Source organism: Pseudogemmobacter faecipullorum, from assembly GCF_020539525.1.
GTDB lineage: Bacteria > Pseudomonadota > Alphaproteobacteria > Rhodobacterales > Rhodobacteraceae > Pseudogemmobacter > Pseudogemmobacter faecipullorum.
Map to the genome: position 1 here is coordinate 1 of NZ_JACDXX010000006.1, position 113,945 is coordinate 113,945.

Annotated in this window: 103 protein-coding genes and 2 tRNA genes (1 of these 105 running past the window's edge); 44 read left to right on the forward strand and 61 right to left on the reverse strand. The window is 64.0% G+C overall.

Annotated features, from left to right (window positions below):
- Positions 1–786: 786 nt before the first annotated feature.
- The 9 genes from H0485_RS07760 to H0485_RS07800 all read right to left on the reverse strand — a co-directional run bounded on the left by H0485_RS07760 (position 787) and on the right by H0485_RS07800 (position 8,841).
- Positions 787–861: transfer RNA gene (locus H0485_RS07760), tRNA-Glu, on the reverse strand.
- Between the two features lie 37 nt (positions 862–898).
- Positions 899–973 (reverse strand) — tRNA-Glu (locus tag H0485_RS07765).
- 70 nt (positions 974–1,043) lie between these two features.
- On the reverse strand, positions 1,044–2,795 hold the full coding sequence (recJ, locus tag H0485_RS07770) for a single-stranded-DNA-specific exonuclease RecJ (protein ID WP_226934802.1): 1,752 nt from the start codon (positions 2,793–2,795) through the stop codon (positions 1,044–1,046).
- A 172-nt stretch (positions 2,796–2,967) separates the two neighbouring features.
- Positions 2,968–3,936 carry a class II fructose-bisphosphatase gene (gene glpX / locus H0485_RS07775; protein ID WP_226934803.1) on the reverse strand — a complete coding sequence of 323 codons (969 nt, stop codon included), beginning with the start codon at positions 3,934–3,936 and terminating at the stop codon, positions 2,968–2,970.
- Between the two features lie 107 nt (positions 3,937–4,043).
- The gene (locus tag H0485_RS07780) at positions 4,044–5,354 is read right to left on the reverse strand and encodes a homoserine dehydrogenase (RefSeq protein ID WP_226934804.1); all 1,311 of its coding nucleotides are present in this window, start codon (positions 5,352–5,354) and stop codon (positions 4,044–4,046) included.
- A 102-nt stretch (positions 5,355–5,456) separates the two neighbouring features.
- The gene (locus H0485_RS07785) at positions 5,457–5,684 is read right to left on the reverse strand and encodes a hypothetical protein (protein WP_226934805.1); all 228 of its coding nucleotides are present in this window, start codon (positions 5,682–5,684) and stop codon (positions 5,457–5,459) included.
- A gap of 187 nt (positions 5,685–5,871) precedes the next feature.
- On the reverse strand, positions 5,872–6,450 hold the full coding sequence (locus tag H0485_RS07790) for a TadE/TadG family type IV pilus assembly protein (RefSeq protein WP_226934806.1): 579 nt from the start codon (positions 6,448–6,450) through the stop codon (positions 5,872–5,874).
- Position 6,451: 1 nt separating this feature from the next.
- Positions 6,452–7,024 carry a TadE/TadG family type IV pilus assembly protein gene (locus tag H0485_RS07795; RefSeq protein ID WP_226934807.1) on the reverse strand — a complete coding sequence of 191 codons (573 nt, stop codon included), beginning with the start codon at positions 7,022–7,024 and terminating at the stop codon, positions 6,452–6,454.
- Positions 7,021–8,841, reverse strand: a complete 1,821-nt coding sequence (locus tag H0485_RS07800) for a pilus assembly protein TadG-related protein (protein WP_226934808.1) — start codon at positions 8,839–8,841, stop codon at positions 7,021–7,023. The genes H0485_RS07795 and H0485_RS07800 overlap by 4 nt, the downstream gene beginning before the upstream one ends.
- Positions 8,842–9,168: 327 nt before the next feature.
- Between H0485_RS07800 and H0485_RS07805 the strand changes: the two genes are divergently transcribed.
- The 5 genes from H0485_RS07805 to H0485_RS07825 all read left to right on the forward strand — a co-directional run bounded on the left by H0485_RS07805 (position 9,169) and on the right by H0485_RS07825 (position 15,593).
- The gene (locus H0485_RS07805) at positions 9,169–10,419 is read left to right on the forward strand and encodes a sarcosine oxidase subunit beta family protein (protein ID WP_226934809.1); all 1,251 of its coding nucleotides are present in this window, start codon (positions 9,169–9,171) and stop codon (positions 10,417–10,419) included.
- A gap of 93 nt (positions 10,420–10,512) precedes the next feature.
- The gene (locus H0485_RS07810) at positions 10,513–10,785 is read left to right on the forward strand and encodes a sarcosine oxidase subunit delta (RefSeq protein ID WP_226934810.1); all 273 of its coding nucleotides are present in this window, start codon (positions 10,513–10,515) and stop codon (positions 10,783–10,785) included.
- On the forward strand, positions 10,782–13,697 hold the full coding sequence (locus tag H0485_RS07815) for a sarcosine oxidase subunit alpha family protein (RefSeq protein WP_226934811.1): 2,916 nt from the start codon (positions 10,782–10,784) through the stop codon (positions 13,695–13,697). Before H0485_RS07810 ends, H0485_RS07815 begins: the two co-directional genes overlap by 4 nt.
- Complete coding sequence (locus tag H0485_RS07820; protein ID WP_226934812.1) at positions 13,690–14,250, forward strand: sarcosine oxidase subunit gamma; 561 nt, start codon at positions 13,690–13,692, stop codon at positions 14,248–14,250. Before H0485_RS07815 ends, H0485_RS07820 begins: the two co-directional genes overlap by 8 nt.
- Before the next feature lie 131 nt (positions 14,251–14,381).
- On the forward strand, positions 14,382–15,593 hold the full coding sequence (locus tag H0485_RS07825) for a DegT/DnrJ/EryC1/StrS family aminotransferase (protein ID WP_226934813.1): 1,212 nt from the start codon (positions 14,382–14,384) through the stop codon (positions 15,591–15,593).
- A gap of 52 nt (positions 15,594–15,645) precedes the next feature.
- On the opposite strand, the gene H0485_RS07830 is transcribed toward H0485_RS07825, so the two are convergent.
- From H0485_RS07830 to phaC, 4 genes are all read right to left on the reverse strand, one after another.
- Positions 15,646–16,617: a LysR family transcriptional regulator gene (locus tag H0485_RS07830; protein WP_226934814.1), complete on the reverse strand. Its 972-nt coding sequence runs from the start codon at positions 16,615–16,617 to the stop codon at positions 15,646–15,648.
- A gap of 11 nt (positions 16,618–16,628) precedes the next feature.
- On the reverse strand, positions 16,629–17,192 hold the full coding sequence (gene phaR / locus H0485_RS07835; RefSeq protein WP_226934815.1) for a polyhydroxyalkanoate synthesis repressor PhaR: 564 nt from the start codon (positions 17,190–17,192) through the stop codon (positions 16,629–16,631).
- A gap of 192 nt (positions 17,193–17,384) precedes the next feature.
- A complete protein-coding gene (locus tag H0485_RS07840; RefSeq protein WP_226934816.1) occupies positions 17,385–17,834 on the reverse strand; it encodes a Phasin in 450 nt (149 codons plus the stop codon).
- Between the two features lie 515 nt (positions 17,835–18,349).
- The gene (phaC, locus tag H0485_RS07845; protein WP_226934817.1) at positions 18,350–20,158 is read right to left on the reverse strand and encodes a class I poly(R)-hydroxyalkanoic acid synthase; all 1,809 of its coding nucleotides are present in this window, start codon (positions 20,156–20,158) and stop codon (positions 18,350–18,352) included.
- Positions 20,159–20,302: 144 nt separating this feature from the next.
- On the opposite strand from phaC, the gene phaZ reads away from it, so the two are divergent.
- Positions 20,303–21,610: a polyhydroxyalkanoate depolymerase gene (phaZ, locus tag H0485_RS07850; RefSeq protein WP_226934818.1), complete on the forward strand. Its 1,308-nt coding sequence runs from the start codon at positions 20,303–20,305 to the stop codon at positions 21,608–21,610.
- Between the two features lie 38 nt (positions 21,611–21,648).
- Here the strand turns inward: phaZ and H0485_RS07855 are convergent, their stop codons facing one another.
- Positions 21,649–22,617 (reverse strand): alpha/beta hydrolase, encoded by a 969-nt coding sequence (locus H0485_RS07855; RefSeq protein WP_226934819.1) that lies wholly within the window; start codon positions 22,615–22,617, stop codon positions 21,649–21,651.
- The gene (locus H0485_RS07860) at positions 22,617–23,381 is read right to left on the reverse strand and encodes an alpha/beta hydrolase (protein ID WP_226934820.1); all 765 of its coding nucleotides are present in this window, start codon (positions 23,379–23,381) and stop codon (positions 22,617–22,619) included. Before H0485_RS07860 ends, H0485_RS07855 begins: the two co-directional genes overlap by 1 nt.
- Before the next feature lie 439 nt (positions 23,382–23,820).
- Here H0485_RS07860 and thrS point away from each other — a divergent pair, with 439 nt between their 5' ends.
- Together thrS and H0485_RS07870 are read left to right on the forward strand one after the other, a co-directional pair.
- Positions 23,821–25,767, forward strand: a complete 1,947-nt coding sequence (gene thrS / locus H0485_RS07865; protein ID WP_226934821.1) for a threonine--tRNA ligase — start codon at positions 23,821–23,823, stop codon at positions 25,765–25,767.
- 279 nt (positions 25,768–26,046) lie between these two features.
- Complete coding sequence (locus H0485_RS07870) at positions 26,047–26,253, forward strand: cold-shock protein (protein ID WP_226934822.1); 207 nt, start codon at positions 26,047–26,049, stop codon at positions 26,251–26,253.
- Between the two features lie 229 nt (positions 26,254–26,482).
- Here the strand turns inward: H0485_RS07870 and H0485_RS07875 are convergent, their stop codons facing one another.
- From H0485_RS07875 to H0485_RS07895, 5 genes are all read right to left on the reverse strand, one after another.
- Positions 26,483–27,541 carry a GGDEF domain-containing protein gene (locus tag H0485_RS07875; protein WP_226934823.1) on the reverse strand — a complete coding sequence of 353 codons (1,059 nt, stop codon included), beginning with the start codon at positions 27,539–27,541 and terminating at the stop codon, positions 26,483–26,485.
- A 309-nt stretch (positions 27,542–27,850) separates the two neighbouring features.
- On the reverse strand, positions 27,851–28,183 hold the full coding sequence (locus H0485_RS07880) for an arsenate reductase family protein (RefSeq protein WP_226934824.1): 333 nt from the start codon (positions 28,181–28,183) through the stop codon (positions 27,851–27,853).
- 4 nt (positions 28,184–28,187) lie between these two features.
- Positions 28,188–28,571, reverse strand: coding sequence for a hypothetical protein (locus H0485_RS07885; RefSeq protein ID WP_226934825.1), 384 nt, complete (start codon positions 28,569–28,571; stop codon positions 28,188–28,190).
- Positions 28,572–28,729: 158 nt separating this feature from the next.
- Positions 28,730–29,206, reverse strand: a complete 477-nt coding sequence (locus H0485_RS07890; RefSeq protein ID WP_226934826.1) for a dihydrofolate reductase — start codon at positions 29,204–29,206, stop codon at positions 28,730–28,732.
- A 2-nt stretch (positions 29,207–29,208) separates the two neighbouring features.
- Positions 29,209–30,030, reverse strand: coding sequence for a thymidylate synthase (locus H0485_RS07895; protein WP_226934827.1), 822 nt, complete (start codon positions 30,028–30,030; stop codon positions 29,209–29,211).
- A 320-nt stretch (positions 30,031–30,350) separates the two neighbouring features.
- Between H0485_RS07895 and H0485_RS07900 the strand changes: the two genes are divergently transcribed.
- The 4 genes from H0485_RS07900 to H0485_RS07915 all read left to right on the forward strand — a co-directional run bounded on the left by H0485_RS07900 (position 30,351) and on the right by H0485_RS07915 (position 35,250).
- Positions 30,351–31,349 (forward strand): hypothetical protein, encoded by a 999-nt coding sequence (locus tag H0485_RS07900; RefSeq protein ID WP_226934828.1) that lies wholly within the window; start codon positions 30,351–30,353, stop codon positions 31,347–31,349.
- Between the two features lie 12 nt (positions 31,350–31,361).
- Entirely contained in the window at positions 31,362–32,807 is a 1,446-nt protein-coding gene (locus tag H0485_RS07905) for a porin family protein (protein WP_226934829.1), read from the forward strand.
- Positions 32,808–32,935: 128 nt separating this feature from the next.
- Positions 32,936–33,364, forward strand: coding sequence for a VOC family protein (locus H0485_RS07910; RefSeq protein ID WP_226934830.1), 429 nt, complete (start codon positions 32,936–32,938; stop codon positions 33,362–33,364).
- Positions 33,365–33,477: 113 nt separating this feature from the next.
- Positions 33,478–35,250: a DUF4153 domain-containing protein gene (locus H0485_RS07915; protein ID WP_226934831.1), complete on the forward strand. Its 1,773-nt coding sequence runs from the start codon at positions 33,478–33,480 to the stop codon at positions 35,248–35,250.
- A gap of 57 nt (positions 35,251–35,307) precedes the next feature.
- On the opposite strand, the gene H0485_RS07920 is transcribed toward H0485_RS07915, so the two are convergent.
- Positions 35,308–36,075 carry a lytic murein transglycosylase gene (locus tag H0485_RS07920; protein WP_226934998.1) on the reverse strand — a complete coding sequence of 256 codons (768 nt, stop codon included), beginning with the start codon at positions 36,073–36,075 and terminating at the stop codon, positions 35,308–35,310.
- A gap of 438 nt (positions 36,076–36,513) precedes the next feature.
- On the opposite strand from H0485_RS07920, the gene H0485_RS07925 reads away from it, so the two are divergent.
- Genes H0485_RS07925 through H0485_RS07935 form a run of 3 tightly spaced genes read left to right on the forward strand, consistent with a single transcriptional unit; the run spans position 36,514 to position 38,382 of the window.
- Positions 36,514–37,017, forward strand: a complete 504-nt coding sequence (locus H0485_RS07925) for a hypothetical protein (RefSeq protein ID WP_226934832.1) — start codon at positions 36,514–36,516, stop codon at positions 37,015–37,017.
- Between the two features lie 14 nt (positions 37,018–37,031).
- Positions 37,032–37,499 (forward strand): phage holin family protein, encoded by a 468-nt coding sequence (locus tag H0485_RS07930; protein ID WP_226934833.1) that lies wholly within the window; start codon positions 37,032–37,034, stop codon positions 37,497–37,499.
- 1 nt (position 37,500) lies between these two features.
- Positions 37,501–38,382 carry a hypothetical protein gene (locus H0485_RS07935; RefSeq protein WP_226934834.1) on the forward strand — a complete coding sequence of 294 codons (882 nt, stop codon included), beginning with the start codon at positions 37,501–37,503 and terminating at the stop codon, positions 38,380–38,382.
- An 88-nt stretch (positions 38,383–38,470) separates the two neighbouring features.
- Here the strand turns inward: H0485_RS07935 and H0485_RS07940 are convergent, their stop codons facing one another.
- From H0485_RS07940 to H0485_RS07950, 3 genes are all read right to left on the reverse strand, one after another.
- Entirely contained in the window at positions 38,471–40,198 is a 1,728-nt protein-coding gene (locus H0485_RS07940; protein WP_226934835.1) for a sensor histidine kinase, read from the reverse strand.
- 65 nt (positions 40,199–40,263) lie between these two features.
- Complete coding sequence (locus H0485_RS07945; RefSeq protein WP_255613438.1) at positions 40,264–40,830, reverse strand: RNA polymerase sigma factor; 567 nt, start codon at positions 40,828–40,830, stop codon at positions 40,264–40,266.
- A 152-nt stretch (positions 40,831–40,982) separates the two neighbouring features.
- A complete protein-coding gene (locus H0485_RS07950; RefSeq protein ID WP_226934837.1) occupies positions 40,983–41,180 on the reverse strand; it encodes a NepR family anti-sigma factor in 198 nt (65 codons plus the stop codon).
- Between the two features lie 83 nt (positions 41,181–41,263).
- On the opposite strand from H0485_RS07950, the gene H0485_RS07955 reads away from it, so the two are divergent.
- Positions 41,264–42,088, forward strand: coding sequence for a response regulator (locus H0485_RS07955; RefSeq protein WP_226934838.1), 825 nt, complete (start codon positions 41,264–41,266; stop codon positions 42,086–42,088).
- Between the two features lie 75 nt (positions 42,089–42,163).
- Here the strand turns inward: H0485_RS07955 and H0485_RS07960 are convergent, their stop codons facing one another.
- The 10 genes from H0485_RS07960 to xdhA form a co-directional block, all read right to left on the reverse strand.
- Positions 42,164–42,664, reverse strand: a complete 501-nt coding sequence (locus H0485_RS07960; RefSeq protein ID WP_226934839.1) for a hypothetical protein — start codon at positions 42,662–42,664, stop codon at positions 42,164–42,166.
- Positions 42,665–42,958: 294 nt separating this feature from the next.
- Complete coding sequence (locus H0485_RS07965; RefSeq protein ID WP_226934840.1) at positions 42,959–43,942, reverse strand: GT-B fold glycosyltransferase domain-containing protein; 984 nt, start codon at positions 43,940–43,942, stop codon at positions 42,959–42,961.
- 18 nt (positions 43,943–43,960) lie between these two features.
- Positions 43,961–44,752 (reverse strand): dimethylarginine dimethylaminohydrolase family protein, encoded by a 792-nt coding sequence (locus H0485_RS07970; RefSeq protein WP_226934841.1) that lies wholly within the window; start codon positions 44,750–44,752, stop codon positions 43,961–43,963.
- A 437-nt stretch (positions 44,753–45,189) separates the two neighbouring features.
- Positions 45,190–46,281, reverse strand: coding sequence for a BMP family ABC transporter substrate-binding protein (locus H0485_RS07975; RefSeq protein WP_226934842.1), 1,092 nt, complete (start codon positions 46,279–46,281; stop codon positions 45,190–45,192).
- Between the two features lie 54 nt (positions 46,282–46,335).
- Positions 46,336–47,265 carry an ABC transporter permease gene (locus H0485_RS07980; RefSeq protein ID WP_226934843.1) on the reverse strand — a complete coding sequence of 310 codons (930 nt, stop codon included), beginning with the start codon at positions 47,263–47,265 and terminating at the stop codon, positions 46,336–46,338.
- Positions 47,262–48,356 (reverse strand): ABC transporter permease, encoded by a 1,095-nt coding sequence (locus tag H0485_RS07985; RefSeq protein ID WP_226934844.1) that lies wholly within the window; start codon positions 48,354–48,356, stop codon positions 47,262–47,264. Before H0485_RS07985 ends, H0485_RS07980 begins: the two co-directional genes overlap by 4 nt.
- Before the next feature lie 36 nt (positions 48,357–48,392).
- Positions 48,393–49,937 (reverse strand): ABC transporter ATP-binding protein, encoded by a 1,545-nt coding sequence (locus H0485_RS07990; RefSeq protein WP_226934845.1) that lies wholly within the window; start codon positions 49,935–49,937, stop codon positions 48,393–48,395.
- On the reverse strand, positions 49,879–50,892 hold the full coding sequence (xdhC, locus tag H0485_RS07995) for a xanthine dehydrogenase accessory protein XdhC (RefSeq protein ID WP_226934846.1): 1,014 nt from the start codon (positions 50,890–50,892) through the stop codon (positions 49,879–49,881). Before xdhC ends, H0485_RS07990 begins: the two co-directional genes overlap by 59 nt.
- Positions 50,885–53,206: a xanthine dehydrogenase molybdopterin binding subunit gene (gene xdhB, locus H0485_RS08000; RefSeq protein WP_226934847.1), complete on the reverse strand. Its 2,322-nt coding sequence runs from the start codon at positions 53,204–53,206 to the stop codon at positions 50,885–50,887. Before xdhB ends, xdhC begins: the two co-directional genes overlap by 8 nt.
- Positions 53,203–54,615, reverse strand: coding sequence for a xanthine dehydrogenase small subunit (gene xdhA / locus H0485_RS08005; protein ID WP_226934848.1), 1,413 nt, complete (start codon positions 54,613–54,615; stop codon positions 53,203–53,205). Before xdhA ends, xdhB begins: the two co-directional genes overlap by 4 nt.
- Before the next feature lie 265 nt (positions 54,616–54,880).
- Here xdhA and dnaE point away from each other — a divergent pair, with 265 nt between their 5' ends.
- A complete protein-coding gene (gene dnaE, locus H0485_RS08010) occupies positions 54,881–58,387 on the forward strand; it encodes a DNA polymerase III subunit alpha (RefSeq protein WP_226934849.1) in 3,507 nt (1,168 codons plus the stop codon).
- 141 nt (positions 58,388–58,528) lie between these two features.
- On the opposite strand, the gene H0485_RS08015 is transcribed toward dnaE, so the two are convergent.
- Complete coding sequence (locus H0485_RS08015) at positions 58,529–58,723, reverse strand: SlyX family protein (protein WP_226934850.1); 195 nt, start codon at positions 58,721–58,723, stop codon at positions 58,529–58,531.
- Positions 58,724–58,827: 104 nt separating this feature from the next.
- On the opposite strand from H0485_RS08015, the gene hisS reads away from it, so the two are divergent.
- The 3 genes from hisS to hisG are packed head-to-tail and all read left to right on the forward strand — an operon-like array spanning position 58,828 to position 62,122.
- Positions 58,828–60,312: a histidine--tRNA ligase gene (gene hisS / locus H0485_RS08020; RefSeq protein WP_226934851.1), complete on the forward strand. Its 1,485-nt coding sequence runs from the start codon at positions 58,828–58,830 to the stop codon at positions 60,310–60,312.
- On the forward strand, positions 60,309–61,418 hold the full coding sequence (locus tag H0485_RS08025; RefSeq protein WP_226934852.1) for an ATP phosphoribosyltransferase regulatory subunit: 1,110 nt from the start codon (positions 60,309–60,311) through the stop codon (positions 61,416–61,418). The genes hisS and H0485_RS08025 overlap by 4 nt, the downstream gene beginning before the upstream one ends.
- Positions 61,415–62,122 (forward strand): ATP phosphoribosyltransferase, encoded by a 708-nt coding sequence (gene hisG, locus H0485_RS08030; protein WP_226934999.1) that lies wholly within the window; start codon positions 61,415–61,417, stop codon positions 62,120–62,122. The genes H0485_RS08025 and hisG overlap by 4 nt, the downstream gene beginning before the upstream one ends.
- 48 nt (positions 62,123–62,170) lie before the next feature.
- Here hisG and H0485_RS08035 read toward each other — a convergent pair whose 3' ends face one another.
- From H0485_RS08035 to H0485_RS08050, 4 genes are all read right to left on the reverse strand, one after another.
- Entirely contained in the window at positions 62,171–62,644 is a 474-nt protein-coding gene (locus H0485_RS08035; RefSeq protein WP_226934853.1) for an ureidoglycolate lyase, read from the reverse strand.
- A gap of 252 nt (positions 62,645–62,896) precedes the next feature.
- Positions 62,897–64,030 (reverse strand): ABC transporter permease, encoded by a 1,134-nt coding sequence (locus H0485_RS08040; protein ID WP_226934854.1) that lies wholly within the window; start codon positions 64,028–64,030, stop codon positions 62,897–62,899.
- A gap of 26 nt (positions 64,031–64,056) precedes the next feature.
- Positions 64,057–64,746, reverse strand: coding sequence for an ABC transporter ATP-binding protein (locus H0485_RS08045; protein WP_226934855.1), 690 nt, complete (start codon positions 64,744–64,746; stop codon positions 64,057–64,059).
- On the reverse strand, positions 64,739–65,653 hold the full coding sequence (locus H0485_RS08050; RefSeq protein ID WP_226934856.1) for a hypothetical protein: 915 nt from the start codon (positions 65,651–65,653) through the stop codon (positions 64,739–64,741). The genes H0485_RS08045 and H0485_RS08050 overlap by 8 nt, the downstream gene beginning before the upstream one ends.
- Before the next feature lie 33 nt (positions 65,654–65,686).
- On the opposite strand from H0485_RS08050, the gene H0485_RS08055 reads away from it, so the two are divergent.
- A complete protein-coding gene (locus tag H0485_RS08055; protein ID WP_226934857.1) occupies positions 65,687–65,986 on the forward strand; it encodes a hypothetical protein in 300 nt (99 codons plus the stop codon).
- 17 nt (positions 65,987–66,003) lie between these two features.
- Here the strand turns inward: H0485_RS08055 and H0485_RS08060 are convergent, their stop codons facing one another.
- The 3 genes from H0485_RS08060 to H0485_RS08070 form a co-directional block, all read right to left on the reverse strand.
- Entirely contained in the window at positions 66,004–66,537 is a 534-nt protein-coding gene (locus H0485_RS08060; protein WP_494338138.1) for a hypothetical protein, read from the reverse strand.
- A gap of 509 nt (positions 66,538–67,046) precedes the next feature.
- Complete coding sequence (locus H0485_RS08065; protein WP_226934858.1) at positions 67,047–67,388, reverse strand: hypothetical protein; 342 nt, start codon at positions 67,386–67,388, stop codon at positions 67,047–67,049.
- Positions 67,389–67,635: 247 nt separating this feature from the next.
- A complete protein-coding gene (locus tag H0485_RS08070) occupies positions 67,636–68,724 on the reverse strand; it encodes a helix-turn-helix transcriptional regulator (RefSeq protein ID WP_226934859.1) in 1,089 nt (362 codons plus the stop codon).
- Positions 68,725–68,790: 66 nt separating this feature from the next.
- Between H0485_RS08070 and H0485_RS08075 the strand changes: the two genes are divergently transcribed.
- Both H0485_RS08075 and dusA read left to right on the forward strand, forming a co-directional pair.
- Positions 68,791–69,180: a hypothetical protein gene (locus tag H0485_RS08075; protein ID WP_226934860.1), complete on the forward strand. Its 390-nt coding sequence runs from the start codon at positions 68,791–68,793 to the stop codon at positions 69,178–69,180.
- Positions 69,181–69,606: 426 nt separating this feature from the next.
- Complete coding sequence (dusA, locus tag H0485_RS08080) at positions 69,607–70,614, forward strand: tRNA dihydrouridine(20/20a) synthase DusA (RefSeq protein ID WP_226934861.1); 1,008 nt, start codon at positions 69,607–69,609, stop codon at positions 70,612–70,614.
- 128 nt (positions 70,615–70,742) lie between these two features.
- Here dusA and H0485_RS08085 read toward each other — a convergent pair whose 3' ends face one another.
- From H0485_RS08085 to ccmI, 3 genes are read right to left on the reverse strand one after another with little or no spacing between them, the layout of a single operon-like run.
- On the reverse strand, positions 70,743–70,979 hold the full coding sequence (locus H0485_RS08085) for a DUF1289 domain-containing protein (protein WP_226934862.1): 237 nt from the start codon (positions 70,977–70,979) through the stop codon (positions 70,743–70,745).
- 11 nt (positions 70,980–70,990) lie between these two features.
- On the reverse strand, positions 70,991–71,461 hold the full coding sequence (ruvX, locus tag H0485_RS08090) for a Holliday junction resolvase RuvX (protein WP_435531487.1): 471 nt from the start codon (positions 71,459–71,461) through the stop codon (positions 70,991–70,993).
- Entirely contained in the window at positions 71,458–72,681 is a 1,224-nt protein-coding gene (gene ccmI / locus H0485_RS08095) for a c-type cytochrome biogenesis protein CcmI (protein ID WP_226934863.1), read from the reverse strand. Before ccmI ends, ruvX begins: the two co-directional genes overlap by 4 nt.
- 282 nt (positions 72,682–72,963) lie before the next feature.
- Between ccmI and H0485_RS08100 the strand changes: the two genes are divergently transcribed.
- The 6 genes from H0485_RS08100 (at position 72,964) to H0485_RS08125 (ending at position 79,605) form a co-directional block, all read left to right on the forward strand.
- The gene (locus tag H0485_RS08100; protein ID WP_226934864.1) at positions 72,964–74,211 is read left to right on the forward strand and encodes a sarcosine oxidase subunit beta family protein; all 1,248 of its coding nucleotides are present in this window, start codon (positions 72,964–72,966) and stop codon (positions 74,209–74,211) included.
- A gap of 133 nt (positions 74,212–74,344) precedes the next feature.
- Complete coding sequence (locus tag H0485_RS08105) at positions 74,345–74,752, forward strand: hypothetical protein (protein ID WP_226934865.1); 408 nt, start codon at positions 74,345–74,347, stop codon at positions 74,750–74,752.
- A gap of 117 nt (positions 74,753–74,869) precedes the next feature.
- Positions 74,870–75,193, forward strand: coding sequence for a sarcosine oxidase subunit delta (locus tag H0485_RS08110; RefSeq protein WP_226934866.1), 324 nt, complete (start codon positions 74,870–74,872; stop codon positions 75,191–75,193).
- Entirely contained in the window at positions 75,190–78,204 is a 3,015-nt protein-coding gene (locus H0485_RS08115; protein ID WP_226934867.1) for a sarcosine oxidase subunit alpha family protein, read from the forward strand. Before H0485_RS08110 ends, H0485_RS08115 begins: the two co-directional genes overlap by 4 nt.
- Positions 78,197–78,733, forward strand: coding sequence for a sarcosine oxidase subunit gamma (locus H0485_RS08120; RefSeq protein WP_226934868.1), 537 nt, complete (start codon positions 78,197–78,199; stop codon positions 78,731–78,733). The genes H0485_RS08115 and H0485_RS08120 overlap by 8 nt, the downstream gene beginning before the upstream one ends.
- 266 nt (positions 78,734–78,999) lie before the next feature.
- Complete coding sequence (locus H0485_RS08125; protein WP_226934869.1) at positions 79,000–79,605, forward strand: superoxide dismutase; 606 nt, start codon at positions 79,000–79,002, stop codon at positions 79,603–79,605.
- A gap of 88 nt (positions 79,606–79,693) precedes the next feature.
- On the opposite strand, the gene H0485_RS08130 is transcribed toward H0485_RS08125, so the two are convergent.
- Positions 79,694–80,248 (reverse strand): LOG family protein, encoded by a 555-nt coding sequence (locus H0485_RS08130; RefSeq protein ID WP_226934870.1) that lies wholly within the window; start codon positions 80,246–80,248, stop codon positions 79,694–79,696.
- A 146-nt stretch (positions 80,249–80,394) separates the two neighbouring features.
- On the opposite strand from H0485_RS08130, the gene H0485_RS08135 reads away from it, so the two are divergent.
- A complete protein-coding gene (locus H0485_RS08135; protein ID WP_226934871.1) occupies positions 80,395–81,822 on the forward strand; it encodes a LysM peptidoglycan-binding domain-containing protein in 1,428 nt (475 codons plus the stop codon).
- On the opposite strand, the gene H0485_RS08140 is transcribed toward H0485_RS08135, so the two are convergent.
- Positions 81,791–82,204 carry an ArsR/SmtB family transcription factor gene (locus tag H0485_RS08140; protein ID WP_226934872.1) on the reverse strand — a complete coding sequence of 138 codons (414 nt, stop codon included), beginning with the start codon at positions 82,202–82,204 and terminating at the stop codon, positions 81,791–81,793. The genes H0485_RS08135 and H0485_RS08140 overlap by 32 nt on opposite strands.
- 120 nt (positions 82,205–82,324) lie before the next feature.
- On the opposite strand from H0485_RS08140, the gene H0485_RS08145 reads away from it, so the two are divergent.
- Positions 82,325–84,166, forward strand: coding sequence for an ABCB family ABC transporter ATP-binding protein/permease (locus H0485_RS08145; protein ID WP_226934873.1), 1,842 nt, complete (start codon positions 82,325–82,327; stop codon positions 84,164–84,166).
- Positions 84,167–84,331: 165 nt separating this feature from the next.
- On the opposite strand, the gene der is transcribed toward H0485_RS08145, so the two are convergent.
- The 5 genes from der to serS all read right to left on the reverse strand — a co-directional run bounded on the left by der (position 84,332) and on the right by serS (position 93,060).
- On the reverse strand, positions 84,332–85,798 hold the full coding sequence (gene der / locus H0485_RS08150; protein WP_226934874.1) for a ribosome biogenesis GTPase Der: 1,467 nt from the start codon (positions 85,796–85,798) through the stop codon (positions 84,332–84,334).
- Between the two features lie 43 nt (positions 85,799–85,841).
- Complete coding sequence (locus H0485_RS08155; RefSeq protein ID WP_226934875.1) at positions 85,842–87,167, reverse strand: PQQ-like beta-propeller repeat protein; 1,326 nt, start codon at positions 87,165–87,167, stop codon at positions 85,842–85,844.
- A 91-nt stretch (positions 87,168–87,258) separates the two neighbouring features.
- The gene (locus H0485_RS08160) at positions 87,259–88,008 is read right to left on the reverse strand and encodes a hypothetical protein (RefSeq protein WP_226934876.1); all 750 of its coding nucleotides are present in this window, start codon (positions 88,006–88,008) and stop codon (positions 87,259–87,261) included.
- 139 nt (positions 88,009–88,147) lie between these two features.
- Positions 88,148–91,522, reverse strand: a complete 3,375-nt coding sequence (locus H0485_RS08165; RefSeq protein ID WP_226934877.1) for a caspase family protein — start codon at positions 91,520–91,522, stop codon at positions 88,148–88,150.
- A 245-nt stretch (positions 91,523–91,767) separates the two neighbouring features.
- Complete coding sequence (serS, locus tag H0485_RS08170) at positions 91,768–93,060, reverse strand: serine--tRNA ligase (protein ID WP_226934878.1); 1,293 nt, start codon at positions 93,058–93,060, stop codon at positions 91,768–91,770.
- 221 nt (positions 93,061–93,281) lie between these two features.
- Between serS and yajC the strand changes: the two genes are divergently transcribed.
- The 10 genes from yajC to H0485_RS08220 all read left to right on the forward strand — a co-directional run bounded on the left by yajC (position 93,282) and on the right by H0485_RS08220 (position 99,971).
- Entirely contained in the window at positions 93,282–93,611 is a 330-nt protein-coding gene (gene yajC / locus H0485_RS08175; protein ID WP_226934879.1) for a preprotein translocase subunit YajC, read from the forward strand.
- Between the two features lie 66 nt (positions 93,612–93,677).
- The gene (gene secD, locus H0485_RS08180; protein ID WP_226934880.1) at positions 93,678–95,345 is read left to right on the forward strand and encodes a protein translocase subunit SecD; all 1,668 of its coding nucleotides are present in this window, start codon (positions 93,678–93,680) and stop codon (positions 95,343–95,345) included.
- Positions 95,346–95,358: 13 nt separating this feature from the next.
- Positions 95,359–96,330, forward strand: coding sequence for a protein translocase subunit SecF (gene secF / locus H0485_RS08185; protein WP_226934881.1), 972 nt, complete (start codon positions 95,359–95,361; stop codon positions 96,328–96,330).
- Positions 96,331–96,341: 11 nt separating this feature from the next.
- The gene (locus H0485_RS08190; protein ID WP_226934882.1) at positions 96,342–96,698 is read left to right on the forward strand and encodes an Mth938-like domain-containing protein; all 357 of its coding nucleotides are present in this window, start codon (positions 96,342–96,344) and stop codon (positions 96,696–96,698) included.
- 10 nt (positions 96,699–96,708) lie between these two features.
- Positions 96,709–97,362, forward strand: a complete 654-nt coding sequence (gene ccmA / locus H0485_RS08195; protein ID WP_226934883.1) for a heme ABC exporter ATP-binding protein CcmA — start codon at positions 96,709–96,711, stop codon at positions 97,360–97,362.
- The gene (ccmB, locus tag H0485_RS08200; RefSeq protein WP_226934884.1) at positions 97,359–98,015 is read left to right on the forward strand and encodes a heme exporter protein CcmB; all 657 of its coding nucleotides are present in this window, start codon (positions 97,359–97,361) and stop codon (positions 98,013–98,015) included. The genes ccmA and ccmB overlap by 4 nt, the downstream gene beginning before the upstream one ends.
- A gap of 60 nt (positions 98,016–98,075) precedes the next feature.
- Positions 98,076–98,810 carry a heme ABC transporter permease gene (locus H0485_RS08205; protein ID WP_226934885.1) on the forward strand — a complete coding sequence of 245 codons (735 nt, stop codon included), beginning with the start codon at positions 98,076–98,078 and terminating at the stop codon, positions 98,808–98,810.
- Positions 98,811–98,812: 2 nt separating this feature from the next.
- Positions 98,813–98,971 (forward strand): heme exporter protein CcmD, encoded by a 159-nt coding sequence (gene ccmD / locus H0485_RS08210; RefSeq protein ID WP_226934886.1) that lies wholly within the window; start codon positions 98,813–98,815, stop codon positions 98,969–98,971.
- A gap of 3 nt (positions 98,972–98,974) precedes the next feature.
- On the forward strand, positions 98,975–99,505 hold the full coding sequence (locus H0485_RS08215) for a DsbE family thiol:disulfide interchange protein (protein ID WP_226934887.1): 531 nt from the start codon (positions 98,975–98,977) through the stop codon (positions 99,503–99,505).
- A 244-nt stretch (positions 99,506–99,749) separates the two neighbouring features.
- Positions 99,750–99,971, forward strand: a complete 222-nt coding sequence (locus tag H0485_RS08220; RefSeq protein ID WP_226934888.1) for a hypothetical protein — start codon at positions 99,750–99,752, stop codon at positions 99,969–99,971.
- Between the two features lie 113 nt (positions 99,972–100,084).
- Here H0485_RS08220 and acnA read toward each other — a convergent pair whose 3' ends face one another.
- Complete coding sequence (gene acnA, locus H0485_RS08225; protein WP_226934889.1) at positions 100,085–102,838, reverse strand: aconitate hydratase AcnA; 2,754 nt, start codon at positions 102,836–102,838, stop codon at positions 100,085–100,087.
- 410 nt (positions 102,839–103,248) lie between these two features.
- Here acnA and H0485_RS08230 point away from each other — a divergent pair, with 410 nt between their 5' ends.
- Positions 103,249–104,079, forward strand: coding sequence for a DUF1223 domain-containing protein (locus H0485_RS08230; protein WP_226934890.1), 831 nt, complete (start codon positions 103,249–103,251; stop codon positions 104,077–104,079).
- 212 nt (positions 104,080–104,291) lie between these two features.
- On the opposite strand, the gene H0485_RS08235 is transcribed toward H0485_RS08230, so the two are convergent.
- The 4 genes from H0485_RS08235 to purB form a co-directional block, all read right to left on the reverse strand.
- Complete coding sequence (locus H0485_RS08235) at positions 104,292–105,158, reverse strand: DMT family transporter (RefSeq protein WP_226934891.1); 867 nt, start codon at positions 105,156–105,158, stop codon at positions 104,292–104,294.
- Between the two features lie 494 nt (positions 105,159–105,652).
- The gene (locus H0485_RS08240) at positions 105,653–106,738 is read right to left on the reverse strand and encodes a FliG C-terminal domain-containing protein (protein ID WP_226934892.1); all 1,086 of its coding nucleotides are present in this window, start codon (positions 106,736–106,738) and stop codon (positions 105,653–105,655) included.
- A 121-nt stretch (positions 106,739–106,859) separates the two neighbouring features.
- Entirely contained in the window at positions 106,860–107,024 is a 165-nt protein-coding gene (locus H0485_RS08245) for a hypothetical protein (protein ID WP_226934893.1), read from the reverse strand.
- Between the two features lie 131 nt (positions 107,025–107,155).
- Entirely contained in the window at positions 107,156–108,460 is a 1,305-nt protein-coding gene (gene purB / locus H0485_RS08250) for an adenylosuccinate lyase (protein ID WP_226934894.1), read from the reverse strand.
- A gap of 86 nt (positions 108,461–108,546) precedes the next feature.
- Here purB and H0485_RS08255 point away from each other — a divergent pair, with 86 nt between their 5' ends.
- Complete coding sequence (locus H0485_RS08255) at positions 108,547–108,906, forward strand: hypothetical protein (RefSeq protein WP_226934895.1); 360 nt, start codon at positions 108,547–108,549, stop codon at positions 108,904–108,906.
- 120 nt (positions 108,907–109,026) lie between these two features.
- Complete coding sequence (locus H0485_RS08260; protein ID WP_226934896.1) at positions 109,027–109,707, forward strand: hypothetical protein; 681 nt, start codon at positions 109,027–109,029, stop codon at positions 109,705–109,707.
- Positions 109,708–110,262: 555 nt separating this feature from the next.
- Here H0485_RS08260 and H0485_RS08265 read toward each other — a convergent pair.
- The 4 genes from H0485_RS08265 to H0485_RS08280 form a co-directional block, all read right to left on the reverse strand.
- The gene (locus H0485_RS08265) at positions 110,263–111,012 is read right to left on the reverse strand and encodes a heme-dependent oxidative N-demethylase family protein (RefSeq protein ID WP_226934897.1); all 750 of its coding nucleotides are present in this window, start codon (positions 111,010–111,012) and stop codon (positions 110,263–110,265) included.
- Between the two features lie 244 nt (positions 111,013–111,256).
- Positions 111,257–112,666, reverse strand: a complete 1,410-nt coding sequence (gene glnA / locus H0485_RS08270) for a type I glutamate--ammonia ligase (protein ID WP_226934898.1) — start codon at positions 112,664–112,666, stop codon at positions 111,257–111,259.
- A gap of 162 nt (positions 112,667–112,828) precedes the next feature.
- Entirely contained in the window at positions 112,829–113,167 is a 339-nt protein-coding gene (locus H0485_RS08275) for a P-II family nitrogen regulator (RefSeq protein WP_226934899.1), read from the reverse strand.
- Positions 113,168–113,556: 389 nt separating this feature from the next.
- On the reverse strand, positions 113,557–113,945 hold the 3' portion of the coding sequence (locus tag H0485_RS08280; protein WP_226934900.1) for a Hint domain-containing protein. Its footprint extends 88 nt past the window's final position; 389 of the gene's 477 nt are visible here — the last part of the coding sequence; the start codon falls outside the window, past its right edge; it ends in the stop codon at positions 113,557–113,559.

Sequence of the window (113,945 nt, forward strand, 5' to 3'; positions counted from 1 at the left end):
TCGACAGGATCGTCGAACGCTTTGACCAACTCGCGAAGAAATGGTCCCCGCGGCTCGGCAAGCCCAAAGCACCCAAGCCCACTCCCTGAGCACGGACACCCGTCCGCGGCCTACGCCGGATGGTTACGTCCATGCGGCGACAGGCCGTCAGGAAGCCCAGCTTCCCGGACCATTTCTCTAAACCAGTTCGTAAAACCGGCGGGTGTAAACGGACGCCCCTGTGCCGTTACAAGAAAACTAAGGTTATCTAGGGGCAACACATCCAGCACAGCCTTCAATTCGGGCAGTACTGGGATATGGACCTCTTGGCCCGTTTTCTGTTGCGTGATCCACAGAACGTCTTTGCGGACATGCTGCCGCCCCATGCGGACGGTCACAGGGGCGGGGATGGTGCGCGACCGAAGGTCTTCAGGCTCATGGTCTCGCCAGCTTCGGCGCGGCTGGTGTAGATTTACGCGCGCCAAGCACGATTTCGTAACGTCGGAAGTAACGGCTAAATTTTTCGAGAAACATGTGACCCCCATTTCGCCCGGCACTACGGCGGAGGTTTTGACCGATCAAGCGGGCAGCGGCAGCGAATGTGATGAATGCGTAAAGGGGTTGCCGCGATGGCTAACGAGCGGCAGATCGAAGACGGCGATGTGTTCACGTTCGCGTGATCGCGTCCAGCCTGATACAGCGCCATAACAGGTGATTTTCAGGGCGATTTTGCTGTGGGTAGAGGGGGAGTGGTGATTTTCCGTCTATCTGATTTTATAATAAAATCAATATTTTACGGAAGGAAAGTGGCAGCCCGTAGGGGAGTCGAACCCCTCTTTTCAGGTTGAAAACCTGACGTCCTAACCGATAGACGAACGGGCCACTTCGCAGGAATTATACATCCGGCGCTTTACAGAAATGGCAGCCCGTAGGGGAGTCGAACCCCTCTTTTCAGGTTGAAAACCTGACGTCCTAACCGATAGACGAACGGGCCGCGCTTTCTGTGAGGCGGTGTTTACGCAGCCCGGCGGGGATGCGCAAGAGGTAAAAAACAATAAAGTTCATCAAGATGCGAGGGCGGCGTCGTCGAGGCGCAGCTGCACCTTCGAGCGCCCGCCCCAGCTGTTAATTTCAAGGCGTCCGGCGAGGTGGAACAGCTGCTGACCGGCATTTTCAAAGGCCGGTCCGAGCGGTCCGTCGAAGGCGCCGAAGGCCATTGCTTCGAGGCCGGAGACGCCGGCAGCGCGAATCGTCAGCCGCAGATGTGATTCTCCGACCCGTCTCGGGCTGACAGCGACCGAGGGAATCACGAATCTCGGGGCAGGGGCGGCGGCGCCGAAGGGGCCTGCGGCCTCAATCTGCTCGATCAGCGCCAGTCCGGCGGCTTCGGCCATAACAATCGAATCGATGCGCAGATCGCGTGGCCCCGATTCGCCCGCGCCCTGACGCGCCAGCAGCTCGCCCAGCCGCGCCATGGCCGGCTCCAGCTGCTCGCGGCTCAGCGACAGGCCCGCCGCCATCTTATGGCCGCCGCCTTTGGCGATCAGCCCCTCTTCGGCGAGGCGCTGGATCGGCGCGCCGAGATCGATGCCAGGGACCGAGCGGCCCGAGCCTTTGCCCTCGCCGCCGTCAAAGCCGATCACCACTGCCGGGCGGCCGGTGGCCTCTTTCAGCCGGGCAGCGACAATGCCGACCACGCCGGGATGCCAGTCCTCGCCTGCGGCCCAGACCAGCGGCCCGTCGAGCCCGCGCGCCTCGGCCTGAGCGATGGCCTCGAGCTTGACCGCTTCGGTGATATCGCGCCGCGCCGTGTTCAGAATATCGAGGCGCTTTGCCATGTCTTCCGCCGCCCGGGGATCATCGCAGGCCAGCAGACGTGCGCCGAGATCGGCCTCGCCGATCCGGCCCCCGGCATTGATGCGTGGCCCGAGCACAAAGCCAAGCGCATAGGCGGTGGGGGCCTGATCCATACGGGCGATATCGGCGAGGGCGCGCAGACCAATGCGCTCGCGCCGCGCCATGACCTTCAGCCCCTGGCGCACGAAGGCGCGGTTCACCCCGAGCAGCGGCGCCACATCGGCCACGGTGGCCAGCGCCACCAGATCCAGCATCGCCATCAGATCGGGGCCGCGCCTGCCGGTCTCGCGCAGCTGACGGTTGGCCTCGACCAGCATCAGAAAGACCACAGAGGCGGCGCAGAGATGGGCGAGGCTGCCATCTTCATCCTGACGGTTGGGGTTCACCACGGCCAGTGCCGCGGGCAGCTCGGGGGCGGCGAGGTGGTGGTCAAGGATCAGCACATCGGCGGGCTTCGCCGCCGCCACCGGGCCGTGGCTCAGCGTGCCGCAATCGACGCAGATGATCAGCGGGTGATCTGCCGCCAGCCGTTCCATTGCCGGGATATTCGGGCCATAGCCCTCATCAATGCGGTCAGGGATATAGAGGCTCGCCGCATGGCCCATCTCGCGCAGCCAGATCAGCAAAAGCGCCGCAGAAGCGCCGCCATCCACATCATAATCGGCAAAGACCGCGATTTTCTCGCGCCGCTGCAGCGCCTGCAAAAACCGCGCCGCCGCTTTTTCCATATCTTTCAGGCTGCGCGGATCGGGCAGCAGGTCGCGCAGCTGCGGCGCGAGGAAAGCAGCGGCCTGATCCGGCGCCACCCCGCGCGCGGCCAGCAGGCGGCACAGCGGCAGCGGCAGGCGCGTCGCCTGGCCCATCGCCTCGGCGAGGCGTTCGTGATGGTCGTCAGGACCGACCCAGCGACGCCCCGTCAGCGAGGCCTCGACACCAAGGAAAGCAGCAGAATTTGACATAGGCCATGGCTGGCGCAAATGCGGCGGCGGTGCAAGCGGATTTGACCGCAGCGCGCTCTGGCGGGCGACGCCTGCCTCCGGCGGGGATATTTAAGGACAGATGAGGGGGCATTTCATCTGTCCTTAAATATCCCGGGGGCGTGTGAGGGGGCGGCGCCCCCTCACGTATCTTTCAGCGGCCGATCGGGCTGCGATAGCTCATCCGGCGCACCGAGCCGGTTTTCGAGCGCATCAGGATGGTTTCGGTGGTGATCGAGCCAGGCTCGCGCCTGATACCCGACAGCAGCGAGCCCGAGGTGACGCCGGTGGCGGCAAAGATCACATCGGCGCGCACCAGATCATCGCGGGTATAGACCCGGTCGAAATTGGTGATACCGGCCTTGCGGGCGCGGGCCTTTTCATCCTCGTTGCGGAACAGAAGCTTGCCATAGAACTGCCCGCCCATGCATTTCAGCGCGGCGGCGGCCAGGACCCCTTCAGGCGCCCCGCCCGAGCCCATGTAAATATCAATCCCGGTCACCTCCGGCTCGGCGCAATGCATCACACCGGCCACATCGCCATCGGTGATCAGCCGGATCGCGGCACCGGTCGAGCGGATCTCTTCGATCAGGGCCTCATGACGCGGGCGCTCGAGCACACAGGCGGTGATATTCTCGGTCGAGACGCCTTTCGAGGCCGCCAGGGCCGAGATACGCTCGGAGGGCGACATATCCATGGTGACCACGCCGGGACGGTAGCCCGGGCCGATGGCCAGCTTTTCCATATAGACATCAGGCGCATGCAGCAGCGTGCCACGCGGGGCCATGGCGATCACGGTCAGCGCATTGGGCATATCCTTGGCGGTCAGCGTCGTGCCTTCCAGGGGGTCGAGGGCAATATCGACCTCGGGGCCATTGCCGGTGCCGACCTCCTCGCCGATATAGAGCATCGGAGCCTCGTCGCGCTCGCCTTCGCCGATCACCACCACGCCTTTGATGTCGAGCATATTCAGCTGCTCGCGCATGGCGTTGACCGCGGCCTGGTCGGCGGCTTTTTCATCGCCGCGACCGATCAGCAGGGCCGAGGCCAGCGCTGCTGCCTCAGAGACCCGGGCGAGGCCGAGTGAAAGCAAACGATCCTGAAACTGAGCCTGGTCGGCCATGCGCGAAATCCCTCTGGCGATGCGATGGCGCGAGGCTTAGCCCCGGCCCCCCCGCATCGCAAGTCTGGTCGCGCTAACGCCCGGTAAAAGCCGGGCGTCTGCTGCTGTTACAGCTCTTCAATGCGGATTGCCGCCGGTTTTTCGACCAGAACCCCGGTCTGGGCAAAGCGAGACAGCGCATGTTCCACATCGGCGGGGGCGGCTTTATGGGTGACGATCAGCACGATGGCATCGCCGTCATCCTCGCCCGGCTGGTTGATCTGACGCATCTGATCAATCGAGATCCCGGCATCGCCAAGCGCAGTGGCCACTTTGGCCAGCGCGCCCGGCTTATCGAGCAGTTTCATCCGCAGATAATAGGGGGCCGGGGTGGCCGAGCGGGCCGGGACCGCATCGGCCAGTTCGGTGGCCGGAATGCCAAAGACCGGGGTGCGGAAGCCGCGCGCAATATCGATCACATCGCTCATCACCGCGCTGGCGGTCGGGCCTTCGCCCGCCCCGGCGCCGCGCATCACGATCTGGCCGACCGCATCGCCCTCGAGCACCACCATATTGGTGCCGCCCTGAAGCTGACCGAGCGGGCTGTCGGCGGGAACGAGGCAGGGCGTCATGCGCTGCTCAAGCCCGCGCCCGCTCATCTGCGCCACACCGAGCAGTTTGATGCGATAGCCCATATCATCGGCGAGGGTGATATCGTCGATCGAGACATTGCCGATGCCTTCCAGCTCGACATTGTCAAAGCTGACTTTGGTGCCGAAAGCGATCGAGGCCAGCAGCGAGAGCTTGTGACCCGCGTCGATCCCCCCGACATCGAGATTGGGATCGGCTTCCAGATAGCCGAGCTGGCGGGCTTCCTCGAACACGGTCTCATAGGGCAGGCCGGCCGATTGCATCCGGGTCAGGATGTAATTGCAGGTGCCGTTCATCACCCCCATCACCCGTTTGATGCGGTTACCGGCCAGGCCTTCGAGCAGGGATTTGATCACCGGAATGCCCCCGGCGACGGCCGCCTCATAGCGCAGCGCCACGCCATTGGCCTCGGCCAGTTCGGCAAGCGGCTGGCCGTAATGGGCGAGCAGCGCCTTATTGGCGCTTACCACATGCTTTCCGGCCCTGAGCGCAGCCTCGGTCGCCGCCTTTGCCGCGCCCTCATGGCCGCCCATAACCTCGATGAAAACATCGACATCATCACGGGTGGCAAGGGCGACCGGATCGGTCTCCCAGGCAAAGGCTGAGAGATCTGCGCCACGGTCTTTTTTCGGATCACGGGCCGAGACGGCGGTGATCACCACCGGGCGACCGGCGCGGGCGGCGATCAGCGCGGCTTCGCGCTCGAGCATTCTGACAAGGCCGATGCCGACAGTTCCGAGACCTGCAAGACCAAGACGAAGGGGTCCGGAGGAAAGCGCGGTCGACATGGAAAAGCCTTTCAAAAGAGGGTCCGCTCAGCCTGTTAGCCGAGGAGCGGCTCTGGCGCAACGCTGGCGGCATTGCGCGGGGAAGATGGGAAACGGGGCGCGTCAGGCGGGGCCGGTGCCGCGCAGCCTTTCGCGGGTGGCGGGGTCGTCCAGCGCTCCTTGCATAATCCGGGCGCGGTTTTGCAGCCGGGCAAGGCGCTCACTCAGCCGCGCGGCGGTGCCTTTCGCTTTCTGTTCGGCAGGCAGGCTGGCCATCAGCTGATCGAGCGGCAGCAGGGCGGGGGGGCTGTTGCCAGCCGGCCCCTCTGGCAGAGCACCGATGTCGGGCATTGCCCCGCAGCCTGTCAGCAGGCTGGCGAGCAGAAGGCAAAGGGGCAGGCAGTGTCTGGAACGCATCATCAGGCCCGAAGCTTACGGGTGAGGCGGGCAAAGATGCAAGATTGCTCCGGCCCGGGGCGAGCTTAGCCTGCCCAGGGGCCGGGCGAAAGGGGCGTGCGCCTTCTGTGGCGGGCCGGGCTCAGGTACAGGTGGTTGCCAGGGTTTCCTTCAGGCAGGTGCGATGCGACTGACGCGGCCGTGTGGTGATGAAATTCTCGAAATCCATACCCTTCAGCCCGATGTTGAGGGCGGGGATATGCCGGGTCCAGGTCTCAAGGATCACGGTGGTGTCACCGTCATCGAGCAGCGGGATCCGGTCGCGCAAAGCCAGCACCTGGGCGGCGCTTAACGGCGGTTTGCGATTGCCGGGCGATTCCGAGAAGATCACCTCATAGCGCTGGTTGCGCGCGACCCAGCGCACCGAGGTGATGCGCATGCTGACCACGCCCGGACGGCCGAGCAGCAGCTCCATCACGCTTTGCATTCCGGCGAGATAGGGGCGCGAGACCTCGGTCTCGCGTGAGATGGCATCGGCCACGGCGTAAGAGGCTTTCTGCGCCTCATTGATGGTGCGATAGGTATCCCAGAACACCACCATGGCGATGAACATCCAGATCAGCAGCGGCAGCACGATCAGGAATTCGGTCATGATCAGACCCTCTTCCTCGCGCAGGAACCGCCGCAGGGGATTGGCTCTCGCCGCTGCTGGTCTGCTCATATCAGTCTTCTCCCGGGCCGCGCGGTTCGTTGACGACCACGGTTGAGGTTGAGAGCTCATAATCCCCGGTGGCGGAATCCGCGCGCAGCCGCAGCGAAAAGCCGGTCGAGGGGAAGATCGGGTTTTGCAGCATACAGACCCGGATCAGCATCAGCTGATGGCTGGCGCCAGTATCGGTCTGGCCGGTCAGCGGCTGTCTCAGCGGGTCATTGCGGTCGCCGCAATAGACCGCGTTCAGATTGAACTTCCAGGTTTCGGTATCGAGCGGCTGCATCCAGACCTTCAGCTCAGCCCGGCAGTTGCCGATCAGCGGGATGCGGTCACAGATCGAATCGCGGATCTGGTCGTGATTCATCGAGGCCATCCGCCCGAGGCGGAAGTCGCGCAGCGACAGATCGAGGCCGCGCTCCATCATGGTCTGGCGCACCATGTAGAGCCCGCTTTCCATCGAGGCCATGAAGATCAGCAAAGCCACCGGGATCACCAGGGCAAATTCAATGGTGGCAGTGCCGGCTTCGGTGCGGTGAAACCGGCGCAGCTGCCGGGTCAGCCCGCGCAAAGGCGCAAGGATCATTGCGTCAGCCTCAGCTTGCTCAGGGTCGAGGCAATCGAGCGGAAGGCGGTGCGGATGTCGACGCCTTTGCCATCTGCCGAGACATTGAAGAAATATTTCGACTTCGGGGTGCTGGAGCAGTTGCGCAGCAGGTTTTCGCCGCGTGTGGTGGATTCAAACGCAATGCCATAAACCTCAATGCCGGTTTCCTTTGCCCGGGTGCACAGGCTTTCCAGCTGGCTGTCCATAGTGATTGTGTCGGTCAGGCTGCGGAAATTGTCCATCCAGGTCTTATAGGTTGCAACGCGGGCCTGCTGTGCTGCAGTGGTGTTGGCAATGCCCGAGATTGCCCGGGCGTAAAGCTCCCATGCCACCCATTGCACCCGGGCTATTGCCCAGACCTGCTGCCAGCTCTGCCGGGCGGCGCCATTGGGTGCGGTGTAACCGGTCAGACTGGCGGTGCTGCTGGTGCTGAAGCACAGCGCGCTGTCGGGGGCACTGCCGGTCCAGGGCCGGGCATGCCATTCCCCATATGTGCCACTGCTGCCCGAGCGGTAATGCGGCACCCAGAACGGCTTGCAGCGTGTGCTGCTGTTGCTGATCCTGGACTGATGGAAGATCGACATTTTTTTATCTGAAGCCGCGTAATAGATCGGAGAATCGCCGGTGCGGTACTGGGTGTCGTTAAAACGTTCCTGCTCGAAATGTTCACCATCGGTCATCAGCACGATGATCTTGGTGGTTTCGCGATCCGAATAGGGGGCAGGCCTTGCGGCAAAGACGGCGGGGACGATGCCGCGCCCGGCAAGGCTGGCGACAACCGGCTGGCTGTCGGGGTCAAGCAAAGCGGTGCCCCATTTCATGCCAAGGTTGATCGCGGTGGCGCCGATCGGCAGCAGGCCATCAATCTGTGCCTTAAGCTGGACCGGATTGTTATTATGCACCCGCACATAATTGCCGGGGGTATCGGTACACCAGATATTGGAGCGCAGGTTGCGCCCGTCGGTCGTATGCCCGGTCATTGCCGTGGAATTGTAGCTCTGGGTCGTGGAGGAATATGCATCGGCGAAGGGCACCTGGGGCATGGCCAGCTGACGCGAGATCGTGGTGGTGCTGTAGGTGTTAAGCGGCAGATCGATGCAATAGCTGTTGGCCGCGCCATGCTTATTGGTGACATTATAGGCCGCGAACAGATCGGGGCCGAGGTTCACCTGGCCGTTATAGGGCACGATGCTGACCGAAATCAGATCACGGTTGGCTTCTGACAGCACCGCATCGATGAAATCCTTGGCCGCAAGCTTGAGATTGGTGATCCGGCTGATATTGTTATACATTGAGCCCGAGACATCGAGCACCAGCGCGATCTCGATATGGGTGGTGCGCTGTTCGGCGGTGCTGGCGTTGATCGCGGCCAGCTGCGGGATATTGAGCAGCGACATGAAGAAATTCGCCGAGATCACATCGGCGCGGGCCTTAACGATGCGGTAGTTCAGCCCCTCATCAAGCACCACCGAGGTCAGATTGTCGGGCAACCCGGCCTTGGTGAAATAATCCTGCACCAGCGCCTCGGCATGGGCCTGTTCGGTCGCATAGAGATCCGAGCGGGCGATCACCTGGGTGAGATTGGCCACCGAAAGCGTGGCACGGTCGAGCGTGTTCTGCACCTGGACCCGGCGCCATTCAAAGCGCATCAGATCGACCGCAATGCCGCCGGTGACCATCATCAGGAAGATGAAAATCAGCACCAGTGGCGTGACCATGCCGCTTTCTTCCCGCAGGAAGTTTTGCACGGCCTGCCCCGGGGCGGTCCGCTCTCTCAGATGTGCAATCATCGCCATTGATCTGCCCTTTTCAGCCGGACAAATCCCCGGCTCTCAATTGTGAAGACCAGGGGATATCTCCCGAACCAGCCGATCCTGGACCCCGGTTCAGGCTGAATTATGGCGTGGATCCGGCAACCTGCGGGTTTTCCGGTGAAGCTGAAACGATCCTGCAGCCACATTTTCCATTGTCTGCAACCGGGCCCGGGCCAGCGCAGCCGGGCTCAGGGCAGGCTGGTGCGAATCATCGGTGAAACCGGCGGAATATGCAGGGCTGCCACCGCGTGCCGTTGAACCGCCGCGCGATCACTGCCACTAAGGGAAGCAGGATTCCCGGAGTGTCAGATGCGCTATTCAGGCTGGAAAGTTTTCACCGAAGGATTGCGCGGCAACCGGGGCTGGAAAGCCCTCTGGCGCGACCCGGCCCCCAAGGCCGAATATGATGCGGTGATCATCGGCGGCGGGGGCCATGGTCTCTCGACCGCCTATTATCTGGCGAAGAACCACGGCATGACCAATATTGCCGTGCTCGAGAAGGGCTATCTCGGCGGCGGCAATGTCGGGCGCAATACCACCATCGTGCGCGCCAATTACTTCCTGCCCGGCAATTCTGAATTCTACAGCCACAGTCTGAAGCTCTGGGAGGGGCTGGAGCGTGAGCTGAATTACAACGTCATGCACAGCCAGCGCGGGCTGATCAATCTGTTCCATTCCGACGGCCAGCGCGATGCCTTCGTGCGGCGCGGCAATGCCATGGTGAACCAGGGCGATGATGCGGTGCTGCTCGACCGCGAGGGCGTTCGTGAGATGCTGCCCTATCTCGATTTTGAGCAGACCCGCTTCCCGATCTATGGCGGGCTTTTGCATGCCCGGGGCGGCACGGCGCGCCATGATGCCGTGGCCTGGGGCTATGCCCGCGGCGCTGACAGCCGTGGCGTCGATCTGATCCAGAATTGCGAAGTGACCGGTATCGAGACCGATAATGGCCGGGTGCGGGGGGTGCAGACGACCCGCGGCGTGATCCGGGCGAAGAAAGTGGCGATCATCACCGCCGGACGCTCGGGCCAGGTGGCGGCCATGGCCGGGCTGCGCCTGCCGGTCGAGAGCCATATCCTCCAGGCCTTTGTCACCGAAGGGTTAAAGCCGGTCATTGATCATGTGATCAGCTTTGGCATGGGGCATTTCTACATCAGCCAGTCCGACAAGGGTGGCCTCGTCTTTGGCGGCGATCTGGATTTCTACGCCTCCTATGCGCAGCGCGGCAATCTGCCGATGGCTGAGCATGTGATGGAGGCGGGCATGACGCTGATGCCGATGATCGGCCGCGCCAAAGTGCTGCGCTCCTGGGGCGGGATCATGGATATGACGCCGGACGGCTCGCCGGTGATCGATAAGACCCCGGTCGAGGGGCTGTTTATCGATTGCGGCTGGAATTACGGCGGTTTCAAAGCCGTGCCGGCCTCGGGCTGGTGCATGGCGCATCTGATGGCCACCGGCGAAAGCCATGACTTCGCAAAACGCTTCCGGCTGAACCGTTTCCTGACCGGCGATCTGCTGGATGAAGAGGGAACCGGCAGCCAGCATAATCTGCACTGAGACTGCGCCTGTGATCAAAACCCTGCCTCTGAGCGCCCGCCTGGCCCTCTGCCTGGCCCGCCTCGTGTCCCTCCCCGTGACCGGAGCCCTGAAATGCGTCTGACCTGTCCGCTCTGCGGCCCGCGTGACCGTCGTGAATTCTATTATCAGGGGGCTGAGGCCTGGCTGAACCGTCCCGGTCAGGGCGCCCCGGCCGAGGCCTGGGATCAGTATCTGCATCTGCGCGACAACCCGGCCGGCCAGACCCGCGATCTGTGGTATCACGAACAGGGCTGCGGCCAGTGGCTGCTGGTCACCCGCTCGACCATCACCCATGAGATTTCCGCCGTAGAGCTGGTGGCACTGCGCGAGGGGGAAGGGGCATGAGGATTGAAGGCAAAGGTCTGATCGACCGCTCGCGCCCGGTGAGCTTCCGCTTTGATGGCCGCAGCTATCAGGGCTATCGCGGCGATACGCTCGCCTCGGCTTTGCTGGCGAATGGGGTGAAGCTTTTCGGGCGTTCCTTCAAATACCACCGCCCGCGTGGCGTGCTGAGCGCCAGATCCGAAGAGCCGAATGCCCTGGTTGAGGTTTTGGGCAAGACGAACCGCACCCCCAATGTCCGCGCCACCATGCAGGAGATTTTTGAGGGGCTGGAGACCCGTAGCCAGAACCGGATCGGGCCGTTGCGCTGGGATCTGCTGGCGGTGAATGACCTCGCCGCGCCCTTCCTCGGCGCAGGCTTTTACTACAAGACCTTCATGTGGCCGCGCCGGTTCTGGGAGGGGCTTTATGAGCCGCTGATCCGCCGTGCCGCGGGGCTTGGCAGCCTGTCGGGCGCCCATGACGAGGGGGTCTATGAAAAGGCCTGGGCGCATTGTGACTTGCTGGTGATCGGGGCCGGGCCTGCCGGGCTGATCGCGGCTTTGCAGGCGGCGCGCTCGGGCGCGGATGTGGTGCTATGCGAGGAACATGCGGCGCTGGGCGGGCGGCTTTTGTCAGACCCCGGCCAGATCGGCGATCAGGCGGCGCTGAACTGGGTAGCGGGCGTCGAGGCCGAGCTGCGCAGCCTCGCCAATGTCCGCATCCTGACCCGGACCACGGTGACCGGGGCCTATGACGGCGGTACTTACGGCGCGCTGGAGCGTGTGGGGCTGCACCGGCCCGCGCGCCCGCATCTGCCGCGCGAATGTTTCTGGCGCATCGTGGCGCGCCGCACCATCCTCGCCTCGGGCGCGCAGGAGCGCCATATCGCCTTTCCGATGAATGACCGGCCGGGCATCATGCTGGCCTCGGCGCTGCGCAGCTATCTCAACCGCTACGGCGTGGTGCCGGGTAAACGCGTCACGCTTTTCGCCGCCAATGACGGCGCCCGCGCCACCGCGCGTGAGCTGATGGCGGCGGGGGTGCAGGTCGCGGCGATCATCGACCCGCGCGAGGATGCCTCGCTGATCGAGGATTGTCAGGTCTATGCCGGGGCCGGGGTGATCGACACCCGCGGCCGGCATGGGCTGAAATCGATCAAGGTGAGGAAAGGTGCAGAAGTCTTTGATATCGAGACCGATCTGCTGGCAGTCTCGGGCGGCTGGAACCCGGGCCTGCATCTGACCTGCCATATGAATGGCCGGCCGCGCTGGAGCGAGGATCTGGCGGCTTTCGTGCCGATGGAGGGGGCAGTGCCCGGGCTGGTGGCAACCGGTGCGGCCAGTGGCAGCTTCTCGACCCATGGCGCGCTGAGCTCGGGCCAGGCCGCTGCGCTTGGCGCTTTGCAGGCCCTGGATCTGCGCGCCGCCGACTGCCCGCTGCCCGCGGCCGAGGATCGGCCCTATAGCCACCGCGCCATCTGGGCGGTGGAGGGTAAGGGCCGGGCCTGGCTCGACCTGGCCAATGATGTGACGGTCAAGGATGTGGTCCAGTCCGCGCGTGAGGGCCTTGCCTCGGTCGAGCATATGAAACGCTATACAACGCAGGGCATGGCGCCGGATCAGGGCAAAAATTCCTCGGTGGCGGCGCTGGCGGTGCTGGCCGATGCGACGGGGCGCGATATTGCCGGCACCGGCATCACCACCTTCCGCCCGCCCTATGTGCCGGTCTCCATTGCCGCCATGGGCGCGGGGGGCCGGGCCAAGGGCTTTGCGCCCGAGCGCTTCCTGACCTCGGATCAGGCCAGCCGTGACCGGCTTGCGCCGATGATCGAGGCCGGGCTCTGGTATCGCCCCTCCTATTTCCCGAAACCGGGCGAGACCAGCTGGCGCGAGGCCTGCGACCGCGAGGTGCGTATGGTGCGCGAGGCGGTGGGCGTCACCGATGTCTCGACTTTGGGCAAGATTGAGCTGCAGGGGCCGGATGTCGGGCGCTTCCTCGATCTGGTCTATACCAACCGCATGTCCTCTCTGGCGGTCGGCAGGGTGCGCTACGGCGTGATGCTGCGCGAAGACGGTATGGTGATGGATGACGGCACCTGCGCCAGGATCAGCGACACCCGCTGGGTGATCACCACCACCACCGCCGCGGCCGGCCAGGTGATGCGCCATCTCGACTGGGTGCAGCAGGCGTTCTGTGCCCATCTGCAGCTGCGTTTCACCTCGGTGACTGAGGCCTGGGCGCAGTTTGCCGTCGCGGGGCCAAAGGCGCGGGCTCTGCTCGACACTCTGCTCGAAACCCCGGTCGGTGATCTGCCCTTCATGGGAATGCGGCAGACCAGGCTCGGCGGGCTGACGGCGCGGCTTTTCCGTATCTCCTTCTCGGGCGAGGAGGGCTATGAGCTGGCGGTTCCGGCCGATTACGGCGAGGCCTTGTTCCGCGATCTGGTGGCGCGGGCCGAGGTGATGGGTGGCGGGCCTTATGGCATGGAGGCGCTCAATGTGCTGCGCATTGAGAAGGGCTTCCTGACCCATGCCGAGATTGACGGCCGGGTGACGGCGGAGGATCTCGGCCTTGGTGCGATGGTGGTGCGGAAGAAAGATTGTATCGGTCAGGGCGCGAGCCAGCGTCCGGGGCTGCTGGCCGCCGGACGCGGCCAGCTGGTCGGGCTGAAAGCGGATCAGCCGATCAGTGCCGGGGCGCATCTCTTCGCCCCGGGCGGTGAGCTGACTGCGGCGGCGAGCGAGGGGCATGTGAGCTCGGTCTGCTATTCGCCCACGCTTGGCTGCTGGCTGGGGCTTGCCCTGCTGAAAGACGGGCGGGCGCGGCATGGCGCAAAAATCCGGCTGGTCGATCATATGCGCAGCCTCGACGTGATCTGCGATATCGCTGATCCGGTGTTCTTTGACCCTGAGGGAGGGCGGATGCGTGCCTGAACTGATCGCCAGAACCGCCTTGCAGGATGAGGCCGCGCTGCAGCTCGGCGGGCTTGAGCTCAGCGTGCTGACCCCTGGCCCGCTGACCGGCATTGCCCTTTATCCTGGCGCTGCCGCCGGAAGTGATCCGCTGCTGGCCGGGCTGGGGCTGCCCTTCCCGTCACCCGGAAAATTCAGGGAAAGCAACGGTGTGACCCTGGCCTGGAGCGGGCGCGATGAGGCGCTGCTGATCGGGGCAGAACCGCCCGCCGGGCTGGAAGACCAGGCCGCAGTCACCGCCCAGAGCGGCGGCCTGGCCGGGCTGGCGCTGCGCGGTCAGGCGGCGGCCGGGGCGCTGGCGCGGCTGGTCGCGCTCGATCTGCGCCCCTCTGCTTTCCCGCCCGGCTCAGCGGCCCGCACCGGGCTGAACCATATCCCGGCGCTGATCCTGGCGCGGGATGAGGGCTATGACATCTTCGTTTTCCGCTCGATGGCGCGCAGCGCCTGGAATGAGCTGTCGGAGGTGATGCAGCATCTGGCCGCGCGCCAGCCCGCGCCGCTGCCGGGGCGATAAATCCTTCTGCCTGAGCGGCGGTTCTGAGAAGAAAACCGGCGGCGGGAAGCTGCCGGGCAGAAAAACATCACTGGCAAGTCCTCTCAGCCGGGGTTAATGGTTTCTGAAACAAGTTTTCAGGAAATCTGAACATGGCGCCCGACGGACAAGCCCCGATCATCGAACAGACTGCAGGTAAGGCACCGGATCTGCACGAGGCCGAGCCGATCCCGGCCGCGGCCCGCGCCGCGATTGAAGAGCTGCTGCAATCGGCTGATCTGTTTCGCTATAACGCGCCGAAAGATGCGCCGGTGGCTTTGCTGGAAAGCGAATTTGCGGAACTCCTGGGCGCGAAATATGCCCTCGCCGTGTCTTCCTGCTCGGCGGCTCTCTTCCTGACCATGAAGGCGCTGGATCTGAAGCCGGGCGATCGGGTGCTGATCCCGGCCTTTACCTTTGCTGCCGTGCCCTCGGCGGTGGTCCATGCCGAATGTGTGCCGGTTCTGGTCGAGGTGGGCGCGAATATGCGCATCGATATGGCCGATTTCGCGGCCAAACTGCCGGGCGCCAAGGCGGTGCTGATCAGCCATATGCGCGGCCATACCTCGGATATGGATGCGATCATGGCGCTTTGCGATGCGGCGGGCATCCCGGTGATCGAGGATGCGGCGCATTCGCTTGGCACTTTGTGGAATGGCCGTAAGGTCGGCACCATCGGCAAGGCGGGCTGTTTCAGCTTCCAGTCCTATAAAATGGTCAATGCCGGCGAAGGCGGCATGATGATCACCGATGATCCCGAGCTGGCGGCGCGCGCCATCATCATGTCGGGCGCCTATGAGGAAAACTGGAAAAAGCACGGCGGGCTGCAGAACAGCTTCTGCGAATGGCAGAATAAGCTGCCGCTCTATAATGTGCGGATGCAGAACCTTTCGGCGGCAGTGATCCGGCCGCAGCTGGAACTGGTCCAGGGCCGGGTGGTCCAGGGCCGCGACAATCATGATTACATGGCGGCACAGCTGAACGCCTGCCCCTGGCTCAATGTGCCCGATGCTTTGCCGCAGGAGCTGCGCGCGCCGGATTCGATCCAGTTCATGCTGAAAGGCGCCTGGAGCGATGACGAGGCCCGCGCTTTCCAGGCGGCAGCAAAAGCCAAAGGCGTGCCGGTGCAGATCTTTGGCCTTTCTGAGGGCAATGCCCGGGCCTTCTGGAACTGGCAGTTCCTTGGCGAGGCGCCCGAGCTGCCGCAGACCCGCGCCATGCTGATGCGCGCCTGCGATCTGCGCCTGCCGGTGCGGCTGAGCAAGGCCGATCTGGATTACCTGGCCGAGGCGGTGGTCTCGGCGGCGGTCTCGGTCAAGGGCTGAGATCGGGTTCGGGTCTCTGAAAGGCGCGTCCCCCGGGGGCGCGCCTTTTGCATTACAGCAGGCTCAGCTGACCCTTCAGCCAGGGCAGATCCTGCAGCGCAGGCTCGACCACAATCTCGCTGATCAGCCCGCGCAGCTGCTCTGCGATCAGCGCCGGAATATCGCGCAGCACCCCGGCCCGCGCCTGCAGCGACAGGCTGCGCGACAAAGGCGTATAGGGCAGGGGCAGCACCTCAATCACATCGCGGAAGCGGCGGGCCTGATGCAAGGCAAGGGGCGGCAATATGGCCTGGCCCTCACCGGCGGCCACCATGGCGAGGATGGCGTGATAGCTGTCGAGCTCAAACCGCGCCGCCGGACGCTGGCCCTCACGCAAAAGATGCGCGGCAATCTGGCGGCCCATCAGATGGCGGGTCGAATACTGGATCAGCGGCAGACCGGCGCCGCCGCCCTTTGGCTGGATGGCGAGGAAGGGCTCGCGCAGCAGCGCATGGGTCTCGCGCTCCTCAGTCAGAGGCTCTTCGGCGCCGCGTTCGCCGTAAGGCAGGTCAGCGGCCACCACCAGATCGAGCGCCCTTGCATCGAGCTTTTCCAAAAGCCGGTGCGAGGGGCCGGTCTCGAGCAGAAAGCGGCAGCCCGGCAGATCTCTGGCCAGACGTGACAACAGGCGCGGCGTCACATCGCCCTCAAAATCCTCGATCATGCCAAGGCGCAAAGTGGTCAGCCCGGCCAGATCGGCCCGCGCCAGTTCGGCCCGCGCCTCCTGGGCGGCATTGAGCATGGTCCAGGCATGGCGGCGAAACATCGTGCCCGCGGGCGTCATCCGCACCGGCCGGGCCGAGCGGTCGAGCAGCACCGTGCCAAGCGCCGCCTCCAGCCCGGTCAGCTGCTGGCTGACCGCCGAGGGGCTGACGCCGAGGCGGCGCGCGGCGGCGGAAATCGCGCCTTCCTCAGCCGTGGCGAGAAAAACCTCAATCCCCCAGAGCGTCACGCGCCCTTCAGCTGCGGTCAGTGTGGCAGACATAGAAAGGGAGCTCAGAGCTTGGAGAGCTTTGCCTGCAGCTCGGCCAGTTGCTTGCGGATATCGGCAATATCCTCGCCTTTGGCCGAGGTGGCGGCGCTGCTCTCAGCGGGTTCGGCTTCGGGGCCGGTACCCGCAGGCCAGCCGCCCATCATGGTTTTAAGGAAAGCTTCCTGCTGTTTGCGCAAAGCGTCAAAGCCGGGCATCGTGACCATCGGATTTGGGAAAACCGCAAGGTTCTCAACCATTTTCGACTGGCTCTCGCGCAGCATATCGAAAGAGCTGGCGAGGAATTGCGGCATCACCGCCTGCATGCCGGTAGCATAGCTACGCACCAGATCGGTCAGCACATTCACCGGCAGCACATTCTGGCCCTTGGCCTCATGTTCGGCGACGATCTGCAGCAGATATTGCCGGGTGAGGTCATCGCCGCTTTTCAGATCGACGATCTGCACTTCACGGCCCTTGCGGATGAAGCCGGCGATATCCTCCAGCGTCACATAGTCCGAAGTCTCGGTATTATAGAGGCGACGGCTGGCATATCGCTTGATCAGCAACGGCTTGTCGGTATCGGACATGGAGGCCCCTCTCGCTGGCATTGCGGCGCGGCAGGGGAGCGGACCGCTCGTCTTTGCGCCTGCAGAGAAGCTTAAGAGCGGCGCGTGCCAAAAAGCAAGGGCGGGCTCATCTGAGCCCGCCCCTGATGATGCGTCCCGGGCGGCCTTCTGCACGCAGAAAGGCAGCGCCGCAGGGGTTTTCCGGCATTTGGCTTATTTCGCAGCCGCAGCAGCTTTTTTCGCGGCGCCCTGCACCTCAGAAGCGGCTTTCTTCACCGCAGCGGTTGCATCATCCGAGGCTTCCTTACCGGCGGCCAGCATCAGCTCAACGGTTTCAGCCTGCACTTTTTTCGCGACTTCAGCGAAAGCGGCCATATTTTCAGCCGCCAGTTCAGCGGCTTTCGAGGCGAAATCGCTCAGCGCTTTCGGGTAATCAGCCGGCTCGGCCTTGGCGCTGGCGATATCGCCAAGGCGGGTGAGGGTGGCCTTGGCCCAGGCTGCCGAGATTTCGGTCGATTTCTCAGCTGCTTCGAGGGCGACTTTCGAGAATTTCTCGCCGAAAGCGGCCTGGGATTTAAAGGCATTCTGGAAGGCCGAGGCATCAACCGGGAACGAGGTCAGCGCTTCCTGGAACAGTTTGGCGAAATCCGGGGTCTTGGTCATCTGAAGTCTCCTGTCTCTGGGCCGGGAGGGGATGAAGACTGTCCATGGACGCGGATCCGTCCGGGGCAGGGCCCTTATTCTGTTGACCTATATACATGCTGCAGTGCAGCAATTCAATGATTATTCTGCAATGCAGCAATTCCGGAGGCGCCTGGCCGGGACGGGCGGCGGTCTGGCGTGACCGGGCCGGAAGGCCCGTCCGGAGGCCCCCGGGCTAAGCGGCGGATTTCGTTTCGGGTTTTTCAACCCGGCTTCGGCGAGGTAGCCTTCTCCCCGGCGGCTCGCCCTGGCAGAAAGCGCAGGATCTGGCGCAGAATTCTGCAGCATTGCCTGGCGCAGCGTGAAAACAACCCCGGATTGTTTCGGGCGACAGCTCAGATTTCCGCAGATCCCGCCCGCGCCTGCGAATCAACAGGGCAGCGGTCAGGGCTGAAACCGATATTGCAGCTGCCGCATTCCGGGCCGGATCTGCGCGGCGACAGGGGTAAGGCCCCGCCGCCGCGTAAATGCCCGGCTCAGCCGCGCTGGTTCAGCACATAGGTGCCGGGTGCCGCCGCCAGCACCGGGTTCTCCGGCCCGCCGGGGGCCTCGGGCGCGGGGACCTCCCCGCCCGAGCGGCTTTGCAGCCAGTCCGACCAGCGCGGCCACCAGCTGCCTTTGGTCTTCTCGGCCCCGGCGATCCAGACCGCAGGCTCGCCCCCGAGCGCGGCTGTGCTGCTCCAGTGCCCGTATTTGCCTTTCGAGGGCGGGTTGATGATCCCGGCAATATGGCCGGATTCGGAGAGGATGAAGGTCTTGTCCTTCGCGCCCATCTGCTTGATGCCGTTAAAGCTGCCCTTCCAATGGGCGATGTGATCGGTCTCACAGGCCACGGCAAACAGCGGCAGGGTGATGTCTTTCAGGCTGACCTTCTCGCCCAGAACCTCGAAACTGCCCTCGGCAAAGCCATTCTGCTGGCACAGCCCGCGCAGATAGCGGATCGCCATTTTGGCCGGCAGATTGGTGGCATCGCCGTTCCAGTAGAGCAGATCAAAAGCTGGCGGCGCCTCGCCCAGCATATAGCTGCGGATTGCCGGGGCGTAGATCAGATCATTCGAGCGCAAAAAGCTGAAGGTGCGCTGCATGAACAGGCTCGACAGAATGCCGTCCTGGGCGCTCTGACGCTCGATGCCGTCGACGAAATCATTATCGAGGAAGACCCCCACCTCACCGGGATCCGAGAAATCGGTCAGGGTGGTGAAGAAGGTCGCGCTTTTCACCGATTTATCGCCGGCCTTGTGCAGATGCGCCAGGGTCAGGCCCAGAGTCGTTCCGGCGATGCAATAGCCGGTGGCATTGATCTGCTTCTCGCCGGTGATGCGGCGCACCTCGGCAATGGCGCGGATAAAACCGTCGCGGATGTAATCATCGAGGCTGACATCGGCGTAAGCCGCATCCGGATTGACCCAGGAGACGACAAAGACGCTGAAGCCCTGGCCGACCATCCAAGCGATCAGCGAATTCTGCGCCTTCATATCAAGGATGTAGAATTTATTGATCCAGGGCGGGAAGATCAGCAGCGGAGCCTTATGCACTTTCGCGGTTGTCGGCCGGTACTGGATCAGCTCGAACAGCCGGTTGCGATAGACCACATCGCCGGGGGTGGTGGCGAGGTTTACGCCAGCGGCGAAGGCCTCTTTATCGGCAAGCGTCACCATCAGCTCGCCGTTATTGGCCTCCATATCGCGGACCATATTCTCCAGCCCGCGCACCAGGCTTTCGCCATCGGTGGCAATGGCGCGCTCCAGAGCATCGGGATTGGTGAGCAGAAAATTGGTCGGGGCCATCATATCAATGATCTGTCTGGTAAAATAACTGACCCGCTTGCGGTCTTCGGGCGTGAGATCCTCCATCTCGTCGACCGCCAGTTCCGCCGCACCGGCGTTCAGCTGATATTGCTGTTTGAGATAGTTGAACCAGGGATGGCTGTCCCAGAGCGGATTGCTGAACCGCCGGTCGCTCGGCCCCGGATCTGCGGGGGCGCGAAATTCACCGCTGGCCATGGCCTGGCCCGCATCGATCTGGTGGCGCAGGGCCTTGCCCCAATGGGCCACCTGCTGCTCCAGCATCCGCCCCGGATCGCGCATCATCCCGGCCAGCCAGGCGGTGGCGGCTTTGAGATAGATATCGCTCGCCGGGCCATCCAGCGCCGGGTCATGCGTGCGGCGCTGCGCCATGGCGGCTGTCAGCCGGCGCGTCAGCGCCTCCATACGGGATAAATTGGCATTCAACCGTTCTGCTCGCGCGACATTCTCCGGGACTTCTTCTTTGCCGGCAGTTGTCATACCAAAAATTCCCCCCTAACTTGCTGCTATGCAGCATTGCGTCGCCAGATCTGCACTGCCCTCCGGACCTTGCCCTGCAGTCCTCCGGTTCCTGGCCAAGGCAAGCGATGGGCCCGGGACCATCCCCGGAGATTTGGAGACGTCATGAAGTATATGGCCACCTATGATCTTATGGAAAGCATTCGTAACACGAATGAGTGGTTCGGTGCTTCGGCTCAGGCGTTTGCCAGCTATCCGGTCTTTGCGCTCTCGATGAACCCGTTTCTGCCGGTGATGGCGGCCTGGGGCAAGGTCACCGAGCGCTCATTCGAGCGTATGGCGGCGAAACCGGACTGGGGCATCCGCTCGATCGTTGGCCCCGATGGCCAGGATCACCTGGTTGACGAAAAAATCGTGATCCGGCGCCCCTTCGGCGATCTGGTGCAGTTCTTCGTGCGCCGGCGCGAGCCGATGGCGCGGCGTATCCTGCTGGTGGCGCCGATGTCGGGCCATTATGCGACTTTGCTGCGCTCGACCGTGCAGTCGCTTTTGCCCGATGCCGATCTCTGGGTGACCGACTGGCATAATGCCCGTGATATTCCGGTTTCGGAGGGGCGGTTCGATATCGAGGATTACACCCTCTATATCGCCGATTTCCTGAAAGAGCTTGGCCCCGATACCCATGTGATCGCGATCTGCCAGCCGGTGCCGCTGGTGCTGGCTGCCACCGCCTGGCTGGCCAAACAGGATCCTGCGGCCCAGCCACGCTCGCTGACGCTGATGGGCGGGCCGGTTGATCCCGATGCCGCCGCGACCGAAGTAACGGATTTTGGCCGCCGGGTTTCGATGGGCCAGCTCGAGCAGACCATGATCCAGCGCGTCGGCTTTAAATATAAAGGCGCGGGGCGGCAGGTCTATCCGGGGCTGTTGCAGCTGGCAGGCTTCATTTCGATGAATGCCGAACGCCATGCCAGGGCCTTCAGCGATCAGATCATGCGCGAGGCGCGGGGTGAGGCCTCGGATCATGACGGCCATAACCGCTTTTATGATGAATATCTGGCGGTGATGGATATGACCGCCGAATTCTACCTCTCGACGGTCGAGCGGATTTTCAAGAACCGCGAGATTGCCCGCAATGTCTTTACCCTGCGCGGGGAGAGGGTGGATATCGGCGCTATCACCTCGGTCGCGGTGAAGATTGTTGAGGGCGAGAAGGATGATATTTCCGCCCCCGGTCAGTGCCTTGCGGCGCTGGATCTGCTGACTGGTCTGCCCGAAAGCAAAAAGGCCCGCCATCTGGAGCCGGGTGCCGGGCATTACGGCATTTTCGCCGGCAAATCCTGGCGGCTGAACATCCGCCCGCTGGTGCTCGATTTCATCGATGCCAATGCGGGTGCGGCGGAAGTGAGCCCTGAGAAAGCACGGCGCATCCGGGCGAAGACCGTCACGCCGATCCGGCTTGCCAGCGCCTGAAAACCTGCGGCGGTGAGGGGAGGATCCCCCCGCCGTTTTTACAAGCCGCGCGCCCAGGTGATGATGGTGGCGGTTACCGCCTCGGTCTGGCCGGGCGAGAGGATATCGCCGGCAATCACATGGGCAAAGGGATCATCCCCGGCCTGCATCTGCCGCTCGTCAATCTGCACCGAGCCGCCCCAGGCAGTGACCACCGGCGAGATGGCATCCGGGTCAATCACCGCATCCTGCAGTGAATAAAACACCAGCAGCGGCATCATCGCCTTGCTGTAATCCTGCGCCCTGGCCTCGCGCATCAGCGCCCCCAGCGGGAAAAGCGCCGCCGTTGGCCAGCTGGTGGCCCAGTAGCGGGCATGATCGCTGTTCAGCGGCGCAATGCTGCGCTCGCGCCCGAAGACCAGCCCGGCCCAGAGCCGCGGGAAGGGCGCATTCATCAGCGTCGAGACCGGCGCATGCAGATCAAAGGCGGGCGAAATCAGCACCACCCCGGCCAGATCCTGCGACAGATCGGGATCGGTGGCGGCCAGGGCGCTGAGCGCGCCGCCCATCGAAGTGCCGATCACAATCACCCTTTGCCCGAGCCGCCGGCCGATGGCCATGGCTTCGGCCATATCGCCCAGCCATTCCCCGGCCTCGACCCCGGCCATGGCCTCGGGCGCGCGGCCCTGGCCTGAGAGCCGGGTGTAGAACAGATTGGCCCCAAGCGCGCGTGCCACCTCATCGGGCACCGGGCGGATCTCTTCGGCTGATGCCGCAAAGCCATGCACATAGACGATGGCCAGCGGTGTTTTCACACCTTTCTCACCCGCCCAGAGGATGCGTTTCGCCGCCCCGGGCCGGATATCGGAAAAGCGCTGCTCGCCCACACCCAGCCAGATTTCGGGATCATCGCCCAGCACCGAAGCATCGAAAGTGCCGCGCGTGCCCATGCCCTCACGCGGGGCGAGAAGCCACAACGCTGCCAGGCCGGTGACCAGACCGGCGATCAGGATCAGAGCCCGCCGCATCAGCCGTTACGACCCCGCCGGGTGATATCGTCAATCGCGGCGGCAATCATCGCGAGGCAGTCGGGCGTCGAAAAGCGGTGATCGGCACCTTTGACCAGGGTCAGGCGCAGATCGGGGCTGTCGATATGATCGAGCAGTTTCAGCGCCACTTCCGGCAGAACATCGGTATCGGCCGTGCCCTGCAGCAGCCGCACCGGGAAGGGCAGGGCCAGGGGCTGGTTCAGCACCTGCTGCGCTGCGCCATCCTCAAACAGACGGCGGGTGAAAATATAGGGCTGGTCGGCATAATCCGAGGGGATCTCGATCCGGTCCTCGGCCATGACGATGGCGCGCTGTGCCTCGCTCAGCTCGTCATTCCAGGCCTGCACGGTGAAATCGGGGGCCGCGGCAATGCCGATCAGCCCCGCTACCTCCAGCCCGGCATCGCGCGCCAGCAACAGCGAGATCCAGCCGCCCATCGACGAGCCGACCAGGATCTGCGGCCCCTCGGTTTCGGCCCGGATCACCGCGCGGGCATCTGCGGCCCAGTCGCCGATGCAGCCCGCCTCAAAGTCGCCCGAGGAGGAGCCATGGCCCGAATAATCAAAGCGCAGGAAAGCGCGGCCCTGCTTTTCAGCCCAGTCCTGCAGGAACAGGGCTTTTGAGCCCTCCATATCGGATTTGAAACCACCGAGGAAAACCACACCGGGCAAAGCTTTATCGCTTCCCCTGCTGCGGTTGTAGGCAAGACGGCGGTTCTCGGGCGAGGTCAGAAAGTCGGGCAACTGCTTCTCCTTTTCGGGCGTCTGATGCGCAGCCGCGAGGCTAGCAGAGAGCGGCCCGCGCCGCCAGTCAGCCGCAGCCCCGGGGCGTAAACAGTCGCGTGAGCCATAGCGCGCCGCAGCCCTTCCCCAGGGTGGCCCGGGGCGAGGCAGGCGGGGCGCGGGGCAGGCGGGGGCGAGGAAAGCATGGGCAGGGGGCGGGCCCGGACAGGGGTATGATCGGCCGGCGCGGGCCGGGGCGCGCTGATCCCCGCAGGGCCGGGACTAGGTCCTGTCGCCCGGGCAATAAGGGGGCGAAACCGAAGGAGGGAGCGCTGGCGGCGCGAAGGCGCTTCGCTCTCGCCCTGATTGACTTCGGGCTGAAAAGGTTCCAAGACGCGGGGCATATATAACCCGCAACCGGGCGTTCCGTGGGCGCCAAACTGACGAGGATCTAAGGCCGATGCCCCAGATTTCGCTGACTTTTCCCGATGGCAATATCCGCAATTACGATGCCGGGGTAACCCCTGCTGAAGTGGCGGCCTCCATCGCCCCCTCGCTGGCCAAGGCCGCAATCTCCGCACAGCTGAACGGCAGGCACTGGGATCTGGCCTGGCCGATCCATGAGGATGCGCAGCTTTCCATCAATACGATGAAAGATGCCGAACCTGCGCTTGAGCTGATCCGCCATGACCTCGCCCATATCATGGCCCGCGCCGTGCAGGAGCTGTGGCCGGATGTGAAAGTGACCATCGGCCCGGTGCGCGATCAGGGCTGGTTCTATGATTTTGACCGCCAGGAGCCTTTCACGCCTGAGGATCTCGGCGCGATCGAAGCGAAGATGAAACAGATCATCAACGCGCGCGAGCCGGTGAAGACCGAGCTCTGGGAGCGCGAGCGCGCCCGCAAATATTACGAAGAGCGCGGCGAACCCTTTAAGGTTGAGCTGCTCGACCGCATTCCCGGCAATGAAGACATTCGCATGTACTGGCATGGCGACTGGCAGGATCTGTGCCGTGGCCCGCATCTGCAGCATACCGGCCAGGTGCCGGCCGATGCCTTCAAACTGACCCATGTTGCGGGCGCCTACTGGCTGGGCGATGCCTCGCGGCCGATGCTGCAGCGCATCTATGGCGTGGCTTTCCGCAACCGCGAAGACCTCAGGGCCCATCTGACCATGCTGGAAGAGGCCGCGAAACGCGACCACCGCAAGCTCGGCCGCGAGATGGATCTGTTCCATATCCAGGAAGAAGCGCCTGGCATGGTGTTCTGGCATCCGAATGGCTGGCAGATCTGGCGCGGGCTCGAGGATTTCATGCGCACCCGCCTGAGCGCTGCCGGCTATAAAGAGATCCGCACCCCCCAGGTGGTGGACCGGATCCTTTGGGAAAAGTCGGGCCATTGGGAGGCCTACCGCGAGAATATGTTCCTCGTGGAAGTGGATGAAGAGGGGGCGAAGGAAAAGCGTATCAATGCGCTGAAGCCAATGAACTGCCCCTGCCATGTTCAGATCTATAATCAGGGGCTGAAGAGCTACCGCGATCTGCCGCTTCGTCTGGCTGAATTCGGCTCGTGCCACCGCTATGAAAGCTCGGGCTCGATGCATGGTCTGATGCGGGTCCGGGGCTTTACCCAGGATGATGCGCATATCTTCTGCACCGAGGATCAGATCGAGAGCGAATGCGCTGGCTTCATCGCGCTGCTGTCCTCGGTCTATAAAGATCTGGGATTTGAGAAGTTTGACATCAAACTCTCGACCCGCCCCGATGTCCGGGTGGGCTCGGATGCGGTCTGGGATAAGGCAGAAAGCGCGCTGGAAAAGGCCATCGAAGGTCTGGGTCTGCCCTATGAGGTCAATCCGGGCGATGGGGCTTTCTACGGCCCGAAGCTCGATTTCAAACTGACCGATGCCATTGGCCGGGAATGGCAATGCGGCACTTTCCAGTGCGACTTTAACCTGCCCGACCGTCTGGATGCGGAATTTGTCGGCGAAGACGGGGCCAAACACCGCCCGGTCATGCTGCACCGTGCCATCCTTGGCTCGTTCGAGCGTTTCATCGGCATTCTGATCGAAAACTACGCCGGCAAGCTGCCGTTCTGGCTGGCGCCGCGCCAGGTTGTGGTGGCCTCGATCGTCTCGGATGCCGATGCCTATGTGCTTGAGGTGGTCGAGGCGCTGAAGAAGGCCGGGGTTCGTGCCGAGGCTGATACGCGCAATGAGAAAATCAACTATAAAGTGCGCGAGCATTCGGTTGGTAAGGTTCCGGTCATCCTCGCCATCGGCATGAAAGAGGTTGAGGAGCGCACGGTTTCGGTTCGCCGTCTGGGGGAAACCCGAACGGAATCCATGACTTTTGCGGCGGTGCTGCAGAGCCTCGCCTGTGATTCACTGCCCCCGGCTCTGAGCTGAGCCAGTGGTGCTGTCGGCGTTAAAATTTACCGACAGGTTTAGTTTTTAGGTGTTTTTTCACTTATTTCGCGGGGATTTCCTGAGATTCCCGCGAAATTCTGGCGATAAGCTGCGCGTGCGGCGCCATCTTTCTTGATTTCCATCGGGGCCGTGGCATCCTGCTCTCGTGTGACGACAGACTTTCTGCAAAGCCTTCCTCTCTGACGAAAGGCCCGGAAGACCTGGCGGCTACGCCCGGTTGCAATGTCGCGCCGGGAGATTTCGAAGGGAGAGACGGGAATGCCAACTGGCACCGTAAAATGGTTCAACGCGACTAAGGGCTACGGCTTTATCGCCCCGGATGATGGCGGCAAGGATGTGTTCGTACATATCTCCGCAGTCGAGCGCGCAGGCTTCAAAGGCCTGAATGACAATCAGAAAATCGGTTACGAGTTGCAATCTGGCCGCGATGGCCGTTCCTCGGCTTCGGACCTCACACTGCTCTGAGGCAGGGTAATCGTCCCGGCGGCAGCGGGACATGGTATAAAACTGGCGTGTCCCTGCGGCAGAAGGGGCGCGCCATTTCTGTTTGTGGCGGGCTTCTGTCTGCGGCGGGCAGCAGCGGGAGAGAGCGGGCCGGGAAACCTGTGCGCGCCGCGGGCCCGGGCCGAAAGGCCGGGGGGCGTGGCAGAGGGTTCCGGGGCGCGCGCGCGCGCCCCGCCCGCGCTGCCCGGGATCAGGCGAAAACCGCGCGGTCACGGCCGAGGCGCTTGGCCGAGTACAGGGCGGCATCGGCCCTGGCATAGGCGGCAGCGAAATCAAAAGTATCGGCCGGGATCCGGGTGCCGCCGACGCTGACAGTCACTTTCAGGTTCTTGCCGCCGATCATATGGTGCTGCGACAGCGCATGGCGCAGCCGGTCCGCCACGGCAAAGCCATCGGCCTGCTGCGCCACCTGCAGCATCACCGCAAATTCCTCGCCGCCAAACCGGGCTGCAATATCGCCTTCCCGGATCACCGAATTCAGGGTCTCGGCAATGGCCTGCAGAACCTGATCGCCGACGGCATGGCCGTGGATGTCATTGATATTCTTAAAGTGATCGGCGTCAATGATCAGCAGTGCCATGCTCTTGCGGCGCTCGTCATCAATGCTGTTCACAAAATCCATCAGCGCGCGCCGGTTGGGCAGGCCGGTCAGCGGATCGGTCGAGGCGGCGCGGTTCAGCTGCCGCTCGCGCTGCGCCCGGCGCTGCTCGGTTTCAAACATCTTGCCAAAGACGAAGGCGGTGATCAGATCGACGCCCAGCCGCGCTGCGGCCACTTCGAAGGTGATCAGCCCGGTCAGCAGCATACCGATCAGCAGCGGCGCGCTGACAATGGCGCCAAGCGCCAGCCAGGCATGCCAGCTGCGGCGGTTCTGGCCGCGGGTCCGCCTGGCCCAGCTTGCCGCCAGCAGGCAGACCAGCACCATGCTCAGCAGGCCCGGCAGCGTTTCCGTTCCGCTGATCATCAGCCGTCCGCTGGCGGCAATGCCAACCGCCACCAGCGTCGAGCTCAGCCCGCCAAAAGCCGTGGCAAGGGCGAGAAACAGGTTTCGGCTGTCAATCTGATAGCCCTCAATCTGCATGAAGGGCTGGAACATCACCGCGACCGAGGCGAGGCCCAGCAACATGCCGATGGCCATGCGGCGCAGCACTGCGGCAGCCAGCAGGCGCTGAATGCTGCCATAGGCCAGAGTGCAGATCGCAACCAGGCCAACGCTGTGTAATGCGGCAAGCATAAGATCGCTCGACATTTCTGCACCTTGATTAAATTGGCCCGACTTTTGCCCAAACGAGTAAAGAAAGCGTTGCCCTGTCATCACCCGGCAAAGAGGCGAATCTATGGCTCCCTGCGGGCGGCAGCGCGGCGGGCTTTCGGTATAAAAACGACATTAAGGTTAACGAAGCGCTCCGGGCGGAGAAAATTGCCCTGTTCCGGCGCTGAAAGGCCAGTGAACAGCACGTAATCTGCCACAGGATGGTTAACACAGGGTGAATGGTGCTGCCCGGATCAGCCAGAGCGGATCCGGGCAGCTCTGGCTGGCTGCGGCTAAGTCTGCCGCTCAGTCTGCGCCGAGCTGCAGGTTTTTGGCCGCCTCATCCCAGCCAAGGCTCCAGCCGGCAGAGGAGCGGATCACAGGACGTTTCATCACCGTGGGCTGGGCCGCGATCTGCGCCTCGGGATCCGAGGCTTTAAGGAAATCTGAGAAGGCGCGGTAGCTGGTGGACTGCTTATTGATCGCCCGCTCGCCAAATTCCTGGAGGATCTCGGCAATCTCTGCTTCGCTCAGCGGTTCGGCGCGGATGTCGCGGAAGGTGACCTCGCGCTCAGCGTCGCGCAGCTCCTTCAGCGCGCGCCTGCAGCTGTCACAGGTCGGAATTCCATAGAGGATCATGAGTTTACTCTTTTGCCACACAGTCTACATGATAGCCCTGCTGCACCGCATCCTCGCCATTGGCAAGCACCAGTACAACCGGGGCGATCTTATTGGTCAGGACAGCATGCATATCCTGTGCCGCGCATAAAGGCGAGATGGCATTCAGCGCGGTTTTCGCATGAATAAATCCGGGGCGGAACAGAACTGCATATCTGTTTTTGCCCAATTTCAGCACATGGGTCTGATAGCGCGCCCAGGGGCCTTTCACCTCAGCCACTTCGCCCTTTGGCGCGAAATCCTCATAGAGGATCTGCGCCTGAACCGGGGCCGGGAGGGCGAGGCTGAGGCTGGTCAGGCCAGCGGCGAACAGACTGGAGGCGGTCAGACGGGCGGCGCGGCGCAGCATGGGCAGATCTCCGGCGATTGCCGCATCAGCCTAGCCGATGCGGCGCAGCCTGCAAGCCTCTCGCCGGGGGCAGAGGGCCAGGATACGGTGGGCCAGGATGCGGGGGGGGGGGGCGCCCGGAGCGGATCGTCTGCCCCAGCCTGCGCTCAGAGCTTTTCCTATACCCGCCGGATATATTCCCGCGCCAGGCAGGAGGGGGCCTCGGCGCGCAGCGGGAAACTGTCTTTCAGCTGCCAGTCCCTTGCGTCAAATTCCGGGAAGAAGGTATCGGCATCGGCAACCGGCATGGCGACCTCGGTGATCAGCATCCGATCCGCGATCCGCAGCGCCTCGCGATAGATCGAGGCGCCGCCAATGGCATAGGCTCTGGGAATGCCCAGATCACGCGCGCGCTGCAGGGCAGCCTCAAGCGAAGGCACGACGAAATCGCCGCTCATTTTTGAGGAGACGACGATATTCTCGCGCGAAGGCAGCGGTTTTTTCGGCAGGCTGTCCCAGGTGTTGCGCCCCATGATGATCGCGCCGCCCAGGGTCTCGCGTTTGAACAGCGCCAGATCCTCAGGCGCGAACCAGGGGATGGTATTGTCTTTGCCGATGGCCCCGTTCTGCGCGCGGGCAACGATGATTGTCAGCATGATTACACCGCGACCGGGGCTTTGATGGCAGGATAGGGATCATAGCCGATCACCTCAAAATCCTCGAATTTAAAGTCGAATATCGAGCTGACCTGGCGGTTGATCCGGAGCTGCGGCAGGGCGCGCGGGCTGCGGCGCAGCAGTTCCGCGACCTGCTCCTGGTGATTCGAATAAATATGGGCATCGCCGATGGAATGGACGAAATCCCCCGGCTCATAGCCCGTCACATGCGCCAGCATCACCAGCAGCAAAGCATAGGAGGCGATGTTGAACGGCACGCCGAGGAACATATCGGCCGAGCGCTGATAGAGCTGCAGATGCAGCTTGCCGTCAAGGATCCTGACCTGCCACATCGTATGGCAGGGCGGCAGCGCCATATTGTCGATCTCCAGCGGATTCCAGGCCGAGACGATCAGGCGGCGGCTGTCGGGCCGGGATTTGATATCCTCAATCAGCCTGGTGATCTGATCAACCGAAAAACGCGGCCCGGCGGCATCTGCACCGGCCTCGGCGGGCGGCGAAAAAGCCCGCCATTGCTTGCCATAGACCGGGCCCAGATCGCCCTTCTCATCGGCCCATTCATCCCAGATGCTGACGCCATTCTCTTTCAGATAGCGGATATTGGTATCGCCGCTGAGGAACCAGAGCAGTTCGTGGATGATGGACCGGATATGCAGCTTTTTGGTGGTGAGCAGCGGGAAGCCTTCGCTCAGCGGATAACGGGACTGGAGGCCGAAATAAGAGATCGTGCCGGTGCCGGTGCGGTCGGTGCTGACCGAGCCGTTCTCAAGAACCATGTTCAGCGCCTCATGGTATTGCTTCATCGATCCCGGCTCCTGCTTCGCTGTTGCTGTTCTGGTATCGCGATACGCCGCCGAATCCAAGGCTGACGGCGCGAGAGCAGCGGGCAGGGCAGAGGGAGCAGAGCGCGCAGATCTGACAAAAACAGACCCCGCCGGGAATAACCGGCGGCGCGTGCGCGCGGGCTGGCGATCAGGAAAGTGCGCCGGTCAGAAAAGCCGCAGGGTGCTCTGATGCGGGGCCGACACAGGGCCCGATTATCGGGGCGCTGCAGGAAAAAATCTTTGACGATCAGGCTTCTGGCTTGCAACCTTGGCGGGAATTTTTTGGGGGAGACCCGCCTTTGTTTCGACCAGTCTTTATTTCAGCTGCCCTTGTTATCACCCTGACAGCCTGCGGCGGCGGCAATCCGTTTCGCGAGCCGACGCCTGGGCCGATCCCCGAGCCGGGCGGTGATGTCACTTCCGGGATTACCGGCCTGCCGGGAACAGCCACACCGGGTGCCGGGGCGCCGATCCGGCGCCGTGAGGCGCGGGCCAGCGGCACCGGTAATGGCTATGTCAGTGATGTCAGCTATAACGCGGTTGCGGATACTTTCACCGTCGAGGGCCTGGCTTTTGATGGCGGCAATGTGTACCGGCGCGACCGCTCGGTGAACCTCGGCTCAGAGATCAGCGCCTATGCCAGCGATGCGCTGGCCTATGATCCGACCACCGGCAGCCCGATCCCGCAGCTGACCCATCGGGCGGTTTATGGCAAAGCGGCTTCCGGCTCTTATTTCGCCATCGTGCGGACGGGCGCCTATGTGGATTACGGCTTTGGCGGCTTCGTTTATGAACGCGCCGGCGGCTTTTCGCTTCCGCCGGCCGATGGCGCGGGCAAGCGCGGTCAGGGCAATTTCACCGGGGAATATGCCGGGTTGCGCGATTTCAGCGGGCCGGGTGCCCCGGGGCTGGAATTCACCCGCGGTGATATGAGGATGGCGATCGATTTCGACGATTTCAATGACGGCCATGGCGTCAATGCCGTGATCAGCAATCGCCGGGTCTATGATATCAACGGTGCCGATATCACCGCCGTGGTGGCGGGGGCGCTGCCGGGCTCACCCGCAGCTCTGCCGGTGATCAGCTTTGCCATCGGCCCGAATGTCACCGATTCCAGTGGCGAGATGGCAGGCCGGGTGGTTGTCGATAGCACGGCTGCAGGCAATTATTATGCCGTTCTGGGCGGGGCCGGGGCCACCGAGGTTGTGGGCATTATCGCGCTGACGCCCACCCCGGATGGACGGACCACGGGTGTCACTGTGCGCGAAACCGGGGGCTTTGTGCTGACGCGGAACTGAGGCCTGACGACTATGCCATGGAGCCTGCGCCCCTCCCGCCAGCCCTGCCGCCGTTTCGGGCTGGCGGGGCTGCTTGTACTTACGCTTATGTCCGGGCTGCTCCCCGGCGTGCATCCGGCCCTGGCCGAGCCGCAGCCCCTGACGCCTGAGCCAGGCTCTGCCAGCCCGGAGCAGCTGCGCGGTTTTGGCCTGGCTTTGCTTCAGGCCGGAGATCTTATCGGCGCGCGCCGTCTGGCCGATGCGCTTCTCGCCCGCGATCCGCAGGACAGTGCCGCGCTGATGCTGCGCGCCCAGGCCGCAGCGCTTGGCGGTGACGAGCGCCGGGCCAGGATTGATGCGCGCGCGGTCTGGCGGCTTGCCGATGCGCCGGGGCCGAAATATGGCGCGGCGATGATGGTGGCGCAGTCTCTGGCGGCGGATGGCTATCTGCAGCGCGGCCAGTTCTGGCTGCGCCGGGCCGCCCAGGCGGCGCAGAGTGATCAGCAAAAGGCCGCCGTCGCCACGGCTTTCAGCAGTCTGCGATCACGCAACCCGCTGATATGGCAGCTGAAAGTATCGGCCCGCCCCAGTTCAAACGTCAATGACGGCTCGAGCGCGCGCAGTTTCATCCTGCCAAGCGATCTGTTCGGCGATATCGAACTGCCGGTCTATCCGGCGCAGCGCGCTTTGTCAGGCTATGAGGCCAGCGCCGGGCTGGAACTGACCTGGCGGCTGCGCCCGACCGCAACCACGATGACCGCTTTCCACCTGCGCTTTGACCAGACAAAGGTGGCGCTTTCTTCCGAGGCGAAAGCGGCGGTGCCGGGGCTGAAGGGCTCGGCCTTTGATCAGGCCCGCCTCGAGCTGGGGCTGAGCCGGCGCTGGCGCCCGGCCGAGAGCAAAACCACTTTCACCTTCGGCCTTGCCGGGCTGCATGACTGGTCGGGCGGCGTCTCGCTGGCCAATATTCTGCGGCTGAGCGCGGCGGCCGAGCGCCGTTTCGCGCCGCATCTGCTGGGCTTTGCCAGCCTGAGCTTTGACCATCAGCGCCGCCTCGACAGTGAGATCAGCTCGGCCGATACGCTGGCGCTCTCGGCCGGGATGCAGCGCGGCCTCGCCGGTGGCGATGTGGTGACGCTGGTTCTGGGCCTGCGCGATGTCGCGAGCGACAGCCCCGGCATCCGCTATGACGCCGCCTCTCTGCGCCTTGGCTGGCGCAGGGCGAGGCCGGTGGCGGGGCTGGGGCTTGAGGCCTGGGCCGGGCTGGAGGGGCGTGATTACCCCGACAGCCCCTGGCGCCCCGATGGCGGGCGCCAGGATCTGCGCGCCAGCCTTGATGTGACGCTTGAGCTGCAAAAAATCAGCTGGATGGGGTTTTCCCCCTTGCTGAACCTTTCGGCCAGCCGGGCCAGATCGAATGCCAAACTCTATGAATCGCAAAGCTTTGGGCTGGAGCTCGGCTTCCGCTCGGCCTTCTGACCGCCGCGCCGCGCCAGGCCTGCAGCGAGCCTGCAACAAGCCGGCGGGGCAGGGGTTCCCGACCAGGCCTGCTCTGTCCAGACGGCTGCCCCCGTGCTAGGCCTTGGCCAGCACAGGAGGTTTTCGCGATGACGATCCGCTATCTGCACACCATGGTCCGGGTTCTTGATCTGGAAAAGAGCATGGCTTTCTACCGGCTGCTCGGCCTGGAAGAGATCCGGCGCAAAGACAGCGAGACCGGGCGTTTCAGCCTTGTGTTCATGGCCCCTCCCGGCCAGCCCGACTGCCCGGTCGAGCTGACCTGGAACTGGGATGGCGATGAGGGCCTGCCCTCGGACAGCCGCCATTTCGGCCATCTCGCCTATGAGGTCGATGATATCTACGCCACCTGCGCCCATCTGCAGGCCAATGGCGTGCTGATCAGCCGCCCGCCGCGCGATGGCTATATGGCTTTCGTGCGCAGCCCCGATAATGTCTCGGTCGAGCTGCTGCAAAAGGGCGGGGCTTTGGCCCCGGCCGAGCCCTGGGCCTCGATGCCCAATACCGGACACTGGTAAGCCAGGCCCCGGCCCATAGCCCGAGCCCGGGCCAGTTTCAGCCCGGGTCAGTTTCAGGCCGGGCCAGACCTGGCCCTGGCCCGGTGCATCCCGATGAGAACGGAGCAGATTTAATGCATGAAACTCTGGGCAAACGCCTGTTCTATGTCGTGTTCGGCGCGGCGGCAGGCTATGCACTCTGGCTGCTGGCCGAAGCGGTGGAAAAGGAGACTTTCGGCGAGCGCAGCCTGTTGTTTTTTGGCCTGCTGCTCTGCGTGTTTTCGGCGGGCTTTTTCGCCATGGCAGGCGGGCTGGGGGTGAAGCGCGCGCTGATCCGGGCTTTGCCTTTGGGGCTGCTGGTGGCGGGGCTGGGGCTGCTGGTCTCGCTGCGCTGGAATGGCATTGACGGACTGTTTGAGGGGCCTGGCCCGGCGCTGGCGCTGATTGTGCTGGCGCTGCTGCCGGTGCCTTTCCTGATCGCTGAGGGGGTTACGGGCAGCTGGCGCAATTATCCGGCCCTGTTCAGCATTTCCTGGGCCATTGTCGTCCAGGCGGCGATTGCTCTGTGTTTCACCTGGATCACCTGGATGGTGATCTGGGTCTCGGTCTCGCTGTTCAATATGGTCGGCCTCGGCTTCCTTGAGGATATCCTGTTCAGCGGCGCCATGCCGGTGGTGGTCTCGGGCGCGGCCTTTGGCCTGGCGGTGGCGGTGGTCAGCGAGATTTCCGATCATCTTTCACCACGCCTTGTGCATCATCTGCTGCGGCTTTTGCTGCCGGTGGTGGCGCTGGTATCGGCGGTTTTCGCGCTGGCGGCGCTGCTGCGCGGCTTTGGCGACGGCTTTGCCGGCCTGTCGCCGGCGCTGACCCTGCTCGCCATGGCGGCGGCGGGGATCACGCTGATCGCGGCGGCGCTGGATGAAAGCGAGGCCGAGGCGGCGCGCAATCCGCTGATCCTGTGGTCGGCGCGGGCCATGGCTTTGCTTTTGCCGGTGCTGGCCGGGATGGCGCTCTGGGCGGTGGCGATCCGGCTACAGGCCTATGGCCTGTCGCCGAACCGGCTTCTGGTGCTGGTGCTGGCCATTCTGGCGCTGGCCTATGGCCTTGCCTATGCCGCCGCGCTGGCGCGTGGCGCGCAATGGGCGGCGCAGATCCGCGCTGCCAATCCCTGGCTGGCGCTGGCGGTGATCGGTGCGGCGGCGCTCTGGCTCTCGCCTTTGCTCAATGCCGAGGCCCTGTCAGCCCAGAGCATGGCGGCACGGCTGCGCTCGGGGGAGGCCGGGCCGGGCAGCTATTTCGAACGTGATTTCCGCCGCCTTGGCCGCGCAGGTGAAACGGCGCTGGTGGCGCTTGAGGCCGAAGCGCAGTCCGGCGGCAAGGAGCAGCTGCAGGCGGCGCTGGCGGTGATCCGCAGCGGCCAGTCCTGGTATGACCCGCAGGCTGAGCCGGAGGCTGCGGCCGGGGAAGACCCTGCGGTGCTGCTTGCCGAGGTGGAGGCGCTGCTGCCGGTCAGCCCGGCCTCGGCCACCGGCGGCCGCAGCAACTGGCTGCAGCAGCTGCCGGCCTCTGAGCTGAGCCGGATCCGCAGCTCCTGCCAGACCTTGCTCGAAAGCGGCAAAAAAGGCTGTGTGATGGTGATCGCTGATCTTTTGCCTGAAGAACCGGGCGAAGAGGCGGTGCTGCTGCTGGCCGATGAAAGCGGCTGGGCTGAGCTGCGCGGCCTTGCCACGGATGAGGCGGGCGGGCTGCGCTGGCTCAATCCCTATAGCGCCCTTCAGGGCCGCAGCTATGACCAGGCCTGGCTGCGCGCGCAGCTTGACGCCTGGCAGGAGGCGCCGCCGCCCTTGACCCCGGCCCGGCTCAATCAGATCGGCACCGGGGATGCGGCGCTGATCTTCCTGCCCTGATCTGAAAAAAAAGCCCCGCATCAGCGGGGCTTTTGACTGAAAGCGCGCGGGCCAGGCTCAGCCGTCAATACGCCGGCCCATCAGCGCGATGGCCTGCTGATAGACCGTTGCCGCATTCCACTCTTTGATCACCGCGAAATTCGGCTCGCCCTCCTGATAGCCGAGGCCGGGCTGCCAGCCTTTCTGGCGCAGGAAATTCGCGGTCGAGGCCAGCGCATCGGTCATATTGTTCAGATCGATACGGCCATCGCCATTGCCATCCACACCGTAGCGCAAAGCATTGCCGGGCAGGAACTGGGTATGGCCCAGCTCGCCATGTTTGGCGCCGATGCTCTGGGTGCTGATCGAGCCACGGTCGATCAGCGCCAGCGCCGCCAGCATATGCGGGGTGAAGAATTCCGAGCGGCGGCAGTCATAGGACAAAGTCGCAATGGCCGAGACCACATTGGTATCGCCCATATAATTGCCAAAAGCGGTTTCCATGCCATGGATCGCCAGCAAGACCCCGGCCGGCACGCCATATTGCTGCTCGATCGCCTGGTAGAAACCGGCATTCTTGGCCTTGCGCGCGCGGCCCTGTTTCACGATCGTATCGGCGCCGCGCACCTGCAGGAATTTATCCAGCGTGTATTTAAAGCTCTTTTGATTGCGGTCAGCCGAGATCGTGGCTTTGGAATAAGAGGTGCCCATCAGCGCCTTGATCCCTGCCGGGCCGATCCCGGCGGCGCGCGCCTCTTCGGCCATCTGCGGCTTCCATTCCTCATAGCGCCCGCCGGTATCCGAGCAGAAGGCCGCAAGCGCCGGGGCCGAGAGCGCCAGCAGCATCACCGGGAGGGCCGCGAAACCGGCATAAAACGAATTAAGTCGCACATTCCACCTGCTGAATAAGACCCTGGCAATTCTAATGGAGCCGGGACGTCAATCAAGCGTTTAACCGTACCAGGCCTTCACAACACCGCCAGACCACCGCCAGACCACCGCCAGACCACAGTCAGCCCACTGCCATATCCCTGCGGGCCAGCCGGAAACCGGCGCGGCACTGGCTGGTGGTTTCGCTTATTTTGCCGGCTTTTGCCCTGGAAAGGGAACCGTCCCGGCCAGGGGCACGTTAACTAGGCATTAGGCGCGTTTCGCGGCGCGGACCTGAACCTGAATCCTGCGCTGCACTGCGATCAGCCCGGAGCGGAAATTACTCCGTCAGGCTGGCAGGGTGGCGCGGGAGAGCCGCCGCAGCGCCGGGAAATTGCGGATGGAGAGTGAGCGATGGCTGAACCTGCAAAGAAAACCGTGAGACGTGCCGCGCGCAAGGCTGAGCCGGTGGCAGAAAAAATCGATCAGGCGGTTGAAACCCTGCAGGATGAGGCAAAGGCCAAGACCAGGGTTGCGCGCCGCCGTGCCGTCACTGTTGCCGATAAAGCTGCGGTAAAGCTGGCGGATGCCGGGGACCAGACGGAAACGCATGTGGATCGCGCGCGTGATGCGCTCGCCGATGTCGGAGAGCGGATTTCTGAGCGGCTGTCGCGGGTGGCTGACCGGGCGCGGGAAACCGCAGGCGAGCTGCCGGCACGGATGGCCGGGGGCGTCGAAGGGGTCAGTGACCGGCTCGCCCTTGCCTCGGACCGGCTGCGCGGCAGTCAGGTCAGCGAGATCGCCTCGGATCTGCGGGTGAAAGTGCAGCGCAATCCCGGCCTCTTTGTCGCCGGAGCGGCGGCGGCGGGCTTCTTTGTCGCGCGTCTGCTCGGCGGTCGCGGCGGGCGTCGGGGGTGAGCCCCGCGCCACAGATGGATCCGCAGACAAACGATCCGCATGAGGAGGCGCAGGGGCCTGAGCGCCCGGCGGACAGCCGCGCTGCGCCGGGGCTGATCGGGCTGATCAGCGAGTTGGCCTCGGGTCTTTTGCGCCTGCTGCGCGATGAGCTGAGCCTTGCAAAGCTTGAGGCGCGCTTTGCTTTGCGCGCGGCGGCCCTCGGGCTTGGCCTGATCGCAGTGGCGCTGGTTCTGATGCTGTTTGCGGCAGCTGAGCTGCTGGTGGCAGCCCGCGCCGGGCTGGTCTGGCTGGGGCTGAGCCCTGGCATGGCGGCGCTCAGCCTTGGTGGCGGCCTTTTACTGCTGGCGCTGCTCCTGATCTGGCTGGGGGCACGAAAGCTGCGCCTGGCGAGGATCATGGCGCCGCGCCGGCTTGGACTTTCCCCGGGCGATGCTGGTCTGGCGCGGCATCTGCGCGCCAGGGCCCGTGACAGGAGTGAATAGAATGGGGTTTCGGTCAGATCAGGATCCTGAGGCAATCGCCGCAAGGCTGCAGCAGGACCGCGACGATATTTCCCGCGCTTTCAGCGAGCTGCACGAACGGCTGATGCCAAAGCGCAGCGCGGGCGAGGCGGGGGCAGATCTCTGGGCAAGCGTGCGTGAGGCCGGCGGCAAAACCGCAGCCAGGCTGGCGGGGGGTGCCGGAGAGGGCGCGCTGAAACTGGCGCAGAGCGCCGGGGCGGCAGCAAAGGCCAATCCGGTGGCGGCGGTGGTTGCGGGCGGTGGCCTTGCGGTGCTGGCCTGGGCGGGGCTGAAGGCGATGCAGGCGCGCAATGCCGCGCCGCTGCCGGAATGGCTGGCCGGGGCGGATGCGCTGGCCGCGCGGGCCGAAAAGCTGAGCCAGCGCATCGATGCCGCCGAGGCCGAAGGCGCGCTTTCGCCACGCGAGGCAGAGGACAGCCGGGCCGATGTTGCAGAGGGTATGCGCCAGGAGCTGCGCCGGCTGATGGGGCTTGGCCTTGACGGGCTGGAGCCGAAAACCCGCGCCGCCGCCTATGCCGCGCGCCAGGAGGCCTGGGATCGCCATAGCGGAAAATCCGGACCGCTGGCGGGGCTTCTGGGCAAGGGTACGCTGATGGCACTGGCCGGGGCAGGGCTGAGCGCTTATCTCACGCGCCAGGGCAGCAATGCGCGCCCGGCTGAGAACAGGGCCGATGCGGCGGCTGAGGCGCTGCAGGCGCTGAACGCGGCCCGTGCCGGTTTCGCCGGCGAGGCGGACCGGCTGACCCGGATGGCGGGAGAGCTGAGCCGCAGCCTGAATGCGGCTTTTGCCGCGCTGGAGGAAAACCAGAAAGCCCGGCCGCGCGAGGAAGAGGACCGCGCCTGAACCGCGGCCCGGGGCCGGGGTAAAGCATAAAAAGCCGGGCGGAGCTGCCCGGCTTTTTACTGTTATATCAAAGGAATAATCGGAAATCTCAGCCGGTGAGAGCGGGTTCTTCCGCAGGCTCGGTCCTGGTTGGCTCTTCCTGGACGTCGAAACGGATCACCGCGCGCACCCTTTCGCCCTCTTCACTGATCGCCATTTCCCCCGGCAGCTGGGTGACGAAACCGCGGATCAGCCGCGCCCCGATCACCGCGGGCGCGCCGGAATGATCGCCGGTCAGACGCCCGATCGCGGTGACCGAGCCGGACACTTCCAGCCAGGCGGTCCGTCCCGGCGCAGTATTGGCGCTGTCGTGGGCCATGCCGCTGTGCAGCCGGATCCGCACCGGCTGGCCATTGCTCTCGGCGGGCGGGAAACAGGACAGGATCTCGGCCAGCAAAAGCGCCAGCGGCACCGCCTGGCGCGAGGTCAGATGCAGCGGCTCAAGATCGGTCATAATGCCACCGCGCCGGCCCGAGCGGCCCTGCAGCAGATCAACCCGCGCGATCACATCCGCCATTAGCTGATCCATGGCAATCGCCTGGCCACCGGCCATCCGGTAGAGCCCGAGATGCACCGAGGACAAAGACATGACCCGGTTGTGCAGATCATCGAGCACCACCCGGATGCCGCTGTCCTCGGCCTCGCGCCGGTGCATGCGCAGGATAGAGGCGATCAGCTGCAGGCTGTTGCCGGTGCGGTGGTGCACCTCACGCAGCAGCTCAGAGTTTTTATGCAGCAGATTCTCCAGCTCGGCCTCATCGCGCATGATGGTATTGGTCAGCATGGCATAGCTGTCGGCCAGATCGGCCAGTTCGTATGAGGGATTATCCAGCAGGATCTCGGGATGTTTGCGGTCGCCGAGCGCAAAATTCCGCATACCATTCGACAGACGGCTGATATGGCGCGTCACCAGCCGCTCGGTGCCGATCAGCGTCACCGCCAGGCCGGTCAGCCACATCAGCGCCGGCGACAGATAGGGCAGGATATAGCGCTGGAAAGTGCTGTTGCCGCGCGGCAGCGGCCAGACCCCGATCAGGCTGAGATCCTCGGCTGAGGGCACCACGGCAAAGATCCGCTCGATCCCATCGGCATCGCGGGCGATGAAACTATGCGCCTCGCGCAGCCCCGGTTCCATCGTGCCCAGCATGGCGCGGCTGAGCAGGCGGCGCGTCTCATGGGAATCGGGGACGACATAGAGCATTTCGCTGTCATTCGCGACCGCGGCGAGGGCGAGGGGCGTTTGCGGCGGCTGTTCAGGGCTGGTCTGGCCAGGATGGCGGCCTGCCGTGCCGCGCAGCAGCCGGTCTGGCAGAAAGACCAGCGAAAAGCCGAGATATTTCCCATCCTGGCCGATGACAGGCGCGGCAAGCGAGATGCCGTTGCGCCCGCCCGGCGCCCAGGAGGTGTCGCGAAACAGCACCCTGCGCCGCGCCTCAAGTAAACCAGCCAGACGCGGGTCATTGCTGAAATCGCGCAGTCTTCCGTCAGAGCTGCACAGCATCCGCCCCTCTGCATTGACCATGCCGGCATGATCAATGCGCACATCGGTGCGCACCCAGTTCCCGACCAGTGCCGCACAGTTATCGGGATCATTGCCAAGGCTTGTGGCCAGCAGCTCGCCGGTATTCTGCGCCGCGCGCATCATGCGCAGATCATAGAGCCCCTGTTGCAGCGTCCAGCCGACCGAGGCCGCCAGCAGGGTGTCATCGGCATTCTGCTGCGACTGGCGGACATGCGCCAGAGAGACCAGGCCGAGCGGCACCAGCGCCACCAGCATGGTGGCGACAAGTCGCAGACCCAGGGTTGTATATGGCCGGCTCCGGGCCTTATCGCCCGCCGCCCTCATGCCTGGCTTGTGCCGGGGCGATTCAGTACGGAGGCGGTTACGGCATCGGTGCCGCTGAATAATTCCTCACCTTCCTCAAGCTGCATCAGTTCGGCGAGGCGGCGTCTGGCCCGGCTGGCCCGGCTTTTCACCGTGCCCGGGGCGACGCCCATCATCACCGCCGCCTCATCGGTGGAATAGCCCGAGGCCCCGATCAGGATCAGCACTTCGCGGTGTTCGGGCGAAAGCTGGTCAAAAGCGCGCTGAAAATCGCTGAAAGCCAGGCGGCCGTCATGGGCGGGTTTGGTCACCAGGCCGGCGGCATAGCTGCCTTCGCTGTCCTGAACCTCGCGCCGGGTCTTGCGCAGATAAGAGTAATAGGTGTTGCGCAGAATGGTGAAAAGCCAGGCTTCCAGATTGGTATTGGGGTCAAATTTATCGAGATTGGACCAGGCCTTCAGAATGGTTTCCTGAACGATATCATCGGCAAGAACCACATTGCGCGACAGGCCGATGGCAAAAGCGCGCAGATTGGGCAAAAGCCGCGGCAGCAGGATACGCGGATCTTTTGCCGGATCCTGCAGCACCGCCCCACGTCCCTCGACCGGGGAGGCGGCGGAACCCGGGCTCCTGTCGCGGCCCGGCTGCGATGGGGATTTTTGCGGTTCGGTTTGCTGCGGTTCGGTTTGCAGAGACGCGGTCCGGGGGCCACTCCCGGTCGGGGGGCGGCGATGGCTCATCCGGATTTGGTCCCGCTGTCGGCAGACCCGCCCTGCAGGCGCGCCAGCAGGTCTTTAAACCGGTCCGGAACTTCTTCGGTCAGGACTGCATCATAGGCCCGGCGAAGATTCTCATCGATCTGAGCCTTCACGGTTTCACGATTTCTGGAGGACCCGGGTTGAATGCCGGGCTTTTCTGGGGCTTCTTTTGTCATGGTCCTGCCAATGTTCCGGGAACCAAACGCAGGATCCGCGCGTTTGGTTCCCTAACGAGGCGCGCAGAACGGAGAAAAGTTTAATGCAAACTGACCAGGCGGATGCCTTGTCCGCTCAGGCCCTGTCCGCTGCTGTAGCCGCAGAACTGCCCTATCTGCGACGTTACGCGCGAGCGCTTACCGGTAGTCAGGCCTCGGGAGATAATTACGCCGCAGCAGCCATCGAGGCTGTGCTTGCCGATCCTTCGGTTCTTGGCAAGGGGGAGGCGGTAAAAACCGGTCTTTTCACCGTTTTTCATCTGGTCTGGCAAGGCTCAGATTCTCCGGTTCATGAACCCGATACCAGGCTTTCGGCGGCGGCTCAGGGGCATCTGTCGCGCCTGACCCCCAATGCGCGCGAGGCTTTGCTGCTGCATATGTTCGAAGGGTTTTCCTTCGAACAGATCGGGGTGATCCTCGGGGTCAGCGCCAGCGAAAGCGAAGCGTTGACCGACACCGCGCTTGGCGAAGTGGCACAATCGGTGCTGGGCCGGGTGATGATCATCGAGGATGAGGCGATAATCGCCCTTGATCTCAGCGCGATTGTCGAATCGCTCGGCCATCATGTGACTGGCATTGCCCGCACCCGCGATGAGGCGGTGGCGCTGGCGCAGAGTGACCGGCCCGATCTGATCCTTGCCGATATCCAGCTGGCGGATAATTCCTCCGGCGTGGATGCGGTCAGCGATATTCTCGCCGGTTTTACCGATCTGCCGGTGATCTTCATCACCGCCTTCCCGGAACGGCTGCTGACCGGCCAGCGGCCCGAACCGGCCTTCCTGATCAACAAGCCCTATAGCGAAGAACAGGTGCGGCTCTCGATCAGCCAGGCCTTGTTCTTTGCCTCGACCGAACCGCTGGCAGGCTGATCCTTCTCCCGGACCCGGGGTTTCACCGGCGTCAGTCCGGAATAAGGGCGCGGCGAAAGCCGCGCCCCTTTTTGTTTATTTGTCGAGATTTGCTACGATCTGCGCGGCAAAAGTATCGACCATCGCATGATAGACCCGGGCGGTGTCGAGGCTTTCGGTATTAAGATCAAAGCCTTCGCCCAGGGCGGGCAGGGTGGCATTCATATCGACGCTCAGCTCATAGCTGGCACCGCGCCCGGGTTGCGGCGGGTCGCTGACCTTCACAAGGCCGCTCAGCCGGGACTCGCCCAGACCAACAGCTTCGGCAAAGCCGCTCGCCAGCGATACCTCGTCGATATCAACGGTGATCATCGCGCCTTCTTCCGCCATGCGGTCGGCAACACGGCTCAGCACCGCAGCCTCAAGATCTTTTTCCAGCGTGCCCCAATAGGCAGCAGCGGCGGCATTCTGCACGCCGGTCATATCAACAGTCACATCAATCGACTGCACAGCTTCGGCACGCTCAACAGCGAAAGCCGGCAGGCTCAGCGCGGCGGTTGCGACAGCCGCCGCCAGGGTTTTTCTGAATGCTGTCATTGTCAAACCTCCATGATCCGGCGCGGCAGCTTCCTGCAGCGCGATCCTGAGATAAAACGCGGCTTTTGCCCGGCGGGTTCCGGCCCGGGCGTCTCCTGGCCGGGCAAAAAAGCGGCGGGAACCTTTGGGTCCTGGCTTTATGTGGCTGATATAGATGATTTATTCGCAATCACCCCGTCGGCGCAGCCGCCGGTGGCGGCATTTCGCGGCAAAAAATCGGCGAAACCATGCCGAATTTCTGCCCCGGCGCCGGCGGAGCCTCGCCGAAAGCCAGACCGCACCGAAAGCCAGGCCTCAGCGCAGCCAGAGGCCAGAGCGTCTGAGCGTATTGCGAATAATCTTTTCGCGTTTTGGCAAAGCCACGCGGTCGAACAAGGCACGCGCCTTAACTCCGCGCTTCAGATAGATCATCTGCCGGGCCTGGGGCCAGTCGCGCAGCAGGCGGCGGTTGGCTTTCTCCAGCGCAATCTCTTCGAGCAGCGCCACCACCGCATCGCTTTCGCGGGCATAGAGCAGCGGCAGGCTGCGGTAATGGCAGCTGGTCGCGCCATCAAGCCCGGCCAGCGCGGGCCCGGGCCGCCCGCCGCCGAAAGCGCTGATCACCAGCGGCAGGGTGATCTGATCGAGCCAGGGCAGCAGCTCCTGACAGATCAGCTCGGGCGGCGGGTCGTGGTAAATGCTGGCGGCATACTCCAGATAAACCCGGCCAAAGGCCGGGGCATCGGCGCCGAAGAACCAGCCCGCGTTGAAATAGAGGTAATGCTGCCAGTATTCATCGGGCCAGGAGGGATCGAGCGAGGCGGCAAAATCAAGACCAAAGCGGTCGTATAAGGCTTTCCAGATCGCAGTATAGCCCGGACCGTAAAGCTCGGGCTGCGGCCAGGTGCCCTCGCGCCGCATCGAGGCCGAGGGGCGGGTGAAGTCAAATCCGGTCTGCGACAGCGGGCCGGTGATCAGCGTATCGCTGTCGAGAAACAGGAAAGGCCCGGGCGGCAGGGCCGCCAGTGCCTCGATCTTATTGCCATGCGGATAGGCGGCGCCGAAGACCCGGTTCTCAAAGGGCAGGATCTCGGCGCCAAGCTCAAGCAGCCGCGCGCGCAGCGGCCCCTCGGGCAGCCTCGGATCGGTCTCGGGCCAGAAGGGGCCGGGCTGCGGCTCCAAGAGCAGCAGCCGGCCGGAAAAGCCCGGATCCGAGCGGCGCAGCGAGGCGGCCAGCAGCAGCGCCTCATAGCCAAGACGGCCCTGTTGCACCACGGCGGCAATGCTGAAGTTTTGCATCGGCCGACCGCTCTGGCCTCAGCCCGGCGAGAAGCGCAGCGACAGGCAGGACATGCCGCCGTCGATTTTCGCGCATTCGGAATTACCGATCTCGACCAGATCAAAGCCCGCCGCCAGCAGCCGGTCGCGGGTTCTGGGGAAGCCTGAAGGAACGATGACCTTATCGTTAAAGCGGATGGCATTGGCGCCTGCTTCCTCGCCCTCGGCCACGGCAATCACCCGGTAGCCGGTAAAGCAGCCCGAAGCGGCAAGCCGGTCGGTGGCGAGGATGGTCTCGCCATCCATCAGCGAACAGTCGGTTTTGAAATGCAGCACGCCCGGCGGGGTATGGACTTCGCGGACCTTATAGCCCCAGTCCGCCACCAGGCGGGTCAGCTCGGCCACACCGGCGGCATTGGTCCGGGCCGAGCGGCCGACCAGGATCTCGCTCTCGGTGGTGAGGATATCTCCGGCCTCAATAAAGCTGTCCGCAGCCTCGATCCGGCGCAGCTCGCGGTAAAGTTGCGCCAGATGCGGCGCCATCTCGGCCGCCTCGCCAAGCCGCGAGGGCGCGCCGGGGCGCATGATCACCGCGCCTTCACGCAGGCAGAGCGCCGTGTCTTCGACAAACAGGCTGTCGGGATAATCCTCAAGTTCGGGCAGTTCGATCACCTCGGCGCCGGTCGCGCGCAGAGCGGCGATGTAATCGGCATGGTGGCTTTGCAGCAAAGCGTGATCGGGATTGCCGGTGTCTTCAGCGCGCAGGCCTCTGGTCACAGAGAGCGGCGGGCGGCGGGTAATAGCATGAGTGAAAGAATAGGATTTTGTCATGGCGGCATCCTGTCCGCCTTTCGGTCTTCTGACCAGATCAAAAAGCGGGCGTGCGCAGAATCCCGGACCTGCGCCTTTTTCCGGGCGGGCTTACTCCACGGGGCTGGGGGAGGGGGATGGGAAGCGTGGTGAGGTGGGTGAGACCGGCGGGACGGAGCCGGAGATCAGCGCGCTGAGGGCCGAAGTTTCGGGTGGTCAGGAATCCGGGCCTGCAGTCTCAAGGCCGGGTTTTCGGAAATTCTGAATGGCTGTACTCGCGGTTGAACAGAACTGTCTCTGGCCTGAGGCTTTCAGAGAGAGCTCAGCCTGACCTCGGATCTGTGATCCGCAGGCGGCGCTGCTGAACCGGAAACCTGCCCTGATTGCCGGGCGATAAAAAAGGCCCGCCTCAGCGAGGCGGGCCTTTCTGATCTGGCGCTCAGCGGCAGCGGATCCGCTTATTTCGGGATATCGCCGGTGATGCCCTCGACATAGAAGTCCATGGTCGCGAGCGCGCTGTCCTCGGCCACTTCGCCTTCTTTCAGCCAGACCGAACCGTCCTGTTTGTTGATCGGGCCGGTGAAGGGGTGATACGTGCCGGCGGCAATTTCATCGCGGACTTTCTCGGCCGCGGCTTTCACCTCGGCAGGAACGCGGTCGGTGATCTCACCGATTTCCACGGCGCCATCGGCAATGCCTTCCCAGGCCGCCGATTGCGCATAGGTGCCATCAAGCAGAGCGCCGACGCGCTTGATGTAATAGGGCGCCCAGTCGTCGATGATCGCCGAGACGCGGGTCGTGTCTTTATAGGCGGACATATCCGAGGCCTGACCGAAACCGATCACGCCCTCGACCTTCTCGGCCTCGGCCAGCGGTGCGGTCGAATCGGTGTGCTGCAGGATTGCATCCACGCCCTGATCGATCAGCGCCTTGGCAGCATCGGCCTCTTTGGCCGGGTCGAACCAGGTATAGGCCCAGACGATCGACATGGTGACATCGGGGTTCACCTTCTTGGCATGCAGGAAGGAGGAGTTGATGCCCTGGATCACTTCGGGGATCGGGAAGGAACCGATATAGCCGATCTTATTCGATTTGGTCATCAGGCCGGCGATGGTGCCCATCACGGCGCGGCCTTCATAGAAGCGCGCGTCATAGGTCGAGACATTGGCGTGATCGCGCTTAAAGCCGGTCGCATGCTCGAATTTGATATCCGGGAACTGACCGGCAACCTGCTGGGTCGCCTCCATGAAACCGAAGGAGGTGGTGAAGATGATATTGCAGCCCTGCAATGCGAACTGGGTGATCGAGGCCACGGCATCGGCGCCTTCGGGCACCGATTCCTGCCAGGCGATCTCGACCTTGTCGCCGAATTTCTCGGCCAGGGCCAGGGCACCCTGATGGTGCTGATAGGTATAGCCGCCGTCGCCGATCGGTCCGACATAGGTGAAGCAGGCCTTCACCTTGTCCAGCCCCTGCGCCATGGCGGTCCCGCCGCTGAAAGCGAGGCCAAGGCCCAGTGCGGCGGTTGCCAGCAGGTTTCTGCGTTTCATACGAGATCTCTCCCCGTTGTGGCGGCGGGGCCTCGCCCCGCAGCTGAAATAGCCTCAGTTTGAGGCGTGGAAATTCTGACCGAGCGAGGCGGGGGCGCTGTTGGCGCGCCCGCGCCCCGAAGACATGATCACGAGCACAATAATGGTTATCAGATAGGGGGCCATCGACAAGTATTCGACGGGGATCGCATAGCCCGCAGCCTGCAGATTGGGCCCCAGAACCATCAGCCCGCCAAACAGCCAGGCGCCAAGCAGCACCCGGCCCGGACGCCAGGAGGCAAAGACCACGATGGCGAGGGCAATCCAGCCAATGCCATTGGTCATATTATCGGTCCATTGCGGCACCCGGGCGAGGCTGATATAGGCGCCGCCCATCCCGGCCATGGCCCCGCCGAACAGGATGCACAAAGTGCGGATCCGGTTCACTTTATAGCCAAGCGCATGCGCCGCCTCATGGCTTTCGCCCACAGCGCGGATGATCAGCCCGGCGCGGGTGCGGTTCAGCACGAACCAGACCACGCCCACCATGATCAGCGAGAACCAGACCACCCAGTCATGGCGGAACAGCATCGTCCCGAAGAAGGGAATATCGCGCAAAGGCCCCAGTGGCACGGCGGTGGTCAGCGGCGGCTTGATGCCGTTATAGCCCTGACCGGCAAGCGAGGACATGCCAAGGCCAAACAGCGTCAGCGCCAGGCCGGTGGCCACCTGATTGGCCAGAAACACCTGGGTCAGCAGCACGAAGATCAGCGAGAAAGCCGCGCCTCCGGCCGCGCCGGCGATAAAGCCCAGCACCGGGTTCTGCAGATGCACCGCGGCGATAAAGCCGGTCACTGCCCCGATCACCATCATGCCCTCAACCCCGAGGTTCAGCACGCCCGAGCGCTCAGTCACAGTCTCGCCAAGCGCCGCCAGCAGGATCGGCACCGCCCCAATGATCAGCGCTGCCAGCAGCGCCGCAATATCCAGCCCGCCAATGATCATTTCGCAGCTCCTTTGCCGCTCCGGCCGCGCAGGCGGATGCGATAATTGGTCAGCATATCCACCCCGAGCAGGAAGAACAGCAACATGCCCTGGAACACCTGGATCGAGGCCGCCGGCAGGTTCATCATCCCCTCGGCATAGGAGCCGCCGACATAGGTCAGCGCCATCAACAGCCCGGCCAGCACGATACCCAGCGGGTTCAGCCTGCCAAGGAAGGCGACGATAATCGCGGTAAAGCCATAGCCCGAGGCGAATTTCTCGGTGATCTGGCCGCCAGGGCCGGTGGCCTCAAAAATCCCGGCCAGACCAGCCAGCACCCCGGTCAGACCGAGGCAGAAGATGATCAGGCGCGAGGGATCGACGCCATGGAACCGCGCCGCGCGCGGCGCCTGGCCGGTCAGACGGATCTGAAAACCGATGCCATGCCGGGTCAGCAGCACATAGGCACCAATGGCGACGGCCAGCGCCGCCGCAGCGCCCCAGTGAAAGCCGGTGCCGGCGATCAGATCGGCATTCCGCGCCGCGGGCCAGGCGCCGAGATTGCGGCTGCCGGGAAAGCCCATGCCCTCGGGGTTGCGCAGGAAGCCGAAAGCGGCTTTCGACAGGATCGCCTGGGCGACATAGACCAGCATCAGCGAGACAAGGATCTCATTGGCATTGAATTTTGTCTTCAGGATCGCCGGGATCATTGCCCAGATCCAGCCGCCAAGCGCGCCTGCAAGCACCATGGCCGGGAAGATCCAGCGGCTCTCGGTCGGGTAGAGGGCAAGGCCGAGCGAGGCCCCGGCGACCGCGCCGATAATATATTGCCCCTCGGCGCCGATGTTCCAGATCCCGGCGCGAAAGCCCATGGCAAGGCCGGTGGCAATCAGGATCAGCGGCGCGGCTTTGATCACCAGCTGGCGCTGGAAATAGGCCGCATTCGGGCCAAAAACCGGATCCCAGAAGATGGTGCGGATTACCGTGACCGGGTTTTTGCCCAGCATAGCAAACAGCAGCCCGCCCATGATCATGGTCAGCACCACCGCAAGCACCGGCGTGGTCCAGAGCCAGAAGCGCGAGGGTTCGGGACGTTTTTCGAGGATCAGCACGTATCACCCCCGCAGGTGCCTGTAATAACTGAACGCTCAGCCGCCATGATGCGCCTCCTCCATGCCATGGGCGCCGCCCATCATCAGGCCGATTTCTTCGGTATTCAGTTCCTGGACCGGACGCGGCACCGAGAGAGACCCCTCGTTCAGCACTGCGAAACTATCCGCGACTTCCATCAGCTCATCGAGATCCTGGCTGATGACCACCACCGCCGCGCCCTCAGCGGCGCAGTCGAGGATCTTCTGCCGGATCGCCGAGGCCGCCGCCGCATCCACCCCCCAGGTGGGCTGGTTGATGGCGATGACCTTCGCGCTTTGTTTCAGCTCTCGCCCCATCAGGAATTTCTGCAGATTGCCGCCCGAAAGCGCGCGGGCCGCCGCTCCGGGGCCAGAGGTGCGCACATCATAATCGCGGATCACTTCTTCGGCGAATTCCTTCGCCGCGCCCCAGCGGATAAAACCGTTCTGTGTCAGACCCATGCGGATACCGGCGGTCAGATAGCCGTTTTCGGTCAGGCTCATATCCGGGGCGGCGGCATGGCCATAGCGGTCTTCCGGCGCGGCAATCATGCCGGCGCGACGCCGCCCGGAGGGGCCAAGGCTGCCCATATCCACGCCTTCGAGCCGGATCACGCCCCCGGGGGCTTTCAGCTCGCCCGACAGCGCCAGCAGCAGCTCATCCTGGCCATTGCCGGCAACCCCGGCGATGCCCAGCACCTCACCGGCGGCAAGGCTGAAGCTGACATTTTTCAGCGCGGTGCCGAAGGGAATCGGTGAGGCGAGCGACAGGCCCTTTACCACCAGCGCCTCGGCGCCGCGCGCGCCCGGCCTGCGCGCCGGGGTGGCGAGGCTGGTGCCGACCATCAGCTCGGCCATTTCGCGGGCCGAACGCTCGCGCGGGTCGAGCCGCGCCACCACACGGCCACGCCGCAGGATGGTGGCATTGTCACAAAGCGCGCGGATCTCCTCGAGCTTATGCGAAATATAAAGGATCGACGTGCCCTCATCCGCCAGCTTGCGCAGGGTGCGAAACAGGATCTCGACCTCCTGGGGCGTCAGGACCGAGGTCGGCTCATCCATGATCAGCAATTTGGGATCTTGCAGCAGGCAGCGGATGATCTCGACGCGCTGACGTTCTCCGGCCGAAAGATCGCCGACGCGGCGCGCCGGATCTAGCGGCAGGCCATAGGCCTCAGACACGGTGCGGATCCGTTCGGAGAGGGTGCGCAACGGCGGCGGGTTTTCCATGCCAAGCGCCACATTCTCGGCGACGTTCAACGCCTCAAACAGCGAGAAATGCTGAAACACCATCGCCACGCCCGAGCGGCGCGCCTCGGCGGGTTTGGCCGGGGCATAGGGCGCGCCATGCAGCGCCATCCGGCCCTGATCGGGGCGGACGAGACCATAGATCATCTTGACCAGCGTCGATTTCCCGGCGCCGTTTTCACCCAGGAGGGCATGGACTTCGCCCGCGCCGATGCTGAAAGAAACATCGCTGTTGGCCACGACGCCCGGATAGGCTTTAGTCAGCCCTTCCAGTTGCAGCAGTGGCCGCTGCGCCTTCATGTTCTTTTCGGTCATCCGCGATCTCCGTCTCGGATATCTGTTTCAGTTTCAATAGTTGGACAGCCACACCCAGAGCAATGGCCTGGGGGTGCTTCCCTAGAGTGATATCGCCCATCGGGCAATGGATGCGTGCAACCTGACCGGGAGTATGGCCGAGGCCGGCAAGCCGGGCAGAAAAGCGCGCGGCTTTGCTGGCCGAGCCGATAAGCCCGATTTCAGCGGCACCGCAAGCCAGAAGTCGATGGCACAACTCGAGATCGAGTGCATGCGAATAGGTCACGATCAGATGCCAGGCAAGATCGGGCGCCTCTGCGACCAGCTCTTCCGGCCGGGCTGCGACCCGCTGTCTCACCCCTGGCGGGATCTGTGCGGGAAAGCGCTCTGCCGCAGTATCGATCCAGGTCAAAGCAAACCCGGGCAGCGGCGCGAGACAGTCACAAAGGGCGCGCCCGACATGGCCCGCGCCCCAGAGCCAGACCGGCTGCTGCGGGCGGTGCAGCGGCTCGGCCAGCCAGCCCTGGTCGAGCACCGGGCCAGAGGGCAGGCTGCCGGTGCTGCGTGCCCGGGCCTTCAGCCTTTGCAGCGCCAGCGGCAGCGGCCGGGCGGCAGCCTCGGGGCTCAGTGCCCGGATCAGCAGGCCTTCCTGTGGCGCCGGGGCGGGCAGATTTCCGGCATGAAAAATCTCGGTCACCAGCGTCACCGCACCGCCGCAGCACTGGCCTATGCCAGGACCGAGCGCCTCGCGCCGGATCCCGGCCAGCGGGCTGGCGGCGGCAAGCATCTCAAGGGCGCGGCTGGTGGCCAGAAATTCCAGCGCCCCGCCGCCGATTGTGCCCGAGCTGCCACCGGGCCAGACCAGCATGGCGGCGCCATCCTCGCGCGGGCTGGATCCGGCATGGCTGGCGATCACCACCCGCGCCACCAGGCCGTGGCGGGCGACGCGCTGGCGCAACTCGCCCAGATCAAACATCGCGCTGCACCCGGGTGAGGGCCGCCAGCACCGCCTCGGGCGTGGCCGGAGCAGTGAGCGCGGGCCAGATCCTGCGCCCGCCCGCCTCGGCCACCGCATCCTGCAAAGCGGCAAAGGCCGAGATCCCCAGCATCAGCGGCGGCTCGCCCACGGCTTTTGAGCGGCCGATGGTCGCTTCCCGCGCCGGGGCATCCCAGAGCGCGACATTGAACACCCGGGGCCGGTCGGCGCAGGCCGGGATCTTATAGGTCGAGGGCGCATGGGTTCTGAGCCGTCCCTTTTCATCCCAGACCAGCTCTTCGCTGGTCAGCCAGCCTGCGCCCTGCACATAGCCGCCCTCGATCTGGCCGATATCGAGCGCCGGGTTCAGCGGCGAGCCGGTATCATGCAGAATATCGGCGCGCAGAATGCGGTTCTCGCCGGTCAGCGTATCGATCACCACCTCGGTGACCGCCGCGCCATAGGCGAAATAGAGGAAGGGGCGGCCCTGGCCCTGCACCCGGTCCCAGGTGATTTTCGGCGTGGCGTAATAGCCGGTCGAGGAGAGCGAGATCCGCGCCTGCCAGGCCCAGGTGGCAACGCGCGACAGCGGATGGCTCTCGCCCGCGACCCGCACCATGCCGTCTTCAAACCGCACCGCTTCGGGCGCGACGCCGTGTTTATCGGCCATGAAGCCGGCCAGGCGCTGGCGGATGGTCAGCGCCGCCTCGCGCGCTGCCGCCCCGTTCAGATCAGAACCGGAAGAGGCCGCCGTGGCCGAGGTATTGGGCACTTTGGCGGTATCGGTGGCGGTGATCTTTACCTCGCCGGCCTGAACCCCGAAAATTTCAGCCACCACCTGGGCGACTTTCTGGTTCAGCCCCTGGCCCATTTCGGTGCCGCCATGGTTGAGCGCCAGCGAGCCATCCTGGTAAAGATGCAGCAGCGCTCCGGCCTGGTTCAGCCAGGTCAGGGTGAAGGAAATGCCGAATTTCACCGGGGTCAGGGCAAGGCCGCGCTTGAGGAAGGGCGAGCTGGCATTCCAGGCCCGGACCGCCGCGCGGCGCGCCTGATAGGCCGAGCTGGCCTCGAGCCTGGCCACCAGGGCATTGCCGATGAAATCCTCAACCTCCATCGCATAGGGTGTGGTCTGGATCCTGCCCGCGCCGGGACTGATATCGGTGAAATCTTTGTAGAAATTCGCCCGCCGTACCGCCAGCGGCTCGCGCCCCAGCGCGAAGGCCACATGATCCATCACCTGCTCGATGCCGATCATGCCCTGGGGGCCGCCAAAGCCGCGAAATGCGGTGGCCGAGGCGGTATTGGTTTTCAGCCGGTGGCTCTCAATGCGGATGTTTTCCAGCAGATAGCAGTTATCGGCATGCAGCATCGCCCGGTCGGCCACGGCCAGCGACAGATCCTGCGACCAGCCGCAGCGCATCAGATGGGTGAAATCCAGGCCAAGGATCCGGCCCTGATCATCATAGCCGACACGGTAGAGAATGCGCAGATCATGGCGCTTGCCGGTGATCACCATATCATCATCACGGTCATAGCGCATTTTGCAGGCCCGCCCGGTGATCTGCGCGGCAAGCGCTGAGGCCACCGCCAGCCAGTTGCCCTGGCTTTCCTTGCCGCCAAAGCCGCCGCCCATCCGCCGGGTCTCGACCCGGACCGCCGACATCGGCAGATGGAGCGCATGGGCGACCTTATGCTGGATCTCGGTCGGATGCTGGGTCGAGGCGGTGATATGCATCCCGTCTTCCAGCGGCAGCGCGAGGGCGATCTGCCCCTCGAGATAGAAATGCTCCTGGCCGCCGACCTCAAACCGGCCCTCAAGCTGATGCGGCGCCTGGCTGATCGCGCCCTCTGCATCGCCGCGCGCCCAGATCACCGGCCCCTGTTCAAAGCGGCTGTTGGCTTCGAGCGCCTCGTCAATGCTGAGGACCGGCTTTGTCTCGCGGTAGCGGATCTTTGCCCGCCGCGCCGCTTTGCGGGCGGCGAGATGGCTTTCGGCCACTACGATGAACAAAGGCCGGCCGTGATATTCGACCCCGGTATCGCTCAGCAATGGCTCATCGGGTACCGCCGGGGCGCAGTCCGGTATGGCGCCAAAGCGGGCGCGCAGATCCTGGGCCGTGATCACCCGCACCACGCCCGGGGCTGCGTGCACCGCGCTGAGATCCATCTCCTCAATCTGACCGCAGGCGATTTCCGACAGGCCAAAGGCCAGATGCAGACAGCCTGCGGGCAGGGGGATATCATCGGCGAAACGCGCTGCGCCGGTCACATGCAGCGGCGCGCTGTCATGGGGCAGGGGCTGACCGCGGCTCATGCCTGCACCTCGCGGATCGAGGCGATTGTCTGATCGCCGTTCAGATCATGAAAGGCGCGCAACAGCAGATTTTGCGCCACCTGCAGCCGGTAGCCCGCCGAGGCGCGCATATCGGAAAGCGGCTGGTAATCATCCGCAATCGCCTGCATGGCGCGGCGGATCGTCGCTTCATTCCACTCAGCGCCGCTCAGCGCCGCCTCGCAGGCGCTGGCGCGTTTCGGTGTGCCGGCCATGCCGCCAAAGGCAATCCGGGCCTCAGTGATCCGGCCCCCCGCGCGGCGCAGGTTAAAACAGCCGCAGAGCGCCGATATATCCTGGTCAAATCGTTTCGAGATTTTATAGCAGCGCAGATCAGGGGCGCGGGCGGGCAGGGTAATAAATTCAACAAATTCGCCGGGCTGGCGGTCCTGCCTGCCATAATCGAGGAAGAAAGCCTCTAAAGCGATCTCGCGCCGCGCCGCGCCCCGGCGCAGGGTCAGCCGCGCGCCCATGGCGATCAGCGCCGGCGGGCTGTCACCGATCGGTGAGCCATTGGCGATATTGCCGCCGATGGTCGCGGCATTGCGGATCTGCAGCGAGGCGAAACGGTCGAGCAGCGCGGCGAAAGCCGGATGCTCGGCGCGCAAGGCCGCGCGCAACTGCTCAAAGGTCACCATGGCGCCGATGCGGATCTGATCGCCCTCACGCTCGATCCCGGCCATGTCGCTGACACCGTTGAGGAAAATCGCCGGGCTGATGTCGCGCAGCTGTTTGGTGACCCAAAGCCCGATATCGGTGGCCCCGGCCACCAGCCGCGCCTGAGGATGGGCCAGGAGGGCCTCGGCCAGTTCGGCCTTGCTGCTCGGGCGCAGCGGGGGGGCGCTGCCCCCCGGCGCCGCCGGCGCCTCGCCCCGGGATATTGGCGGACAGATGAGAGCGGTTTCAGGCTTCAGCCAGGCGGGCGGCGGCTCTTTGCGCGCCGCCTCAGCAGCGCGGATGATCGGCGCATAGCCGGTGCAGCGGCAGAGATTACCGGCCAGCACCTGATCATCGCGGGCATCGCCATTCAGATGCGCCGTGGCCAGCGACATCACGATGCCCGGCGTGCAGAAACCGCATTGCGAGCCATGGCAGGCGATCATCTCGCTTTGCACCGGATGCAGCTGCCCCCCGGGGCCTTTCAAGCCCTCGATTGTGGTCAGGCTTTTGCCATCGAGCTGCGGCATGAGCAGAATACAGGCATTGAGCGCGCGGTGCCCGGTCTCATCCGAGACCAGAACGGTGCAGGCGCCGCAATCGCCCTCATTGCAGCCCTCTTTGGTGCCGTTCAGCCCGCGCGTCTCGCGCAGGAACTCCAGCAAGGTGCGGCCGGGATCAGCCTGCTGCAGCTGCACGGGCGCTCCGTTAAGGGTGAAAGCTATGCCGGACATGTTCGTCTTCCGCCGCTGTACCAGTCCCTGCCGGGCCTTTAAGGCCCTGATCTGCCTGTCTCTGCCCGATGCGGCATAGGGAAGAGAGGCTCCGCCGTTATCCGGCTGTATCCGCCATCAAGCCGGGCAGGGCGATTCCCGGCAAGTGCAAACTTTACCAGATTTCCCATAGGTCTTTCAGAACAGGGCGGGAAAACAACGCGCGCCCCCCGAGGATCTGCAGCCGGGCTTTCGCCTGCTTCCCCGGATTGATAGTCTCGGCCCTATGTCAGAACCTCGATTCATCCACCTGCGCACCCATACCGAGCATTCTCTGCTGGAGGGGGCGATCCCGGTCAAGAAGCTGGTCAAGCTGGCCGCCGGTGCCGAAATGCCGGCGATTGCCGTCACTGACAGCAATAACATGTTCTGTGCGCTGGAATTTTCCAGCCATTGCAAGGATGCGGGCCTCCAGCCCATCATCGGCTGCCAGATCGCGCTGGCCTATGATCCGGCCGCGCCTGGCGAAAAGCCGCGTCCTCCTGCCAGCCTGGTGCTGCTGGCGCAGAATGAGACCGGCTATGAGAACCTGATGAAGCTGAATTCCTGCCTTTATATCGGCAAGGATGGCGGCCAGTTCACCCAGGTGACGCCTGAGGATCTGCAGGCTTACAGCGCCGGTCTGATCTGCCTTTCAGGCGGGCCGGATGGCCCGCTGGGGCGGCTTTTGCAGGGCGGGCAGGCGCCAAAGGCGCGGGTTTTGTGTGAAACCCTCGCCGCGATCTATCCCGACCGGCTTTATATTGAGCTGCAGCGCCATCCGGGCGAGGGCGGCAAACTGCCCCCCGCCGAGGCCGGCTCGGAGCGCGGGCTGATTGATCTGGCCTATGATCTGGCGCTGCCGCTGGTGGCGACCAATGACGTCTATTTCCCGAAAACCGATATGTTTGAGGCGCATGATGCGCTGATCTGCATCGGTGAGGGCGCCTATGTCGACCAGATCGAGCCGCGCCGCCGGCTGACACCGCAGCATTATCTGAAGTCCGAGGCCGAGATGTGCGCGCTCTTTGCCGATCTGCCGGAGGCGCTGGAAAACTCGGTCGAGATCGCGCGGCGCTGTGCCTTCATGGCCTATAAACGCGCGCCGATCCTGCCGAAATTCGCCGATGACGAGGTGGAGGAACTGCGCCGTCAGGCCTGGGATGGTCTGGAAAAGCGCCTGAGCGTGATCACCCTTGCCGCGCCGCGCGAGGAATATGAGGAACGGCTGCGCTTTGAGCTGGGGATCATCGAGAAGATGGGCTTCCCTGGCTATTTCCTGATCGTGGCCGATTTCATCAAATGGGGCAAAGACAATGGCATCGCCGTTGGCCCGGGCCGGGGCTCGGGCGCGGGCTCGCTGGTCGCCTATGTGCTGACCATCACCGACCTTGATCCTTTGCGCTATGCTTTGCTGTTTGAGCGTTTCCTTAACCCCGAACGGGTGTCGATGCCCGACTTTGATATCGACTTCTGCATGGACCGCCGCGAAGAGGTGATCCGCTATGTGCAGGGCAAATATGGCCGCGATAAAGTGGCGCAGATCATCACTTTCGGCGCTTTGCTGTCGAAAATGGCGGTGCGCGACGTGGGCCGGGTCTTGCAGATGTCTTACGGCCAGGTCGACCGCCTTGCCAAGATGATCCCGGTTGAGGGGGTCAAGCCGGTCTCGATCACCAAGGCTCTGGCCGATGAGCCGCGGCTGCGCGAGGCGGCGAAGGAAGAGGTGGTCGGCCGGCTGCTGACCTATGCCGAGCAGGTCGAAGGGCTGTATCGCTCGGCTGGCACCCATGCTGCCGGCGTGGTGATCGGTGACCGCCCGCTCGATCAGCTGGTGCCGCTTTACCAGGATCCGCGCTCGGATATGCCCGCCACCCAGTTCAATATGAAATGGGTTGAAGCGGCGGGGCTGGTGAAATTCGACTTCCTCGGCCTGAAAACCCTGACAGTGATCGAGGATGCGATCCGCCAGATCCGCGCCACCGGCCGGCCTTTGCATATCGATGCCCATGGCAAAGAGCTTTATCAGCCAAAGCCCGGGGCCGAGAATGATATTGGTCATATCCCGCTCGATGATGCCGCGACCTATGAGCTTTATTCGGCGGCCCGTACCGTCGCTGTCTTCCAGGTGGAAAGCTCAGGCATGATGGATGCGCTCAGGCGCATGAAACCCACCTGTATCGAGGATGTGGTGGCGCTGGTGGCACTCTACCGCCCCGGCCCGATGGAGAATATCCCGACCTATTGCGAGGTGAAACACGGGGTTAAACCGCTCGAGAGCATTCACCCGACCATCGATCATATCCTGAAAGAGACCCAGGGCATCATCGTCTATCAGGAACAGGTGATGCAGATCGCCCAGGTCATGGCGGGCTACTCGCTCGGCGGCGCCGACCTCTTGCGCCGCGCTATGGGTAAAAAGATCGCCGAGGAAATGGCGAAAGAACGGCCCAAATTCATTGAGGGCTGCACGAAAACCCATGGAATCGACGCGAAGAAATCCGGCGAGGTCTTTGACCTGCTGGAGAAATTCGCCAATTACGGTTTCAACAAATCCCATGCTGCCGCCTATGCCGTGGTCAGCTATCAGACCGGCTGGCTGAAGGCGAACCATCCCGTTGAATTCATGTCCGGGGTGATGAACTGCGATATCCATCTGACCGATAAGCTGGCGGTCTATAAGCGCGAGCTGGACCGGATGGGGGTGGCGGTGGTGCCGCCCTGTATCAACCGCTCTCAGGCGATTTTCTCGGTGAAAGACCAGCAGCTGGTCTATGGCCTTGGCGCGCTGAAAAACGTTGGCGTCGAGGCGATGCGCCAGATCATCGCCGCGCGTGAGGCCGATGGTCAGGATAAACCCTTCGCCACGCTGTTTGATTTCGCCCGCCGGGTGAACCTGAAACAGATCGGCAAGCGGCCGCTGGAAATGCTGGCCCGGGCCGGGGCCTTTGATCTTCTGGAGCCGAACCGGGCGCGGGTGTTTGAGGCGCTCGACAGCCTTGTCGCCTATAGCACTGCGGTGATCGAGGCGCGCGAATCCGCCCAGGTCTCGCTCTTTGGCTCGATGGGCTCGGACATCCCCGAGCCGCGTCTGCCCTTCCGCGATGACTGGCTCTCGGTGGAGCGGCTGGGACATGAGCATCAGGCGATCGGCTTCTATCTCTCGGGTCATCCGCTCGATGATTACATGTCTGATCTCAAACGCAAAAAAGTGAAAACGCTGGCCGAGATCACCCAGGAGGCGGTGAGCCGTGGCCATACGATTGTTGCCAAAATCGCCGGTTCGGTCTCGGCCCGGCAGGAACGCAAATCGGCCAGGGGCAATCGCTTCGCCTTTGTCTCGCTCTCGGATCCGACCGGGCTCTATGAGGTGACCTGCTTCTCGGAAGTGCTGGAAGCCGCGCGCCATCTGCTCGAGCCGGGCACCAATGTGGTGATCTCGGTCAAGGTCGATCCCGATGGCGAGGGGGTGAAGCTTCTCGCCAATTCGGTCGAGCTGGCCGATGGCCTCGCCTCACGCGCCGAGGCCCAGGATCTGAAAATCCATCTCAACCAGGCCGAGGCGGTGACTTCGGTGGCACTGCTTCTGGGCAAGGCCGAGGGGCGTTCAAAGGCCAGGATCACGCTTTGCGTCGCCGATGAGGAGGGGCGCGAGATTGACCTCTTGCTGCCGCAGCCCTTCCCGGTGACGCCGCAGATCCGCTCGGCGCTGAAAAGCTTGAACGGGGTGGTGATGGTTGAGGAAATGGCCTGAAGCACGCCTCCGGGCCTTTGCGGCCCGGGGCCTCCGGCGGGGATATTTCAGGACAGATGAAAAGCCGGGCGCCGCCCCCCGCTTTTCATCTGTCTGAAAATATCATGGGGGCCGGGGGACTGGCCCCCCGTCTTATCGCTTTTACCAGTGCGGCGGCGGGGCATTGGCCGCCGGGGCCTCGCCCGCCATCATCTCGCGCTCGGCCTCGCGCTCCATCAGCATTTGCAACCGGCGTGTGAGCGTGGTGATCTCGCGGTCCTGGCGTGCCACCACATCCGAGAGATCCTCTACCGCCCGGATCAGATGGGCGATTTTCTCTTCAATTGCGTCACTCATTGCCATTCTCTCTGTGCCTTCTGGTCTCGCCGACTTGTCGCTCTCGGCCTCGTGCTTTAGAGGATGCAGCAACCGCCGCCAGGCTGCAATGACCGGGAAAACCCATGTCCGAAGGTAAGATCCGCCGCCCCAAAGCCGAAACGCCGAAAGGCTTTCGCGATTATTTCGGCACCGAAGTCACCGAGCGCAAAGCCATGCTCGATGCCATCGGCGCGGTTTATCATCGTTACGGCTTTGAGGCGCTCGAGACTTCGGGCGTTGAAACCGTTGAGGCGCTTGGGAAATTCCTGCCCGATGTTGATCGTCCGAATGAGGGTGTTTTCGCCTGGAAAGACGAAGACGACAGCTGGATGGCGCTTCGCTATGACCTGACCGCGCCTCTGGCGCGGGTGGCGGCACAATATCGCAATGACCTGCCCAGCCCCTATCGCCGCTATGCGATGGGGCCGGTCTGGCGCAATGAAAAGCCGGGTCCGGGCCGGTTCCGCCAGTTCTATCAATGCGATGCCGATACCGTCGGCTCGGGTTCGGTCGCCGCTGATGCCGAGATCTGCGCCATGCTGTCCGATGCGCTGGAGACCGTCGGCATTCCGCGCGGCGATTACGTGGTGAAGGTGAATAACCGCAAGGTGCTGAACGGGGTGATGGAAGTCGCGGGCGTGCTCGACCCCAAAGATCCGGCGAAATTTGAGGCCGAGCGCGGCATCGTTCTGCGCGCCATCGATAAGATCGACCGTCTGGGCGACGGCGGCGTGCGCGCGCTGCTCGGCGAGGGCCGCAAGGACGAGTCGGGCGATTTCACCAAAGGCGCGGGCCTGAATGCCGAGCAGGCTGAGGTGGTGATGGGCTTTGTCTCGGCAAAGCGCGACACCGGGGCTGAGACCGTGGCGCGGCTGCGCGAGCTGGTGGGGACTTCGGCCATTGGCGAGGAGGGGGTGAGCGAGCTGGAGCAGATCGCCTCGCTCCTCGAGGCCCAGGGCTATGGCCCGGACCGGATCGTCATTGATCCCGGCGTGGTGCGCGGCCTCGGCTATTATACCGGCCCGGTCTATGAGGCCGAGCTGACCTTTGAAATCCTTGACGAAAAAGGCCGCAAGCGCCAGTTCGGCTCGGTGGCGGGCGGCGGGCGCTATGACGATCTGGTCAAGCGTTTCACCGGCCAGGCCGTGCCCGCAACCGGGGTTTCCATTGGCGTTGACCGTCTGCTGGCCGCGCTTCGCGCCAAGGGCCGCGCCGCGGCCGAGGCGGCGGGTCCGGTGGTGGTCACGGTGATGGACCGCGACCGGATGGCTGATTACATGGCGATGGTGGGCGAGCTGCGTCAGGCCGGGATCCGGGCTGAGGTCTATCTCGGCAATCCGAAAAACTTCGGCAACCAGCTGAAATATGCCGATAAACGCGCCTCGCCGGTGGCGGTGATCCAGGGCTCGGATGAGGCGGCGCGCGGGGTCGTGGTGCTGAAGGACCTGGTGCTCGGTGCGAAAATCGCCCAGAGCGCCACGCTCGAGGAATGGAAAGACCGCCCGGCCCAGCTTGAGGTTGCCCGCGCTGATCTGGTCGCCGCCGTGCAGAAGATGCTGGCACAATGAGCCTGAGCGCCAGCACCCGCGCCCGGGTCCGGGGCGAGGCCGAGGCGTTGTTCCAGGCGCTTCTGGCCACCGGGGCCGTGGCGGTCGAGACCGATATCCTGCAGCCCGCAGGCACTTTGCTCGATCTTTATGGCGAGGATATCCGCGCCCGCGCCTATGTCACCTCGGATCCGGTCACGGGCGAGATGATGCTGCGGCCGGATTTCACCGTGCCGGTGGTTCAGGCGCATATGCGCGAAGGCGCCGAACCGGCCCGCTATGCCTATATGGGCGAGGTGTTCCGCCGCCAGGAGGCCCCCGATGCAAGGGCCCGCGAATATCTGCAGGTGGGTTTCGAGGTCTTTGACCGCGACGCACCCGAGGCTGATGCCGAAGTATTTGCGCTGTTCTCGGGCCTGCTTGCCGATCTGAACCTGCGCCCCGCGACCGGAGATATCGGTATTCTGATGGCGGCGGTGCGCGGCCTTTCGACCTCTGAGCGCCGCAAGGCGGCGCTGTTGCGCCATATCTGGCGGCCAAAGCGGTTCCGGGCTTTGCTCGACCGTTTTGCCGGACGTGCGCCCGCTTCCGAGGCGCGCAGCCAGCTCTTGGCTCGTCTGGCCTCAGACGCGCCCGAAGCGCTGATTGAGGCGGCGGGTCCGCTGGTCGGGCTGCGCTCGCCCGAGGATATTGCCGAGCGCGCCCGCGCGCTGATCGGGGATGCGGGCCAGCCGCCGATTGCCGCGCCCGAGGCGGCGCTGCTTTATGATCTCTTGTCGCTTCAGGCCCCCTCGCGGGCGGCGCTGGCGCATCTGCGTGGCATCGCGCCCCTGTTGCCAGCGATTGAACCGGCGATTGAGCGTTTTGCCGCCCGGCTTGAGGCCTTGCAAAAGCGCGGCATCGATACCGCCAGCCTGCCGTTTGAGGCCAGCCATGGCCGCACTACGCTGGAATATTACGACGGCTTCGTCTTCACGCTGCATGCCAGCGACGCCAGCCTGCCCAGCATCGCCAGCGGCGGGCGCTATGATGCGCTGACCGAGCGGCTGGGGCAGGGGCGCTCGATCCCGGCCACGGGCGGCATCATCCGCCCCGAACTGGTGGCCCGGCTGAAAGGGGCAATCTGATGCTGAAAATCGGAGTGCCCTCAAAGGGCCGGCTGATGGAAAAGACCTTTGACTGGTTCGGCGCGCGCAATGTCTCTATGGCCCGCACCGGCAATGAGCGCGAATATTCCGGCGCGGTCGAGGGGGTGGCAGGGGTTGAGCTGGTTCTGCTTTCGGCCGGAGAGATTCCGCGTGAGCTTGAGGCCGGGCGCATTCACCTTGGCGTCACCGGCTCGGATCTGGTGCGCGACAAGCTGGCGAACTGGCAGGCCAAAGCCATCGAATGGCAGCAGCTTGGCTTTGGCCATGCCGATCTGATCATCGCCGTGCCCCAGGCCTGGATTGATGTCGATACGCTTGACGATCTGGATGCCGCGGCCAGCGCCTTCCGGGCGCAGCATGGCTTCCGGATGCGCATTGCCACCAAATATCACCGTCTGGTGCGCGATTTCCTGACCGCGAATGGTGTTGCGGATTATGCGATTGTCGACAGCCAGGGCGCGACCGAGGGCACGGTGAAAAACCTCACCGCCGAGGCGATTGCCGATATCACCTCAACCGGTGAGACTTTGCGGGCCAATCATCTGAAAATCCTCGGCGAGGGGCTGATCCATCAGAGCCAGGCCACCCTGTTCCTTGCCCCCGGGGCGGACTGGGCGGCGGCTGAGCGCAAAACACTTGCCGCGCTTGCGGTGAAGCTGGGGCTTGCTGCCCCGGCTTTCTGAAGATCATCTGGCGGGTCCGGCTTTTGGGGGCGTTGATCGCCCCCACCCTCACTCCACGACCCTCCAGGGCTCAGAATAGCGATATTCCTCAAGGTTCGGCCCCGGCCCGATCCGGTCGACCACCGCGAACAGCCCGGGCGGTGAAAGCGGCGTCAGCACGCCATGCCAGGTGCCACGATGCAGATTGACCGCCTCGGCGCCGCTGGTGCGGAAGGCGCGCGGGCGTTCCCCGGGAGCATCGGCCACGATCACCAGAAAAGGCAGGCCGTAAAGCGGGATAAAGGCCTGCGAGCCCTCGGGATGGCGCTCAATCAGGTCAAAAAGGTAGGGTAGCTGGCGCGGCTCGGCCGAGAAGATCGAAATTCCGGCCCGGCCCGCAGGGTCAAACTCCAGCCGCGCCCGGTCATGATGGCGCCGGCACAGCCCGTCATTGATCAGCCTGTAATCGCCATTGGCATCGAGCAGATCGCCATAGGGGGCAAAAGCCGCCTCGCTGATCGGTTCAATTCTGATGTCGCGCAATTTCGCCTCTCCGCCCGCTGCCCGTCAGGGCCAGCCTCGCACAGAGCTGCGCCACAGCATAGTCACTGAATAGCCGGCGTTTCATGGAGGTCTTGTTTGAGAATTTTGAGGCCATGAGGCATGAGGAGTACAGGTGCTTTCAGCCACGACTTCAGCCGCGAAGCGGTCGCACAGGTATCGACATGCTGCCTGCAGAGGTTTCAGCGGGCTTATGGCAGCTCTGGATCCATAATAGGACAGGGATCAGGTTGATCAGCTGCCGCGAAGTACGATCGCGGGATCAATTCTGGCGGCGGTAATGGCAGGAGCCAGTCCTCCCAATATGCCAACGGCCAGGAAAATGACCGCCAGTTGCAGAAGATCGGCAGGTGAAACAACCGCATGAACCGTAGGGGCCAGCAATGCGGCCTTCTGCATAATTGTGATGAGCGAATAACCGAGATATCTGCCGCCGCATATACCCGTCAGCAAACCAGCAAGAACCACTATTGCGATCTCGGTTTGAATATGACCGATGATCTGCCATTGCGTTGCCCCTATTGCGCGGCGAATGGCTATTTCCCGGCGCTGCTCAGAGACCGAGAACATGAAGGTTGTGGCAATGGCGAAAGCGCAAAGAGCCAGTGCGATGCCGCCGATTGAGGCGGATACGAAATTGTAAATTGCCAGTACATCAGCCGCACGCCCGGCGTGATGCCTGCTCGACCAGATTTCTATCGGCTCGTCTTCCAGCCAGTCTGCCAGATATGCACGCAGATCAGACTCGCTCAAAGGGCTCAGGGCAGCATGTAAATAACTGCTCCAGATGATCGTTTCCTCTGCCATGATCCTGTCGCGGGCAACAAGGCGCAAAACAGCCCGGTCAAGGGTCCAGAAGGGGGGACGGATCTCGCCATCAAAGACCCCGGCAAGTCTGCAACGCGTTGTGCCAAAATGCAGCCAGCCGGGCATCTGGCCCTGCAGCTGATCTGCAAGACTGCGTCCAATCAGGCAGCTTCCGGGCTCTGCTGGGCCATCGGGGCTGAGGCCAAGCCGGTATGCAAAAGGGAAATGCGGATCGGTTGTCATGATTTCTACCATGCCTGCATCCGGCAGTTCAGCAACCAAAGAGAACTGCCGCGAATATGGCGAGACCGAGATTTCCTCTCCGGCAAAGGCGGCAGTGAGACCTTCCTCCATCCATTGGCCGATGTGGTCCGCATCCGCATGACCCCGGCTGACCTTCTGTGCAAAGAGCATGGGGAAGGTCATGATTGCCTCATGATAGAGGCTCGCGCGAATGCGCAGCTCAAAGCCTTCGGTCGCAGCAGCAGTGATGATGCGATTGGCCAGAGTGACTGCGAAACAGGCTGAGACAAGGCAAAAGATCAATATCCTGCGCAGCATTACCCGATGGAGGGGGCCCCTTGCCTTCATGCCCAGGTCTCGCGCAGCCGGCCGTCCCGCAGCAGCATCACGCGGTCGAACTGACGAGCGTGGCGGTGGTTATGTGTCACCATGACAAGGCTGTGCGGGCTGTCCTCGCCACGGCCAAGGATCATCTCCAGAACCGCAGTTCCGGTATGGGGATCGAGGCTGCCGGTCGGCTCATCCGCCAGGATCAGGCGGGGCTTATGGATGGTTGCACGCGCAAAGGCCACACGTTGCTTTTCTCCGCCCGAAAGCGCGCTGGCCGGCACAGCCGCAAGATGCGTAAGATTAAGGGCTGCCAGTCGTTCTGACGCCCGCTGGCTGGCCGTTTCAGACCGGATACCGTCCAGCCGCAGGGGCAGTGCGATATTGGCAAGCGCGGTCAGCCCTTCGATCAGGGCATAATCCTGAAAAATGAATCCCAGGTCCCGGCGACGCAGGCGGGCCCGTACCCGATCTGCGGCACCCGCCGGATCAATGCCGAAAAGCTGGACCTGCCCGGCATCGGGGCGCCGAAAGCCGCTGATCACCTCAAGCAGCGTGGTCTTACCCGAGCCACTTTCACCAAGAATGCAAACACGCTCTTTCGGCGCGACCCTGAGGTCGGCATGGTCCAGCACCAGGCGGAGCTGCTGGATAGCATGGCGCACCACAACCTGTTCAAGCAGCAGAGGCAATGGTGAGCTATTCATGGGCCACACCCTTTTTCGCAGCTGTGCTAGTCTGTGGTCCGGCTGAGATGCACAAAAGGGCCAGCCCTGCTTTAAGATGCTCCTGCTTCAGCTGGATACGGCGCTTTTCCAGATCAAAGAGCTTTGAGGAAACATCCGCAGCGCATCCGCTATCTGCGGTGGCGGGAGGGATTAATGCGGCCCGCGCCAGATCTGCCTCGGCAAGGGCAAGCGTCATCCCGGCATGGGCCAGCATGAAGGCTGCTTTGCTTTCACGAGCCGCAATCAGCGCATTGGCCACCGCAATTCTTGCCCTTTGCACCTGCCGGTCGCCTCTGCCCTGATCAATGAGCGGCGTTATCAGATTAATCAGAAGTTCCAGCCGGGCCGGGCTGTCCGGCCCTAACTGACCGGGCACAATGCCGGACAGCGTGATCCATCGGTCAATGCGGGCGGCGTTCAGGCCCTCGCCGGCAATCTGGTGCAAAATGGCATTTCTGGTCTCCAGCGCCGATCCGGCATAGCATTGCGCGGCACTCCGGGAGTGCAATGGATCTGGGTGCAGGTCGGAAATTCGCAGATCCCGGCGGAAAGGCGCGCCACCTGTGCTATGCGCAAGACTGGCGAGACGCGCCTCATACATCCTCTGCTGTGCTGAATGGGCGGATTTGCGACGCTGCAGCACGGCCTCCCGGGCAGAAACCTCTTCCCTGGTTACGGTTCCGAGCGACAGCTCGCTTCGCATCTCATTCATGCGGCAGCTCTCTGCGCCAAGGCTCAGACTTGCCTCTTCAAGGGCGAGGCCAATGCTGAGGCTATCCTCCAGTTGATCAAGCAGCTGCTTTTCAGCGCTTTGTCTGGCAAGCGCGCTTTCCTGTGCAGTCAGGATCGCGAATGTCTCGGGAGTTTTCAGGAACAGAACATACATTGCCCGGATAAAATCCCATTCAATAATAAAGGCATGATTGCGCCCTCTGACGGAAAATCCGCCGCTTTCATTCCATTGGGCTGTGCCCTGAGCAATAATGCTGAGGCGAGGCAATGCTCCGCGACGCAGCTGATCCAGATCCAGCAAAAGCTCTGCCTCGCGCAGGCGGGCCTGGTGAAAGGCTATGCCGTACCGGCGGGCATGATCGCCAAAAGGCAGGGCTTTTGCGGTTCTGTCCTGCGCCAGATCAATGCTGACCTGATCAATCAGTCCTTCCGCGCGGTCATAGTCCGGCGCCGCGCAAGCGGCACAAAAGGCAATTACAGGCCATAGGAAACGCGAATGCAGCTTCATGGCGCAGCCTCAGCGAATGCTTCAAACAGGCAGCTGGCCGATTGCGGCTCGGCTTCTGGTGTTGTCGGGTCGAAGCTGATCTCAACCTCGTGCGTGCTCCCATCCGGCAGGGGGCTGCGAAGGGCCGAAATACGCGTGACCTGCCCGGTCAGATGGCTCGCCTCCAGAGAGAGGCGGGCGATGACACGCCTGTTTGTGAAAAGTGACAGATCGCGAACATTTATCGCAATTTTTGCACGGAACATGCCTGGGTGAGCGAGGCTGATCACATGTTCGCCGCGCCGTACCGCGACCAGGGCACCTGTCGTCAGCGCAGGGGCAATAAAACTGATTACGCCAGCGGTTTCGCTGCGCAGCTGAAGCGCGTCAATCTGCTCCTGAACTGCTTTCCTTTCTCGGGCGAGGAATGCATGTTCCAGCTGTAATTCGGTCAGTTTGAGAGAAAATTCTGCTTCCAGCAGCGCGAGGGCAGGTGCGATCTGCGCGGCAAGGTCCTCAGCTTCGGCCAGCTGATCTCTGGCCATCTGCAAAGACAGACTGTCCAGCCTGCCTTCCGCATGACGGGTGGCGGCAAGGGCCGCTGCCTCGCCTGCGCGCGCGAGCTTTCGCGAAACAGATCGGTGCTCAGTTTTATGGCGTGCCAGAGCGGCCTCCTGGCTGGCCTCGGTGAGGCGGAGCCGATCCGAAAGGCCAAGGGCGCGCAGATCCAGCATGTCCAGCTGCGAGCGCTCATCCTCGGCGCGGTAGGTCAGAAGAACGGTTTTCTGTCCGACCCGGTCAGAAACCGTCAGACCGGTCGAGGCAAAACCATCGCGAAGGGCGATCAGCGGCCGTTCTTCGGCCCAGTCAAGAAAGCATGTCCGGTATGTCGTGGAACCAGTCCCTGCCCCTGTGGGAGCAGGGGCAGGCGACAGCGCAGCGGTTTGGACCGGGGGCCCGGTCTGGAGCGGACTTCTGCCAGATCCTGCTGCGATGGCGCCTGCCAGCGCCATCGCAGCAATTCCGGCTACCTTAAGAAAACGCAGCATCACAGGTTGCGTCAGGGGGCGCAGCCGATCTGCTGCACCATGCTGCGCGCCAGCCCCGCCGTACGGGCGTGGTTGTCGTAAAGCTGTTCAAGCGTGGATGCTGCAGTGCCCGCGCGGGCATTTTCAACATAGACCTGGTAATAGGATTCTGAGGCCTGGCATGTTGTTTGCGTCTGCACATTCTGGCAGTTCGACGGGCAGGTATAGGCACGCGGCCGGACTGTAACACTTCCGCCACCAGTGCCACCGGAACCACCAGTGCCGCTGCTGTAATCATCAGAACTGCCAGTGTCATAGCAGCCCGCAAGCAAAAGAATTGTAGCGAGGGTCAGGCTGAACTTTATATTTTTCAAGGTGTTACTCCTGATTTGTTCAGCCGGGCAGAGGAGGGGGGTCTCCTGATCTGCCCGGCCAGAACCGTTTGATCAGCGAAGAGCTAACACTCAGGGCCAGCGGCGGGCTGCACCCATATGGGTGAAGAGCCGGTCTGATGGCAAAGAAAACCGGCGTGGCGCGCAGCTCCGTCACCCGTACGGGTGAAGCGACATCAGCCTGTATGGCGCAAGTCTCTGCAGAGGCTTGATAGGGATGCGCATGATGTCAGAGGGGATCGAGACCTGCGAGACCAGTGGCCATGCGGATAAGCTGTGGCTGGCCGTTGGAGCCTGTTTTCGAGAAGACAGATTTCAGCTGGCTGCGCACCGTCTCTACCGAAAGCGAGGCAGCCGCCGCGATTTCCGCTGGCCGCTGTCCGTCAAGGATGGCGGTAAGCACCCTTGTTTCTGCAGGCGTCAGGCCAAAGCGTCGGGCAAATTCCAGCACCTGTGGCGCGGTCCGCACCAGAGCCGGAGTGAAAACGACAGCCACGGTCTGGCCGCAGAAGGCCAGGTTTCCCTCATTCTGACCAACCGGCATCAGGGTGATATGAAAACCGTTGTCCTGATGGGTGATGGGCAGAACATCCCGCGGGCCAAGCTGCATTTGCTGCAGTGCGGACTGGATCCCGGGATTGCGAAACCGCAGCGTGGCATTTGGCGCAAGATATGCAGCCTGGCCATCCGAAAGGTATTTTTCGGCGAGAATGCTGATATGGCTGGCCCGGCCCACCGGGTCGACAAGGGCAAAGCCAGCCCCGCCGGTTTCGCTCAGCCAGTCCGTCAGATCCGCGCCGATGCCAGAAAGCTGGTTGCGTCTGTAAAACTCCGAAGCGCGGCGCAGATGGGGGGCGAGGCGGCTCAAAAGCCTTGCCCGCGCGGCATTGCGTTCTTCATCCACGTCACCGCTGAGGGTAGAAAGCAGCATGAAACGGCTCTCTGTGCGCTCAATGGTGACGCCGACGCCAGTTTCCTGGTCAAAGCGACGCAGGAAGTCGTTGTAATATTCGGTCCGGTGGAATTTGTCCCGCGCGACCAGCTGCTCGCCGACGATTGCAGTGCCAACCGGCGTGCGCCCGACCTGCCACATCCAGGGATTCAATGCCCCATAATGGCTGAGATATTCCCGCTGAGCCTCATCCGGGATGCCGGATTGAAGGGTGACTGCGCCTTTGCCGCACTGGCTGTCATGAAAAAAAAGCGTGGTGCATTCCACATCCGCCAGTACCGCAAGGCGACGGATGAAATCTGCCCAGTGGGCCTCGCCGAGCAGGCAGGCATAGATCAGGGGTACAAGTTCGTCAGCAGCGTCCATTTGAGACGAGGATCCCTTACCTGACTGGTTCTTGCTGAAATCAGAATCAAATTAAAAGGAGGAATGATGAAACTGCATATCACACTTTCACTGCTTTTGCTGAGTACCCTGGCAGGCTGTGTCGATGAAGCTGGCGGGAATGGCGGTTATCTCACGCATTCAGAGCATCAGCTGAATATGGCTGAGACAGCGCAGGTCCAGAGCCGGATGAGCAGTCTGCTGAAACAGCCCGTTCAGCTTTCTGGTATGAAAGCGACCTATAGACTGAGCGATGGCGCTGTCCCCATATGTGGCTATGTCTCGAATGGCGCCTCCGCACCGGCTATTTTTGGCGGAGTGCTGAATCGCGGTGAGGGGGGTGCTTTCGCGCCCTATAATGCTCCTGGGAAGGGGCAGGATCCGGCGCGTATCGCTGCGGTTCGTGGCTTTTGCCTGACCCATCATATTGCGATGTGAGTTCTGCGCATAATTAAACCCGGATCCGGATTGAAACCCTTGTCCGGGATCTTCAGGCAATGGCGACAATTGGGGATATATGGCGTTTGCGAGGGGGATCTGTCGCCTGTTCCCCGGGCGCCGAAGTGATCCGGAGCAGGCGGCAGGCCTGTTGTGATATCATCGGTTCCCTTGCGCTTCAGCCAGGTCGCTGCGGCTGAGTTCCGGTTAAAAACCGATGCGGCCGATAGGTTCCGGCCCTCTCGCATGATGCGCAGATGTGCAGTATAGACCGCGGATCCGTTGCGCAGGCGACGCTCGGTGATGCTTCCCCTTTGCTATCCGGGGCTCTGAAATTTGCTAAGACTAAGCAAATCAAGGAACGAAACAGACGGAATGCAGCAAAAACAAGGGAATTCAGAACAGGTTTGAAATCGGAGACTGGTCATGGGATCTACGGAAAAATCAATTAATAACAATAGTTTCCGTCTCTCCGTGGCGCCGATGATGGATTGGACCGACCGTCATTGCCGGGTGTTTCACCGGCTGATGACGCGCCGGGCCATGCTTTATACCGAAATGGTCACCGCGCCTGCGGTGGTGCATGGGCCAAAGCCGCGCCTGCTTGATTACAGCGCGGGCGAGCATCCGATCGCGCTGCAGCTCGGCGGCTCTGACCCGCGCGAGCTGGCCGAGGCGGTGAGGATCGCCCGGCCCTGGGGCTATGATGAGGTCAATCTGAACTGCGGCTGCCCCTCTGACCGGGTGCAGTCGGGCTGTTTCGGCGCGGTGCTGATGAAAGATCCGGATCTGGTGGCGGATTGCGTCACCGCCATGCAGGCCGAGGCCGATGTGCCGGTCACGGTGAAATGCCGGATCGGCGTCGATGATCAGGAGCCGGAAGCGGTGCTGCCCGCTTTCATCGAGCGGCTGGCCCGGGCCGGGGTGGATCATTTCGTGATCCATGCCCGCAAGGCCTGGCTGCAGGGGCTGTCGCCGAAAGAAAACCGCGAGATTCCGCCGCTTAACCATGATCTGGTCGTGGCGATGAAAGCGCGCTTCCCCGAGCTGACCATCTGTCTCAATGGCGGCGTCACGACGCTGGATCAGGCCGGGGCGCTGCTGGCGCAGGGGCTCGACGGGGTGATGCTGGGCCGTGCCGCCTATCATGACCCCGGCCATGCGCTGATCGGCGCCGACCGGTTCTGGGGCGAGGATCACGTCCCCGATGAGGCAGAGGTGGTGCATCAGATGCTGCCCTATATCGAGGCGCATCTTGCCGATGGCGGGCGGCTGCATCAGGTGACGCGGCATATGCTGGGGCTGTTCCACGGCAAAGCGGGGGCACGGGGCTGGCGTCAGGTGCTGTCTTCCGAGGCGAGCCGCGAAGGCGCGGGAACCGAGGTGCTGCTCAGGGCGCTGGAGAAAGTGACCGGGGCTGTCGCCGCGGCCTGAGACAGAAAAGCACCTCCGGCGGGGATATTTTCAGACAGATGAATAGCCCTGTCGCGCGCCGCCTGTTGATTTTCATCTGTCCTGAAATATCCCGGGGGTAAGGGGGCAGCGCCCCCTTGTTCTGGCCCTTATTCTGGCCGGGCCTGCCGTGCCGCACGGCCGCCGCGGCGCTTTTGCAGCTTTGCCGCGCGCAGCGGCAGCTCATGCATCAGCTCATGCCGCGCCTCGGGCGAGAGCGCCGACCATTCAGCGATTTCCTGCAGGCTGCGCCAGCAGCCGATGCAGAGCTTCGCCTCCGGATGGATGACGCAGATCTTCACGCAGGGGCTTTCAATCTCGGCGCGGCTCCAGATCTCGTCTTTCACGGGCGGCCCTTTCAGCGCGACAGCTGCGCCAGACGGTCCAGCGCGCCTTGCAGAATATAGCCCGCTGCCACCGCATCAATGACCTCTTTGCGACGTTTTCTGGACGCATCCGCCTCCAGCAGCGCCCTTTCGGCGGCCACGGTGGAAAGCCGCTCATCCCAGAAGGTGATCGGCAGCGGCGTCAGCTTCTCCAGATTGCGGGCAAAAGCCCGGGTCGACTGGGCGCGCGGCCCCTCGCTGCCATCCATATTCAGCGGCAGGCCAAGTACCATGGCCTTGACCTCACGCGCGCTGACCAGTTCGAGCAGCTGCGCCACATCAAGGGTGAATTTCTCGCGCCGGATCACTTTTGTCGGCGTCGCGACCGAGCGGCGCAGGTCGGAAATCGCCAGGCCGATGGTTTTGGTGCCAAGGTCCAGCCCCGCCACCGCGCCGAATTCGGGCAGAAGGGGGGCCATGTCGGTCAGTTTTTCAAAGATCACGGCTGCACCTCCTGCAGACCTGCCGCCCGGGCCGCCTCATCCACCACCGCGCGGTCCTCGCCGCCGGGGAAGATCTGGCGGGCCTCAGCGAGGATTTCTTTTGCCTCATCGCTGCGGCCCAGAACCGAGAGCGAATAGATCAGCCGGGCCCATTCCCCGGAGGAGCCGCCCTCACTCGCCAGCCGCGCCCCGAGCTGCGCCACCATGGTTTCGGCCATTGCCCGGGTCTCGTCATCCTCGACCGGGGCCGGAGGCGGGGTGTAACTGACCCCGGCATAGGCCGCGACATCGCCAATCTGGGCGCGCAGCGCCGGCATATAGCTGGCGCTCTGCGGCCCCTCGGCCAGCAGGGGCTGCCAGATCGCGAAGGCGCGGTCGAATCTGCCACCCTGGGCCTGGATCAGCCCGGTGTAATAACGCGCGAGGCCCGAGCGAGGATCCAGCGCCAGCGCGGCTTTCAGCGCGGCCTCGGCCTCGGGCGAGACATAGCCCCCGGCCTGCGAGATCAGAATTTCGGCCAGCATGACGTGATCATCGGCTTCGGCATCGGTGCCTTTGACCGCGATCAGCCGCTCCTGGGCGGTGCGGGCGGCGGCGAAATTGCCGAGGACCGCCTCATTACGGGCCAGCAGCGCGAGGCCGGTCTGATCCTGCGAGCTGGTGGCATCGACGCCCTGGCGCAGCGCCTGCATCAGGGATTCAAATTCGGGATCGCTGTTGCGGGCCGGGGCGGGGGGGAGCGAGGCGACGAATGATGCCTGATCGCGGCGCGTGGCAATGCGCTGATCTGCCTCGGCAATCCGCTCGGCCAGTGGCTGATCGGGCAGGCCCGGTGCGCCGAGGCGGTGATAGAGCGCGAGTGTGCCGCCCAGCACGCCGAGAATTGCCAGCACGGGCAGCAGCATGGCAGCGAGGCCTTTCTGGCCGCCGCTGATTGCCTCGGGATTGCGCCGGTCGGCCTCGAGCAGGCGACGCGCCACTTCGGTTTTCAGCCGGGCGGCTTCGGCGCTGTCGATCGCGCCCCGCGCCAGATCGCGCTCTATCGTCGCCAGCTGGTCGCGGTAGAGCAGCCGGTCGGCGCTGAGCGCCGGGGCGAGGCTGGTGCGGCGGGCGCCGATCAGGCTGAGCAGCAGCAAAAGCCCGACCCCGATCAGAAGCAGGGCGGCGATCAGCCAGAAGCCGCCGGACCACAAACTGCCAGTATCGCCAATATCCGCCATGCTTCGCCCCTCAGCCTTGCCTGCCGCGCCTGTGTAAAGCTTTCGCGGCCCGGGCAAAAGCCTCAGCGGTGCAGGCCTGTTGCCGCAGGGGGCAGACCCGCCGGAGCGGGCGCGCCGCCAATGCGACGGCGATGTCGTTTTTTTCCCGATCAGGACGCGAAGCGGCGTGGCGGAATTTGTCATTCCGGGCATAAGGATAGGCAAAGCGGGCCGGGGCATCACAGCGCGGCGCATTCAGCCCGTTTCGCACCTGACACAGCATGAGCCGGCGGAGTTATCCTGATGCGTCGTTATTCCGTTTTTGCCATCGCCCGCGAGGCCTTGCGCTTTCATTCGGGCTGGGAAAAGGCCTGGAAATCGCCCGAGCCGAAGAAAAACTATGATGTGATCGTCATCGGCGCGGGCGGCCATGGCCTCGCCACGGCCTATTATCTCGGGAAAAATTTCGGCATTACCAATGTCGCAGTGATCGAGAAAGGCTGGCTCGGCGGCGGCAATACAGGTCGTAATACGACCATCATCCGTTCGAATTATCTGCAGAACAGCTCCTCGGCGATTTTCGAAAAAGCGCGCTCGCTTTACGAAACCATGAGCCAGGATCTTAACTATAACGTGATGTTCAGCCCGCGCGGCCTGTTGATGCTGGCGCAGACCCATCATGAGGTGCGTGGCTATAAGCGCACGGTTCATGCCAATCAGCTGCAGGGCGTGGCCACGCAATGGCTCAGCCCCGAGCAGGTCAAAGAGCTGGTGCCGATCATCAATCTGCACGGGCCGCGCTATCCGATCCTCGGCGCGCATTATCAGGCCCGCGGCGGCACGGCGCGCCATGATGCGGTGGCTTGGGGCTATGCGCGAGCCTGTTCAGATATGGGCATGGATATCATCCAGAACTGCGAGGTCACCGCGGTGCATCAGGCCCATGGTCAGGTGACCGGGGTCTCGACCACGAAAGGCGAGATCAGCTGCAAAAAGCTGGCCGTGGTGGTGGCGGGTCATTCGGGCGTTGTGGCCGGGATGGCGGGTTTCCGTCTGCCGGTGGAATCGATCGCGCTGCAGGCCATGGTTTCAGAGCCGATCAAACCCTGCCTTGATGTGGTGATCATGGCCAATACGGTGCATGGCTATATCAGCCAGTCCGATAAGGGCGAGCTGGTGATCGGCGGCGGCACCGATGGCTTTAACAATTACACCCAGCGCGGCAGTTTCCATCATGTCGAGGAGACATTGCGCGCCCTTGTCACCACTTTCCCGCTGATCAGCCGGCTGAAACTTCTGCGGCAATGGGGCGGGATCGTCGATATGACCGGCGACCGCTCGCCGATCATTTCGAAAACTCCGCTCGGCAATTGCTTCATCAACTGCGGCTGGGGCACCGGCGGCTTTAAGGCGATCCCGGGCTCGGGCTGGGCGATGGCCGAGCTGGTGGCAAAGGGCGAGCCGGGGGTGCTGGCCTCGGAATTTGATATGTGGCGCTTTAAAGAGGGCCGTTTCATCGACGAGAGCGTCGCCGCCGGGGTGGCGCACTGATGCTGCCCGGGCTGCATCCTGGTGAAGCCAGGCCGGGTGGCAGGCTGCTTCCGGCCAGCTCTGGCGGCGCCGGGAACCGGCTGCGCCACGGGGCCGTTATCTCTGTATTCACATCGAATGCGGAGAAGCTCCTATGTCACATGAACCGGACCGCCCGCGCGATCTGCCGCCCCGCGATATCCCGCCGCGCGACCCGCGGCTGGGACAGCCTGGCAGCCCGACCCCGCCGCCTTTGCCGCCTCAGCGCAGCTCGGGCACGGGAATGGTGCTGCTGCTTGGCGCAATCGTCCTTGCCATCATCGTTGGCGTCTTTGCTTTCAGCGGGCCGCGCGAAGCGCCTTCTGTCATCTCTGAACCCACGCCTGCCGCGCCCGCTGCAACCAGCCCGGATTCTGCGCCTGGCGCAGATCCGGCCAGCGATCCGGCCGGTGCCATCCCGGGTGTCGAGCCCATGGTGCCGACTGAACCGCCGCCTGCCGGGCCTGCGCCTTCCGGAACTGCACCTGCAGAGCCTGAACCGGCTGTGCCGCCCGCAGACTGAGCCGCAGACTGATCTCTTTTTTAAAGCCAGTGGGGCCGCGCCCCATTGGCTGCAGACTGACCTGATGGTCGCGCAGCCTGTCGCTGCGCGGCCTTTTTGCCGTGATGAGGCCCGCTGATGCTGATCCTTGAATGCCCCTGTTGCGGCATTAAAGCCGAAGAAACCGAACTGGCCCCGGGCGGTGAAGCGCATCTGAAGCGCTTTGGCCCCGGTTCGTCGGATGAGGAATTTGAGGCCTATATGTTCGCGCGCAAAAACCCCAAAGGCGTGCATTTTGAACGCTGGCGCCATGCCTATGGCTGCGGAAAATGGTTCCTCGCGGCGCGCTGCACCGCAACGCTGGAGGTGTTTGGCACCTATCCGGCCCAGACCAGTGAGCCGCCTGCGGAACTGATTGCGAAGATTAAGGCCAGACGGCCGGAGTGGAAGGGCTGGAAATGAGCACCAGGCTGCAAACCGGCGGGCGTCTGATTGACCGCTCGGCCCGTATCTCCTTTAGTTTCAACGGCAAAAGCCTGCAGGGCCTTCAGGGCGACACGCTTGCCTCGGCGCTCCTGGCCAATGATCAGCTGCTGGTCGGCCGCTCGTTCAAATATCACCGTCCGCGCGGTATCCTTGCCAGCGGCGCGGAAGAGCCGAATGCCCTGGTCGGTCTGGGCGAGGGCGCAAGGTTCGAGCCGAACCAGCGCGTCACCACCACCGAGCTGTTTGCGGGGCTTACCTCGGCCAGCCAGAACCACTGGCCCTCGCTCGAATTCGATGTCGGTGCGATCAATGATAAATTCGCCCGCTTCCTGCCGGCGGGCTTCTATTACAAGACCTTCATCCAGCCGCGTCCGGCCTGGAAACATGTGTTTGAGCCGATCATCCGCCGCTCGGCCGGTCTGGGTAAAGCCCCGGTCGAGGCCGATGCCGACCGCTATGAATATCTCTATGGTCATTGCGATCTGCTGATTGCCGGCGGTGGCATTGCCGGCTTGCAGGCGGCGCTGATCGCCGGGGCTGCAGGCGCACGGGTGATCCTCGCTGAACAGAATTCATATTGGGGCGGGCGTGCCCCGGTTGATGGCGATATCATCGAGGGCAAACCGGCGCAGGACTGGATTAACTCTGCGCTGCAAACCCTTGCCGGCATGGAGAATGTGACGCTGAAGACCCGGATGATGGTCTCGGGTCTCTATGATCATGGCTATGTTCTGGCCGAAGAGCGGCTGGCTGATCACTGCCCGGGCGATGGCCAGCCGCGCAAGCGGCTGTGGCGCATCCGCACCGCCAGGCTGCTGGCGGCGACCGGCGCGATTGAACGCCCGCTGGCTTTCGCGGGCAATGATATTCCGGGGGTGATGCTGGCTTCGGCCATGCGCGATTACCTGGTGAATTATGCCGTGGCACCGGGCGGTAAGGTGGTGGTCGTCACCAATAATGACGATGCCTATCGCACCGCGATGGCTTTGCGCGAGGCCGGGGTGTCAGTGGTCTGCGTGCTCGATGCCCGCAGCACGGCGGGCGGAGAGCTGCCGGACCGGGCCCGGGCCCTCGGGATCCGGGTCGAGACCAACCGCGCCATTGTCAAAGTGAAGGGCAAAAAGCGCGTCACCTCGGTCGCTATCGGCGAGCAGTCCGGAAGCGGCGCGGTGATCGAAGAGCTGGAATGCGATGCCATTGCCATGTCGGGCGGCTGGTCGCCGGTGGTCCATCTCTGGAGCCATTGCGGCGGCAAGCTGGTCTGGGATGAGGAGCGGGTCTTCTTCCGCCCCGATCCGGCAAAACCGGCACTGGGCCATGACGGCGCGGCGATGGTCTATGCTCTGGGCGCGGCGAACGGGGCGCTTGCCGCGGCCCCGGCGCTTGAGGATGCCGCCGCCCGGACGCTCAGCGCCTGCGAGGCGATCGGGCTGAAGGCGCCGCAATCGGGCGCAGCCCGGGCGGATGCGGTGGAGGAAGCACCGATCCTGCCGGTCTGGATCATGCCCCAGGGCGCAGGCCCGGCGCTGAAATCGAAAATGTGGCTCGATTTCCAGAATGATGTGAAAGTCTCGGATGTGCAGCTCGCCGCGCGCGAGGGCTATGTCTCGGTCGAACATACCAAGCGCTATACCACTCTCGGTATGGCCACCGATCAGGGCAAACTGTCCAATATCAACGGCCTGGCGATTCTGGCCGACAGCCTGCAGCAAACTATTCCCGGCGTCGGCACCACCACCTTCCGCCCGCCCTATACCCCGGTCACCATCGGGGCGCTGGCAGGCGAGGCCAGGGGCGATCTGTTCCAGCCTTTGCGCAAAAGCCCGATGCATGACTGGCACCTGGAAAAAGGCGCCTATATGGAGCCGGTCGGATTGTGGCAGCGGCCCTATTGCTATCCGCGCGCCGGTGAGACCCATGAACAGGCGGTCTATCGTGAGGTGGTCAATACCCGCGAGGCGCTTGGCCTGCTCGATGCCTCGACCCTCGGCAAGATCGTGGTGAAAGGCCCGGATGCGGGCAAATTCCTCGATATGCTCTATACCAATGTGATGTCGAACCTTGGTATCGGCAAATGCCGTTACGGGCTGATGTGCAATGAACAGGGCTTCCTCTCGGATGACGGCGTGGTCATCCGCCTTGATGAGGAGACCTGGCTTTGCCACACCACTTCGGGCGGGGCAGACCGGATCCATGGCTGGATGGAAGACTGGCTGCAATGCGAATGGTGGGACTGGCAGGTCTATACCGCCAATCTGACCGAGCAATATGGCCAGATCGCCGTGGTGGGCCCGAATGCGCGCAAACTGCTCGAGAAAATGGGCGGGATGGATGTCTCGAAAGAGGCTCTGCCCTTCATGACCTTTAAGGATGGCGAGCTGGGCGGCTTCCCGGTGCGGGTGCATCGCATCTCCTTCTCGGGCGAGCTCAGCTATGAGATCGCCGTGCCGGCCAATCAGGCCGCGGCCTTCTGGGAGCTGTGCCACCGCCTCGGCGCGGATCTGGGCGCCATGGCCTATGGCACCGAAGCCTTGCACATCCTGCGCGCCGAGAAGGGCTTTATCATGATCGGCGACGAGACTGATGGCACGGTGATCCCGCAGGATCTGGGCCTCGACTGGGCGATTTCGAAGAAGAAGGCAGACTTCCTCGGCAAAAGGGGCCAGCAGCGCAGCTATCTGGCGGCGCAGGATCGCTGGAAACTGGTGGGCTTTGAAAGCCTTGACGGTTCGGTGATCCCCGACGGGGCCTATGTCACCGCGCCCGGTGTCAGCGAATATGGGTTCGGCAATGCCCAGGGCCGGATCACCTCGACCTATTATTCGCCGGTGCTCAAACGCGGCATTGCCATGGGGCTCTTGCTGAACGGCCCCTCCCGGATGGGCGAGGTGGTGGAATTCACCGCCGTCGGGGGCGAAAAGCCGGTTTCGGCAAAGGTGGTCAGCACGGTGTTCTATGATCCGGAAGGGGAGAAGCAAAATGTCTGAGGCTGAAAGCCTTCCGGTGCAGCTGCGCCGTCTGGATCCGCCGGCGATGATCTCGCTGCGTGCCAAACCCGGCACGCCGGGCCTGGCAGAGGCCATCCTTGCCGCTTCGGGCTGCGCTTTGCCCGCAGCGCGCAGCCTCACCCGGTCGGGCGAGGCGCTCTGCGGCTGGATGAGCGCGGATGAATATCTGCTGGTGCTTCCCGCCGCAGCCGGGGCGGCGGCTTTGCAGGCGCTGCAGCAGGGGCTGCAGGGGCAGCACTATCTGGCGGTGGATGTCAGTGATGCGCGGGTCTGTTTCGCGCTGGAGGGGGCAGGGGCAGGCGATGTTTTGCGCCGCCTCACCCCGGCGGATCTTTCGGCGCTCGGGCCCGATGAGCTGCGCCGCTCGCGGCTGTCTCAGGTCGCGGCCGCCTTCTGGCAGACCGGGGGCGGAAGCTACCGCCTCGTCGCTTTCCGTTCGGTGGGCGATTATGTCGAGGCCCTGCTGTCGGGCGCGGTGACTTCGGCGCGGGCCAGCGGCGCGCTCTGAGCTAAGCCCCAGAAACTGCAGCACTGATGATCCGGGCGAAGCAGTTCGCCCGGGTTTTGCTATCGGCTGCATGAATGTGAACAGGCCCTGCGGAAAGCCGGGAACCAGAGCCCGCCGCGGGGGTTTTTGACACAGAGGGCGTGTCCGGCGGCGGGTGCGCAGGGAATGGCGTTGCCGGGAGGATGTTTTCCCCCTCCGGGCTTGACCTTCCGCCCGGATGCGCCCTTATTCCTCCGTGAACAATTGATCCAACAGGAGTGACTCCGATGGCTTTCACGCTTCCCGACCTGCCCTATGCGCATGATGCACTTGCTTCGCTCGGCATGTCGAAAGAGACGCTGGAATACCACCATGACCTGCACCACAAGGCCTATGTCGACAATGGCAATAAGCTGATCGCCGGGACCGAGTGGGAATCGAAGTCGCTCGAAGAGATCGTCAAAGGCACCTATCAGGCCGGCGCTGTGGCGCAGAATGGTATCTTCAACAATGCCTCGCAGCACTGGAATCACAATCTGTTCTGGGAAGTGATGGGTCCGGGCGAAGACAAGAAAATGCCGGGCGCGCTGGAAAAAGCCCTGGTTGAGAGCTTTGGCTCGGTCGATAAGTTCAAAGAAGAGTTTTCGGCTGCCGGTGCTGGTCAGTTCGGTTCGGGCTGGGCCTGGCTGGTGAAAGATGCAGGCGGCGCGCTGAAGGTCACCAAGACCGAAAACGGCGTGAACCCGCTCTGCTTCAACCAGACCGCGCTGCTTGGCTGCGACGTCTGGGAGCACAGCTATTACATCGACTTCCGCAACAAGCGCCCGGCCTATCTGACCAACTTCCTCGAAAAGCTGGTCAACTGGGAAGCCGTGGCCGCGAAACTGGGCTGAGGCCTTTCGCCGCTTTGCGGATAGCAATGAAAAGCCCCCGGATCTGCTGGTCCGGGGGCTTTTTTATTGGTGCAGGGGGGGCGGGGTCTTAGCCTGCCAGCCCCTCCTTCAGCGCGGCCGTCAGGCTGTCGACATCCGGGACCGAACGGAACAGCTCTTTCAGCGAGGCGCTGGCGAAGCCCTGGGTGATCACATGGTCGATCAGTGCGATCAGCGGCTGCCAGTAGCCATTGGTGTCGAGCAGGAAGATCGGCTTTTTATGCAGGCCGATCTGCGCCCAGGTCAGCACCTCAAAGAATTCGTCCAGGCTGCCCGCCCCGCCCGGCAAGACCACAATCGCATCCGAATTCATGAACATGACCTTCTTGCGCTCATGCATATCTTCGGTGACGACAAAGGTGGTCAGATCGCGCTTGCCCTTTTCCAGATCCATGAGATGCACCGGGATCACGCCAAGCGTCTTTGCTCCGGCCTCCTGCGCGGCCCGGGCAACTTCGCCCATCAGCCCGACATCGCCCGCGCCATAGACGAGGCGCCAGCCCTCGCTGGCGATACGGGCGCCAAAGCCGCGGGCGGTTTCGGCATAGGCAGCGTCAGCGCCGGAGCGCGAGCCACAGAAGACGCAGATAGAGGCAGGCTTCATAAAAGCTCCTGAAATCGGTTGCCAGAGAGGATGGTCTCGGGCTTTGCTTTAGGTCAGATCCTGCCGGGATGCGAGGGCAAGCCCGCAAAACGGCATCACAACGGCAAGACAGACAGAGGAATGCGCGGATGAAGGCCGGGGGGGCATTGGGGACAGGCAGAGGGCTGGCGCTGCTGGTGCTGGGCGGGGGGGCGCTGATTGCGGCCGCGGGCTGGATGCTGGAATCTCGCCGGGGCATGCAGGTGCCGGAGGCTGCAGACGCGCTGATCGCCTCACCCGGGGCGGCTGACGCCGGGCAGGCTGAGGCCGGAGCGGCTGAGGAGGGGCAGGGTGAGACCGGGCCGGGTGAGACCGGCGCGGCTGAGAAGGAGGGGCAGGGTGGTCAGGCTGCCGCCGCCCCGGCCCCGGCCGGGCCTGCCCTGCCCGGGGCGGCGGATGCGCCGCCGGGTCAGGCCGATCCGCCGCGCATCACCACCTGGCTGGTGACCCCGGCCGGCCATGCCACGATCAGTGGCCTTGCCCTGCCGGGTTCTGAGGTCGAGATCCTGCTCGAGGGGGCCGCGCTGGCACAGACCCGAACCAGCACGGCGGGCGAATTTGCCCTTGTCACCACCATCGCCCCCGATCCCGCGCCACGGGTGATGAGCCTGGTGATGGTGCTGGAAAATGGCGAAAGAATTCCCGGGGCCTCCCGGGTGGTGATCGGGCCGATCGCCGGTCCGGCGCCGGTGGCCCTGGCCAGAGAGGCCAGCGGTGAAAAGGACGCCGCGCCTGAGGTGCTGACCTCTGGCCCGCCGGTCGCGCTGCTGGTCACCGGACAAGGCGCGCTGGTGTTGCAGCAGGGCGCCACCAGCGGCGCTCCGGCAGCGGCCACGGTGGCGATTGAGACCATCACCTATCCGGGGCCGGATCTGGTGCAGATTGGCGGCAGCGGCCAGCCGGGCAGCTTCATCCGGCTCTATCTCGATAATCAGCCCGCCGGGGCGGAAAGCCTGGTCGGGCCCAGGGGCAAATGGCTGGCCAGTCTGAGCGACCTCGCGCCCGGCCTCTATCTGCTGCGCGCCGATCAGCTCAATGCGGCGGGAGAGGTGACGGCGCGCGCGGAAACGCCGTTCCGCCGCGAAACGCCCGAGGCGCTTGCCTCGGCCAGCGCCGGGGCCTTGCTGGCGGGCGCAGACAGTCCCGCCGAGGGGGCTGAAAGCGCCGCGCCGCCCGAGGCCGGTCTGACCCCTGCCATCCTGCCCGCCCGGCCGGATGAGGGCGCTGCGCCTGAGCCGGTGTCTGAGCCAGTGCCTGAGCCGGTGCTGGCCGAAAGCGATCTCGCGGCCTCAGCGCCCGAGGCCCCTGTCGCCACAGGCACCGAGGCCGCGCCCCGGCCCGATGCCAGCGTGCCGCGCCCGGTCAGCGTCACGGTTCAGCCCGGGCATACGCTCTGGTCGATTGCGCGCGGCGAATGGGGCGAGGGGGTGATGTATGTCCAGCTCTGGGAGGCCAATCGCGACCGGATCCGTGATCCCGATCTGATCTATCCGGGCCAGGTCTTTACGATTCCGCTGCCAGGATCTGTGCCTTAAGCATCGGCACCCCGCCCGGATCCGGGCAGCACAGCGCCTCAGCCGGGGGCAAAGCGCTGCTGCGATTCGTGCGGGGGCAAAAGGCCAGCACCTCTGGGTGATCGCCGCAGCAATCCGACAGCAGATATGAGATCACCGAGCCGAGGCCGCGCGCATCCACCGCATAGATCACATTGCGCGCCACCCGGCGCGAGCGGATCAGCCCGGCCGCCTCGAGCTGCGACAGATGAAACGACAGCCGCGAGGCCGACAGACCGAGCGCGCGCGCGATCTGGCCCGCCGCCATGCCCTCATCCTGCAAAGGCACCAGCAGCCGGATCAGGTCGAGCCTGTCGCTATGGGCCAGGGCCGAGAGGGCGGCGAGGGCTTTACTCTGTTCCATAATTCAACTATTCATGAATCCTTGAATTATAGCTAGCCGTGCCGGCAGCGAAAGGCAAGCACCCTGCGCGCCCGGGAGTGCGGCCCTTCGCGGCCGGCGCTCCTCATTCGAAAGCCCCGCATGTCACCGCGCTACCGCAATCCTCCGCCCCCCGAAGCCAGTTCTGACCAGCCCGCCTCGGGCCGTCAGACCATCGCCAGGGTCGCCCCCTATCTCTGGCCGAAAGAGCACCCCTGGGTGAAACGCCGGGTGGTTCTGGCCCTGGTTTTGCTGTTCCTGGCCAAGCTGATCTCGGTGATCACGCCCTGGTTCTATAAGCTGGCGGTCGATGGCCTCGCGGGCGAGGCGGCTACGGATCCGGCGCGGATGATGGCGCTGGGGGCGATTGGCCTTGTGGTGGCTTACGGCCTCGCCCGGCTGGGCAGCGTGGCGTTTCAGGAATTGCGCGATGCGGTCTTTGTCCGGGTGGCGCAGCGGGCTTTGCGTCGCCTCGCGCTCGAGACTTTCAGCCATATTCACCGCCTGTCGATGCGCTATCACATCTCGCGCCGCACCGGCGGGCTGTCGCGCATCATCGAGCGCGGCGTCAAAGGCGTCGAATTTCTGCTGCGCTTCCTGCTGTTCTCGATCGGGCCGCTGATCCTTGAGCTGAGCCTGGTCACCGCGATCTTCGGCTTTGCCTTTGGCTGGACCTATGCCCTGACCGTGGCGGTGACGATCTCGCTTTATGTCTGGTTCACCTTCGGCGTCACCGAATGGCGGGTGAAGCTGCGCCGTGAGATGAATGATCAGGATACCGACGCTAATCAAAAGGCGGTCGATAGCCTGCTGAATTATGAAACCGTCAAATATTTCAACGCCGAAGAGCGTGAGGCGGCGCGCTATGACGCGGCGATGCGCGGCTATGAGGCGGCTGCGGTCAAGACCGGGGTCTCGCTGGCCTTCCTCAATGCCGGCCAGACCCTGATCATCACCGCGGGCCTCGTGGCGGTGATGGTGATGGCGGCGATCGGTGTGCAGTCGGGCCAGCTGACGGTCGGCGATTTCGTTATGGTCAATGCCTATATGATTCAGATCACCATGCCGCTCGGCTTCCTCGGCACGGTCTACCGCGAGATCCGTCAGGCCCTGGTCGATATGGGCACGATGTTTGGCCTGCTGTCGCAGCCCGAAGAGGTGAAAGACCTGCCCGAGGCGAAAGCGCTGGCGGTGCAGGGCGGTGAGATCCGCTTTGACAATGTCCGTTTTGCCTATGATCCGACGCGCGAGATTCTGAAGGGCGTCAGCTTTTGCGTAAAACCTGGCCAGACGCTGGCGCTGGTCGGTCATTCCGGCTCGGGTAAATCCACCATCGGGAGGCTGCTGTTCCGCTTTTATGACGTGACCGGCGGCGCGGTGACCATTGATGGCCAGGACATTCGCAGCATCACTCAGTCCTCGCTGCATGAGGCGATCGGCGTGGTGCCGCAGGATACCGTGCTGTTCAATGATACGATCCGCTATAATATCGGCTATGGCCGCGCCAATGCCACCGCGGAGCAGATCATCGCCGCGGCCAAAGCGGCCCGGATCCATGATTTCATCACCTCGCTGCCCGAGGGCTATGACACCACCGTGGGCGAGCGCGGGCTGAAGCTTTCGGGCGGGGAGAAGCAGCGCGTCGGCATTGCCCGTACCATCCTGAAAAACCCGCCGATCCTGATCCTTGATGAGGCCACCTCGGCGCTTGATACCCAGACCGAACGCTCGATCCAGGAGAGTTTGCGCGAAATGGGCCAGGGGCGTTCTGTGATCACCATCGCGCACCGGCTCTCGACCATTGCCGATGCCGATCAGATTCTGGTGATGGAAGCGGGCGAGGTGCTCGAATGCGGCACCCATGACATGCTGCTGGCCAGAGGCGGGCGCTATGCCGCGATGTGGGCCCAGCAAAGCGCCGAGGAAGAGCAGGATGCGGCTTAAGAGCGTTCCGGCCCCTTAAAGGGCCGGAAGGCCTCCGGCGGGGATATTTAACGGACAGATGATAATCGGGCGGGCCTCTGCTTCCCGGCTTTCATCTGTCTGAAAATATCCCGGGGGGATTTGCTTTCCGGCGGAAAGCAAAAAGGGGGGCAGCGCCCCCCTTCTTTATTTCTTCACCTGTTTGCCCTGGTGCTTGCGCAGACGCGAAGGCGTGTGGAATTTCTTCTCGCGGAAGGGGTTTTCATTACCCTGGCCGCGGAAGAACAGCCGGATCGGCGTGCCTGGCATATCAAAGTGATCGCGCAAGCCATTGATCAGATAGCGCTTATAGCTTTCCGGCAGCTCATCAGGGCGCGAGCATTTGATGACAAAGCCCGGCGGCCTGGTCTTGGCCTGGGTGATATAGCGCAGCTTGATGCGGTGCCCCCCCGGGGCGGGCGGCGGATGCGCCTCGGTCATCGCCGAAAGCCAGGTGTTCAGCCGCGCGGTCGGCACCCGGCGGTTCCAGGTGGCATGGGCCTTCAGGATCGCCTCATGCAGCCGGTCCATGCCGCGCCCGGTCTTGCCCGAAATGGTGACCAGCGGCGCGCCGCGCAGCTGCGGCAGCAGCCGGGCGAACATCTCTTTCAGCTCGGAAAGCTTATCGGCCCGCTCGGATTCCAGATCCCATTTATTGACCGCGATCACCACGGCGCGGCCCTCGGTCTCGGCGAAATCGGCAATGCGCAGATCCTGGACCTCAAAGGGGATGGCATTATCGAGCAGCACCACCACCACTTCGGCAAAGCGCACCGCGCGCAGGCCATCGGCCACCGAGAGCTTTTCCAGCTTTTCGGTCACCCGCGCCTTCTTGCGCATCCCGGCAGTGTCCCAGATCCGCACCGGCGTGCCCATCCAGTCCGAGCGGATCGAGATCGCATCGCGGGTGATCCCGGCCTCGGGGCCGGTCAGCATACGGTCTTCGCCGAGGATCTTATTGACCAGGGTAGATTTCCCGGCATTCGGGCGACCGATCACCGCAATCTGCAGCGGCTTGCTCTGCGAGGGGCGCCAGAGCTCTTCATTATCTTCTTCCTCGCTGTCCTCAGGAATATCCTGATCGGTCAGCGGCACATTCTCAGCTTCGCGCGGGGCAAATTCGGCCTCCAGCGGGCGCAGCACGTGATAGAGATCATCCATGCCCTCACCATGCTCGGCCGAGAGGCGCAGAGGATCGCCAAGGCCAAGGCTATAGGCCTCGAGCGCGCCGGCCTCACCGGCTTTGCCCTCGGCCTTGTTCACGCCCACGATCACCCGCGCATTCTTGCGGCGCAGAATATCGGCAAAGGTCTCATCTGAGGGGGTGATGCCGACACGGCCATCGACGAGGAAGAGGCAGACATCCGCCATTTCCACCGCGCGCTCGGTCAGACGGCGCATCCGGCCCTGCAGGCTGTCATCGGTGACTTCCTCGAGGCCTGCGGTGTCGATCACGGTAAAGCGCAGGTCGAAAAGCTTCGCATCGCCTTCGCGCAGATCGCGGGTGACGCCGGGCTGGTCATCAACCAGCGCCAGCTTCCGGCCAACCAGGCGGTTAAACAGAGTGGATTTGCCGACATTGGGGCGGCCAACGATGGCGAGGGTAAAGCTCATGGCACAGGTCTCCTGAACCACGAGCCTCTACACGGGAATGGGGTCAGCGGAAAGCCAGAAGTTGCCCGCTGTTCGAAACCACATAAAGCGTGCCGCCGGCAACGGCGGGCTGCGAGGCCGCACCGCCGGGAATTTCGACACTGGCGGTCAGGCTGCCATCCTGGGGCGAGAAGCCGCGCAGCACCCCGTCCGACGAGGCGACCCAGAGCCGCCCGCCTGCCAGAACCGGCCCGTAATGCGCGGTGATGGCTTTGCGCTTTTTCACCTTTTCGGCGTCGAAATAGGGCAGGGCCACGGCCCAGATCACCTTGCCACTCGCCGCATCAAGCCGCGCGAGGCGCGCTTCATCCGAGACGAGGAAGAGCGAGCCACCGGCAATGGCCATCGGCCCGAGCGCGCCTTCCTCAGCCGACCAGATCCGCTCGCCCGAGGCGGCATCCATGGCGACGGTCCGGCCCGCGCCGGTGCCCGCATAAAGCGTGCCGCCCACAAGCGCGGCATCGCCGGTCACATCCTGAGCCTCGGCATAGGCCACGCCGGGGCGGCGCCCGGCCATGGATTTCTGCCAGATCTTATTGCCGCCGCCGATTTTCAGCACCGCCATCAGATCGCCGCTGACCGAGGGGAAGATCACCGAACGCTCGCCGACGGTCGGGGCGGCCGAGCCAAGCCAGCCGGCGACAGCCGGGGTGCCGGTGACCTGCCAGGCCACTTTGCCATCGCTGGCATTCATCGCCCAGGCCGAGCCGTTGCGGCCATTCACATAGACCATGCCATCGGCGACTGCGGGCGCGCCATGCACCGGCGCATCGACGCGCTGGCGCCAGGCGATCGCGCCGGTCGCGCCATCCATGGCAATCACTTCGCCATAAGCGGTGGCGGCATAGATCCGCCCGCCTTCGGCGGCCAGACCGCCGCCCGAAACCCGGCCACCGCGATCGGTCGAGGGGGTCAGATCACTTTGCCACAACAGCGCGCCGCCGGTCGAGACCGCCGAGACCACCATGGCGGCATCAAGGGTGAAGGCGCGACCACCGGCCACCACCGGCGCGGCCGAGATCCGGTTGCGGCGCGAGGAACCCTCGCCGATATTGGTTGCCCAGGCGAGGGCAGGGGCGGCGCGCAAAGCGGCATGGGGCGCGGCATGGCGGACATTGCCGCCGCGCTGTGCCCAGTCGGCATTATTCACCTGGCCGGGCAGGCTGATCGCGGCGCTGCCGCGTACCGGGGTGGCATCATTCGAGGCCGAGCCCTCCAGCACGTCGCGCACGCCGATGCGTTCGCCCTGCAAGATAACCTCGCGTTCGCCGCAGGCTGCCAGCAGAGCCATGCCCGCCACCGCCGAAGTCAGCCAGCTGATCCGTTTCATGCTCAAGCCCTGCCTCATCTTCCGGTCTCGTTCCGCCCGTTGTTCTGAAAACCGCGCCCCTTGCCGCGCAAAAATGGCAGGGCGCAGGAAATTATTCTGCGGCAGCCGGGCCTTCGCCTTCGGCAGCCGGAGTGGTCGCAGCCCCGGCTTCGGGGGTTGCGGCTTCGGGTGCAACCGTCTCAGCCTCAAGGGCCGGGCTGGCAGGCATTTCCCCGCCGAGGGCGGTCACCACCTGGGCTGCGCGGGCACGCAGGGCCTGGCCGGCTGCTTCCGAGCTGGTCAGCGCGCTCAGCGCGGCGCGGGCCTCGTCTTTCTTGCCTTCTTCCAGCAGGAGATAGGCCAGCTGCTCGGCGGCCAGCGCCGCATAGGGGCGGCCCGCGGCGGCAATCGGCTCAAGCGCGGCACGGCGCTCGGCCAGCGGCTGATCGGTGCCGGCAACACCTACCCGGCGCAAAATCGCCAGATCGCGCCAGCGCGGCGGCAGGCTGGCATCGGCAATCACCGCATCAAGGGCGGCGAGGGTTGCGGCTTTGTCTTCGCCCGGATCACTGGCAGCGATCAGATCGCGGATCACCAGCTGGGTGCCGGTGGCGGGTACCGCGGCCAGCGCCTCACGGCGTGCCTCAGCCGAGCCGGTATCGAGCGCCTCCATCAGCGCATCGCCAAAGCCCTCAGCCCGGGCCGCGTCGCGCGATTTCTGCCATTGGGTAAAGGCGGTGCCACCAACGATGGCGAGGATAACCACGCCCCCGATCCAGCCATAGCGGCGGAAAGCGGCATAAAGCCGGTCCCGGCGGAGCTCATCGCTGACTTCATCGATGAAACTGTCGGAATTGCTCACGGGTGCGGCCTTCCTGCCTTGGTATTGTCTTCGCTCGTCTTACAGGGATTCCTGATCCCTTGCCAAGTCCTGCGGGCGGGGCTCTGGCGAAAGGGTGATGCGGCGGGGGGCGGGGCCGCCCCGGGCCGCCCCGGGCGGGCTATCCTTCCTCGAGGCGTTCACGGTAGAGCGTCAGCCAGTCGCGATAGGGCCCCTCGGGCATCCGCCCCTCTGCCTCGAGCTGTTCGAGAACCGAGATCGCCTCTTCCAGCAGGATCGCGCCATCGAGATAATAGGCCGAGGCCCGGTAAAGGCCTGAGGCGAGATCGACATGGTTGAGGGCATTGGCGGGGTCGGTTCCGGCAATCCAGCGCATGATCGCCAGCGACTGCTCTTCCAGCGGGCGCGCGGTCTCAGCCTCATCCTGGGCTGACCAGCTGTCGGCAAGGTTACGCAAAGCATAGCCAAGGGCGCGCTGATCGGTCAGAGAATCAGGTTTTTGCCCGGCGATCCAGCGCCGCAGATCGACCGAGGCCTGAAATTCGCGGCCCGCCGCCCCAGGATCCCCGGCCCCGGTCAGCGCCTCGCCGGTCTTTTCCAGCGCCCAGGCATAATCGCGTGCCGCCGTCACACTCCAGGGATCGGCCGAGGACAGCGTCCAGGCAAAGCGCGCCATGGCGCGATAGGCGAGGGTGGCCGCCTCTGCATCGCCATTGGCCAGCAGGGCATCGCCATGGCGTCCGGCGCTGAACATGCGGTCAAAGCTCACCTTCAGATCATGCGGGCGCAGCTGGGCCACCCGGTCCATCAGCGCCACAGATTCGGCGCCAAGCGCCACTGCCTCGCCGGGCTGGCCCAGATCCAGAAGCAGAGGGATCTGCAGGTTCAGGGCCACGCTCAGCTCGCGCAGGGCGGTGAAATCCCCGGGCGAGGCCGTGGTCACGGCGCGGTGCAGGCTGATCGCCTCTTGCTGGAGTGCCAGCGCCGCCCCGTTCTGACCGGCGCGGCGCTCCAGATCCGCAAGGCGGATCAGCGTGGCGGCAATATCGCGGCGATAGAGCAGCACTTCCTCATCCTCGGCATTGAGCTGGCGCAGGGTTGCGAGCGAGGTCTCGAGCAGCGCCCGGGCCTCGCTTTGCTGGCCGAGGGCCAGATGGCTCTGCGCCATCCGGTCAAGCGCCACGGTCAGATCGCGCTGGCGCGGCAGATTGCCGGGATCGAGCGCCACCAGCGCCTCGCGCAGGTGCAGACAGGTTTCATAGGCGGCCAGCGCGCCGCTGAAATCACCCTCGCTGAAATGCAGCTCGCCCACACGCTCCCATGAAATCGACAGATCGCGCTGCCAGACCGCATTCTGCGGATCAAGCGCCACCAGCGCCTCGCGCAGGCCAAGTGCGTGCTGATAGGCCATCAGCGCCGAGCCGGTATCGCCCAGGGCCTGATGAATATCGCCGATCCGGTCCCAGGTCAGGGTGCTGTCGCGCTGGCGCAGCACATTGCCGGGGTCTTTCGCCAGCAGATCATCGCGGATTTTCAGCGCTTCGGTATAGATCGCCAGCGCGGAATCGCGATCGCCCTCGGCAAAGCTCATATCGCCCAGCCGTTCATAGCTGAGCGAGAGCGCACGCTGCAGATCCCCATCGGCGGGGAAACGGCTGGCCAGATCGCGGGTGATCTCGAGCGAGCGGTCAAAGGCATTGCGCGCGGCGGGGAAATCGCCTGCGGCCAGATGCACATCGCCGATCCGCTCCTCGCTATAGGCGGTATCGCGCCGCGCGGGCAGGCTGTCAGGCTCAAGATCCAGGCGCAGCAGCGTGGTGGCGAGGGCGTTCTGATGCTGTTCCAGCGCGGCGGGGTAATCGGCAAGACCGTAGAAGATCACCCCCAGCGCATTGGCCAGCGCCGCATTGGCACGCAACAGCTCGGGATCATCGGGATGGCCTGCGATCAGCGGCCGGCTCAGCTCGAGTGCGCGCCTGTAGGTCGCGCCGGCATCGCGCAGATAGCCCTGTTCGCGCATCACATCGCCCTGGGCCTGCAAGGCCCCGATCAGCCCGCGTGCCCAGGCGCTGTCGCCCGGCTCTTCGCGCATCAGCCCCTGCAGATAATCGACGCGCGAGCCATAGATCGACAAAGCGCCAAAGCTGTTTCCGGCCACCAGCTGCAGATCGCCCAGCTCGGCCATGGCGGTGGCATAGGCCTGTTTCGAGGCCGGATCGGGCAGCAGGGCGCGGATTTCGGTGAAAAGCTCGGTGGCGGTGGTCAGATTATCGATCGCCAGCGGATAGCGCAAAGCCGAGCGCGCCGCACTGGCCGAGAGCAGATGGGTTGAGGCCAGCGAGAGGGTGCGGGCGATATAGCCATCGCGCTGCACGCCGCGCCCGGCCGCATCGATCTTTTCGGCCGCATCCAGCGAGGCGAGGGCGGCATCATGCGAGCCGAGCGCCAGCTCTTCCTCGGCGCGGGCCCGCAGATCGGCGACGCGCGGATCTTCCGAGGCATATTTCATCAGTTCGGCCTGGAAGGCGCTATAGGCGAGCGCGGCCTCCTGCAGGCGCTGCCCGCGCTCTTCGGCCGAGGCCTGTTCCAGATTGCCCGCCAGCACGGCCCTGAACAAAGGCGCCAGCGGCATGTCATTTTCGCGCGCCACCTGTTCGACCTCGGCCCGGGTGGCGGGGCTGAACTGATCCATGGCCAGCAGCAAAAGATCCCGCTCGGGCAGGCTGTCGCGATAGGCGGGATCGGCGCTGCCGCTCAGCCAGATCTGTGCCGGCAGGCCGGATTCGATATAGGGCAGCTGGGCGCTGCGCGAGCGGTCATAGACATCCTGCTGCACCAGCCGCAAAGCCTCGCGCAGCTCAACCCCCTTGCCGAGATGGCGCAGCAGGGCGGCGGTGAAGGGCGAATTCGCGCCGCTGCCATCCGAGGCGGTTTTGCCCGGGGCGGCGGCAAAGGCATAGATCACCCCTTCGGCATCACCCATCCGGCCAAGGCCGGGCTGCACCTGCGGTGCTTCGGGCGGATCCCCGGCCAGCGCCACCGCGCCGCGCCCTTCGGCCCCGGCGCTGCCGGGGGCGGCAAAGGGATCATCGCGGCAGGCATCGAGCAGGACGATGGCGCGGGCCGAGATGTCGCGCAGCACGGCATGGACTTCGGAAAGCGGCAGCGAGCTTGCGGCCAGCCCGGCGGCGGATTTCGCTTCGGCATCGCTGGGCAAAAGGTAATTCACCCCGCCGATCGCCACGCCATGCCCGGCATAAAACACCAGTGCCAGATCTGCTCCCGCGCCATCTTTGCGAAAATCGTCAAGCGCGCGGCGCATACGGCGCAGATCGCGGTCGGTCTCGGTCCAGACCTCAAAGTCGAGCGATTTCAGTAATGTCTCGACACTGCGCGCATCATTGACCGGGTTCGAAAGCCCGCGCAGGCTGGTGTAATCCCCGGTGGCGAGGATCAGCGCCACCCGCCGCTCGGCGAAAGCGGTGCCGGTGAGGCCGATGATCAGAACGGCGGCGAGGGTGAGGCGGCGCAACATCAGGGGAGGTTCCGGAAACTCGCGCCAGTCTGGCTGGGGGCCTCGTTGAGGTCAAAGGGAAAATCGGCGCGCAGAGGCGTTGTCCCTGCAGGGAAGGAGGCAAAAAGAAAGGGGGCGCTGCCCCCTCGCGGCTTTGCCGCTCTCCCCCGGGATATTTTCAGACAGATGAAAACCGAAGGCAGAGTTCATCGGTCCTGAAATATCCCCTCCGGAGGCTTCCGGGCCCCAAAGGCCCGGAGATCTGTTCACTCCAGCGCGCCGGCGGCGCTGATCCGGGTTTTGCCGCCCAGATAGCGGTGCAGAACGGCCGGGATCTCGACCGAGCCATCTTCCTGCTGGCCGTTTTCCAGCACCGCGATCAGGCAGCGGCCGACCGCGAGGCCCGAGCCGTTCAGCGTAGCGAGGAATTCGGGCTTTGCGCCCTCGGCCGGGCGGTAGCGCGCATTCATGCGCCGCGCCTGGAACTGGCCGCAGGTCGAGACCGAGGAGATCTCGCGGTAGCGCCCCTGGCCCGGCAGCCAGACCTCGATGTCATGGGTTTTCTGCGCGCCAAAGCCCATGTCGCCGGTGCAGAGCATGACGGTGCGATAGGCCAGGCCCAGCTTTTGCAGGATCGCCTCGGCCTGGGCCGTCATACGCTCATGCTCGCTCAGCGCGGTTTCCGGGGTGCAGAGCGTGACCATTTCGACCTTCTCGAACTGGTGCTGGCGCAGCATGCCGGTGGTATCCTTGCCCGCCGAGCCCGCTTCCGAGCGGAAGCACTGGGTATGGGCGGTCATGCGCAGCGGCAGCGCGCCAGCCTCATAGATCTCGCCTGCCGCCGAATTGGTCAGCGTCACTTCCGAGGTCGGGATCAGCCACCAGCCATTGGTGGTCTGATAGCTGTCTTCCGAGAATTTCGGCAGCTGATTGGTGCCAAACATCGCCTCGGATTTCACCAGAACCGGGGTCCAGACCTCGGTCAGGCCATGCTCATCGACATGGGTGTCGATCATGAACTGCGCCAGAGCGCGGTGCAGACGGATCACCGCGCCTTTGAGCACCACGAAACGCGCCCCCGACAGTTTCGCGGCGGTTTCAAAATCCATGCCGGGCTTAACGCCGGCAATGTCGAAATGCTCTTTCGCCGCGAAGGGCAGAAGTTTCGGCTCGCCCCATTTGCGGATTTCGACATTATCCTCTTCGTCTTTGCCCTCGGGGACTTCGGCAAGCGGCAGGTTCGGCACCCGCGACAAAGCGTCTTTCAGCGCCTTATCCTCTGCATCGGCCTCAAGGCTCAGCCGGGCAATCTCGGCCTTTTTCTCGGCCACCAGCGCGCGCAGCCGCTCAAATTCGGCATCATCGCCGCGGGCTTTTGCCGCGCCGACTTCCTTGCTGGCGCGGTTTTGCTCGGCCAAAGCGGTTTCCGAGGCGAGAATTTTCGCCCGGCGCGCCTCGTCAAGGGCCAGCAGCGAGGGCGAGATCGGCTCAAGACCACGCCGGGCCAGGGCTGTATCAAAGGCAGCCGGGTTTTCGCGGATCATGCGGATATCATGCATGGCGGTCTCGCTCTCTCGCTTGGAACACAGGGGGTCGCGGCGCTTATGCCAGATGCGCCGGGTTCAGGAAAGGGGAGCTGCGGCGCGGCGCTTTCGCAGGGGCCTGGCGGGTGCAGGCACTGGCGCGACGCGCAAAAAGCGCTTAGATGGCTCTCGATCCGGGCGGCGGGGCTTCCCCCTGCGGCCCCAACCGACACATTCAGAACGCCGGAGATCCCAGCATGTTCGTCACCCCCGCCTATGCCCAGGCCGCAGCCACCGGTGGTGCCGGTTCGGCTATCGCCTCTTTCCTGCCGCTGATCCTGATCTTCGGCATCATGTATTTCCTGATGATCCGCCCGCAGCAGAAGAAGATGAAAGAGCACCGCGCTCTGGTCGAGGGTCTGCGCCGCGGCGATCAGGTCGTCACCCAGGGCGGCATCGTCGGCAAAGTGGTGAAAGTGCAGGAAGATGGCATGATCGAAGTTGAGATTGCCGAAAACGTGAAGGTCAAAGTTGTGAAAGCGACCATCACCACCGTGCTGAACAAGACCGAAGCTGCTACTGCCTGATCTCTCTGGATCCCCCCGTTCTTTCTGACGGGGGGATTTTTAAAGCCCTTCTGACCAGAGGCATTTATGACGCCGACCGCGACCTGGAAACGCCTGCTTATCCTGCTTGTCTGCCTCTGGGGCATTCTTGCAGCGGTACCAAATGCTTTTTACACCCGAGTTGAGCCGCATAATGATGCGCTGGCGGCGATTGCGCGCGCCGGAGGGGTGGCCACGCCGGAACAGGCGGCCGATGTCGCGCTCTGGCCCAGCTGGCTGCCCTCGGCCCTGATGCCGCTGGGTCTTGACCTGCGCGGCGGCGCCCATCTGCTGGCCCAGGTCCAGGTTGAGGATGTCTATAAAGCCCGGATTGATGGCTTCTGGCCCGAGGCCCGCGACGCTTTGCGCGGCGTGCGCGATCAGGTCGGTGCGGTGCGCCGTGCCCCCTCGCCGGAAGACACTCTGCGCATCACCATTTCCAATCCCGATCAGCTGCAGCTGGCGCTTGCCGAAGTGCGCAAGCTCGTCACGCCGCAGATGACGCTGACCGGCGCCTCGACCAGTGATTTTGAGGTCACGGCCGAAGGCAATGACATTGTCGTGCGGCTGAGCGAGGCGGAAAAAGCCGCCACCGATGACCGCACCATGCAGCAGAGCCTTGAGATCATCCGCAACCGGGTGGACCAGGCCGGCACGCGTGAGCCGACCATCCTGCGCCAGGGCTCGGACCGGATTCTGATCCAGGTGCCCGGCATCGGCTCGGCCTCCGAGCTGAAATCGCTGATCGGTACCACGGCGAAACTGACCTTCCATCCGGTGATCTCGACCACCACCGATCCGGGCGCCAATCCCGGGCCGCGCAATCTGCTGCTGCCCGCCAAGGATCAGGAGGGCTATTACTATATCCTCGATGAGACCCCGGTGGTGACCGGCGATGAACTGATCGACAGCCAGCCCGCCTTTGATGACCGTCAGCGCCCGGCGGTGAGCTTCCGCTTCAACTCTGCGGGCGGGCGTAAATTCGGCGATTACACCGCCAATAATATCGGCCGCCTCTTTGCCATCGTGCTGGACGGCCAGGTGATCTCGGCGCCGCAGATCCAGTCGCATATCGCGGGCGGCTCGGGCATCATCACCGGCCAGTTCACCATCGAGGGCACCACCGAGCTCGCGGTTCTGTTGCGGGCAGGGGCGCTGCCGGCGAAGATGGACTTCCTCGAAGAGCGCACCATCGGCCCGGAACTGGGCGCCGATTCGATTGAGGCGGGCAAGACCGCCGCGATCATCGGCATGATCGTGGTCATGCTCTATATGGTGGCCTCTTATGGCGCTTTCGGCTGGTTCGCCAATGTGGCTCTGGTGCTGAACGTGGTCATCATGATGGCGATCCTGTCCTCGATCGGGGCGACACTGACCCTGCCGGGCATCGCCGGGATCGTCCTGACCATGGGGATGGCGGTGGATGCCAATGTGCTGATCTTTGAGCGGGTGCGCGAAGAGCTGCGTGACGGCATGTCGCCGGGGCGTGCCTGTGAGCTGGGCTTTGACCGTGCCTTCTCGGCGATCATGGATGCCAATATTACCGGGCTGCTGACCGGCTTCCTGATGTACTGGCTGGGCTCGGGGCCGGTGCGCGGCTTTGCCGTCACCTTCACCCTCGGCATCCTGACCTCTATGTTCACCGCCGTTTATGTCACGCGCTTTGTGATGGAGGTGTATATGAACATCCGCCGTCCGAAGAAAATCGAGCTGTAAGGGAGCCGGAGCCATGGCATTTCGTCTCAAACTGGTCCCCGAAAAGACCAATTTCGACTTCTTCCGCTGGCAGAGCCTGACCTTTGGCCTGTCGATGACGATGATTTTTGCCTCGATCCTCTGCGTTTCGGTGATGGGGCTGAACCTCGGTGTCGATTTCAAGGGCGGCACCACGATCCGCACCGAATCGACCAGCCAGGTCGAAGTCGGGGCAATGCGCGATGCGCTTGGCGCGCTGGATCTGGGCGATGTCACCATTACCGAGGTGAATGACCCTGCCTTCCGCGAGGATCAGCATGTCGCTCAGGTGCGGGTCGGCGCGCGTGAGGGCGAAGAGGCGGTGACGCCCGAGATGATCCTTGAGATCGAGGAGGCGCTGCGCGCCATTGATCCGGCGATGACCTTCCCTTCGGTCGAATCCGTCGGGCCCAAAGTCTCGAATGAGCTGATCCGCAATGCCATCATCGCAATCTTCGCCGGGGCTGCCGGGATCCTGGTCTATGTCTGGATGCGGTTCGAATGGCAGATGGCGGTGGGCTGCGTCGCGGCGCTGCTGCATGACGTGATCGTGACGGTGGGCATTTTCTCGCTGTTCCAGCTGAAGTTTGACCTCGCCATTGTCGCGGCCTTGCTGACCATTCTGGGCTATTCGGTCAATGACACCGTGGTGATCTTCGACCGTCTGCGCGAGAATCTGGCCAAATACAAAACCATGCCTCTGCGCGAGATGATGAACCTCACCACCAATGAGACCCTGTCGCGCACGGTGATGACGGCCACCACCACCTTCCTCGCGCTGCTGGTGCTGCTGATCTTTGGCGGCGATGTGATCCGCGGCTTTGTCTTTGCGATGCTGCTTGGCGTGATCCTCGGCACCTGGTCGACCCTCTATATGGCCAAGAATATCGTGCTCTATCTTGGGCTTGACCGTTCGGACAAAACCAAAAAAGCCGCCCCCAGCGAATTCGCTGATATTGATGCCTGAGGTCTGCTGAGATGGGTCTGACCGAGATCACCTATGCTGAGGCACAGCCCGTCGCCGGTTACGGCCCGGATTTCTTCCGGGTCGGCACCCATATCCTGCGCGGCCCGGCGCTGATCACGCCCTGGACGGCCGGCGCATGGGGCGGGCTTGAGGACAGCGCCAGCCTGCTGGCTTTGCAGGGGGAGGTCGATGTGATCCTGCTCGGCATGGGCAAGGATGTGGCCCATCCGCCGCGTGTTCTGCGCGAGGCGCTGGAAGCGGCCGGGATCGGTGTCGAGCCGATGTCATCGCCTGCCGCCTGCCGCACCTATAATGTGCTGCTTTCGGAAGGCCGTCGCATCGCCGCTGCGGTGCTGCCAGTCGGCTGAGGGACAGTCGATGCAGCTTGAGGTCTCTGATCTTTCCGTTGCCCGGGGCGGGCTGGTGGTGCTGGAGGGGCTGAATTTCAGCCTCGCCCCCGGCCGGGCCCTGGTGCTGCGCGGTGCCAATGGTATCGGCAAGACCACGCTTTTGCGCACCATTGCCGGGCTGCAGCCTGCGGTCGCGGGCGAGATTTCCGCCCCGCCCGAAACCCTTGCCTATGCCAGCCATGCCGATGGGCTGAAAGCGGCGCTGAGCGCGCGGGAAAACCTGCAGTTCTGGGCGGCGATCTATGGCTTTGGCGCCGAAAGGGTAGAAACGGCGCTTGCGGCATTGCAGCTGAGCGCCCTGGCCAGCCGCCGCGCCGCGCATCTTTCGGCCGGACAGAAACGCCGCCTCGGCCTTGCGCGGATGCTGGTCACCGGCCGCCCGGTCTGGCTGTTTGACGAGCCGACGGTCTCGCTCGATGCTGCTGCCGTGGCCCTGTTTGCCGATGTGCTGCGCGGCCATTTCGCCTCTGGTGGCTCGGCGCTGATTGCCACCCATATCGAGCTTGGCCTGCCCGAGGCGGAGAGCCTTGATCTGACGCCCTGGCGCGCCGCGCGCGGGCCGGAGGCCAGAGGCCAGGCCGGTGCGGCTGCCTTTGATCCTTTTGCCGAGCCTTTGTCATGATGGCGCTTTTGCTGCGCGATCTGCGCCTGTCTTTCCGCGCCGGGGGCGGCTTTGGCCTTGGTCTTGGCTTTTTCCTGCTGGTGGCGGTGCTGGTGCCGCTGGGGGTCGGGCCCGAGGCCGGTACTTTGCGCCTGATCGCGCCGGGCATTCTCTGGGTCGGGGCGCTGCTGGCCTGCCTGCTCAGCCTCGACCGGATGTTCGCGCTGGATCACGAGGATGGCAGTCTCGATCTGCTCGCCACCTCGCCGCTGCCGCTTGAAGGGGCGGTGGCGATCAAGGCCTGTGCGCACTGGCTGGTCACCGGCCTCGCGCTGACGCTGGTCTCGCCGGTGCTGGCGGTGCTACTGAACCTGCCGCCCGGGGCCATGCCCTGGCTGATGCTGTCGCTGCTTACCGGCACCCCGGCTCTGTCGGTGATCGGGGCCTTTGGCGCCGCGCTGACCGTGGGCGTCAAGCGTGGCGGGCTGCTGTTGTCGCTGCTGGTGCTGCCGCTCTATGTGCCGACGCTGATTTTTGGCGCCGAAGTGGTGCGGCGCGGCGCGGCGGGGGATGCGCTGAGCACACCTCTGGCTTTGCTGGCGGCGATCACCCTTGGCTCTCTGGCGCTGCTGCCATTCGCCGCAGCCGCTGCGCTGCGGATAAACCTGCGTTAATCCGTGCGCCCTGCGCCCCGGGGCGCTATAGGGAGAGCGCGTAGAGAAAGAGGCGAGGCGATGTCGATCTGGGATTATGCCAACCCAAAGCGATTCATGCAGCTGACCGACCGGGTGCTGCCCTGGTCGCTGGCGCTGACCGTGCTGATCCTGGGAACAGGGCTGATCTGGGGGTATTTCTTTACCCCCGATGATTACAAACAGGGATCGACGGTCAAAATCCTGTTCGTCCATGTGCCGGCTGCGATGATGGCGATCAATGCCTGGATCATGATGCTGCTGGCCTCGCTGATCTGGTTCATCCGCCGCCACCATGTCTCGGCGCTTGCCGCCCGGGCTGCGGCACCGGTCGGGCTGGTCTTCACCCTGATCGCACTGATCACCGGCGCGCTCTGGGGCCAGCCGATGTGGAACACCTGGTGGGAATGGGATCCGCGCCTGACCTCATTTCTGATCCTGTGCCTGTTCTATCTCGGCTATATCGCGCTCTGGTCAGCGATTGAGGATCCCGATACCGCGGCGGATCTGACGGCGGTGCTTTGCATGGTCGGCTCGGTCTTTGCGGTCCTGTCGCGCTATGCGGTGAAATTCTGGAACCAGGGCCTGCATCAGGACAGCACCATTCTGAAGGTCGGCGAGAAAGACCCGATCGATGCCGCCTATTACCTGCCGCTGGTGGCCTGTATCATCGGCTTTATCCTGTTGTTCATCACCCTGGTGCTGATCCGCACCCGCACCGCCATCCGGGCGCGGCGGCTGAATGTGCTGCTGGCACGCGAAAGGATGGAGGGCTGATCATGCTGCCGGATCTGGGAAAATACGCCTTTGCCGTCCAGGGCTCATACCTGGTTGCCGCCCTGTTGCTCGGGGCGCTGATTGCCGTCACCTGGTGGCAGCGCGGCCGGGTTAAGACGCAACTTGCCGAAGCTGAGGCGCGCGCGCGCGTGGGGAAATAACCAATGGCCAGTAAACTTCTTCTTCTCCCGCCGGTGCTGTTTGCCGGTCTGGTGGCGGTCTTTGCCTTTGGCATGATGCGCGATAATCCGGGCGAGCTGCCCTCGACCCTGGTCGGGCGCGAGGCCCCGCCGCTGCCGCTGACCGCTTTGCCGGGTATCGCGCCGCTGACCGATGCCGATCTGCGCTCGGGCGAGGTGACGGTGGTGAATTTCTGGGCCTCATGGTGCCCGCCCTGCCGGGCTGAGCATCCGGTGCTGCTGGATATGACGGCAAAGGGTATCCGGGTGGCGGGGGTGAATATCCTCGACAAAGAAGCCGATGCGCTTGGCTATCTGCAGCGCGACGGCAATCCCTTCCTCGGGGTGGCGACCGATCCGCAGGGCCGCAACCGGGTGGAATGGGGCGTCTCGGCCCCGCCCGAAACCTTTATCATCGATGGCGATGGCAAGGTTCTGTTCAAATTCACCGGCCCGCTGCTCGGGGCGGATTATGAGAACCGTTTCCTTCCGGCGCTGGAGGCGGCGCTGAAATAAACAGGCCAGAGGCGGCCCGGGGGGCGCGCGCCTCTGGCCTGTGGCTGCTTTGCTGCGCTGTTCTTTCGTCTGAACACTGAGCGGTTCTGAGCAGACGGGCCATATGAAGACTGATCTGAAAAATCAGCCCAGGCCCCGATCAGGCCGTTGTTTTACCATATTTTCTGATAAGACAGGCTGCATCGGGCGGCCTGGTTGCACCGGGTTGTCTGTGATTGCATACGGATATGAACTGGTAGAATAAATGATCACTTTTGCAAAAAATCACTCTCGCCGCGCTCTGGCCCTGAGCGGCGTGCTGGTCGCAGCGACCGCGCTCAGCGGCTGCACCATTATGAAGCCCGCAGGGATCCCCGATGGGGCCGAGCCCGCGCGTTATATCGAGCGCGAAAAGAGCGGCAACCGCGATAACACTCCGGGCAACCGCGAAGGGCAGGGGCCGGGCGAAGGTGAGGGCCAGACCTGATCTGCGCCAGCCCGCAGTTCACGTCTGTGACAGCGCATCAGGCGAGAGTACAGCGCCACATAAAGAAAGGCCCCGGATTGCTCCGGGGCCTTTTTAGCTGATTGTGCTGCGGATCAGGCTTTGGCGAGATTGCGCAAAACATAATGCAGCACGCCACCGTTCTCGACATATTCAATCTCGATTGCGGTATCGATGCGGCATTTGATCTGCGTGGTTTTCACGCTGCCATCGGCATATTTAATCGTCATCGGCACCAGGCTCAGCGGCTTCAGATCCCCGGCCAGACCGGCGATCGAGATTTCCTCATCGCCTTTCAGGCCCAGAGATTTGCGGCTTTCGCCATTGGTGAATTCAAACGGAATAACCCCCATGCCAACGAGGTTGGAACGGTGGATCCGCTCGAAGCTTTCCGCGATCACGGCTTTCACGCCGAGCAGCGCGGTGCCTTTGGCAGCCCAGTCGCGCGAGGAACCCGCGCCGTATTCGATGCCACCGAAGATCACCAGCGGCTTGCCCTGCTCCTGCCAGGCCATCGAGGCATCGAAGATCGAGCTCTGCTGACCATCCGGCCCGATGGTATAGCCACCCTCAACCCCCTCCAGCATCTCATTCTTGATGCGGATATTGGCGAAAGTGCCGCGCATCATGATCTCATGATTGCCGCGGCGCGAGCCATAGGAGTTGAAATCCTTCACCGGCACCTGACGCTCGGTCAGATACTGGCCGGCCGGGGTGCTGGCCTTGAAGGAACCGGCGGGAGAGATGTGGTCGGTGGTGATCATATCGCCGAGCACCGCCAGCACGCGGGCGCCTTCGATATCACTGATCACGCCTGCATCCTGACCCATGCCCTGGAAATAGGGCGGGTTCTGGATATAGGTCGAGCTCGGCGGCCAGTCATAGGTCTCGGCCTCGGTGATCTCAACCGCCTGCCATTTCTCATCGCCTTTGAAGACATCGGCATATTTCGACAGGAAGGCCTCGCGGGTGACGGTGGCCTCGACCAGTTCCGCCACTTCCTGGCTGGACGGCCAGATGTCTTTCAGGAAGACATCTTTGCCTTCCGGGGTCTGGCCAATCGGATCTTTGGTCAGATCGATGTTCAGATCACCGGCAATGGCATAGGCGACGACGAGGGGCGGCGAGGCGAGGAAGTTCGCGCGCACATCCGGCGAGATCCGGCCCTCAAAGTTGCGGTTGCCCGAAAGCACAGCGGTCGCCACCAGATCATTGTCATTGATCGCTTTCGAGATCGCCGGATCGCCGAGCGGGCCCGAATTGCCGATGCAGGTGGTGCAGCCATAGCCTACCAGGTTGAAGCCGATGGCGTCGAGATCTTCCTGCAGGCCTGCGGCCTCAAGATAGGCACCCACCACCTGCGATCCGGGGGCAAGCGAGGTCTTCACCCAGGGCTTGCGGTTCAGACCCAGCGCGCGGGCCTTGCGGGCCACGAGACCGGCCCCGATCATCACATAGGGGTTCGAGGTATTGGTGCAGGAGGTGATGGCGGCGATCACCACCGAGCCGTCGGTGATGGTGTAATCCTTGCCCTCAACCGCCACGACTTTGCGCGGATCGGCCGGAGCGGCAACAATCGGGCCACCCTCATCCGCCATCTCTTTCGCATCTGCCGAAGCGTCGATGCCACGGTAGGAGGAGACCAGCTTATAGAAGGCATTGGCGCTGTCGGTCAGCGGCAGGTAATCCTGCGGGCGTTTCGGGCCCGAGATCGCCGGGACGATGGTGCCCATGTCGAGCTCCAGCGTCGAGGTATAGATCGGGCTGTAATCGGCACCGCGCCAGAACCCGTTTTCTTTGGCATAGGCTTCGACCAGGGCAATGCGGCTCTCTTCGCGGCCGGTATTGCGCAGGTAGCGCAGGGTCTCATTGTCGATCGGGAAGAAGCCGCAGGTCGCGCCATATTCCGGCGCCATATTGGCGATGGTGGCACGGTCTGCCAGCGGCAGGTGATCGAGGCCCTCGCCGTAGAATTCGACGAATTTATTCACCACGCCGTGCTTGCGCAGCATGGCGACGACTTTCAGCACCAGGTCGGTGGCGGTGGTGCCCTCAACCATTTTGCCGGTCAGTTTAAAGCCCACCACTTCCGGGATCAGCATCGAGACCGGCTGGCCGAGCATGGCTGCCTCGGCCTCGATCCCGCCGACGCCCCAGCCCAGAACCGCAAGGCCATTGACCATGGTGGTGTGGCTGTCGGTGCCGACGAGGGTGTCGGGATAGGCGACCAGCTCGCCATTCTGATCAGTGTCGGTCCAGACGGTCTGAGCCAGATATTCGAGGTTCACCTGGTGGCAGATGCCGGTGCCCGGCGGCACAACGCGGAAGTTATTGAAGGCCTTCTGTCCCCATTTCAGGAAGACATAGCGCTCCATATTGCGCTCATATTCCAGATCCACATTGGCCTGGAAGGCGCGCGGATTGCCGAATTCATCGATCATCACCGAATGGTCGATCACCAGATCGACCGGCACCAGCGGGTTGATTTTCGCCGCCGAGCCCTTGAGGCCCAGAATGCCGTCGCGCATGGCGGCAAGGTCGACCACCGCCGGAACGCCGGTGAAATCCTGCATCAGCACCCGGGCCGGGCGATAGGCGATCTCAATCGGGTTTTTGCCGCCCTGTTTGCCCCAGTCCGAGAAGGCGCGGATGTCATCGGCGGTAACGGTCTTACCATCCTCAAAGCGCAGCATATTCTCGAGCACGACTTTCAGCGAGGCCGGCAGGCGCGAGAATTCACCAAGGCCAGCTGCCTCGGCGGCGGGGATCGAGTAATAGCTGACGGTCTGGCCGCCTGCGGTCAGGGTCTTACGGGTCTTCTGGCTGTCATGTCCGACGGTGACGGTCATGTCTCGGCTCCTTGGAAATCAGGACGTGGCATCTGGCGGCTGCGGCTGGGCGCGGCGGTTCGGGCGGCGGGGTTTCCCGGAGTCAGAACCCCGGCACACCGGGAGTCTCGGGCTTTGTATGCATTTGTATGCCGAAATGCCAGCCCCTTGTGAAGCAGAGCCGGTGAATCGACAAAGGGTCGCAGGGCTGAAGAGTTCAGTCGGCGCGACTCCATCATTTCCGCGCCGCGGATGGAAGCACAAAGGGCACAGAAAATCGCAAAACCTTGATTGGCAGCAGGGCCCGGGCTTTTCTATAAGCATTGCGAAGGGTTTGATACGAGGCAGTTCCTGCAGCAGCCCTGCCACTGACGCGGTTGCGAAGCGCCATGCCCTCGCGCATGCGCGCACCGGACCGGGAAAGACGAGAGATGCGACACTATTTCAGCGCCGCCTGTGGCCTTTTGCTGGCCTGCACCGCCGCCTTTCCGCTGCAGGCCCAGCAGGGGTTTTCTGCCGACAGCAGCCTGCCGCTGCTGGAGCGGCGGGGCGAGGGCTTCACGCCCGCCGCCCCGGTCCCGCCCGTCGCCGCCGAGACCGGGCCGGTGCTGCCGCCGCTGTCCGCCGCCCCTAATCCGGTGGTGGTCGAGCTTTTCACCTCGCAGGGCTGCGTGTCCTGCCCGCCTGCCGATGCCTATTTCGCCGGGCTGGTGGCTGAGCCCGGGGTGATCGCTTTGTCGCTGCATGTGGATTACTGGGATTATATCGGCTGGGAGGACAGTTTCGGCTCGCCCGCCTTTACCGAGCGGCAGAAGAGCTATGCCCGGGCGATCGGCTCGCGCACCATTTATACCCCGCAGTTCATTATCGCCGGCAGCGCCCGCATCCAGGGGCTCGATCCTGCCGGGATCAGCGCGGCGCTGGCCGAGGCCCGCACCCGCCCGCCCGAGGTCCGGCTGGCGGTCGAGCGCCATGGCGACCGGCTGGTGATCCTCGCGGGCAGCGATCAGCGCCCGGCTGCGCCGCTGCTGGTCGATCTGGTGCGCTTTGAGCCGGAAGCGACGGTCGGGATCGAGCGCGGCGAAAATGCCGGAACGGTGGTGAGCTACCGCAATATTGTGCTGAGCTGGGAACGGCTTGGCGAATGGTCGGGCGAAGAGCATCTTGAGGTCGCGGTGCCGATGACCGGCCCGGCGCCGGGGGTGCTGATCATCCAGGAGCCAGGCCCGGGCGAGATCCTGGCCGCGATGGTGGTCGAGTAAGCCGGGGGGCGCGGCTGCTACCCCGCGTCCCACGCGCCTGAAGGGAGAAGTGAAAGCGGCCCTGGCTCAGGCCCGGAGCAGAGCCCGGAGCAGAGCCCTGAGCGGCGTGCCGCCCGGAACGGGTCGCGTCCTGCGCATGGAAACCGGGCCTGAAACTGGGATCGTCCCCGATCGCCCAGGGGGGGGCGGGCTGTCTGGTGAAGCAGACGGGCTCAGCCCCGGGCGGCGCGGGTCTCGCGGTGCCAGACATAGATCCCGGCCCCGGCAATGATCGCCGCCCCCAGCATGGTGAGCAGATCGGGCTGGGCGCCGAAGAACAAAAAGCCCCAGAGCGTGGCGAAGACAATGCCGAGATACGAGAAGGGGGCGACCACCCCGGCCTCGGCGATCGACAGCGCGCGGATCATGCAGAGCTGGCCGAAACTGCCGATGATGCCGACCAGCAGGAACAGCGGAATATCTGCGGCGGCGACCGGTTGCCAGCTGAAGGGCAGGGCCAGGGAGAAGGCAAGGGTGCCAAACAGCCCGCCCCAGATCATGGCGGTCCAGACCGGCTCAAACTGGCCGATGCGCCGGGTCAGGAGCGAGTTTGCCGCGAAAGTGACGGCGGCGGCCAGCGGCAGCAAGGCGGCCCAGCTGAACACGCCGCTGCCCGGCCGCAGAATGATCAGCGCGCCCAAGAGTGCCGCGAGAATTCCGAAAACCCGTCTCGGCCCGAGCTTCTCGCCCAGAAACAGCGCCGCGCCGAGGGTGATCAGCACCGGATTGGTATCGGTCAGCGCCGTCGCCTCGGCGAGGCCGATATAGGGCAGCGACGAGAAAAACAGCGCCGCGGTCATCACCTGAAAGGCAGCGCGCCAGAAATGCAGCCAGGGATAGCGGGTGCGCGCCATCACCGGCAGCTGGTGGCGCAGAATCAGCAGCACAATCAGCAGCTGGCCCAGAAAACGCGCCTGGATCACCTGGACGGGGCTATAACGCTCGACCAGGCCCTTCGCCGAGGCGTCGAGCAGGGTGAAGGAGAGGATTGCAAGCAACATCAGCAGGATGCCGCGCGTGGGATTCTGGGTATGTTCCATGGCCGCGCGACGCTATGCGCCATGCCCGCGCGGCACAAGATGCATTCGCCTCGCGGGAGAGTGCCCCCCCCCGGGAGGCGGGATGGCTGCGAAGCCGGGGCTGAGGCCCAGGGGCGGAGGCCTGGGGTGCTGGCCCCTGGAGGGCGCGCGGGCTGACCCCCGGGGGCCTGGCATCTGCGCCCGGGTGCTGCCCTCCGGGTCTGTGTGGGCCGGCACCCTGGGGGGGGGCTGGCCCCTGGGGAGGCCTGGTCACTGGGCCTGTATGCTGTGCCCCTGGGGCTGAGAATGATGGCCCCTGGCGGGCGGGCTGGCATTTGGGGCCGGGTGCTGCCCTCCGGGCCTGTGTTTGCCGCCCCCCCCCCTGGGCCTGTGGGCCGGCCCCGGGCCTCACCCGCTGGGCATGGCTGGTCCTGGCGATTCTCTCGCGGCGGATTGCCCGCTGCCCGGGGAAAGCTGTCCCTCCTGCAGCGCGGTCACCGCCCCCGGCGCAAAGGCTAGTCCGCTTCATCGGGCAGGATCATCACCAGCTCGCCCTGATCCTCAAGGCTGCGGGCGGCGCTGGTGATCCGGCCTGCCGCCGCCTCGCCCTCGCGCTCTCTGGTGGCGGGGCGCGCCTCCACCTCATCGCGGATCATCTGCGCCATGCGCTGCGAGATACAGGCGAGGATGAATTCGCTCGCCGCCTCTTCGGCCGGGCGGCCCCGGCTCCAGCTGATCGCATCGGTCAGCGTGGCCTGATCGACCAGCCGCACCACTTTGGGCACATCGCGGCCCGAGACCCGCGCCGGGAAATGCGCATAGGTGAAAATGGTGCGCCGCACCTCTCCGGCGAAGAGGGCATCCTCATCCTCAAGCCCGCGTAAAATCGCGTCGCGGGTCACGGCGGGCGAAAGGTTGAGCATCGCCCCCATTCTTTCGACCGGGCCGCGCTCAAAGGCGCGGGCGGGCTGGGCATCGATCTGGCCGAGCACGGCAATGCCGATCCGGCGCACGGTTTCGGGATCGGTATTGCCGGTCAGCGAGACCGCCCAGGCGATGCGCCGCGCCCGCTCTCCGGCGAGGCGCGCCAGATAATCCGCGGCGCGGCTGACCGGCAGTTTCGACAAGATCACCGCCGCCACCTCAACCGCCTCGCTCTCAAGCACCGGCAGCAGCCGCTCGGGCGCCAGGCCGGCCAGCCTTTCCCAGGGGTCACCGCGCTGACCGACGCCGACCTTGCGGCGCAGCCGGCTGGCGGCGGCGGGCGAGATATGCCCGTCCATCACCGATAAAGCCCCCTCGAGCCCGCCGGGAAAGGCAAGGCCGACCGCCTCCAGCGCGGCGCTGAATTCGCCCACCACCTGTTCCAGTGTCTCGCGGTCGACCAGCCGCATCTGGCCCATCTGTTCTGCAAGGCTTGACTGCATATGATCGGGCAGCTGGGCAATCGGCAGTTCGGCCCCCTGTGACAAGAGCCAGCGCACCACCACCGCCGCCTTTTCCCGCGCGCTGAGCGTCGGCGCTGCAGCGAAAGCCGTGGCTGCCATCCCCGCTTCAGACCGCAGCGGCGTGATCCGTGCCAGCGGCATTGCCTGCGCCATATATCCCTCCGCCTTCCGGGTCCTGGTGCAGCATGGCGCGAAAAAGTTAACCGGGCCTTTCCGCAACCGCCATTCCCCCGGCAATACGGCGCTAAATCACCGGCATTTTAGCCATTCCCGATCAGCTGGAGGCGGGCAGCAGGCAGCGTTCAGAGGCGCCATCCCAGATCATGCCGGGCAGGCAGGTCTCGGGGCTATCGGCGGGCACGGGGCAGGTTGCGGCCTGCAGGGCCGAGGGGATCATTAGGGTCAGTATGAACCCGGCGCTCAGAGAGATTTTTCGCATGACTCCCCCGATAAAACCGATCCCGCTCAGGGATCGAGATGTGGTGCACCTGGCCAGTATGGCATAAAAAAACCTGCCTGCGCAGAAAAACGCAGGCAGGTCTGAGAGCGGATCAGCGCCGCTGGTCGGGCTTATTTGCCAAAGACGCGGGCGAAGATCGTGTCGACATGTTTGGTGTGATAACCAAGGTCGAATTTCTCTTCGATCTCAGCCGGCGAAAGCGCGGCCGTCACCTCGGCATCGCCCAAGAGCTCGGTTTTGAAATCCGCGCCCTGTTCCCAGACTTTCATCGCATTGCGCTGCACCAGACGATAGCTGTCCTCACGCGAGACGCCCGCCTGGGTCAATGCCAGAAGCACGCGCTGCGACATGACAAGCCCTTTGAACTTGTTCATGTTTTTAAGCATGTTTTCCGGATAGATCACCAGTTTCTCGATCACGCCTGCCAGACGGTGCAGCGCGAAATCGAGGGTGACGGTGGTATCAGGGCCAATCGCGCGCTCAACGCTCGAATGCGAGATGTCACGCTCATGCCAGAGCGCCACATTCTCCATCGCCGGCACCACCGACATACGCACCAGACGCGCCAGACCGGTCAGGTTTTCGGTCAGCACCGGGTTGCGCTTATGCGGCATCGCCGACGAGCCTTTCTGGCCCGGGCTGAAGAATTCCTCGGCTTCCAGCACTTCGGTGCGCTGCATATGGCGGATCTCGATCGCGATATTTTCGATCGACGAGGCGATGACGCCGAGCACGGCGAAGAACATCGCATGGCGGTCGCGCGGGATCACCTGGGTCGAGACCGGCTCGGGGATCAGCCCCAGCTTTTCGCAGACATATTCCTCGACCGAGGGGTCGATATTGGCGAAAGTGCCGACTGCGCCGGAAATAGCGCCGGTGCGGATCTCTTCGCGGGCGGCTTTCAGACGGGCGAGGTTGCGGTCCATCTCGGCATAGAAGCGCGCGAAGGTCAGGCCCATGGTGGTCGGCTCGGCATGGATGCCATGGCTGCGGCCGATGCGGATGGTGTTCCTGTGCTCGAAAGCGCGGGTCTTCAGCGCCGCCAGAACCCGCCCGACGCCGGCAATCAGCAGATCCGAGGCCCGCACCAGCTGAATGTTCAGCGTGGTGTCGAGCACGTCCGACGAGGTCATGCCCTGATGCACGAAACGCGCATCCTCCGAGCCGATATGCTCGGCCAGATGGGTCAGGAAGGCGATCACATCATGTTTGGTGACAGCTTCGATCTCATCGATGCGTGCGACGTTGAATTCAACATCTTTCGCCTTCCAGACGGCTTCGGCATTGGCTTTCGGGATCACCCCGATTGCGGCCTGGGCGTCGCAGGCATGGGCCTCGATCTCGTACCAGATGCGGAATTTGGTCTCGGGCGACCAGATGGCAACCATGTCCGGGCGGGAGTAGCGCGGGATCATCACGAACCTCTGTATGGCGGCGGGGTTGGCCTTCCCTTAAGACCCGGGGCAGTGAGGTGCAAGCTATGCGGACGAGGGAGTCTAAAATGAAGCAGGGCAGAACCCGCCTGAAACAGGCTCTGGCAGTGGTGACGGGCGGATTTATGGCCTTTGGCGGTATGGCGCAGGCTGCGGGGGGCTGGGAGGCGCTGTCGGATGAGACGATCGCCCCGGCGCTGAGCGCGCGGACGCTGGGCTTTGCCGATGGTACGACCTGGGGGTTTTTCGCTGATGGCCGGGTCCTGTCCGAGACCGGCTGGGGCCGCTGGCAGGTGGGCGATGAGACGCTCTGCCTGAACTGGGGCAATGACAACCGCTGCTATACGCTGGAGCTGAAGGGCATTGATCTGCGCTTTTCGCCGCTGAGCGGCGGCGAGGCGCGGGTCGGGCGCTATACCGATCTGTGACGGCGCGCCGGATTTTTCGCCGCCAGAGCGCTGCGACAAAGCATCTGTTAAACTTTCTGCGCCAGGCTGAAGCGGCCGGGGATCTGCCCGGGGCAGATCGGGGGCGCGATGGAGCGGCTGGTGCTGAGAGCGACCGGACAGGCGGTAGCGGGGCAGGCTGAGACCGGGCAGGGTGCAGCCGGGCCGCCGGGGGCCGTGCCGTCGCGCGGCGGCAATGGCTTGCGGCGGGTGACACGCGATGACTGGCTGCTCGCCGGTTTTGCGCTGCTGGCGGCAGAGGGGGCGGGGGCGCTGACCCCGGCACGGCTGGCGGCGGCAACCGGGGCACCCCAGCTGCGGTTTTTCTGGCAGTTCCGCACTTCCGAGGCCTTTGAGGCGGCGCTGCTCACGGCCTGGCAGGCGCTTGCGCTGCGGCCCCTGGCCGCCAGCCCGGGCGCAGAAGCGGCGCGGGCGCAGCTTGAGGAGCTGGCGATCGGGGGGGCCTCGGCCCCGCCCGGGGCCGAGGCGCTGGAACAGGCGATCCGCGCCTGGGCGCGGCAGGCGCCGCAGGCCCGGGCTGCGCTGGCAAAGGTGGATCAGCACCGTCTCGCCGGGCTGAGCCAGCTGATCAGCCGCGCCGGTGTTTCCGGGGCGCGGGCGCGCGAGCGCGCGGCGGTGCTCTATGCTGCCGGGCTGGGTTTTGATGCCTTGCGCAGCAGCCTCGGCATGGCGGGGGCGGCCCCGATGCAGGCGCTCTCCGGAGCGATTTTCGGCGGCCGCAGCGCGACGGGCCAGGCGGGAAGAGACCATGGTCAGGCCTGAACAGTCACGGCCCCGCTCAGGCATTGTTGCGGCAATGGCGCCAGTGCCGCGATCTGGCCTGGGGCGCCTCTGCCCTGGCAGGGCCGGAAAGCACAGCCAGGCTGCCAGAATGGCTGTGCGGCGGGTAATTTCACATGGCCGAACCCTGCCGCGCTCGGCAGCATCCGGCGATCCGGACCGAGGGGGCAGTTTCCGAAATTTGATCTGCGTGCCTTTGGCCGCATGGGCCTGGCCTGCAGCCGCGAGACTGCCGCCGGGGGGATGCGGCGCTGCGGGGAGGGCCTGACCGGGCCGGGAGCGGATCTGCTGGCGCGGCACCGGAGGCTGCCGCCGGCCCGCCCTGGTCGCCCTGGCCGCTGTCTGCCGGGCAGCGAACAGGCGGGGGCAGATCTGCGCCGGGCCGGGGCCTGGCTCCGGGTACGTTATGGCGCGCGGGCGGCAGATGACACTGCCCGTGCCTGTTCGCTGCCGGGTGATCCTGTGCCTTTTGCCCCGGGGCCTGGCGCGGGCAGGGCTGGCGCAACTCAATGGCCAGGACCTGCGCGACCCGGATCTTCAGCCGTGATGCGCGATATCCAGCGCCAGCAATTCGGCGCGGGCCCCGGCCGGCAGTGAGGCGGTGGTGACAATATAGCTGTGGATCGCGAAGACCACGGCGCGGCTTTGCGGCAGGCGCAGCAGCACCTGTTTTTCGCAGCGCACATAATCATGGTTGCGCCGGGGCGGGCGCGCCACGCCCTCGGCGCGGGGCTGGTGCAGCTCGGGATTGTCATAGGCGAGGAAATTCATCCGCCACAAAGGCTGTTCGGGGCGGATGGCATCGAACAGCCTTTGTACGCCCCGGGCCAGGCGCTCGTCATATTCCGGCACCGGCACATGAATCCCAAGCAGCGGCCGGCCGATTTTCTGCGCGAGGGTCCAGCCGGCCGGGAAGCACAGAACCGCACCGCTGAGATAATGCTCTGCCTCGCCGGCCTGCATCAGGCACAGATCCTCCTGGATCAGCCGGCCGAGGCTGAGCAGGGGCTCGGCGCGGTCGGGCGTGACTGTGACCCCATCAGGGCGCAAAATATCTGCGCCGTCAAAGCGATAGCCCGGATCCTGGTGCAGACGTGCCAGCACCAGGTCATAGAGCTCTTCTGCCCCGGCGCGGCCTGCGGGCAAAAGCGCATGAACTTTATCGGGGCGCTCTGCGATCAGCTGATCGCGCCGTGCCATCTGCCCTGCATAGGCCTCATCGCGGCTGATCCAGCTGTCATCCCCGAGCGGCAGCACCCCGGGCAGGCGGCGCAGCCGAGGATCCATCCAGGGCAGGCAGGGCAATTTGTTCTGTATAATAATCGGGTTCTGCATCATCCTGGCAGACTGCCGCCGCACCCCCGGCGATGGCAAGCCCCGCAGGCGGGTCCGGCGCAGAATTTCTGCCGAGCCCGATTTCTGTCTGCCCGAATTCTGTCGTGCCCGGGCCTGGCGCGCGCGCCCCGGGGCGGGCCGCATGAAAAAGGGCGGCCCGTAGGCCGCCCTGTCCAGGGATTTATCCCGGCTGAGATCAGACCGAGTAATACATCGCATATTCGATCGGGTGGGGCGTATGCTCATAGGCATAAACCTCTTCCCATTTCAGGCCGATATAGGATTCGAGCTGTTCTCTGGTGAAGACATCACCCGCCATCAGGAAGTCCATATCCTTCTCCAGCTCTTCCAGCGCTTCGCGCAGGCTGCCGCAGACGGTCGGGATCGCTGCCAGTTCTTCCGGCGGCAGATCATAGAGATCCTTGTCCGAAGCCGGGCCGGGATCGATCTTGTTCTTAATGCCGTCGAGGCCTGCCATCAGCAGAGCGGCGAAAGCCAGATAGGGATTGGCTGCCGGATCGGGGAAGCGGGCCTCAACGCGCTTGGCTTTCGGCGATTCGGTCCATGGAATACGCACTGCGCCCGAACGGTTGCGGGCCGAGAAGGCGCGCAGAACCGGGGCCTCAAAGCCCGGGATCAGGCGCTTATAGCTGTTGGTCGAGGGGTTGGTCAGCGCGTTCAGGGCCTTGGCATGTTTGAGAATGCCGCCAATGAACCACAAAGCCTCCTGCGACAGATCTGCATATTTATCGCCGGCAAACAGCGGCTTGCCGTTCTTCCAGATCGACATATTGACATGCATACCCGAGCCGTTATCGCCCTTCATTGGCTTGGGCATGAAGGTCACGGTCTTGCCATAAGCATGGGCCACATTGTGGATGACATACTTATATTTCTGAATGTTATCAGCCTGTTCGACCAGGCCGCCAAAGATCATGCCCAGCTCGTGCTGGCAGGTCGCAACCTCATGATGGTGCTTGTCGACCCGGATGCCCATGCGCTTCATGGTCGAGAGCATCTCGCTGCGCAGATCCTGGGCCTCATCGATCGGATTGACCGGGAAATAGCCGCCTTTGAACCCGGCACGATGGCCGAGGTTGCCGCCCTCGATGACAGTATCGGTGTTCCAGGCTGCGCCTTCGGCATCGATCTGGAACGAGACTTTCTGCGGGGTAACCGAATAGCGCACATCGTCGAACAGGAAGAATTCGGCTTCCGGCCCGAAATAGGTGGTATCGCCAATGCCCGAGGATTTCAGATAGGCCTCGGCTTTCAGCGCGATCTGACGCGGGCAGCGATCATAGGCCTCGCCGGTATCGGGCTCGACCACATTGCAGTGAACGCAGAGGGTCTTTTCGGCATAGAACGGGTCGAGATAGACCGATGTGGCATCGGGCATCAGTTTCATGTCGGACTGATCGATCGATTTCCAGCCGGCGATCGACGAGCCGTCGAACATCAGGCCTTCCTCAAAGAAATCCTCGTCGACCTGATCGACATCCAGCGTCACATGCTGAAGTTTGCCTTTCGGGTCGGTGAAGCGGATATCGACATAAGCGATTTCCTCGTCTTTGATCAGTTTCAGAGCTTTCGCAACCGCGCTCATCTGACTGCCTTTCGTTGGGGGGTTAACAGAGTGCAAGGGGGAGGGCGGGAGTGCCGGGGAGGCGGGCGGCCCCCGCCTCGCTGGAATTGCGGCCGGACCAGCCCGGCCCGGGGTTCAGCCGGCCTGTGGTTCAGCCGGCCTGTGGTTCAGCCAGCCTGTGGTTCAGATCGCGTCGTCGCCGGTTTCGCCGGTGCGGATGCGGATGGCCTGTTCAACCGGCGAGACGAAAATCTTGCCGTCGCCGATCTTATCGGTGCGGGCCGCCGAGACGATGGCCTCAATCGCGGCCTCGACCATATCATCGGCCAGCACCACTTCGATTTTCACCTTGGGCAGGAAGTCGACGACATATTCTGCGCCGCGATACAGTTCGGTATGGCCCTTCTGGCGGCCAAAGCCTTTGACCTCGGTGACCGAAAGGCCCTGGATCCCGGCTTCCTGCAGGGCTTCCTTGACCTCATCGAGCTTGAACGGCTTGATGATGGCTTCGATTTTCTTCATCCGCCGACTCCTCCGTATTCATCCTGATCCATCGATCATTTCAGGGCGCAGGCGGCAATGTGGCAACCGGGGCCTGTCTTATTAAGCGGCATAAAATCGTAATTTTTGCCTAATTTTTAGGCGACACGCCCTGAAACGGGGCGAAATCTGAACGCGGCTGCTGCAAAGCGGGCAGAAGCGGCAATCTGAGGCGGCGGGAGAGGGGCAGGGCCGGGCGCTTCCCCGGGCCCGAAGCTGATCCCCGGGGCTGAAACTGAAAAACCGCCCCGGGCGGGGGCGGCCTTGCTGCTGGCAGGGCAGGGCTGATGCTCCGGGGGCAGTCTTAGGGGGCGCAGTTGCTGCGGCAGGCCTGTGCGGCCCCGGACTTCGGCAGCTTTACTTCCGGCAGTTCAGTCTTCCGGTCCGGCTCGTTTGCAGACCAGTTCCATGCCGCAGGCAAAGATCGATTCATCGCGCTCAAAGCGCAGGGTGAAGACGCGGATCTCGCTGATATCCTCGCGGCGGATATATTCGCCATCCACCAGCCGCGCCGCCTCAACCGTGGCGACGGGTTTGTCGTAAAGTGCCTGGGCGCGCCAGTCGCGCAGGGTGACCTGCTGGTCGGGGGCGATGAACAGGTCGTTTTCCGGCCGGTCATGGCCAAGCGCCGAGACTGAAATGCGGATCATTTCCGCGCCGCGCAGCAGCGTGACCTCAATATCTTTGAGCAGCGTGGCACCTGAGCGGGTGATGACGCGATCTCCGGGGGCGAGAAACTGCACCGGCAGTGCCCCTTCCG

Bases quoted from the DNA above. Each gene is read 5' to 3' on its own strand.
- H0485_RS07955 (WP_226934838.1), top strand. From the start codon at position 41,264: ATGCAAACTGACCAGGCGGATGCCTTGTCCGCTCAGGCCCTGTCCGCT.
- serS (WP_226934878.1), bottom strand. From the start codon at position 93,060: ATGCATGATATCCGCATGATCCGCGAAAACCCGGCTGCCTTTGATACA.
- H0485_RS07880 (WP_226934824.1), bottom strand. From the start codon at position 28,183: ATGATCCTCTATGGAATTCCGACCTGTGACAGCTGCAGGCGCGCGCTG.
- H0485_RS07840 (WP_226934816.1), bottom strand. From the start codon at position 17,834: ATGACCAAGACCCCGGATTTCGCCAAACTGTTCCAGGAAGCGCTGACC.
- H0485_RS07925 (WP_226934832.1), top strand. From the start codon at position 36,514: ATGGCTGAACCTGCAAAGAAAACCGTGAGACGTGCCGCGCGCAAGGCT.
- glnA (WP_226934898.1), bottom strand. From the start codon at position 112,666: ATGAGCGCGGTTGCGAAAGCTCTGAAACTGATCAAAGACGAGGAAATC.
- ccmA (WP_226934883.1), top strand. From the start codon at position 96,709: ATGCAGCTTGAGGTCTCTGATCTTTCCGTTGCCCGGGGCGGGCTGGTG.
- H0485_RS07920 (WP_226934998.1), bottom strand. From the start codon at position 36,075: ATGCTGCTGGCGCTCTCGGCCCCGGCGCTTGCGGCCTTCTGCTCGGAT.
- ccmD (WP_226934886.1), top strand. From the start codon at position 98,813: ATGCTGCCGGATCTGGGAAAATACGCCTTTGCCGTCCAGGGCTCATAC.
- H0485_RS08190 (WP_226934882.1), top strand. From the start codon at position 96,342: ATGGGTCTGACCGAGATCACCTATGCTGAGGCACAGCCCGTCGCCGGT.
- H0485_RS07990 (WP_226934845.1), bottom strand. From the start codon at position 49,937: ATGACCGAAAAGAACATGAAGGCGCAGCGGCCACTGCTGCAACTGGAA.
- H0485_RS07780 (WP_226934804.1), bottom strand. From the start codon at position 5,354: ATGTCGACCGCGCTTTCCTCCGGACCCCTTCGTCTTGGTCTTGCAGGT.
- H0485_RS08045 (WP_226934855.1), bottom strand. From the start codon at position 64,746: ATGAATAGCTCACCATTGCCTCTGCTGCTTGAACAGGTTGTGGTGCGC.
- H0485_RS07935 (WP_226934834.1), top strand. From the start codon at position 37,501: ATGGGGTTTCGGTCAGATCAGGATCCTGAGGCAATCGCCGCAAGGCTG.
- H0485_RS08105 (WP_226934865.1), top strand. From the start codon at position 74,345: ATGTCACATGAACCGGACCGCCCGCGCGATCTGCCGCCCCGCGATATC.
- H0485_RS07790 (WP_226934806.1), bottom strand. From the start codon at position 6,450: ATGAGCAGACCAGCAGCGGCGAGAGCCAATCCCCTGCGGCGGTTCCTG.
- H0485_RS08070 (WP_226934859.1), bottom strand. From the start codon at position 68,724: ATGGACGCTGCTGACGAACTTGTACCCCTGATCTATGCCTGCCTGCTC.
- H0485_RS07960 (WP_226934839.1), bottom strand. From the start codon at position 42,664: ATGACAGCATTCAGAAAAACCCTGGCGGCGGCTGTCGCAACCGCCGCG.
- H0485_RS07870 (WP_226934822.1), top strand. From the start codon at position 26,047: ATGCCAACTGGCACCGTAAAATGGTTCAACGCGACTAAGGGCTACGGC.
- dusA (WP_226934861.1), top strand. From the start codon at position 69,607: ATGGGATCTACGGAAAAATCAATTAATAACAATAGTTTCCGTCTCTCC.
- secD (WP_226934880.1), top strand. From the start codon at position 93,678: ATGACGCCGACCGCGACCTGGAAACGCCTGCTTATCCTGCTTGTCTGC.
- H0485_RS08110 (WP_226934866.1), top strand. From the start codon at position 74,870: ATGCTGATCCTTGAATGCCCCTGTTGCGGCATTAAAGCCGAAGAAACC.
- H0485_RS07855 (WP_226934819.1), bottom strand. From the start codon at position 22,617: ATGCGGCGGGCTCTGATCCTGATCGCCGGTCTGGTCACCGGCCTGGCA.
- H0485_RS07800 (WP_226934808.1), bottom strand. From the start codon at position 8,841: ATGGCGATGATTGCACATCTGAGAGAGCGGACCGCCCCGGGGCAGGCC.
- H0485_RS07980 (WP_226934843.1), bottom strand. From the start codon at position 47,265: ATGATCATTGGCGGGCTGGATATTGCGGCGCTGCTGGCAGCGCTGATC.
- H0485_RS07970 (WP_226934841.1), bottom strand. From the start codon at position 44,752: ATGACAAAATCCTATTCTTTCACTCATGCTATTACCCGCCGCCCGCCG.
- H0485_RS08205 (WP_226934885.1), top strand. From the start codon at position 98,076: ATGTCGATCTGGGATTATGCCAACCCAAAGCGATTCATGCAGCTGACC.
- H0485_RS08265 (WP_226934897.1), bottom strand. From the start codon at position 111,012: ATGGATCCTCGGCTGCGCCGCCTGCCCGGGGTGCTGCCGCTCGGGGAT.
- H0485_RS07915 (WP_226934831.1), top strand. From the start codon at position 33,478: ATGCATGAAACTCTGGGCAAACGCCTGTTCTATGTCGTGTTCGGCGCG.
- H0485_RS07975 (WP_226934842.1), bottom strand. From the start codon at position 46,281: ATGAAACGCAGAAACCTGCTGGCAACCGCCGCACTGGGCCTTGGCCTC.
- secF (WP_226934881.1), top strand. From the start codon at position 95,359: ATGGCATTTCGTCTCAAACTGGTCCCCGAAAAGACCAATTTCGACTTC.
- H0485_RS08115 (WP_226934867.1), top strand. From the start codon at position 75,190: ATGAGCACCAGGCTGCAAACCGGCGGGCGTCTGATTGACCGCTCGGCC.
- H0485_RS07905 (WP_226934829.1), top strand. From the start codon at position 31,362: ATGCCATGGAGCCTGCGCCCCTCCCGCCAGCCCTGCCGCCGTTTCGGG.
- hisS (WP_226934851.1), top strand. From the start codon at position 58,828: ATGTCCGAAGGTAAGATCCGCCGCCCCAAAGCCGAAACGCCGAAAGGC.
- H0485_RS07910 (WP_226934830.1), top strand. From the start codon at position 32,936: ATGACGATCCGCTATCTGCACACCATGGTCCGGGTTCTTGATCTGGAA.
- yajC (WP_226934879.1), top strand. From the start codon at position 93,282: ATGTTCGTCACCCCCGCCTATGCCCAGGCCGCAGCCACCGGTGGTGCC.
- dnaE (WP_226934849.1), top strand. From the start codon at position 54,881: ATGTCAGAACCTCGATTCATCCACCTGCGCACCCATACCGAGCATTCT.
- H0485_RS08240 (WP_226934892.1), bottom strand. From the start codon at position 106,738: ATGGCGCAGGCAATGCCGCTGGCACGGATCACGCCGCTGCGGTCTGAA.
- H0485_RS08235 (WP_226934891.1), bottom strand. From the start codon at position 105,158: ATGGAACATACCCAGAATCCCACGCGCGGCATCCTGCTGATGTTGCTT.
- H0485_RS08165 (WP_226934877.1), bottom strand. From the start codon at position 91,522: ATGTTGCGCCGCCTCACCCTCGCCGCCGTTCTGATCATCGGCCTCACC.
- H0485_RS08050 (WP_226934856.1), bottom strand. From the start codon at position 65,653: ATGTATGTTCTGTTCCTGAAAACTCCCGAGACATTCGCGATCCTGACT.
- xdhC (WP_226934846.1), bottom strand. From the start codon at position 50,892: ATGTTTGATCTGGGCGAGTTGCGCCAGCGCGTCGCCCGCCACGGCCTG.
- H0485_RS07930 (WP_226934833.1), top strand. From the start codon at position 37,032: ATGGATCCGCAGACAAACGATCCGCATGAGGAGGCGCAGGGGCCTGAG.
- phaR (WP_226934815.1), bottom strand. From the start codon at position 17,192: ATGTCCGATACCGACAAGCCGTTGCTGATCAAGCGATATGCCAGCCGT.
- H0485_RS08145 (WP_226934873.1), top strand. From the start codon at position 82,325: ATGTCACCGCGCTACCGCAATCCTCCGCCCCCCGAAGCCAGTTCTGAC.
- phaZ (WP_226934818.1), top strand. From the start codon at position 20,303: ATGAAGTATATGGCCACCTATGATCTTATGGAAAGCATTCGTAACACG.
- xdhA (WP_226934848.1), bottom strand. From the start codon at position 54,615: ATGTCCGGCATAGCTTTCACCCTTAACGGAGCGCCCGTGCAGCTGCAG.
- H0485_RS07875 (WP_226934823.1), bottom strand. From the start codon at position 27,541: ATGTCGAGCGATCTTATGCTTGCCGCATTACACAGCGTTGGCCTGGTT.
- H0485_RS07890 (WP_226934826.1), bottom strand. From the start codon at position 29,206: ATGCTGACAATCATCGTTGCCCGCGCGCAGAACGGGGCCATCGGCAAA.
- H0485_RS07940 (WP_226934835.1), bottom strand. From the start codon at position 40,198: ATGCTGGTGGCGCTGGTGCCGCTCGGCCTGGTCTCTCTGGCGCATGTC.
- H0485_RS08220 (WP_226934888.1), top strand. From the start codon at position 99,750: ATGATCACTTTTGCAAAAAATCACTCTCGCCGCGCTCTGGCCCTGAGC.
- H0485_RS08075 (WP_226934860.1), top strand. From the start codon at position 68,791: ATGAAACTGCATATCACACTTTCACTGCTTTTGCTGAGTACCCTGGCA.
- H0485_RS07785 (WP_226934805.1), bottom strand. From the start codon at position 5,684: ATGCCCGACATCGGTGCTCTGCCAGAGGGGCCGGCTGGCAACAGCCCC.
- xdhB (WP_226934847.1), bottom strand. From the start codon at position 53,206: ATGAGCCGCGGTCAGCCCCTGCCCCATGACAGCGCGCCGCTGCATGTG.
- acnA (WP_226934889.1), bottom strand. From the start codon at position 102,838: ATGACCGTCACCGTCGGACATGACAGCCAGAAGACCCGTAAGACCCTG.
- H0485_RS07965 (WP_226934840.1), bottom strand. From the start codon at position 43,942: ATGCAAAACTTCAGCATTGCCGCCGTGGTGCAACAGGGCCGTCTTGGC.
- H0485_RS07825 (WP_226934813.1), top strand. From the start codon at position 14,382: ATGGCGCCCGACGGACAAGCCCCGATCATCGAACAGACTGCAGGTAAG.
- H0485_RS08040 (WP_226934854.1), bottom strand. From the start codon at position 64,030: ATGCTGCGCAGGATATTGATCTTTTGCCTTGTCTCAGCCTGTTTCGCA.
- H0485_RS07815 (WP_226934811.1), top strand. From the start codon at position 10,782: ATGAGGATTGAAGGCAAAGGTCTGATCGACCGCTCGCGCCCGGTGAGC.
- der (WP_226934874.1), bottom strand. From the start codon at position 85,798: ATGAGCTTTACCCTCGCCATCGTTGGCCGCCCCAATGTCGGCAAATCC.
- H0485_RS08125 (WP_226934869.1), top strand. From the start codon at position 79,000: ATGGCTTTCACGCTTCCCGACCTGCCCTATGCGCATGATGCACTTGCT.
- phaC (WP_226934817.1), bottom strand. From the start codon at position 20,158: ATGACAACTGCCGGCAAAGAAGAAGTCCCGGAGAATGTCGCGCGAGCA.
- ccmI (WP_226934863.1), bottom strand. From the start codon at position 72,681: ATGGCGGATATTGGCGATACTGGCAGTTTGTGGTCCGGCGGCTTCTGG.
- H0485_RS07795 (WP_226934807.1), bottom strand. From the start codon at position 7,024: ATGATCCTTGCGCCTTTGCGCGGGCTGACCCGGCAGCTGCGCCGGTTT.
- H0485_RS07830 (WP_226934814.1), bottom strand. From the start codon at position 16,617: ATGTCTGCCACACTGACCGCAGCTGAAGGGCGCGTGACGCTCTGGGGG.
- glpX (WP_226934803.1), bottom strand. From the start codon at position 3,936: ATGGCCGACCAGGCTCAGTTTCAGGATCGTTTGCTTTCACTCGGCCTC.
- H0485_RS07885 (WP_226934825.1), bottom strand. From the start codon at position 28,571: ATGCTGCGCCGCGCCGCCCGTCTGACCGCCTCCAGTCTGTTCGCCGCT.
- H0485_RS08155 (WP_226934875.1), bottom strand. From the start codon at position 87,167: ATGAAACGGATCAGCTGGCTGACTTCGGCGGTGGCGGGCATGGCTCTG.
- H0485_RS08130 (WP_226934870.1), bottom strand. From the start codon at position 80,248: ATGAAGCCTGCCTCTATCTGCGTCTTCTGTGGCTCGCGCTCCGGCGCT.
- H0485_RS08255 (WP_226934895.1), top strand. From the start codon at position 108,547: ATGAAGCAGGGCAGAACCCGCCTGAAACAGGCTCTGGCAGTGGTGACG.
- ccmB (WP_226934884.1), top strand. From the start codon at position 97,359: ATGATGGCGCTTTTGCTGCGCGATCTGCGCCTGTCTTTCCGCGCCGGG.
- H0485_RS08275 (WP_226934899.1), bottom strand. From the start codon at position 113,167: ATGAAGAAAATCGAAGCCATCATCAAGCCGTTCAAGCTCGATGAGGTC.
- H0485_RS08100 (WP_226934864.1), top strand. From the start codon at position 72,964: ATGCGTCGTTATTCCGTTTTTGCCATCGCCCGCGAGGCCTTGCGCTTT.
- H0485_RS07810 (WP_226934810.1), top strand. From the start codon at position 10,513: ATGCGTCTGACCTGTCCGCTCTGCGGCCCGCGTGACCGTCGTGAATTC.
- H0485_RS07950 (WP_226934837.1), bottom strand. From the start codon at position 41,180: ATGACAAAAGAAGCCCCAGAAAAGCCCGGCATTCAACCCGGGTCCTCC.
- thrS (WP_226934821.1), top strand. From the start codon at position 23,821: ATGCCCCAGATTTCGCTGACTTTTCCCGATGGCAATATCCGCAATTAC.
- recJ (WP_226934802.1), bottom strand. From the start codon at position 2,795: ATGTCAAATTCTGCTGCTTTCCTTGGTGTCGAGGCCTCGCTGACGGGG.
- purB (WP_226934894.1), bottom strand. From the start codon at position 108,460: ATGATCCCGCGCTACTCCCGCCCGGACATGGTTGCCATCTGGTCGCCC.
- H0485_RS07805 (WP_226934809.1), top strand. From the start codon at position 9,169: ATGCGCTATTCAGGCTGGAAAGTTTTCACCGAAGGATTGCGCGGCAAC.
- H0485_RS08245 (WP_226934893.1), bottom strand. From the start codon at position 107,024: ATGCGAAAAATCTCTCTGAGCGCCGGGTTCATACTGACCCTAATGATC.
- H0485_RS08215 (WP_226934887.1), top strand. From the start codon at position 98,975: ATGGCCAGTAAACTTCTTCTTCTCCCGCCGGTGCTGTTTGCCGGTCTG.
- H0485_RS08140 (WP_226934872.1), bottom strand. From the start codon at position 82,204: ATGGAACAGAGTAAAGCCCTCGCCGCCCTCTCGGCCCTGGCCCATAGC.
- H0485_RS08055 (WP_226934857.1), top strand. From the start codon at position 65,687: ATGATTGCGCCCTCTGACGGAAAATCCGCCGCTTTCATTCCATTGGGC.
- H0485_RS08120 (WP_226934868.1), top strand. From the start codon at position 78,197: ATGTCTGAGGCTGAAAGCCTTCCGGTGCAGCTGCGCCGTCTGGATCCG.
- H0485_RS08015 (WP_226934850.1), bottom strand. From the start codon at position 58,723: ATGAGTGACGCAATTGAAGAGAAAATCGCCCATCTGATCCGGGCGGTA.
- H0485_RS08230 (WP_226934890.1), top strand. From the start codon at position 103,249: ATGCGACACTATTTCAGCGCCGCCTGTGGCCTTTTGCTGGCCTGCACC.
- H0485_RS08025 (WP_226934852.1), top strand. From the start codon at position 60,309: ATGAGCCTGAGCGCCAGCACCCGCGCCCGGGTCCGGGGCGAGGCCGAG.
- H0485_RS07895 (WP_226934827.1), bottom strand. From the start codon at position 30,030: ATGAAGCAATACCATGAGGCGCTGAACATGGTTCTTGAGAACGGCTCG.